General features: G+C 63.2%; 102 protein-coding genes and 1 tRNA gene (2 of these 103 running past the window's edge). 46 read left to right on the top strand and 57 right to left on the bottom strand.

The genetic code is table 11. The features are described from left to right. Positions 1–1482, bottom strand: partial view of a beta-glucosidase BglX gene (bglX, locus tag ACLEJP_RS14645; protein WP_440807430.1) — the 5' portion only. 810 nt of this gene lie to the left of the window's left edge; only the first 1482 of its 2292 coding nucleotides appear in the window; it begins with the start codon at positions 1480–1482; its stop codon lies beyond the left edge, outside the window. A gap of 186 nt (positions 1483–1668) precedes the next feature. Here bglX and ACLEJP_RS14640 point away from each other — a divergent pair, with 186 nt between their 5' ends. Both ACLEJP_RS14640 and ACLEJP_RS14635 read left to right on the top strand, forming a co-directional pair. Next, complete coding sequence (locus ACLEJP_RS14640) at positions 1669–2286, top strand: TPM domain-containing protein (RefSeq protein WP_440807427.1); 618 nt, start codon at positions 1669–1671, stop codon at positions 2284–2286. 103 nt (positions 2287–2389) lie between these two features. Beyond that, positions 2390–3610 (top strand): class I SAM-dependent methyltransferase, encoded by a 1221-nt coding sequence (locus ACLEJP_RS14635; protein ID WP_440807425.1) that lies wholly within the window; start codon positions 2390–2392, stop codon positions 3608–3610. Between the two features lie 4 nt (positions 3611–3614). Here the strand turns inward: ACLEJP_RS14635 and ACLEJP_RS14630 are convergent, their stop codons facing one another. Next, positions 3615–4496 carry a helix-turn-helix domain-containing protein gene (locus tag ACLEJP_RS14630; RefSeq protein WP_440807422.1) on the bottom strand — a complete coding sequence of 294 codons (882 nt, stop codon included), beginning with the start codon at positions 4494–4496 and terminating at the stop codon, positions 3615–3617. 444 nt (positions 4497–4940) lie between these two features. On the opposite strand from ACLEJP_RS14630, the gene ACLEJP_RS14625 reads away from it, so the two are divergent. The 14 genes from ACLEJP_RS14625 to ACLEJP_RS14560 all read left to right on the top strand — a co-directional run bounded on the left by ACLEJP_RS14625 (position 4941) and on the right by ACLEJP_RS14560 (position 17748). Beyond that, positions 4941–5135, top strand: coding sequence for a Flp family type IVb pilin (locus tag ACLEJP_RS14625; RefSeq protein ID WP_289130519.1), 195 nt, complete (start codon positions 4941–4943; stop codon positions 5133–5135). Between the two features lie 36 nt (positions 5136–5171). Continuing rightward, positions 5172–5690: an A24 family peptidase gene (locus ACLEJP_RS14620; protein ID WP_440807419.1), complete on the top strand. Its 519-nt coding sequence runs from the start codon at positions 5172–5174 to the stop codon at positions 5688–5690. A 15-nt stretch (positions 5691–5705) separates the two neighbouring features. Beyond that, the gene (locus ACLEJP_RS14615) at positions 5706–7040 is read left to right on the top strand and encodes an AAA family ATPase (protein ID WP_440807417.1); all 1335 of its coding nucleotides are present in this window, start codon (positions 5706–5708) and stop codon (positions 7038–7040) included. A 12-nt stretch (positions 7041–7052) separates the two neighbouring features. After that, on the top strand, positions 7053–7865 hold the full coding sequence (gene cpaB, locus ACLEJP_RS14610) for a Flp pilus assembly protein CpaB (protein WP_440807415.1): 813 nt from the start codon (positions 7053–7055) through the stop codon (positions 7863–7865). A gap of 62 nt (positions 7866–7927) precedes the next feature. Continuing rightward, on the top strand, positions 7928–9439 hold the full coding sequence (locus tag ACLEJP_RS14605; RefSeq protein WP_440807413.1) for a type II and III secretion system protein family protein: 1512 nt from the start codon (positions 7928–7930) through the stop codon (positions 9437–9439). A 15-nt stretch (positions 9440–9454) separates the two neighbouring features. Then, positions 9455–9730: a hypothetical protein gene (locus ACLEJP_RS14600; protein ID WP_289130506.1), complete on the top strand. Its 276-nt coding sequence runs from the start codon at positions 9455–9457 to the stop codon at positions 9728–9730. A 31-nt stretch (positions 9731–9761) separates the two neighbouring features. Next, entirely contained in the window at positions 9762–11084 is a 1323-nt protein-coding gene (locus tag ACLEJP_RS14595) for a Tad domain-containing protein (protein ID WP_440807411.1), read from the top strand. 9 nt (positions 11085–11093) lie between these two features. Further along, positions 11094–11564 carry a TadE/TadG family type IV pilus assembly protein gene (locus ACLEJP_RS14590; RefSeq protein ID WP_440807409.1) on the top strand — a complete coding sequence of 157 codons (471 nt, stop codon included), beginning with the start codon at positions 11094–11096 and terminating at the stop codon, positions 11562–11564. Next, a complete protein-coding gene (locus ACLEJP_RS14585; RefSeq protein ID WP_440807406.1) occupies positions 11564–12067 on the top strand; it encodes a TadE/TadG family type IV pilus assembly protein in 504 nt (167 codons plus the stop codon). The genes ACLEJP_RS14590 and ACLEJP_RS14585 overlap by 1 nt, the downstream gene beginning before the upstream one ends. Beyond that, positions 12061–13278 carry an AAA family ATPase gene (locus ACLEJP_RS14580; RefSeq protein WP_440807403.1) on the top strand — a complete coding sequence of 406 codons (1218 nt, stop codon included), beginning with the start codon at positions 12061–12063 and terminating at the stop codon, positions 13276–13278. The genes ACLEJP_RS14585 and ACLEJP_RS14580 overlap by 7 nt, the downstream gene beginning before the upstream one ends. Positions 13279–13281: 3 nt before the next feature. Next, positions 13282–14724: a CpaF family protein gene (locus ACLEJP_RS14575; RefSeq protein WP_440807400.1), complete on the top strand. Its 1443-nt coding sequence runs from the start codon at positions 13282–13284 to the stop codon at positions 14722–14724. Then, on the top strand, positions 14721–15707 hold the full coding sequence (locus ACLEJP_RS14570; RefSeq protein ID WP_440807398.1) for a type II secretion system F family protein: 987 nt from the start codon (positions 14721–14723) through the stop codon (positions 15705–15707). Before ACLEJP_RS14575 ends, ACLEJP_RS14570 begins: the two co-directional genes overlap by 4 nt. 27 nt (positions 15708–15734) lie before the next feature. Continuing rightward, complete coding sequence (locus tag ACLEJP_RS14565; RefSeq protein ID WP_289130493.1) at positions 15735–16703, top strand: type II secretion system F family protein; 969 nt, start codon at positions 15735–15737, stop codon at positions 16701–16703. A 1-nt stretch (position 16704) separates the two neighbouring features. Further along, positions 16705–17748, top strand: a complete 1044-nt coding sequence (locus tag ACLEJP_RS14560) for a tetratricopeptide repeat protein (protein ID WP_440807395.1) — start codon at positions 16705–16707, stop codon at positions 17746–17748. 12 nt (positions 17749–17760) lie between these two features. On the opposite strand, the gene ACLEJP_RS14555 is transcribed toward ACLEJP_RS14560, so the two are convergent. The 6 genes from ACLEJP_RS14555 to ACLEJP_RS14530 all read right to left on the bottom strand — a co-directional run bounded on the left by ACLEJP_RS14555 (position 17761) and on the right by ACLEJP_RS14530 (position 23070). Further along, entirely contained in the window at positions 17761–18768 is a 1008-nt protein-coding gene (locus ACLEJP_RS14555; RefSeq protein ID WP_440807392.1) for a DUF4917 family protein, read from the bottom strand. 103 nt (positions 18769–18871) lie between these two features. Next, complete coding sequence (locus tag ACLEJP_RS14550) at positions 18872–20578, bottom strand: SulP family inorganic anion transporter (protein WP_440807389.1); 1707 nt, start codon at positions 20576–20578, stop codon at positions 18872–18874. Between the two features lie 162 nt (positions 20579–20740). Beyond that, positions 20741–20814: transfer RNA gene (locus ACLEJP_RS14545), tRNA-Gly, on the bottom strand. 111 nt (positions 20815–20925) lie between these two features. Continuing rightward, positions 20926–21813, bottom strand: a complete 888-nt coding sequence (locus ACLEJP_RS14540) for an alpha/beta fold hydrolase (protein ID WP_289130486.1) — start codon at positions 21811–21813, stop codon at positions 20926–20928. Between the two features lie 345 nt (positions 21814–22158). Beyond that, positions 22159–22851: a pseudouridine synthase gene (locus ACLEJP_RS14535; protein ID WP_440807386.1), complete on the bottom strand. Its 693-nt coding sequence runs from the start codon at positions 22849–22851 to the stop codon at positions 22159–22161. A 9-nt stretch (positions 22852–22860) separates the two neighbouring features. After that, positions 22861–23070 (bottom strand): cysteine-rich CWC family protein, encoded by a 210-nt coding sequence (locus ACLEJP_RS14530; protein WP_440807384.1) that lies wholly within the window; start codon positions 23068–23070, stop codon positions 22861–22863. Between the two features lie 143 nt (positions 23071–23213). On the opposite strand from ACLEJP_RS14530, the gene ACLEJP_RS14525 reads away from it, so the two are divergent. Next, positions 23214–23654, top strand: coding sequence for a hypothetical protein (locus tag ACLEJP_RS14525; RefSeq protein ID WP_440807381.1), 441 nt, complete (start codon positions 23214–23216; stop codon positions 23652–23654). 64 nt (positions 23655–23718) lie between these two features. Here ACLEJP_RS14525 and ACLEJP_RS14520 read toward each other — a convergent pair whose 3' ends face one another. Beyond that, positions 23719–24825: an enoyl-CoA hydratase/isomerase family protein gene (locus tag ACLEJP_RS14520; RefSeq protein ID WP_440807379.1), complete on the bottom strand. Its 1107-nt coding sequence runs from the start codon at positions 24823–24825 to the stop codon at positions 23719–23721. 126 nt (positions 24826–24951) lie between these two features. On the opposite strand from ACLEJP_RS14520, the gene ung reads away from it, so the two are divergent. Further along, positions 24952–25644 carry a uracil-DNA glycosylase gene (gene ung / locus ACLEJP_RS14515; protein WP_440807376.1) on the top strand — a complete coding sequence of 231 codons (693 nt, stop codon included), beginning with the start codon at positions 24952–24954 and terminating at the stop codon, positions 25642–25644. Positions 25645–25676: 32 nt separating this feature from the next. Here ung and ACLEJP_RS14510 read toward each other — a convergent pair whose 3' ends face one another. From ACLEJP_RS14510 to ACLEJP_RS14490, 5 genes are all read right to left on the bottom strand, one after another. Then, a complete protein-coding gene (locus ACLEJP_RS14510) occupies positions 25677–26708 on the bottom strand; it encodes an AbrB family transcriptional regulator (protein WP_440807374.1) in 1032 nt (343 codons plus the stop codon). After that, positions 26701–28215, bottom strand: coding sequence for a tripartite tricarboxylate transporter permease (locus tag ACLEJP_RS14505; RefSeq protein ID WP_440807371.1), 1515 nt, complete (start codon positions 28213–28215; stop codon positions 26701–26703). Before ACLEJP_RS14505 ends, ACLEJP_RS14510 begins: the two co-directional genes overlap by 8 nt. A gap of 3 nt (positions 28216–28218) precedes the next feature. Further along, entirely contained in the window at positions 28219–28677 is a 459-nt protein-coding gene (locus ACLEJP_RS14500; protein ID WP_440807368.1) for a tripartite tricarboxylate transporter TctB family protein, read from the bottom strand. Positions 28678–28773: 96 nt separating this feature from the next. Next, entirely contained in the window at positions 28774–29754 is a 981-nt protein-coding gene (locus ACLEJP_RS14495) for a Bug family tripartite tricarboxylate transporter substrate binding protein (protein ID WP_296229923.1), read from the bottom strand. A gap of 60 nt (positions 29755–29814) precedes the next feature. After that, positions 29815–31104 (bottom strand): OprD family porin, encoded by a 1290-nt coding sequence (locus tag ACLEJP_RS14490; protein ID WP_440807366.1) that lies wholly within the window; start codon positions 31102–31104, stop codon positions 29815–29817. 199 nt (positions 31105–31303) lie between these two features. On the opposite strand from ACLEJP_RS14490, the gene ACLEJP_RS14485 reads away from it, so the two are divergent. Then, positions 31304–31975, top strand: coding sequence for a response regulator (locus ACLEJP_RS14485; RefSeq protein WP_186677597.1), 672 nt, complete (start codon positions 31304–31306; stop codon positions 31973–31975). Then, positions 31968–33347, top strand: coding sequence for a sensor histidine kinase (locus ACLEJP_RS14480; protein ID WP_225779045.1), 1380 nt, complete (start codon positions 31968–31970; stop codon positions 33345–33347). The genes ACLEJP_RS14485 and ACLEJP_RS14480 overlap by 8 nt, the downstream gene beginning before the upstream one ends. A 63-nt stretch (positions 33348–33410) precedes the next feature. Here the strand turns inward: ACLEJP_RS14480 and ACLEJP_RS14475 are convergent, their stop codons facing one another. Beyond that, positions 33411–34217 (bottom strand): HDOD domain-containing protein, encoded by an 807-nt coding sequence (locus ACLEJP_RS14475; protein ID WP_440807361.1) that lies wholly within the window; start codon positions 34215–34217, stop codon positions 33411–33413. A gap of 55 nt (positions 34218–34272) precedes the next feature. Beyond that, entirely contained in the window at positions 34273–35214 is a 942-nt protein-coding gene (ygfZ, locus tag ACLEJP_RS14470) for a CAF17-like 4Fe-4S cluster assembly/insertion protein YgfZ (protein ID WP_440807359.1), read from the bottom strand. Between the two features lie 134 nt (positions 35215–35348). Between ygfZ and ACLEJP_RS14465 the strand changes: the two genes are divergently transcribed. Together ACLEJP_RS14465 and ACLEJP_RS14460 are read left to right on the top strand one after the other, a co-directional pair. Beyond that, positions 35349–35603: an FAD assembly factor SdhE gene (locus ACLEJP_RS14465; protein WP_170032071.1), complete on the top strand. Its 255-nt coding sequence runs from the start codon at positions 35349–35351 to the stop codon at positions 35601–35603. Beyond that, entirely contained in the window at positions 35587–36045 is a 459-nt protein-coding gene (locus tag ACLEJP_RS14460) for a protein YgfX (protein WP_440807356.1), read from the top strand. Before ACLEJP_RS14465 ends, ACLEJP_RS14460 begins: the two co-directional genes overlap by 17 nt. 117 nt (positions 36046–36162) lie before the next feature. On the opposite strand, the gene nadB is transcribed toward ACLEJP_RS14460, so the two are convergent. Beyond that, positions 36163–37767 carry an L-aspartate oxidase gene (nadB, locus tag ACLEJP_RS14455; protein WP_440807353.1) on the bottom strand — a complete coding sequence of 535 codons (1605 nt, stop codon included), beginning with the start codon at positions 37765–37767 and terminating at the stop codon, positions 36163–36165. Between the two features lie 435 nt (positions 37768–38202). Here nadB and rpoE point away from each other — a divergent pair, with 435 nt between their 5' ends. The 4 genes from rpoE to ACLEJP_RS14435 all read left to right on the top strand — a co-directional run bounded on the left by rpoE (position 38203) and on the right by ACLEJP_RS14435 (position 42003). Continuing rightward, entirely contained in the window at positions 38203–38784 is a 582-nt protein-coding gene (gene rpoE / locus ACLEJP_RS14450) for an RNA polymerase sigma factor RpoE (RefSeq protein ID WP_003252049.1), read from the top strand. 31 nt (positions 38785–38815) lie between these two features. Then, complete coding sequence (locus tag ACLEJP_RS14445) at positions 38816–39406, top strand: sigma-E factor negative regulatory protein (protein ID WP_225779040.1); 591 nt, start codon at positions 38816–38818, stop codon at positions 39404–39406. Between the two features lie 12 nt (positions 39407–39418). Further along, positions 39419–40381, top strand: a complete 963-nt coding sequence (locus ACLEJP_RS14440; protein ID WP_440807350.1) for a MucB/RseB C-terminal domain-containing protein — start codon at positions 39419–39421, stop codon at positions 40379–40381. Between the two features lie 221 nt (positions 40382–40602). Continuing rightward, positions 40603–42003, top strand: coding sequence for a DegQ family serine endoprotease (locus tag ACLEJP_RS14435; protein WP_440807481.1), 1401 nt, complete (start codon positions 40603–40605; stop codon positions 42001–42003). 49 nt (positions 42004–42052) lie between these two features. Here the strand turns inward: ACLEJP_RS14435 and ACLEJP_RS14430 are convergent, their stop codons facing one another. Continuing rightward, positions 42053–43249 carry a hypothetical protein gene (locus tag ACLEJP_RS14430; protein WP_440807349.1) on the bottom strand — a complete coding sequence of 399 codons (1197 nt, stop codon included), beginning with the start codon at positions 43247–43249 and terminating at the stop codon, positions 42053–42055. Between the two features lie 208 nt (positions 43250–43457). Between ACLEJP_RS14430 and lepA the strand changes: the two genes are divergently transcribed. The 6 genes from lepA (at position 43458) to pdxJ (ending at position 49458) form a co-directional block, all read left to right on the top strand. Then, entirely contained in the window at positions 43458–45257 is a 1800-nt protein-coding gene (lepA, locus tag ACLEJP_RS14425) for a translation elongation factor 4 (RefSeq protein WP_025340425.1), read from the top strand. Between the two features lie 5 nt (positions 45258–45262). Next, positions 45263–46117 (top strand): signal peptidase I, encoded by an 855-nt coding sequence (lepB, locus tag ACLEJP_RS14420; RefSeq protein WP_225779036.1) that lies wholly within the window; start codon positions 45263–45265, stop codon positions 46115–46117. 161 nt (positions 46118–46278) lie between these two features. After that, positions 46279–46968 (top strand): ribonuclease III, encoded by a 690-nt coding sequence (gene rnc, locus ACLEJP_RS14415; RefSeq protein ID WP_003258487.1) that lies wholly within the window; start codon positions 46279–46281, stop codon positions 46966–46968. Continuing rightward, positions 46961–47863, top strand: a complete 903-nt coding sequence (gene era / locus ACLEJP_RS14410) for a GTPase Era (RefSeq protein ID WP_440807345.1) — start codon at positions 46961–46963, stop codon at positions 47861–47863. The genes rnc and era overlap by 8 nt, the downstream gene beginning before the upstream one ends. Positions 47864–47990: 127 nt before the next feature. After that, on the top strand, positions 47991–48674 hold the full coding sequence (gene recO / locus ACLEJP_RS14405) for a DNA repair protein RecO (RefSeq protein WP_225779035.1): 684 nt from the start codon (positions 47991–47993) through the stop codon (positions 48672–48674). 61 nt (positions 48675–48735) lie between these two features. Next, positions 48736–49458, top strand: a complete 723-nt coding sequence (gene pdxJ / locus ACLEJP_RS14400; protein WP_189665547.1) for a pyridoxine 5'-phosphate synthase — start codon at positions 48736–48738, stop codon at positions 49456–49458. A gap of 57 nt (positions 49459–49515) precedes the next feature. On the opposite strand, the gene ACLEJP_RS14395 is transcribed toward pdxJ, so the two are convergent. Together ACLEJP_RS14395 and ACLEJP_RS14390 are read right to left on the bottom strand one after the other, a co-directional pair. Continuing rightward, positions 49516–50898, bottom strand: coding sequence for a heavy metal sensor histidine kinase (locus ACLEJP_RS14395; protein ID WP_440807343.1), 1383 nt, complete (start codon positions 50896–50898; stop codon positions 49516–49518). Next, positions 50895–51569 carry a heavy metal response regulator transcription factor gene (locus tag ACLEJP_RS14390; protein WP_440807342.1) on the bottom strand — a complete coding sequence of 225 codons (675 nt, stop codon included), beginning with the start codon at positions 51567–51569 and terminating at the stop codon, positions 50895–50897. The genes ACLEJP_RS14395 and ACLEJP_RS14390 overlap by 4 nt, the downstream gene beginning before the upstream one ends. Positions 51570–51891: 322 nt before the next feature. Between ACLEJP_RS14390 and ACLEJP_RS14385 the strand changes: the two genes are divergently transcribed. Further along, a complete protein-coding gene (locus ACLEJP_RS14385; RefSeq protein WP_440807340.1) occupies positions 51892–52095 on the top strand; it encodes a hypothetical protein in 204 nt (67 codons plus the stop codon). A gap of 69 nt (positions 52096–52164) precedes the next feature. On the opposite strand, the gene cmoB is transcribed toward ACLEJP_RS14385, so the two are convergent. From cmoB to ACLEJP_RS14350, 7 genes are all read right to left on the bottom strand, one after another. Further along, positions 52165–53121: a tRNA 5-methoxyuridine(34)/uridine 5-oxyacetic acid(34) synthase CmoB gene (cmoB, locus tag ACLEJP_RS14380; RefSeq protein WP_440807339.1), complete on the bottom strand. Its 957-nt coding sequence runs from the start codon at positions 53119–53121 to the stop codon at positions 52165–52167. Then, positions 53118–53861 (bottom strand): carboxy-S-adenosyl-L-methionine synthase CmoA, encoded by a 744-nt coding sequence (gene cmoA, locus ACLEJP_RS14375; RefSeq protein ID WP_440807336.1) that lies wholly within the window; start codon positions 53859–53861, stop codon positions 53118–53120. Before cmoA ends, cmoB begins: the two co-directional genes overlap by 4 nt. 859 nt (positions 53862–54720) lie before the next feature. Continuing rightward, entirely contained in the window at positions 54721–55113 is a 393-nt protein-coding gene (locus ACLEJP_RS14370; RefSeq protein WP_440807333.1) for a protease inhibitor I42 family protein, read from the bottom strand. 108 nt (positions 55114–55221) lie between these two features. Further along, entirely contained in the window at positions 55222–57642 is a 2421-nt protein-coding gene (lon, locus tag ACLEJP_RS14365) for an endopeptidase La (RefSeq protein WP_440807332.1), read from the bottom strand. Between the two features lie 142 nt (positions 57643–57784). Further along, the gene (locus ACLEJP_RS14360; RefSeq protein WP_440807329.1) at positions 57785–60196 is read right to left on the bottom strand and encodes a glucose/quinate/shikimate family membrane-bound PQQ-dependent dehydrogenase; all 2412 of its coding nucleotides are present in this window, start codon (positions 60194–60196) and stop codon (positions 57785–57787) included. Positions 60197–60226: 30 nt separating this feature from the next. Beyond that, the gene (locus ACLEJP_RS14355; protein WP_440807326.1) at positions 60227–61561 is read right to left on the bottom strand and encodes a carbohydrate porin; all 1335 of its coding nucleotides are present in this window, start codon (positions 61559–61561) and stop codon (positions 60227–60229) included. A gap of 236 nt (positions 61562–61797) precedes the next feature. After that, positions 61798–63837, bottom strand: coding sequence for a TonB-dependent receptor (locus ACLEJP_RS14350; protein WP_440807324.1), 2040 nt, complete (start codon positions 63835–63837; stop codon positions 61798–61800). Between the two features lie 164 nt (positions 63838–64001). Here ACLEJP_RS14350 and ACLEJP_RS14345 point away from each other — a divergent pair, with 164 nt between their 5' ends. Next, positions 64002–64223, top strand: coding sequence for a VF530 family DNA-binding protein (locus tag ACLEJP_RS14345; protein ID WP_133332077.1), 222 nt, complete (start codon positions 64002–64004; stop codon positions 64221–64223). 1 nt (position 64224) lies between these two features. Next, positions 64225–64866, top strand: coding sequence for a Pr6Pr family membrane protein (locus tag ACLEJP_RS14340; RefSeq protein WP_440807321.1), 642 nt, complete (start codon positions 64225–64227; stop codon positions 64864–64866). Between the two features lie 91 nt (positions 64867–64957). Here ACLEJP_RS14340 and ACLEJP_RS14335 read toward each other — a convergent pair whose 3' ends face one another. The 3 genes from ACLEJP_RS14335 to ACLEJP_RS14325 form a co-directional block, all read right to left on the bottom strand. After that, positions 64958–65716 carry a siderophore-interacting protein gene (locus ACLEJP_RS14335; protein WP_440807319.1) on the bottom strand — a complete coding sequence of 253 codons (759 nt, stop codon included), beginning with the start codon at positions 65714–65716 and terminating at the stop codon, positions 64958–64960. Further along, on the bottom strand, positions 65709–66254 hold the full coding sequence (locus tag ACLEJP_RS14330) for a PadR family transcriptional regulator (RefSeq protein WP_225779021.1): 546 nt from the start codon (positions 66252–66254) through the stop codon (positions 65709–65711). Before ACLEJP_RS14330 ends, ACLEJP_RS14335 begins: the two co-directional genes overlap by 8 nt. Positions 66255–66343: 89 nt before the next feature. Beyond that, complete coding sequence (locus tag ACLEJP_RS14325; RefSeq protein WP_440807316.1) at positions 66344–69493, bottom strand: transglycosylase domain-containing protein; 3150 nt, start codon at positions 69491–69493, stop codon at positions 66344–66346. A 389-nt stretch (positions 69494–69882) separates the two neighbouring features. Between ACLEJP_RS14325 and ACLEJP_RS14320 the strand changes: the two genes are divergently transcribed. Next, positions 69883–71301, top strand: coding sequence for an amino acid permease (locus ACLEJP_RS14320; protein ID WP_440807313.1), 1419 nt, complete (start codon positions 69883–69885; stop codon positions 71299–71301). A 40-nt stretch (positions 71302–71341) separates the two neighbouring features. Here ACLEJP_RS14320 and ACLEJP_RS14315 read toward each other — a convergent pair whose 3' ends face one another. Continuing rightward, positions 71342–72961 carry an FMN-binding glutamate synthase family protein gene (locus tag ACLEJP_RS14315; protein WP_440807311.1) on the bottom strand — a complete coding sequence of 540 codons (1620 nt, stop codon included), beginning with the start codon at positions 72959–72961 and terminating at the stop codon, positions 71342–71344. A gap of 139 nt (positions 72962–73100) precedes the next feature. Then, complete coding sequence (locus ACLEJP_RS14310; RefSeq protein ID WP_440807308.1) at positions 73101–77375, bottom strand: Lhr family helicase; 4275 nt, start codon at positions 77373–77375, stop codon at positions 73101–73103. Between the two features lie 132 nt (positions 77376–77507). Here ACLEJP_RS14310 and ACLEJP_RS14305 point away from each other — a divergent pair, with 132 nt between their 5' ends. Continuing rightward, a complete protein-coding gene (locus ACLEJP_RS14305) occupies positions 77508–77921 on the top strand; it encodes an NUDIX hydrolase (protein ID WP_440807306.1) in 414 nt (137 codons plus the stop codon). Here the strand turns inward: ACLEJP_RS14305 and metR are convergent. Then, positions 77905–78822: a transcriptional regulator MetR gene (metR, locus tag ACLEJP_RS14300; protein WP_225779011.1), complete on the bottom strand. Its 918-nt coding sequence runs from the start codon at positions 78820–78822 to the stop codon at positions 77905–77907. The two genes, ACLEJP_RS14305 and metR, sit on opposite strands and share 17 nt — an antisense overlap. 196 nt (positions 78823–79018) lie before the next feature. Between metR and ACLEJP_RS14295 the strand changes: the two genes are divergently transcribed. Beyond that, positions 79019–80014 carry an alpha/beta fold hydrolase gene (locus tag ACLEJP_RS14295; RefSeq protein ID WP_440807304.1) on the top strand — a complete coding sequence of 332 codons (996 nt, stop codon included), beginning with the start codon at positions 79019–79021 and terminating at the stop codon, positions 80012–80014. Between the two features lie 83 nt (positions 80015–80097). Here the strand turns inward: ACLEJP_RS14295 and ACLEJP_RS14290 are convergent, their stop codons facing one another. From ACLEJP_RS14290 to ACLEJP_RS14245, 10 genes are all read right to left on the bottom strand, one after another. Next, a complete protein-coding gene (locus ACLEJP_RS14290; protein WP_225779009.1) occupies positions 80098–81426 on the bottom strand; it encodes a sigma-54-dependent transcriptional regulator in 1329 nt (442 codons plus the stop codon). Further along, a complete protein-coding gene (locus ACLEJP_RS14285; protein ID WP_440807301.1) occupies positions 81423–83327 on the bottom strand; it encodes a sensor histidine kinase in 1905 nt (634 codons plus the stop codon). Before ACLEJP_RS14285 ends, ACLEJP_RS14290 begins: the two co-directional genes overlap by 4 nt. A 72-nt stretch (positions 83328–83399) precedes the next feature. Beyond that, the gene (locus ACLEJP_RS14280; RefSeq protein ID WP_440807298.1) at positions 83400–84134 is read right to left on the bottom strand and encodes an amino acid ABC transporter ATP-binding protein; all 735 of its coding nucleotides are present in this window, start codon (positions 84132–84134) and stop codon (positions 83400–83402) included. Then, a complete protein-coding gene (locus ACLEJP_RS14275; RefSeq protein ID WP_225779007.1) occupies positions 84131–84802 on the bottom strand; it encodes an amino acid ABC transporter permease in 672 nt (223 codons plus the stop codon). Before ACLEJP_RS14275 ends, ACLEJP_RS14280 begins: the two co-directional genes overlap by 4 nt. Beyond that, positions 84803–85549 carry an amino acid ABC transporter permease gene (locus ACLEJP_RS14270; protein WP_225779006.1) on the bottom strand — a complete coding sequence of 249 codons (747 nt, stop codon included), beginning with the start codon at positions 85547–85549 and terminating at the stop codon, positions 84803–84805. It lies immediately after the preceding gene. A gap of 142 nt (positions 85550–85691) precedes the next feature. Beyond that, the gene (locus ACLEJP_RS14265; protein WP_440807295.1) at positions 85692–86609 is read right to left on the bottom strand and encodes a glutamate/aspartate ABC transporter substrate-binding protein; all 918 of its coding nucleotides are present in this window, start codon (positions 86607–86609) and stop codon (positions 85692–85694) included. A gap of 357 nt (positions 86610–86966) precedes the next feature. Next, complete coding sequence (gene glpD / locus ACLEJP_RS14260) at positions 86967–88505, bottom strand: glycerol-3-phosphate dehydrogenase (RefSeq protein ID WP_440807293.1); 1539 nt, start codon at positions 88503–88505, stop codon at positions 86967–86969. Positions 88506–88756: 251 nt separating this feature from the next. Next, the gene (gene glpR / locus ACLEJP_RS14255; RefSeq protein ID WP_440807291.1) at positions 88757–89512 is read right to left on the bottom strand and encodes a DNA-binding transcriptional repressor GlpR; all 756 of its coding nucleotides are present in this window, start codon (positions 89510–89512) and stop codon (positions 88757–88759) included. A gap of 225 nt (positions 89513–89737) precedes the next feature. Then, entirely contained in the window at positions 89738–91237 is a 1500-nt protein-coding gene (gene glpK / locus ACLEJP_RS14250) for a glycerol kinase GlpK (RefSeq protein ID WP_440807289.1), read from the bottom strand. Positions 91238–91287: 50 nt separating this feature from the next. Then, complete coding sequence (locus tag ACLEJP_RS14245) at positions 91288–92139, bottom strand: MIP/aquaporin family protein (RefSeq protein ID WP_440807287.1); 852 nt, start codon at positions 92137–92139, stop codon at positions 91288–91290. 303 nt (positions 92140–92442) lie between these two features. On the opposite strand from ACLEJP_RS14245, the gene ybaK reads away from it, so the two are divergent. Continuing rightward, positions 92443–92913 (top strand): Cys-tRNA(Pro) deacylase, encoded by a 471-nt coding sequence (gene ybaK / locus ACLEJP_RS14240; protein WP_225778999.1) that lies wholly within the window; start codon positions 92443–92445, stop codon positions 92911–92913. A 35-nt stretch (positions 92914–92948) separates the two neighbouring features. Here the strand turns inward: ybaK and ACLEJP_RS14235 are convergent, their stop codons facing one another. Continuing rightward, positions 92949–94058, bottom strand: a complete 1110-nt coding sequence (locus ACLEJP_RS14235; protein ID WP_440807285.1) for an ABC transporter ATP-binding protein — start codon at positions 94056–94058, stop codon at positions 92949–92951. Further along, positions 94055–94975, bottom strand: a complete 921-nt coding sequence (gene argF, locus ACLEJP_RS14230; protein ID WP_440807283.1) for an ornithine carbamoyltransferase — start codon at positions 94973–94975, stop codon at positions 94055–94057. Before argF ends, ACLEJP_RS14235 begins: the two co-directional genes overlap by 4 nt. Before the next feature lie 377 nt (positions 94976–95352). Here argF and ACLEJP_RS14225 point away from each other — a divergent pair, with 377 nt between their 5' ends. Next, positions 95353–97461, top strand: a complete 2109-nt coding sequence (locus ACLEJP_RS14225) for a molybdopterin-dependent oxidoreductase (RefSeq protein ID WP_440807281.1) — start codon at positions 95353–95355, stop codon at positions 97459–97461. Between the two features lie 91 nt (positions 97462–97552). Next, complete coding sequence (grxD, locus tag ACLEJP_RS14220) at positions 97553–97888, top strand: Grx4 family monothiol glutaredoxin (RefSeq protein WP_003254949.1); 336 nt, start codon at positions 97553–97555, stop codon at positions 97886–97888. 57 nt (positions 97889–97945) lie between these two features. Here the strand turns inward: grxD and bfr are convergent, their stop codons facing one another. Then, positions 97946–98419: a bacterioferritin gene (bfr, locus tag ACLEJP_RS14215; protein ID WP_114171878.1), complete on the bottom strand. Its 474-nt coding sequence runs from the start codon at positions 98417–98419 to the stop codon at positions 97946–97948. A gap of 200 nt (positions 98420–98619) precedes the next feature. Beyond that, positions 98620–98838 (bottom strand): bacterioferritin-associated ferredoxin, encoded by a 219-nt coding sequence (locus ACLEJP_RS14210; RefSeq protein WP_045185737.1) that lies wholly within the window; start codon positions 98836–98838, stop codon positions 98620–98622. A gap of 223 nt (positions 98839–99061) precedes the next feature. Between ACLEJP_RS14210 and ACLEJP_RS14205 the strand changes: the two genes are divergently transcribed. Next, on the top strand, positions 99062–99664 hold the full coding sequence (locus tag ACLEJP_RS14205; RefSeq protein WP_009684560.1) for a peroxiredoxin: 603 nt from the start codon (positions 99062–99064) through the stop codon (positions 99662–99664). A gap of 82 nt (positions 99665–99746) precedes the next feature. On the opposite strand, the gene rnt is transcribed toward ACLEJP_RS14205, so the two are convergent. Further along, a complete protein-coding gene (gene rnt, locus ACLEJP_RS14200; protein ID WP_440807478.1) occupies positions 99747–100358 on the bottom strand; it encodes a ribonuclease T in 612 nt (203 codons plus the stop codon). A gap of 59 nt (positions 100359–100417) precedes the next feature. After that, positions 100418–101464 (bottom strand): dihydroorotase, encoded by a 1047-nt coding sequence (pyrC, locus tag ACLEJP_RS14195; RefSeq protein WP_440807277.1) that lies wholly within the window; start codon positions 101462–101464, stop codon positions 100418–100420. A 129-nt stretch (positions 101465–101593) separates the two neighbouring features. On the opposite strand from pyrC, the gene ACLEJP_RS14190 reads away from it, so the two are divergent. Both ACLEJP_RS14190 and ACLEJP_RS14185 read left to right on the top strand, forming a co-directional pair. Further along, positions 101594–102568: a flagellar protein MotY gene (locus tag ACLEJP_RS14190; protein ID WP_440807275.1), complete on the top strand. Its 975-nt coding sequence runs from the start codon at positions 101594–101596 to the stop codon at positions 102566–102568. 136 nt (positions 102569–102704) lie between these two features. Beyond that, positions 102705–103922, top strand: a complete 1218-nt coding sequence (locus ACLEJP_RS14185; protein ID WP_013973956.1) for an argininosuccinate synthase — start codon at positions 102705–102707, stop codon at positions 103920–103922. A 70-nt stretch (positions 103923–103992) separates the two neighbouring features. On the opposite strand, the gene ACLEJP_RS14180 is transcribed toward ACLEJP_RS14185, so the two are convergent. Then, positions 103993–104475, bottom strand: coding sequence for a hypothetical protein (locus ACLEJP_RS14180; protein WP_440807272.1), 483 nt, complete (start codon positions 104473–104475; stop codon positions 103993–103995). A 365-nt stretch (positions 104476–104840) separates the two neighbouring features. Between ACLEJP_RS14180 and ACLEJP_RS14175 the strand changes: the two genes are divergently transcribed. After that, positions 104841–105464, top strand: coding sequence for a response regulator (locus ACLEJP_RS14175; RefSeq protein ID WP_440807269.1), 624 nt, complete (start codon positions 104841–104843; stop codon positions 105462–105464). A gap of 56 nt (positions 105465–105520) precedes the next feature. Here ACLEJP_RS14175 and ACLEJP_RS14170 read toward each other — a convergent pair whose 3' ends face one another. The 7 genes from ACLEJP_RS14170 to metG form a co-directional block, all read right to left on the bottom strand. Next, the gene (locus ACLEJP_RS14170; RefSeq protein ID WP_225778990.1) at positions 105521–105697 is read right to left on the bottom strand and encodes a PA3496 family putative envelope integrity protein; all 177 of its coding nucleotides are present in this window, start codon (positions 105695–105697) and stop codon (positions 105521–105523) included. A gap of 104 nt (positions 105698–105801) precedes the next feature. Continuing rightward, a complete protein-coding gene (gene nth, locus ACLEJP_RS14165) occupies positions 105802–106440 on the bottom strand; it encodes an endonuclease III (RefSeq protein ID WP_225778989.1) in 639 nt (212 codons plus the stop codon). A gap of 4 nt (positions 106441–106444) precedes the next feature. Further along, positions 106445–106969, bottom strand: a complete 525-nt coding sequence (locus tag ACLEJP_RS14160) for an Rnf-Nqr domain containing protein (protein WP_440807265.1) — start codon at positions 106967–106969, stop codon at positions 106445–106447. Beyond that, on the bottom strand, positions 106962–107564 hold the full coding sequence (locus ACLEJP_RS14155) for an RnfABCDGE type electron transport complex subunit G (RefSeq protein WP_440807263.1): 603 nt from the start codon (positions 107562–107564) through the stop codon (positions 106962–106964). Before ACLEJP_RS14155 ends, ACLEJP_RS14160 begins: the two co-directional genes overlap by 8 nt. Then, positions 107561–108535 carry an RnfABCDGE type electron transport complex subunit D gene (locus ACLEJP_RS14150; protein WP_440807262.1) on the bottom strand — a complete coding sequence of 325 codons (975 nt, stop codon included), beginning with the start codon at positions 108533–108535 and terminating at the stop codon, positions 107561–107563. Before ACLEJP_RS14150 ends, ACLEJP_RS14155 begins: the two co-directional genes overlap by 4 nt. Then, positions 108532–109065: an Rnf-Nqr domain containing protein gene (locus tag ACLEJP_RS14145; RefSeq protein ID WP_440807259.1), complete on the bottom strand. Its 534-nt coding sequence runs from the start codon at positions 109063–109065 to the stop codon at positions 108532–108534. The genes ACLEJP_RS14150 and ACLEJP_RS14145 overlap by 4 nt, the downstream gene beginning before the upstream one ends. Positions 109066–109146: 81 nt before the next feature. After that, a complete protein-coding gene (gene metG / locus ACLEJP_RS14140) occupies positions 109147–111186 on the bottom strand; it encodes a methionine--tRNA ligase (protein WP_289130319.1) in 2040 nt (679 codons plus the stop codon). A gap of 158 nt (positions 111187–111344) precedes the next feature. On the opposite strand from metG, the gene apbC reads away from it, so the two are divergent. Continuing rightward, positions 111345–112181, top strand: partial view of an iron-sulfur cluster carrier protein ApbC gene (gene apbC / locus ACLEJP_RS14135; RefSeq protein ID WP_440807257.1) — the 5' portion only. It continues 258 nt past the right edge of the window; 837 of the gene's 1095 nt are visible here — the first part of the coding sequence; the start codon lies at positions 111345–111347; its stop codon lies beyond the right edge, outside the window.

The raw sequence follows: 112181 nt of genomic DNA, 5'->3' as shown, positions 1-112181 counted from the left end.
CACCGCTTCGTCGATCAGCACCGCAGGCGGGCGCGGGTCGTCGACGATCTCGGGCGCATCGAAGTTGAGGAAGTTCAGGTAATCGAACATCGCCTTGTTGCCGGTGACGTTGGCACCCTTGGCATAGACCAGCCTGGCCTTGCCTTCGACGGCGCGGCGCAGGCCTTCGCGTACGGTCACCGAGTGCTTGGGCTGGCCGTCGGCGGCCCAGCTGCCCATCATGTCGATCGGCGCATCGGCCAATGGGCCGACCAGGGCGATGGTGCCGGCCTTTTTCAACGGCAGGGTCTGGTTGCGGTTTTCCAGCAGCACCAGGCTGCGACGCGCCACGTCACGCGCGGCTTCGCGGTGCAGGCGGTCGTTGCCGTAATAGTCCTTGAGGTCGCTTTCGGCCTTGCCGATGCGCACGTACGGGTCCTTGAACAGGCCCATGTCGTACTTGGCGCCCAGCACTTCGCGCACCGCCTGGTCGAGTTCGCGCTGGGTCACCTCGCCGGACTTCAACAAGCCTGGCAGCTCTTCACCGTACAGGGTGTCGTTCATGCTCATGTCGATGCCGGCCTTGATCGCCAGCTTGGCGGCTTCGCGACCGTCGCGGGCGACGCCGTGGCGGATCAGCTCCTGGATGGCGCCGTGGTCGCTGATGGTCACGCCCTTGAAGCCCCACTCCTTGCGCAGCAGGTCATTCATCAGCCAGGTGTTGGAGGTGGCCGGCACGCCGTTGATCGAGTTCAGCGCCACCATCACCCCGCCAGCACCGGCGTCCAGCGCGGCGCGGTAGGGCGGCAGGTAATCGTTGTACATCTTCGGCAGGCTCATATCGACCGTGTTGTAGTCGCGCCCGCCTTCCACGGCGCCGTACAGGGCGAAGTGCTTGACGATGGCCATGATGCTGTCGGGGTTGGCCGGGCTGCTGCCCTGGAACGAGCGGACCATGACCTGGCCGATCTTCGACGTCAGGTAGGTGTCTTCGCCAAAGCCTTCGCTGGTGCGGCCCCAGCGCGGGTCACGGGCGATGTCGACCATCGGTGCGAAGGTCATGTCGAGGGCGTCGGCGGCTGCTTCGATAGCGGCCGTGCGGCCGACCTTGGCCACGGCGTTCATGTCCCAGGTCGCAGCCATGCCCAGGCCGATCGGGAAAATGGTGCGCTCGCCGTGAACGGTGTCGTAGGCGAAGAACATCGGGATCTTCAGCCGGCTGCGCATGGCCGCGTCCTGCATGGGGCGGTTTTCCGGTGCAGTACGCGAGTTGAAGGTACCACCGATGCGTCCGGCGGCAATTTCCTCGCGGATCTTTTCCCTGGGCATTTCCGGACTGATGCTGATCAGGCGCAGCTGGCCGATTTTCTCGGCTTCGGTCATCTGGCTGATCAGATGGTCGATGAACGCCTGCTTGTCCTGCAGGGGTGGAGCGGAGGGGGCGGCGAGGGCCGCCTGACTGGCAAGGCCCATGGCCAGGCCCAGCAAAGACAGTTTCATCATCAATTCCGTTTTGGGGCCTCTGCCGTATCGACAGTGATACGCGCGCGGCCGAGGTTTTCAGGCGGCTATTGTTGTACGATTCGCAGGCATTTTTTCCTGCGGCGGATTATGCCTGAATCTGTCGCCAGCGGACGAAGCCCCGAATGCCGGGAAAACAACTATAAGAATGCTCAAGAGACCGACGGCATGACTCCCCTTGACGAATACCATCAGCGGCTGGTTGCCGAAGCCATTGCCCGTGCCGAGCGGCGCACCGATGCCGAACTGGTGACGGTGCTGGCTCGGCGTGCCGACGATTACGCCTATTGGCCGCTGTTCTGGGCTGCGCTGCTGGCGCTGGTCGTGCCGGGCCTGCTGCACTGGCTGCTGGGCTGGCCCGGAGGGCGCGGCCTGCTGGTGGCCAATGTGGTGCTGTTCGTCGGCCTGTGCCTGTTGCTGCGTAACCCACGCCTGGCCGGTTGGCTGATCCCCCGCGCGCTGCGCCGCTGGCGCGCCTCGCGCCTGGCCCGGCAGCAGTTTCGCGAACAGAACCTGCAGCGCACGGCAGGTGCGACGGGGGTGCTGATCTTCGTCTGCGAGGCGGAGCGGCATGTCGAGATCCTGGTCGACCGCGGTATCGAGCACTGCCTGGATGCCACGGCCCGCGCGGCAATCGTCGCCCGGCTTGCCGAGCAGGTGCGCCAGGGGCGGACTTTGCAGGGCTTTGTCGAGTGCATCGACGCATGCGGCGAACTGCTCAGCGAGCAGGTGCCGCCGACCCATGCACGCAATGAACTGCCTAATCGCCTGGTGATTCTCGACTGATCGGCGACTCGCCGCCAGACCGGGTTCCCACAGGGTCGGTACCACCCTGTAGAATGCGCGCATTGCGCCCTGCGCTTCCCGCTATCCGAGGCACCGCTTCCCCATGTCCGCCAGTCCTTCCGCCCCCTCCGCGCCGGATGCCCGCGCCCAGTTTCTCGACCTGCTGGACGCTGCCGTGCAGGGCAATACCTTGGTCAAACTGGTGCTGGCGCGGCATGTTGGTACCGACCAGACCCTGCAACGGATCATTGCCAAGCCGCTGCAGGTCAAGGGCCAGCCGTGCCTGTCGCTGGTCTATCGCCACCAGACCCGCGACATCACCCGTAACCTGGCATTGGAGCAGGCGCAGGCACTGGTTGCCGAACTGCTGCCGGGCAGCTTCCGCAACGCCCACCTGTTCGACGGCGACGGCGAAGTGCAGCTGACCTTCAGCAAGAAGGGCAAACCCATGCTCCAGCGCCACGGCGCGCAGGCGCCGCGCGAGGCGGCCAGCAGCGGCCATGACCGCGAGAAGAAGCGCTACCTGGAGCTGTCGCGGCCATTCCTGCGTGACCTGGGCGTGACCGACGGGCAAGGCGCGCTGATTCCGTCCATGTCGCGCAAGTGGAAGCAGATCAACAAGTTCATCGAGGTCTTCGACCATGCCCTGGCCAGCGCGCCGGTGGCCGCGGAGCAGGCGCTGCGGGTGGCCGACTTCGGCTCGGGCAAGGGCTACCTGACCTTCGCCATGCACGATTACCTGCGCAACAACCTGGGCCGTGAAGCCCAGGTCACCGGGGTTGAACTGCGCCAGGACATGGTCGACCTGTGCAATGCTGCCGCCTCGCGCCTGGAACACCCCGGCCTGGCGTTCCAGTGTGGCGATGTCCGCAGCGTGGTGCCGGAAGCCATCGACGTGATGATCGCCCTGCATGCCTGCGACATTGCCACCGACTACGCCATCCACACCGGCATTCGCTGCAACGCCGCGATCATCATGTGCTCGCCGTGCTGCCACAAGCAGATCCGCCCGCAGCTGCACAGCCCGGGGTTGTTGCAACCGATGCTGCAGTACGGCCTGCACCTGGGCCAGCAGGCCGAAATGCTGACCGACAGCCTGCGCGCGCTGTACCTGGAAGCCTGCGGCTATGAAACCAAGGTGTTCGAGTTCATCTCGCTGGAGCACACCAACAAGAACAAGATGATTCTTGCGGTGAAGCGGCGGCAGGTGGCGGACAGCACGGCATTGCTGGAGAAGATCGGCCAGCTCAAGGCGTTCTATGGGGTACAGGAGCACTGCCTGGAGACCTTGTTGCGGGCGGATGGGTTACTGCCGGGCACCTGATCGGTCAGCGGGTCTTGTGGAACGCCGCATTCGGTAATGCGCTGTCCAACACCCGCGCAAGTGCGTTCTTCAACGGCTCGGCTTCGCTGACCGCCTCGCCGAGCTGGCTGGCCTGGCGATACTCGCTGGGCGTGCAGTTGGTGAACTGCTTGAAGGCGCGGGCGAAATAGGATGGGTCCTTGAAGCCGGCCTCATAGCCGATGCTGGTGATCGGCATCTGGCTGTTGGCCAGCAGGTCCATGGCCAGGCTCATGCGCTTGCTCAGAATGTAATCCATGAAACCAAGACCATTGACCTCCTTGAACAGGCGACTGAAGCGCGCCGTGGTCATGCCGCAGCGCTGGGCGAGCTCCTTCTGGTCGATACATTCGCGAAAATGCTGGTCGATGTAGGGCATGACCTTGCCGAGCGCCCTGTGCTTGTGGTGTTCATTGGTCAGGCGAATGCTGTCTGGCAGGGACGGCAGGTGATCGATGTGCTTTTCATTGGCCTGATGGTTGGCAACGCGACGAACCTCGCACAGCTGCTTCAGGACATCGAGGTAGCGACTCATCTCGCTGCTGGTCAGCGGCAGGACCAGGTATTCCCACACCCGCGAACGCATGGCCCACACCGCCAGTTCTTCGGAATGCTGCACCGTGAACATGGTGATCGGCACGGAAGGTGAGTTGCGCTTCACTTCCAGCAGCAGGTTGAGGTTGAGGGTGTCAGGGCGATCGAAATGCATGCAGATCATGTCTGCCTGCTGGCGCTCGGCATGCGCGACGGTTTTTGCCAGCTTGCAATCGCAGACATGGGTGAACTGTGCCATCAACGCTTCCGTGGACCGATCTCGGGTCAGATCGAACCACAGCAACAGCGGCTTTCTGCCCAAGTTAGACATCATGGCTTAACCTGCTCCTGGCGGGTGTCCCTACGTGTTGCAGTATCGACAATAGACTATTGGCTTGCCGAATGATTGGTTATCAGGCGAGTTCAATTTTTTTCATCGGGTTCTATACCTCGGCTAAAGCACTGATACCAGACGCTCTCCGCCCGGTTTTGGATAGATCACCAGGGCAACCGTTTGTCGGCATCTCTCGAGATTGTCGGATGCTTATCCGCAATCGCCAGCAAGTGCATACGAAAACGCGTCTCGCATAGACTTGCACCGCTTGTTTGCGTCGGGCTTGTATTGTTTTCAGGTGATGGCAAAAAGCCGCAAAAAAGTCCTAGCGATTCGCAAAAAACTCCTAACGACTAGCGCCACCCGCTGACTAGGATTCCCAACAGGTAGTGCAAACCACCACTGCCCGGGAAGAAGAACATTGTCCTTAGCGAGGTGAGCGAAATGACCCTTCAAACAATCAAGGCTTCGGTCTCGAAGTTTGTCAAAGATGAAGACGGCCTGACCGTCGTCGAATATGCGGTAGCCGGTGGATTGATTGCACTTGTCCTGGTAACCGCTTTCACCAACTTGGGCGCCGCGGCCAAGGTAAAGATCAACGGGCTGATTACCGCCCTTGGCGGTACTGCTGCACCTTGAACTGAGTCATGACCAGGCCCCAGGGGGGATGCAGCAATGTCAGCAGAGTCTCTGTTCGCCATTGTCGTGCTGCTAGGGCTGTTGGGCATTGCGGTGGTGGGTGATCTTCGCCGCCATCGCATTCCCAACTTGTTGATCTTGCTGGGGGTGGGGTTGGGCTTGGCGGGCCAGGTTCACGCGGCGGAAGTGGCCGGGCTGGGTGCTGGTGTGCTGGCTATGTTCATTGGTTTTGCAGTGTTTATCCCGATGTACGCGCTGGGGGGCATGGCCGCCGGGGACGTCAAGTTGATGGCCATGGTCGGTACCTTTCTTACACCGCACCAGGCACTTTCGGCTGCACTTCTTAGCCTGATTGCCGGCGGTATATGTGGGATGTCGATAGTGTTCATACGCGGACAGTTGAAACAGACCTTGCAACGCTACTGGTTGATGTTGACGGCCCAGGCCTATTTTGCGCCGGTGGCGGATGAAGTGGCGGGCAAGCCTTTTCCTTATTCGGTTGCAATCCTGTCCGGCACCCTTGTCAGCCTTTTTTGGCAACCGCTCGGCCAATAGCCTGGGAGGCTAACGATGTACGCACTCAGAGACAGTGGTGCCTGCGCCTGTGCCAAGGAAGCAGTGCAAAGCCTGGCACCTCAGCCACGTACGGTTCGCGAGACCGGCCTGGCCGAAAGCTTTCTCGGTGATTTGCTGTGCAAGCATCTGCATGACGCCGGCACGCTGGACCTGTCGCGTCTGGTGGAGCGTCTGGCCCTGACCGGGGCGGTGGTGGAAGAAGTGCTGGCGTTCCTGCGCAAGGACGGCCGCGTCGAGGTGCTGGGCCAGGTCGGTGTGCAAGCGGGCGGGCAGGCGCTGCGCTACGGCCTGACCGAACGTGGCCGCAGCAGTGCCCGTGACGCACTGTCGCGCAGCGGCTATATCGGCGCCGCGCCGTTGCCGGTAGGTGTCTATCGGGAGCTGCTCAAGCTGCAGACCATCCACCATGGCTGCATCAATACCCAGAACATGCAATCCGCCTTCGCGGGCGTCGTGCTTCCCGAAGGTATGCTCGATCAACTCGGCGTTGCCCTGAATTCCGGGCGCGCCATCATGATCTACGGCCCGGCGGGCACCGGCAAGACCTACGTCAGCAGCCGCCTGATCCGGCTGTTCGAGGAGTCCATCTGGGTCCCCCGCGCGATCGAGATCAACGAATCGGTTATCGAGGTCTTTGACCCCCAGGTACATCAGCCCGTGGAGGAAGAGGGCCAACAGAACAGCCTGCTGCTCAACGAAGGCATCGACCGCCGGCTGGTGCGTTGCAAACGCCCGGTGGTCATCACCGGTGGCGAACTCGGCATGGAGCAACTGGATGTCCGTTTCGACCCGAGTAGCCGCCAGTACCAGGCTTCCCTGCAACTCAAGGCCAGCAATGGCTTGTTCATCATCGACGACATGGGCCGCCAGCGCATGGCTCCGGCCGAACTGTTCAACCGCTGGATCGTGCCGATGGAAGAGAAGCGCGACTTCCTCAACCTGGGGGGCGGGCGCCACTGCGAGCTGCCGTTCGACCTGGTGCTGGTGTTCTCCACCAACCTCAACCCGCTGGAACTGGCCGACGAGGCCTTCCTGCGGCGCATTGGCTACAAGCTGCAGTTCAGCTACCTGAAAGTCGATGAGTACGAGCGCATCTGGCGCCAGGAGTGCGAACGCCTGGGGCTGGCTTACGACCCGGCGCTGTTGCGCTACGCGCTACAGGCACTGTACGAGGCCGAAGGTGTGCCGCTGGTGCCCTGCCACCCGCGCGACCTGCTGAGCATGGCGCTCGACCGCCAGCGTTATCTGGGCGGCGAGGGGCCAGTGTCGGTGCAGGAACTGAAATGGGCCTGGCAAAGCTACTTCGTCCAGATCAACTTCCTTGGCTAAGGAGATGCACACATGAGTGCCCGTACGCTGACCCTGGTTGCCGTTTCCCTGACCTTGGGGCTTGGCGCCGCCTGGATGGCCAACAACTGGCTGAACGGGCGGCTCAAAGGTAGCCCCGATGACAACATGAAGAACGTGGTGGTCGCCACGGTAGAGATCCCGTTCGGGCAGATGATCGAGGCCCAGCAGGTGACCCTGGTGCGCATGCCCAAGGATACCGTGCCCGACGATGCCTTCGACAGCAGTGAAAAGGTGCAAGGCAAGATCGCCACCTTCGCCCTGCTGCGTGGTGATGTGCTGCGCAGCGCACGCGTTGCCGAGCACCTGGGTGGCAGTACCCTGGCGTCGTTGATCGCCCCCGACAAACGGGCCATTTCGGTACGCGTGGACGATGTGGTCGGGGTGGGCGGGTTCCTTCTGCCGGGTAACCGGGTCGATGTGCTGGCGACCCGGCAGAGCAATGGCAGTAGTAACCAGGCCGAGTCCGAGACCATCCTGCAGAACCTGCGGGTGTTGGCCGTGGACCAGACGGCGGGGACTGACAAGACCCAACCGGTGGTGGTGCGTGCCGTCACCCTGGAAATGTCGGCCAAGGAAGCCGAGGTGCTGGTCAAGGCGCAGTCCGAAGGGAAACTGCAACTGGCCCTGCGTAACCCGCTGGATGCGCAGAAACCCGCTCCAGCCATTGCCGCTGCCGAGCCGGCCAAACCCGCGCCGCCGGTGGCCAGCCCACAGCCGAAACCCGTGCTCAACCGCAGCACGGTCGGGGGGGCGGTCACGATCATCCGTGGCACTGAAATCGAGATAGCGAAAACACGCTTTTAACGCAGCTGGCGTCCGATGGCTAACCTTCGGTGGGAACAAGATCACCTCGCAAGGAGTCGTGAATGAATACTTGGCAGAGAGTAGGGCTGTACCTGTTGTGCGGGCTGGGTATGCAGCTGCTGTTCGCGGGCATTACCCAGGCGGAAGGCCTGGGGTCCGAGTACAGTTCCCTGCCAGCGGCCAATGGCAATGCGATTCAGGTACCGATCTTCAAGTCGCGGACGATCAGCAGTCGTACAGCGGTCAGGAAGATCTCGGTCGGCAACCCTGAAATCGCCGATATCCTCATTACCAGCCCGACCCAGCTCTACCTGCTCGAGCGTTCCCTGGGCACGACCAACGTGCTGCTGTGGGACGCCAGCAATCGCCTGATCGAGACCTTCGATGTGGAAGTCGTGCACGACCTCACCGGGCTCAAGACCAAGCTGCACCAGTTGCTGCCCGAGGAGAACATCGAAGTGTTCAGCGCCCAGGGCGCGCTGGTGCTGCGCGGCCAGGTGCGTAGCGCTGCGGCCATGGACACGGCGATGAAGGTGGCCAAGACCTATGCCGCGCAGACTTCCAGCGTGGTGCAAGGCAAGGGTGAGGCTGCCGCAGCGGCACCGGCCCAGTCGCTGGAGGTGATCAACCTGCTCAGCGTCGGCGGCAGCCAGCAGGTGATGCTGGAGGTCAAGGTGGCCGAGATGCAGCGCAGCCTGATCAAGAACCTCAACGTGCGCTTCAATGCCCTTGGCTCTGGCGGCAACTGGAGCGGTGGCGGCTTCAACAATGGGCAGGGGCTGGGCCTGACGCCAGGTGGCGGCTCGATCCTTTCGCCCGGTTCGCTGATTGGCGGCGGCAAGGGCCTGTTCGCCCAGTTCCTGTCCGACGACTTCCTGTTCAACGTGGTTCTGGAAGCGTCCAAGGACAACGGTTCTGCCAAGGTGCTGGCCGAACCCACCCTCACCACCTTGAGCGGGCAACAGGCAGAGTTCATTTCCGGTGGTGAATTCCCGGTGCCGATCACCGAGGACGATGGCATTACCGTCGAGTACAAGGAATTCGGGGTGGGGGTGAAGTTCATGCCGGTGGTGCTCGATTCCGGGCGCATCAACCTCAACCTGAATGTCTCGGTGAGCGAGCTTTCCAACGTCAATTCGCTGGTGCTCGACACGGGCCTGAGCAGCATCCTGGGCGACGGTGTGGCGCAGGTGATTCCGTCGCTGACCAAGCGCAGCGCCGAGTCCACGGTCGAACTGGGCAATGGCCAGACGATCGCCATCGCCGGTCTGATCAGCGAAAACACCCGCGACTTTGTCAGCCGCTTCCCGGGGCTGGGAGATATACCCGTGCTCGGGCACCTGTTCCGCAGCCAGTCGTTCATCAACGGTGAAACCGAACTGGTGATCCTGGTGACACCACACCTGGCCAAGCCCGTGGATGCCAGGGCGGTGCGCCTGCCCACCGAGAAATTCGTCGAACCCAGTGACCTCGACTTCTACCTGCTCGGCAAGACCAAAGGCAGCGAGCCTGGCCGTTCGGTGCCCGTCAGCCTAGGCGTCAGCGGCGGCAACTTTGGCCATGATCTGAACTGATCGGAGAGAACCAGCATGAGAACCGTGATCGTGTGTTGCGCGCTTGTAGCGGGGTTGTCCGGGTGCATGGCTTACGACGAAGGCCGGGTGGGGCCGCTGGGCTACAGCGTCTATCAGACCCACTACCAGCAGATTGCCAACAAGGAGGTTGCTGCCCACCCCGGTACCGAATTGCCGGCCGCAGGCGTCGATGGCCCATTGCTGGAAAAAGTGGTCAATGGCTACCGGGGCGCGACCGGCGAAGCCCAGCAGATTGGCCAGCCGATCCAGATCAAGTTCAGCAACGATTGAGGGCGTGACGATGACTCCTCGAGCCCAACGTATGTTCACCGCGTGGCCAGACCGGCAGCGGGGGGCAGTCACCATCATCATCGTGATCGCCCTGGTCGCGATCATGATGATGGCGGCGTTGGTGCTCGATGGTGGCCATATGCTGTTGAACAAGACACGCCTGCAGAACGCCGTGGATGCCGCTGCCCTGAGTGGCGCAAAGACGCTGAGCCAGGTGATGGGCGCTGGCAACGCCGCCACTGCTACACGGGATGCCGCGCTGTTTACCCTGAACGAAAATGCCAAGGCTGCGGGCAACCAGGAACTGTTGACGGCCATCGCTGGCAACCTAGGCGCGTTTGCCGTGGTGGAGCTGGCAGACAATGTCTACGGGCCGTTCTCCTTCCCCGGGCCGGCCAATGCCAGCTATGTGCGGGTATCGGTGCCCAACTACTCGCTGGCAGGCTTTTTCTGGAACATCGCCCAGTCAGTCGGCCCCGGCACTGTCGGGGCCAAGAGCCTGGCAGCGATCGCCACCGCCGGGCCGAGCCCGACCAGCCCCTGCAACCTGGCGCCGCTGCTGGTGTGTGGCGACCCGGCAAAATACAACCCGGATGCCGGCATGTTCTGGGGCTATCGCTTCGGTGACCTGGAAGTGTTGAAGTCTGCCGCGAAGAACAGCGACCCGATTGGCCCTGGCAATTTTCAGCTGCTCGACTTTGGGGCGGGTGGCAAGGACGTTGGCGAACTCATGGCAGGCGGCGGCTCGGTCTGCCGTAACGTCGGTGACAGCGTCGATACCAAGCCTGGCAACACCGTCGGCCCTTCCGTCCAGGGCCTGAACACGCGCTTCGGCGACTACACCGGGTCATTCAAGGGCACCGACTATCCGCCCGACCTGGTGACCAGCTACAACAACCCGCTGATCCAGTACAACGACGCCGCCACACCGGCGCGGGTGGAATACCAGGGCCAACCGGTCGCGTCGAGCAATGGCAACCTGTCTGCCGGTGGCACCCAGCTGTTCGACTACAACGACTATGCATCGCGTGCCGCCGCTTGCGTCGCAGGCGCGGGAAGCGGGTGCCAGGCGAGCGGGGTTTTCGAGCGCAGGATACTGAGGATCGTGGTGGGCGACTGCTCGGGCAAGAACGCCGGGGCGTCATCGATTCCGGTGATCGGTTTCGGTTGCTTCTACGTGCTCCAGCCAGCCGAAAACAAGGGCGGGGATTCGCAGATCTTCGGCCAGTTCGTCAAGCAGTGCGGTGGCGACAACGTACCTGGGCCCACGCCGCAAGACGATTCAGGCCCACAGATCATTCAGCTCTACAAAACCTTCATCAATGGCAGTGGCACACCGAGCATCGACTCCTAGGAGCGTGTCATGGAACTTCACCGGTGCAAGCGCGCGCAGCGCCAGCAAGGGGTGGCAATCGTCGAGTTCACGCTGACCCTGCCCTTGTTGTTGCTGACATTGTTGGCCTTTGGCGAACTCGGCCGCATGCTTTACCAGTACAACAGCCTGTTGCAGGGCAGCCGTGATGCTGCGCGGTTTGTTGCCAGCAGAGCGTGGAACGCGACCCTGGGCAAGGTCGAGGTAAGCCCTGACCTCGAATGCATGACCAAATACGTGGCGGTGTATGGCGCCCCGTCGACACCCCCCTGCAGCCTGACCGGGATGCCGGCCAACACTACCGTGCAGGTGACCAAGCTGGCCGGCACCAACGACCACGTACAGGTGACCGTCAACTATGTGTTTTCGCCGCTGATCGCCAGCGGCCTCCCGGCCTTTGTCGGCAACAGCGTGGCGCTGAACTTCCCGCTGGTCGCCACCACCGTGATGAGGGCGCTGTGATGAAACTCAGGGGCATGCAGGGGGTATACGTGGTGGAGTTCGCCTTCGTCAGCGTATTGCTGTTCACCCTGTTGTTCGGGGTGTTGGAAATGGGCCGGCTGTATTTCACCGTGAACGTGCTGAACGAGTCCGTGCGGCGCGGCGCACGCCTGGCGGCGGTGTGCAATATCAGCGACCCGGTCGTGCTGCGCCGGGCGATCTTCAACAGCGCCGGCGACAGTGGCGCCAGCAGCCTGCTGGCCGACCTTGACACCGGTGACCTGACCCTGCGCTACCTGGACCAGAACGGCGCGCCGGTGGCCAGCCCCGGTGACCTGGCGAGTGCCAGCGGGTTTGCCGCTATCCGCTATGTCCAGCTGGTCCTGCAGAACTTTCAGTTCAGCCTGTTCATTCCAGGTATCGGGGCATCCATAACCTTGCCCGCATTCAAGGCGACCCTGCCTCGCGAAAGCCTGGGCCGTCATCCCAAGGCGGACGTCGCACCGGAGATCACGCCATGCTGAATCTAAGTGAACCCTCTGTACCGGCAACTTCCAGCAAGTCCAGGAAGCGCCTGCTGATCAGCAGCTCGGATGCCTTGGCCTTGCGTCAGCTGCAGGAAATCTGCCAGCGCATTCCGGCGCTTGAGGTCAATGTCCGGCAAGTGGGCAACGGCCATTGCGACCCGCTTTTCGGCTTGGACCGGATGCCCGACCTGTTGCTGTTGCGCGTCGGCCAGTTGTGGCGCGAGGAGCTGGCGGCCCTGTTGCAACGTCCGGCCCATGAGCGCCCACCGCTGTTGCTGTGCGGCCAGCTGGACGACCGGGAAGGCATGCGCCTGGCCATGCAGGCCGGGGCCCGCGATTTTCTGCCGGAGCCGATCGTGGCCACGGAGCTGATCGCCGCATTGGGGCGGATGGTCACAGAGGCCCAGAACAGCAGCGAGTCGGCCGGGAAACTGGTCGCGGTGATGAATGCCAAGGGCGGCTCCGGCGGCACGGTACTGGCCTGCAACCTGGCGCATCAGCTAAGCCTCAAGGGCAACGCCCTGTTGCTGGACCTGGACCTGCAGTTTGGCAGTGTGTCGCACCATCTGGATGTCGCACAGTCGCACAGCCAGCTCGACGTACTGCAGCAGATAAAGGACATGGATGGTGTTGCGCTGCGCGGCTTCTGCAACCATTTCAGCCCGTCCCTGCATGTGCTCGGCAGCCGCAGCAATGAGCTGTGCCTGCCACAGGATGTCCAGGCCGAACAACTCGATGCGCTGCTGCAGCTGGCGCGTTGCAACTATGACTGGGTCGTGGCCGACCTGCCGCGGCAGATCGATCACATCACGGCTTCGGTGCTGGAACAGGCGGATCGGGTTTTCGTGGTCATGCAGCAGAGCGTCAACCATCTGCGGGACGCCAGTGCCCTGGCGCGCATTCTGCGCGACGACCTGGGGGTGCGTGGCAACCAGCTCGAGGTGGTGGTCAACCGTTACGACAAGGCGGCGCCGGTCAGCCTCAAGGACATCGGCGAGGCGCTGCGCTGTACCCATATCGTCAAACTGCCCAATGACTTCAACGTCATCAACCAGAGCCAGAACACCGGTGTGCCATTAGGTCTGCAAGCGCCGCGTTCCGCGATCGCCCAAGCACTGCGCGGGCTGGCCGAGGAACTTGCCGGCACGCAGGTAGCCGCTGACAACGGGTTGTTCACGCGCGCCTTCAAGCGTGTCTTTCGGGGGTGAACCATGCTTAGCGATTTCCGTAACCGTTTGCGCAAACAGGCTGGCACCCCGGAGGCCGCCGCGCCGCCCCAGCAGAGTGGCGGCGCCAAGGATCCAGCAGAGGCACCGATGGCATGGGAGCATTCAGCACCGGATGTGCTGTTCGAAACCAGAAGCCAGGTCACCCAGGTGGAAGCCGAGTGGCGCGAGAAGACCTATCAGCAGCTGCTGAAGGTCATGGACCTGTCCCTGCTCGACTCGCTCGGGCAGGCCGAGGCCGTGCGCCAGATCCGCGATATCTGCCAACGCCTGCTCGACGAGCATTCGGCGCCGGTCAGTTCGGCCAGCCGCCAGTTGATCATCAAGCAGATCACCGACGAAGTGCTTGGCCTTGGCCCGCTGGAGCCACTGCTGGCCGACCATACGGTGTCGGACATCCTGGTGAACGGCCATGACTCGGTGTACGTCGAACGCTTCGGCAAGTTGCAACGCACCGACGTGCGCTTTCGCGATGACCAGCACCTGCTGAACATCATCGATCGCATCGTCTCCAGCCTGGGCCGGCGCATCGACGAGTCCTCGCCGCTGGTCGACGCCCGGCTCAAGGACGGCTCGCGGGTCAACGCAATCATCCCGCCACTGGCCATCGATGGGCCCAGCATCTCGATCCGCCGCTTTGCGGTGGACCTGCTCAATACCGACAGCCTGATCCAGACCGGCGCCCTGACACCGGCCATCGCCCTGCTGCTCAAGGCGATCGTGCGGGGCCGGCTGAACGTGTTGATTTCCGGCGGCACCGGCTGCGGCAAGACTACCATGCTCAACGTGCTGTCCAGTTTCATCCCGCACAACGAACGGATTGTCACCATCGAAGACTCGGCCGAGCTGCAACTGCAACAGCCACACGTGGTACGCCTGGAGACCCGGCCGGCGAACATCGAGGGGCGCGGCGAGGTCGGCCAGCGCGAACTGGTGCGCAACAGCCTGCGGATGCGCCCCGACCGGATCGTGATCGGCGAGGTGCGTGGTGCCGAGGCGCTGGACATGCTGACGGCGATGAACACCGGCCACGATGGCTCGCTGACCACCATCCACGCCAACACTGCCCGCGATGCCCTGGGCCGGATCGAGAACATGGTGCTGATGTCGGGCGCCACGTTCCCGATCAAGGCCATGCGCCAGCAGATTGCATCGGCCATCGATGTGGTGATCCAGCTGGAGCGGCAGGAAGACGGCAAGCGGCGCCTGGTCAGCGTGCAGGAAATCAACGGCATGGAAGGCGAGATCATCACCATGACCGAGATCTTCTCGTTCGTCCGCAATGGTGTGGGTGAGCAGGGCCAGGTGCTGGGCGACTTCCGCCCGAGCGGCATGGTCCCGGGCTTTCGCGATGCGCTGGCCAAGCGCGGTATCGAATTGCCCCTGGCGATGTTCAGGCCTGAATGGATGGAGGCTCGTCAGCCATGAGCCAGATACCCGGTGAATACATCCTGGTGTTTCTCGGCATGGTGTTCATTGCCGTGTTCCTGCTCAGCCAGGGGTTGGTGGTGCCGGTGTTCGGCGAGGCGGGCAAGGTGCGCAAGCGTATCCGCGGCCGCCTGCTGATCCTCGAGCGGGCGAGCCATCTGCCAAACATGCAGACCGTGTTGCGGCAGAAGTACCTGACCCGTCTGTCGCCGCTGGAAGCGTGGCTCGAGCAGTTGCCGTTCATGGCGACGCTGACGCAGATGATCGAGCAGGCCGGGCATGAATACCGGGCCTATCGCGTGTTGTTGACCGGGCTCGTGCTGGCAGCGGCAGCCGGCATGCTGGCCTGGCTGTTCTTCCCTTACTGGTGGTTGGCGTTGGTGGCTGCGTTGGTGGCGTTCTGGTTACCGCTGCTGAAAATCATGCGCGACCGTGGCAAGCGTTTCGCCAAGTTCGAGGAAGGCTTGCCGGATGCACTGGAAGCCATGTGCCGGGCGTTGCGGGCCGGGCACCCGTTCAATGAAACCCTGCGCCTGGTGGCGGATGAGCACAAGGGGCCGGTGGCACAGGAATTCGGCCTGACCTTCGCCGACATCAACTACGGCAACGATGTACGCCGGGCCATGCTCGGCCTGCTGGAGCGCATGCCCAGCATGACGGTAATGATGCTGGTCACTTCGATCCTCATCCACCGCGAGACCGGCGGCAACCTGACCGAAGTGCTGGAACGCCTGAGCAGCCTGATCCGTGGGCGGTTCCGTTTTCAGCGCAAGGTCAGGACCATGTCGGCCGAAGGGCGGATGTCGGCCTGGGTGCTGGTGGCCATACCCTTCGTGCTGGCGGCAGCGATCATCGTCACCAGCCCGGATTACCTGACGTTGCTGATCAAGGACCCTACCGGGCAAATGTTCGTCATGGGGGCTTTCGGCTCCATGGTGGTGGGGATTTTCTGGATTCGCCGAATTATCCGTATCGAGATCTAGGCGATTCTCGCAGGGGGAGCGTTGGTCATGGACTATTTGCTCGGTTTGTTGAGTGGGGTGACGGACAGCGAGGCATTGGCGCGCCTGCTGATCGTTGGTGCGATCGGGGTGAGCACGGTCATTGCAGTGGTCACCGTGACGTTGCTGGTGCTGGGGTTGCAGAGCCCGCTGCAACGCCGGCTTGCCTTGATCAAGCGTGACCATTCCAGCGTCGCGCCCGGGCGCGAGGCACCCGGCAACCTGCAGTTGTTACTGGAGCGGGTCGGTCGGCGCGTTGCGCCGTCTGCCACCGACAAGGTGTCGGCCACCCGCACCTTGTTGACCCATGCCGGTTACGGCTCGGCGTCGTCGGTTCAGGTGTATTGGGCCGTACGTCTGCTGTTGCCACTGACACTGCTGGGCGTGTCGTTGCTGGTGTTGCCCATGGTGCCGAACCTTTCCCAGCTGACCGGTCTGGGCGTGGTGCTGATCGGGGTTGCCGCCGGCTGGCTGCTGCCGGCGGTGTATGTCGATAAGCGCAAGAAGGCGCGACAGGGGCGGTTGCGCGCCGCTTTCCCCGACGCCTTGGACTTGATGGTGGTGTGCGTGGAATCGGGCCTGGCGTTACCCCAGGCTATCGAGCGGGTGGCTGAGGAAATGGCGGTCAGCCAGGCTGAACTGGCCGAGGAACTGGCCTTGGTCAACGCGCAGATCCGCGCGGGTATCTCCAGTACCGAAGCGCTCAGGCAACTGGCAGACCGCACTGGCCTGGAAGACATCCAGGGCCTGGTCAGCCTGCTGGCGCAGAGTATCCGCTTCGGCACCAGCGTCGCGGCGACCTTGCGAATCTATGCCGAGGAGTTTCGCGACCGGCGCATGCAGGCTGCCGAGGAAATGGGCGCGAAAATCGGAACGAAGCTGGTTTTTCCGCTAATTTTCTGTCTGTGGCCAAGCTTTTTTCTGGTAGCCATCGGCCCGGTGATCATCGGGATAATAAAAACGTTCGGGAAGCCATGACATGAACAGGATCGGTTTGTTATTGCCCGTGATAGCCGTGCTGTCGGGGTGCCAGAGCATGGGGCCGGAGGTGAACGGTGTACGTTCGGTCTATTCGGCGGGCAACTCGGTGCTCTACCAGGTGCAGACCCAGAGCAACTCGCCCGACCAGGCGATGCAGGTTGCGGCCATGGCCTACCAGGCCGGTGACCTCGACCAGGCACTGTACCAGTACTTGCGCGTCCTCGAGCTGGCCCCGGAACGCTATGAGGCGCTGGTCTGGGTGGGCCGTATTCACCGTGAGCGTGGCAATAACCAGCTTGCCGAGATGGCCTTCAACGAAGTGCTGGCCAAGGCGCCCGAAAATCCCGATGCCCTGACGGAACTGGGCCTGCTGAACCTGTCGTTGCGTAAATATGAACAAGCCAAGGCGCTGCTGTTGAAAGCCGTCGCCGTGGATCAGAAACGTTTCACCAAGGACCCGAACAACACCCAGGCTGGGGCGGCCGCGCTCAGGGTCGACAGCAAGTCTCCGCTGAAAGCGTACAACGGGCTGGGGGTGCTCGCCGACCTGGGTGATCACTTCGCCGAGGCCCAGACCTACTACCGCCTGGCCGAGCTCATCGAGCCACGTTCCGCGTTCGTGCAGAACAGCCTGGGCTACTCCTACTACATGGCCGGGCAATGGGGCGAAGCCGAGCAGCGCTACAAACGTGGGGTGAGCTACGACGGCACCTACAAACCGCTTTGGCGCAACTATGGCCTGCTGCTGGCCCGCATGGCGCGCTATGAGGAGGCCGTGTCTGCCTTCGAGCAAGTCGAAAAACGTGCCGAAGCCAGCAATGACGTCGGCTACGTCTGCCTGGTAGAAGGCAAGCTGGATATCGCCGAGCAGTTTTTCCGCAGCGCGATCGAACAGTCGCCCGGGCACTATGCCGTCGCCTGGGAGAACCTGAACAGGGTCCAGCAGGTGCGGCAGATTCGCCAGTTGGGCGGCAATACAGCCGTGGCCGAGCCCGTTGCGGTGGGCCCGGTGGTGCAGGTGACGACCGCATCGGCGCCCTGACGGGGCGTATGGTCAGCGGATTGGCGGCAAACCTGTCGCCAATTCCGCATTACCCAACGGATGCGTACCGGCATCGAAGAAATGCAGACCTGTGCCCGGCAAATCCCCCAACCGATCGACGAAATGCTGCTTCTGGTTGATCACCGAAGCGTCGCTCAACGGCCGTATTGCCACCGCCAGATGCTTCGGCCGGGCTTGCCGAATGGCTTCGAGCAGGTGCTGGTCAGCGCTGTCCAGATGCTGCCCGAACAGGCATAGCCCCTGACTTTCCCGGGCCAGTTGCCCCAGGCACCAGCTGAGGTAGTCCGAGTTGCGGATGGCGCGCAGTTTCTCGTCGCTGCGGTCCTCGTTGACGAACAGCGGTACTTCGCCGGGGATGTTCACGGCAAAGCCATCGAGCAGTTCGGCGCTGTCGGTGCTGCGCTGGCGGGTGCTGCCGTCGGGCAGCTTGAGCAGGTGCAGGCCGCCGTGCAGGTACAGCAGCCGGGGGCCCTCACTGTGGGTGCAACGCACGTCGAAGAAACCTTGCTCGTCGAACAGTTCGGCGAAGCCGTGAGGCGCGTGTTGCACGGCCCATGGCAGCAGCAGGTCGTAGTTGCTGGTATAGATGCTGCGGTAGCCACGCAGGGCCTGGTTGAGCGCTGCCAGGGTGGCGACCGGCATGCGTGGCCAGGGCAGATGGACGGTGCGAACGGCGTGGATCAGCGCTTCCTTGATCGAGTAGTAGCGGTTCAGCGGCGCAGTGGAATTGATGGCCAGCGCGGCATTGGCCCGGACCGTGGTGTTGAGCGTGCTGAGCACGGGCTCGAACAGTTCCGTACCCAACGACTTGAACAGGGCCTGGTCGCTGACGGCCAGGCCTTTCTTGCGGCCGGCGCGCTGCGCTTCCTCGAACAGCGAGAAGTAACCGAACGGCTTCCACAGCGCCCGGCTGAGGCCATTGCCCAGCAGCAGGGCGTCACAGGGATGGCGGGCGGCGAGGGCTGGCCAGGGGGTGAGGGCGGCGTCGAGTGCGGGCATGCTGGGGTCCGTTGGGTGAAGCGGGAACGGGGGCGACTTTAGCACGTCCTGCATGCTGTGTAGCTTGTACCGGCCCTGTCGCCGGCAGCCGCCACTCGACGGTTCAACCTTGCGCAGCCACCTGCACACGGCGATTGCGGTTACGCCACACTCTGTACGCACGGATGCCCGCCCGGACCGAACCGAACAGCAGCTGGTCTTCCATCTCCCGTGCCATTCCCGAGCGCACCAGCATGCGCAGGAAGGTGCCGCGGGCCCTGGCGATGGCAAACAGGATGCCCTGGGCTGCCAGGGTATCGCGCACCTCGCGCAGGGCGGCGATGCCGCTGACATCGATGCTGGTGACCGCTTCGGCATCGAACAGCACGGCCCTGGGCTGTGCCTGGCTCTGCACGGCTTCGAGCAAGCGCATCTTGAAGTAGTCGGCGTTGAAGAACAGGATCGCGTCGTCGAAGCGGTATACCACCAGGCCTGGCACGGTGCGCGCATCCTTGTGCTTGCGGATGTCCACCTGGCCTTCGGTGCCCGGCAGCCAGCCCAGCACCGCGTCGGTGGGTTGGTAGATGCTGTGCAGCAGGCGCAGGATCGCCAGGGTCACGGCAAACACGATGCCGGGTAGCACGCCCAGGCCCAGCACGCCCACCGTGGTCAGCAGGCACAGCCAGAACTCGAAGCGACTGAGGCGGCGGATGTGCCCCAGCGACCTGATGTCGATCAACCCCCAGCCGGCCATCAGCAGCACAGCTCCCAGCGCGGCCTGCGGGATCCACGCCATCGGTGCAGTGAACAACAGCAGGATCAGGGCGATGACCAGTGCGGCGATGATACCCACCAGCTGGCTTTTGCCACCGACCATGTCGTTGACGGCGGTACGCGAGTCGGCGCCGCTGATGGCGAAACCCTGGGACATCCCGGCAGCCAGGTTGCTGACGCCCAGGGCGACAAATTCGTGGTTGGCATTGATGGCGTAGCCATGCCGGGCGGCAAAGCTGCGTGCAGTGAGCATGGCGCTGCAGAAACTGACGGTGGCGATACCCAGGGCGTCGCGCAGCAGGCTTTTCATTTCTGCCAGGTTACTGTGTGGCCAGGCCAGTTGCGGGATACCGGCGGGCACCGGGCCAAGGATGGCGACACCGAAGCGGTCGAGGCCGAACGCGCCGACCAGCAGCATGAACAGCGCCACCACCGTAAGGGCCGCCGGCAGGCGCGGGTAGCGTCGTGGCAGCCATATCAGCAGGCCCAGTGCGCTCAGGCCGATGAAGAATGTCACCCAGTGGATTTCCCCCAGGCGCTGGAAGAAGTCGATCACGCTGAGAATGAATCCGTCGCCTTCGATCCTGAACCCCACCACCTTGGACAATTGCCCGGCGATCAGGCTCAGGCCGATGCCGTTGAGGTAGCCGATCAGGATCGGTCGCGAGAAGAAGCTGGCGATGAACCCGGCCCGGGCCAGGCCTGCGGCAATCAGCATCACCCCGACCAGCAGGGTGACGATCACCGACAGCTCGGCAATCCGCTGCGGCTCGCCCATGGCCAAGGGCGCCACGGCGCCGGCGATCATGGCGCAGGTGGCGGCATCGGGGCCGACCATCAACTGGCGTGAGCTGCCGACCAGGGCGTAGACCATCATCGGCAGTACACAGGCGTACAGGCCGTACTGCGGCGGCAGGCCGACGATCTGCGCATAGGCAATGGCAATCGGGATCTGGATCGCCGCCACCGACAGGCCGGCCTGCAGGTCGGCGTGGAACCACTCGCGGCGGTAGTGCAGCAGGTTGGCAAGGCCCGGCAGCCAGCGGGAGAGAAACATGCGTCGTCCTTTCGAAATGTTTCACGGAACCATCTGCGCATTGAAGCGGATCAGCGGGCAAATGGCCATGTTGCAAGTCAAGGAAGAGCAGAAACGAAAAAAGGAGCCGAGGCCCCTTTTGACAGCGATGACGTTGAGGGAACGCCATGCGGAAATGCGATCTGGAGCGGGTAGAGGGAATCGAACCCTCAACTAAAGCTTGGGAAGCTTTCGTTTTGCCACTAAACTATACCCGCGTCTGCGCTGAGCTTTTTACCAGAACCCTCCACGAATTAGAAGCCCAAGTTATAAAAAAAGCTTGTCGGCACCCCATAGCTGCGGGTATTGGCTACAGGGCGCCGAGGCGCTCAAATGGCAAATGCATGCTGCCCCTGTTGTACCGGCTGGTAGTGTTGGCGCGGCTCGCGCACGGTCGGCTTGAGGAAGTTGAGCAGGGCACTGCGGGTGTCCTCGCAGGCGGCCTTGTGTTCCATGTCGAGGAAATGGCCAGCGTCACGTATCACGCTGAACTGGCTCCTGCCTACATGCTTGCTGAACTGCCGGGCATCTTCAACGGTGGTGTACTCGTCGCGTTCGCCGTTGATGAACAGCACCGGAATGTCGATATGCCGCGCGCCGTTCAGGGCCCGTTCCAGGTCATGCTGCAGCACTTCGTTGATATGGAAGTGCATCTGCGCGTACTCGTGGCTGTCCAGGCTGCTGACGTGGCGGTAGTTGAAACGCTTGAACAGCGACGGCAGGTACTTGCCAATGGTGTCGTTGACCAGGTTGCCGACCTGGTAGCGGTCGCAGGCGGCCAGGTACTGGCAGCCGCGCTCCAGGTAGTCGCGCATCGGTTCGTTGATCACCGGCGAGAACGAACTCACCACCGCTTTCCTGACCTGCCGCGGCTGGTGCGCCAGCGCCAGCAACGTGCTTGCGCCACCCCACGAGAACGACATCACGTGGTCTGCCTGGAAGTGCTCGATCAGCTCCAGCAGGATATGCGCTTCGGTCTCTTTGCTGATCAGCCGCTCGTGACGGTTGTGCGGCTTGGATTTGCCAGCGTAGGGCTGGTCGAACAGCACCACGTTGAACTGCGGGTGCAGGTTACGTACCGTCTGGGCGAACGAGGCGGTGGTGGCCAGCGAGCCGTTGATCAGGATGATCGTTTTTTCGGCCGCCTCCGCGCGATAGAACTCCGTGTAAACCCGATACTGACCTTGGATATCAAGTACAGCAATTTCTGGCCTCATCTCATCGACTCCTGGCGCAAAAAGGGTATTCGCGTCACCTAGGGTGCACGTTCTTTATGACAGGTAGGCATTTGCCTGAAGAGAAAGCGCGGCCCTGTGTCGATCCTTGGCACGTGTGTCGACGGGTGTTGTTCTTGGCGGGCAATTTGCCGTGCCCCAAGGCATCGAGGCCTTGGGTAGCCGGCAAAAAGGTGTCTTCGAGTGCAGGTGTGACTTGGTAGTCACATGCAGACTGACGATTTGGATTCAAGCAGCGGGTAGCGGATTCTGCAAGTGCCGTTCGGGGGGAAATGTGACTTTTCTCGCTGAGCGGTCGTGTGCCGGTGCCGGGCTGCCTGTTGCCGCCTAGACCGTGGCTATTTCATCCGCCGTCAGCTCGCGGAACGCCCCTGGTGCCAACCCCGGGTCCAGGTGGATGGCGCCCATGCGCTCACGGTGCAACCCCACCACCTTGTTGTCGAAATGGCCGAACATGCGCTTGACCTGGTGATAACGCCCTTCGACGATCGCCAGCCGCGCCTGACGCGGGCCCAGGATATCCAGCCGGGCCGGTTGCGTAGTCAGATCCTCGAAGGCGAAGTAGAAACCTTCGCGGAATTTGGCCACATAGTGCTCGCCGATCTCGTCCTCGGTTTCCACCAGGTAGTGCTTGGGCAACTTGGTCGCGGGCTGGGTAAGCCGCCGTGACCATTGGCCGTCGTTGGTCAGGATCAGCAGCCCGGTAGTGTTGAAGTCCAGGCGCCCGGCTATGTGCAGGTCTCCACGCAGCGCAGGGGGTAGCATGTCGAGCACGGTGCGATGCTGCGGGTCCTGGGTGGCACTGACGCAGCCCGCAGGCTTGTGCAGCATCAAGTAGCGCGCCGGGCGGCCGGCTTGCAGCAGCTGCTCGTCCAGCTCGACGCGGCTGAATTCGCGAACCTCGGTCAGTGGGTCGCTGACCACCTGGCCGTCCACCCGCACGCGGCGTTGCGCCAGCATCAGGCGCACTTGCTGGCGGTTGTGGCTGGGCAGGTTGGCAAGGAAGCGGTCGAGACGCATTGGAGCCCGTCAGTCGGTGGATGATCGGAGTTGTTCTTCAACGGCTGCGCAGCGCGGGCACAGGCAGGCTTTATCGCGCAGTTCGGCGGGCAGTGCCTGAAGCACGGCTGGGTCGATGGTCACGGCGTAGCACCAGCAGGCCTGGGTAGCGCGGCGCGGGTCGGCAAGGGCGCACTGGTTGGGCGCGCCACAGGCGGGGCAGTATTGGGTGTCAGGCATGGCTGCCGCTCAGCTGTATCAAATTGTTGCAGAAATGGCACTGCACCTCGGCGCCACGGTCTTATCAGATGTCGATGATCGCATTTCGTATCGACGCTCGCCAGCGCCGCTGTTCGGGCACTCCAGCGGTCCAGGAGGCCGCCATGTCCTATCGAATCCTGTTGATCGCCCTGCTGGGGCTGATGACTGCCGCCTGCGTCCCGTACTACGAGAGCGGGGGCTACTATCGCTCGGATCATTACTACACCGACCGTTATGTGTCGCCCGGTTATTACCGTTATGACCGCTATTACGTGACGCCACAACCGCGCTACTACTACCAGCCGGCGCCACGTTACTACTATCGCCCGGCGCCAGCGCCGTATTACCGCTCGCCGCCGCCGGCGATGCAGCAGTGGCATGGCAACCCACGCCATGACTATGGCAACCGCCAGCGCTACGACTATGGGCGTGACCGCGATCGCCACGACTATCGCGGTGGCAGCCAGCGCTACCAGCAAGAGCGCTGGCATTCCGACAGACGGGCGGACGGTGACCGTCGTTGGGATGGGCGGCGTGGGCAAGGGGGGAACTGGCAACGCTAGTGGTTGAAGCGGGGCGCGTTGCGCCCCCTTTCACGATAGGCCTGCAAAACGCTTGCTCTCGCAACTAACCCAGATCAGCCAGCGGATGGCGCCCTTCCCAGACCTTGGCAAAATGCGCCTCGACCACCGCCGCCGGCACCTGCGCCACATCGGGCCAGTGCCAGCGCGGCTGGTTGTCCTTGTCCAGTAGCCGGGCGCGTACCCCTTCGCTGAATTCCGGATGGCGACAGCAGTTCAGGCTCATGCTGTATTCCATCTGGAACACCTGCGCCAAAGACAGATGGCGAGCCCGGTGGATCTGTTCCCACACCAGGTGTGCCGTCAGCGGGCAGCCTTCATGCAAGCGTTGGCCGGCCTCTGCCAGCAGCGGGTCGTCGTGTTGCTTGAGCCCTTCCAGCGCACGCCACGCTGCGGCAGCATCGGCCACATCAAGCAATTGATCGATCACTGGCCGCCGCGGCAACCATTGGGCCTCGGGCAACTCGGCGCAGGCACGGCGCTGTTCGGCCTTGAGCAGGCTGTTCAGTTGCAGCGCGGTCTGCTCCTGCCAGTTCAGTTGCAGCAGTTCCTCGATCAGCGCTTCCTGCTGGTACTCACCCAGGAAGCGGTCGGCCAGGCCCAGGTCAAGGGCGTCGTGGGCATTGATCGGCGCGCCCGTCAGGCCAAGGAACAAGCCCAGCTTGCCCGGCAGGCGGGCCAGGAACCAGCTGGCGCCCACGTCCGGGTACAGGCCGATGCTGATTTCCGGCATGGCCAGCCGACTGCTGGGGGTGACGATGCGCACGTTGGCGCCTTGCAGCAGGCCCATGCCACCCCCCAGCACATGCCCGTGCCCCCAGCACAGCAGCGGCTTGGGGTAGGTGTGCAGGGCGTAGTCCAGACGGTATTCGGCGGCAAAGAAGGTGGCGGCCAGCGGAGGTACGCTGCCGGGCTGGTCGCGGCAGGCCTCGACCAGCGCGCGCACATCGCCCCCCGCACAGAACGCCTTGCTACCGTTGCCGCGCAGTAGCACGCAGACGACCCCGGGGTCGCGGGCCCAGCTGTGCAGTTGCTCGCCCAGTACCTCGATCATCGGCAGGTTCAGGGCGTTCAGCGCCTTGGGCGCATCCAGGGTGGCAATGCCGATGCGGGCGCCATCGGCGCCGGTGAGTACCTCGCAATGAATGGCCATGGACTACCTCGCGCAAGTCATCGCACAAGTATGGCTTGCCTGGCCGAACATGCCGGTCGTCGGTCGGATCGTTTGACAAGCGCACGGGGCTTACCTAGTGTCGCGCCATTGTTTACGGAAGGCCCCATGACTGACGACGATCGCATCAAACTCGAACCCAGCTGGAAGGCCGCCTTGCGCGCCGAATTCGACCAGCCCTACATGCAGCAGTTGCGTGAGTTCCTGCGCAGCGAATATGCCGCTGGCAAGGAGATCTACCCGCCAGGACCGCTGATCTTCAATGCGCTGAATTCGACGCCGCTGGACCAGGTGAAGGTGGTCATACTCGGCCAGGACCCGTATCACGGGCCGGGCCAGGCCCATGGCCTGTGCTTCTCGGTGCAGCCGGGCGTGGCCACGCCACCGTCGCTGGTCAACATCTACAAGGAACTGCAGCGTGACCTGAATATCCCGATCCCCAACCATGGCTACCTGCAGAGCTGGGCCGAGCAGGGCGTGCTGCTGCTCAACACGACCATGACCGTGGAGCGTGCCAATGCAGCGTCACATGCCAAGAAGGGCTGGGAATTGTTTACCGACCGGATCATCCAGGTGGTCAGCGAGCAATGCCCGAACGTGGTGTTCCTGTTGTGGGGCTCGCATGCGCAAAGCAAGCAGAAGCTGATCGACGGGACCAAGCACCTGGTGCTGAAATCGGTGCACCCGTCGCCATTGTCAGCCTACCGGGGCTTCCTGGGTTGCGGCCATTTCAGCCGGGCCAACAGCTTCCTCGAGCAGCGCGGGCTGGCGCCGATCAACTGGGCATTGCCACCGCTGTGATGACCTGTCAGACCGAGAACAACGCGACGCGATCATTCCGGCTTGGCATTCCATAGCCGGAACAGCGGCTCTGCCAGGAACAGCACCAGCAACAGCCGCATCACCTGCAGCGCTGTCACCAACGGCACCGATAGCTGCAAGGTCTCGGCGGTCAGGCTCATCTCGGCAATTCCCCCGGGCATCATGCCCAAGGTCAGCGACCGCAGGTCCAGCGCGGTCATCACGCTCAGCACCCAGGCTGCGCTGGCGGCGATCGCCATGCCTAGTGCCGTTGCGACCAAGGTGCGCATGAGGAACGAAGGCGCACGGCGGAAGAACGCGCGGTTGAAGTGACAGGCCAGGCCGCTGCCGATCAGCCACTGGCCGATCTGGCTGGCGCCACCGGGCAGGCCGATCTGCAGGTTGGCCGCCAGGCTAACCGTGGCCGCCACCAGCAAAGGCCCGAACAACCATGGGTTGGGTTGGCGCATGCGTTGCCAAAGCAACGCAACGGCAATGCCCAGCGGAGCAATTATTGCCAGCCAGCCCCAACTCACGCTGCCGGCATGATTCAGCGGCACCCCGTCACCCAGCAGGAACTTGAACAGCGCGGGGACGCACAGCACCACCGCGAGCACGCGCAGGCTCTGCGCTGCCGCCACCTGGCTGAGCGCAGCGCCATTGCGCGCGCCAAGGTTGACCATCTCCCCCGAACCGCCGGGCATGCTGGCGAAGAACGCAGTGGCGCGGTCTTCACCGCTGCGCCGCAGCAGCCATACGCTGAGCACGCTGGATACGGTGGTGAACAGCGCGGCGAAGAAGATCAGTGCGAAATGGCTGGCCACTTGCTCGATCACCGCCGGGGTGAAGTGCAGGCCGATACCGATACCGATGATCCATTGCCCGCATTTGCGGCCGTTGGGGATTTCCGGCAGTTGCCAGGGTGTCAGGCAGCGTACCAGGATGATCGCCAACAGCGCGCCGACCATCCATGGCAACGGCCAGCCGACCTGGCTGGCGGCAAAACCGCCCGCAAGGCCGACCAGCCCGGTCGCGACAGACAGCGGCAAGCTACGCTCAGGCATCGGCCATCGCCCGGCGTTGCAGGCTACGCTTGCGCCAGATGCGCAGCAGCGGCAGGGTTAGCATGCAGATGGTCAGTGCCCATACCGACAGGCTGATCGTGCTCGACCAGAGGATGCCCAGTTCGCCGTTGGAGATCGACAGCGCCCGGCGCAGGTTCTGTTCCATCAGCCCGCCAAGGATGAAACCGAGCAGGATCGGCGACAGCGGGAAGTCCAGCTTGCGCAGGATGTAGCCCATGATGCCGATGCCGACCATCAGGAACAGGTCGAAGGTGGTGGCATGCACGGCGTACACGCCGATCGCGGTGATGATGGCAATCACCGGCACCAGTGCCCAGTTCGGCACGGCCAGGATGCGGGTGAAGATGCGGATCATCGGAATGTTGAGGATCACCAGCATGATGTTGGCAATGAACAACGAAGCGATCAGGCCCCAGACGATGTCTGGCTGCTGTTCGAACAACAGTGGGCCGGGGGTGATGTTGTACAGGGTCAGTGCACCGATCATCACCGCCGTGGTACCCGAGCCGGGTACGCCCAGGGTCAGCATGGGTACCAAGGCACCGCAGCAGGAGGCGCCGATGGCGGTTTCCGGGGCAGCCAGGCCGCGGGGATCACCCTTGCCGAAATTGCCTTTTTCGCCCGCCATGCGTTTCTCGGTCATGTACGCCACGGCGCTGGCCAGGGTTGCACCGGCGCCTGGCAGCACGCCCATGACGAAGCCCAGCAGGCCGCAGCGGATGTTGACCACGAACACCGAGGCGGCTTCCTTGAGGTTGAACAGCATGCGCCCGGTGGCCTTGACCGCCTGGTGGCCATGATGGGTTTTTTCCAGCAGCAGGAGGATCTCGCTGATGGAGAACAGGCCCAGCACCAGCACCACGAACTGGATGCCGTCGGCCAGGTGCACGCTGTCGCCGGTGAAGCGGTACACGCCACTGTTGGCGTCGATGCCGACGGCCGACAGGAACAGGCCGATCAGTGCGGCGATGAAGGTCTTCAGCGGCTTGTCACCGGCCATCCCACCAAGGGCGACGATGGCGAACACCATCAGCACGAAGTATTCCGCCGGGCCGAAGGCAATCGCCCATTTCGCCAGCAGCGGGGCGAACAGCACCATGCCGCAGGTGGCGATCAAGGCACCGATGAACGAACTCCATGCCGACAATGACAGCGCCACGCCAGCCAGGCCGTTGCGGGCCATCGGGTAACCATCGAGGGTGGTCATCACGGTCGAGGCCTCGCCCGGGATGTTCAGCAGGATCGAGCTGATCCGGCCGCCGTATTCGCAGCCCAGGTACACCGCTGCCAGCAGGATCAGCGCCGACTCCGGCGGCAGGCCGAGGGCGAAGGCGATGGGGATCAGCAAGGCCACGCCGTTGATCGGGCCCAGGCCCGGCAGCAGGCCGACCACGGTGCCGATCAGCGTACCGGTGAGGGCAGTGACCAGGTTGTAGGGGGACAGGGCGACGCCGAAGCCCTGGCCCAGGTAGCTCAAGGTATCCATGTGTCAGTTCTCCAGTACGCTCAGCAGGCCAAGGGGCAGGGGCACGTCCATCACGCGGTCGAACAGCCAGTAGAGGAACAGGCTCATGCCTGCCACCACGATGAAACTGTGCAGCCAGCGGCCGCCGTACAGGCGCGCCATGGGCACGCCGATCAGGATGCTGCTGAGGATGAAGCCCAGGGCTTCGAAGGTGCTGGCGAACACGATCAGCAGGCCGACGCAGGCGCTGATCTTGGTCAGGGTTTCGCGGTCCAGTTCCGGCTCGTCGTCCTTGCGCACGATGGGCGTGGGGCGGAACACCAGGTACAGCAGGCCCAGGCCCATCAGGCCGAGCATCAGCAGCGGATAGGCACGCGGGCCCACCGGTTCATAGGAAAACGCCGCCTGGTAAGGCCAGGCCATCACGGCCAGGGCGGCACACACCGCCAGCAGGGCCAGGGCGAAGATGCGTTGCAGGATCATGGGGGAATCCTCTGGTTTTTCGGCAAGGCGCAGACCCTCTGCAGGAGCGCCCTTGCGCGACACAAGGCCGCTCCTGCAAAGAGCGGTGTTGGCGTGTTACTGGATCAGGCCGAATTCCTTGGCCAGGGTCTTGTAGTCAGCCACTTGCTTCTTCACATAACCGTCCAGCTCTTCACCGGTCATGGCGAACGGGAACAACTCGCGCTGGTCACGCAGCTTGGCGAAGTCTTCCGAGGCCAGCATCTTGTCGAACGACTGCTTCCACCAGGCGTAGTCTTCGTCGCTCACCTTCGGCCCGAGGTAGAAACCACGCACCACAGGCCAGACGATGTCGTAGCCCTGTTCCCTGGCGGTGGGGATGTCTTTCATCTCGGGCTCGTCCAGGCGGTTTTCCGAGAACACCGCGAGAATGCGCATGTTGCCGCTCTGGATGTGTGGCATGGAGTCGGAGATGTCGGTCGAGCCCACCTGGATGTGCCCGCCCAGCAGCGCCGTGGCGATTTCGCCACCGCCTTCCAGGGCCACGTAGCGCAGGTCGCGCGGGTTGATGCCCGCCGCCTTTGCGATCAACGCGGTCTGCATCCAGTCCTGGCTGCCAACGGTACCGCCCGAGCCGATCACCACCTTGCTCGGGTCTTTCTTCAGCGCCGCGACCAGGTCATCGAGGGTCTTGTAGGGCGAGTCGCTCTTCACCGCGATGGCGCCGTAGCTGGTGCCGACGGCGGCCAGCCATTTCACCGCGTTTTCATCGAAACGGCCGAACTTGCCCTGGGCCAGGTTCAGCAACGAGCCGCTGGACCAGGCGACCAAGGTCCCGGCATCGGCCGGCCGTTGGGCTACCACGGCGTTGTAGGCCACTGCGCCGACACCACCTGGCATGTAGGTGACGCGCATCGGCTTGCTGAGGATCTTTTCCTCCACCAGGGCGCTTTGCACCAGCTTGCAGGTCAGGTCGAAGCCGCCGCCGGGTGAGGCGGGGGCGATGCATTCAGGGCGTTTCGGTTCGCCAGCGAGGGCATTGCCGGCCAGCAGCAGGCAGCCGGTAGCGAGGACGAGGCGGCGCAGTGAAAAGGTCATCGGTTATCTCCGTAAGCGTTGTTGTTATCGGTTTACCGCTGTTGGGTTAGCGCGATCGGTTTACCACAGCGCCACGCTGTAGCTCACCAGCAGCCGGACTTCGTCGGCATCGCGGGCGAAATTGGAACGGAAGGTGGCGTTGCGCAGGCGTACGGCGACGTTTTTCAACGGGCCGCTTTGTACCACGTACTTCATTTCGGTATCGCGTTCCCATTCCTTGCCCTCGCCACCTGCAGCGCGGCTGACATTGTCACCGCTGATGTAGCGGGTCATGAAGGTCAGGCCGGGCACGCCGAGCGCGGCGAAGTTGTAGTCGTAGCGCGCCTGCCAGGAACGCTCGTCGGCATTGGCAAAGTCGTTGATCTGGACGAAGTTGACCAGGTACGGGTCGGCGCCATCGATGTAGGGGAAGGCACTGTCGCCGGACAGCTGCTGCCAGGCGGCGCTGACCTTGTGCCCGCCCAGGGCGTAGCTGAGCATGCCGTTGAGGGTGGTGTTATCGATGTTGCCGGCCTTGGCAGCGCCGGCGTCGTCGCTCACGGCCAGGCGCAGGTCGGCGCCGAAGGTGCCCGGGCCCCATGGCTGGGTGGCGAGCAGGCCGATGAAATGCTGACGGTAGATGTCATCCAGCTGGGCAAAGTGATAGCTGCCGGTGATGCGGTCGGTGAACTGGTAGTCGAGGCCGGCCAGGTCCAGATTGTCGGCGCTGAACGAGCCACCGAAGCGGCCGTTCTTGTTGTTCAGGGCCAGGTCTTCCCAGTTGGTGTCGTTGCGATCCTTGGCCTTGTCCAGGCGGCCGCCGGTGAAGGTCAGGCCCTTGATCTCCTTCGAGGTGAGCAGGCCACCTTCGAAGGTTTGCGGCAGGATGCGTCCGTCGTTGGGTTGCAGGGTCGGCAGTTCCGGGATCAGGGTGCCGATCTTCAGTTCGCTCTGCGATACCTTCACCTTGCCGGTCAGGCCCAGCTTGGAATACTCGTCGGCAGCCTTGCCGTCATCATGGGTGGGCAGCAGGCCGGTATCGGTGCGGTCGGGACTGGAGTCGAGCTTGATGCCGAGCATGCCCAGCGCATCCAGGCCGAAGCCTACGGTGCCGTCGGTATAGCCGGACTCGAAGTTGACCATGAAGCCCTGGGCCCATTCGTCGCGCTTGGATTGCTGCGCGCTGGTGCCGTCGCGGAAGTCGCGGTTGAAGTACATGTTGCGGGTTTCGAAGGTTGCCGTGCTGTCTTCGAAGAAGGCGGCCTGGCTGATCGGGGCGACACCGGCAAGCGCAAGGGCGCTGGCGATGGCAGAGGGGCGTGCGGCAAAGGAACGGGTAGGCGTGAACGCCTGCGGCTGCAATGACAGCATCACTGTTGGCTCCGATTATTGTTCTTATTGGTTGCACCTTGCTGGTGCTTTGTTCGGCGCGAAGGGCGACCGTGGTGCGATGCTAGGTAATCAACCTTTCGCTAACCTTTCAGCGTGAAAGGTTTGTCGACAGGGCTTCACAGGCCTGCCGACAGCGGTACACTCCGCGCCACCGCCCCACCCGAGCAGGGAGAATCCGATGCGTGTGCTGCTGGTCGAAGACCACCTGCAACTGGCCGAAAGCGTGGCCCAGGCCTTGAAGAGCCATGGCCTGACCGTCGACGTGCTGCACGACGGCGTGGCCGCCGACCTGGCCTTGGCCAGCGAGGAATATGCCGTGGCCGTGCTGGACGTCGGCCTGCCACGCATGGACGGTTTCGAGGTGCTGGCGCGCCTGCGCGGTCGCGGCAAGACCTTGCCAGTGCTGATGCTGACCGCACGCAGCGACGTCAAGGACCGTGTCCACGGCCTGAACCTGGGCGCCGACGACTACCTGGCCAAGCCGTTCGAGCTGACCGAGCTGGAAGCCCGGGTCAAGGCCCTGCTGCGCCGCAGCGTGCTCGGCGGCGAGCGCCAGCAACGCTGCGGGCCGCTGGTGTACGACCTGGACACCCGGCGCTTCGCCCTGGGCAACGACAACCTGACCCTGACTTCGCGCGAACAGAGTGTGCTGGAAGCGTTGATCGCGCGCCCGGGGCGGGTGATGAGCAAGGAGCAACTGGCCGCCCAGGTGTTCGGCCTCGACGAAGAGGCCAGCCCCGACGCCATCGAGATCTACATCCACCGCCTGCGCAAGAAGCTCGACGGTCACCCGGTTGCCATCGTCACCTTCCGCGGCCTGGGCTACCTGCTCGAGCACCGCGATGCGTGACAACGGCAGCCTGCGCGGGCGCTTGCTCGGCAACCTGGCCTTGCTGCTGGTGGTGCTGATGCTGGCCAGCGGCCTGAGCGCCTACTGGAATGGCCGCGAGGCCGCCGACACGGCCTATGACCGGACCTTGCTGGCCTCGGCGCGGACCATTGCCGCTGGCCTGTCCCAGCGCGACGGCTCGCTCAGCGCGGACGTGCCGTACGTGGCCCTGGACACCTTTGCCTACGACAGTGCCGGACGCATCTATTACCAGGTGCTGGACATCCAGCAGCGGCTGATCTCCGGCTACGAGAACCTACCTGCGCCGCCGCCGGGCACGCCGCGAACCGATGACTACCCGGCGCTGGCGCGGTTCTACAACGCCACCTACCTGGGCCAGGACGTGCGCGTGGTCAGCCTGTTGAAGCCGGTGAGCGAACCCAACATGAACGGCATGGCGGAAATCCGCGTGGCCGAGACAGAGGAAGCCCGGGTGCGCATGGCCCGTGGCCTGATGGCCGATACCCTGTTGCGTCTGGGCATGCTGGCACTGGGTGCGCTGGTGTTGGTGTGGTTTGCCGTGAGCGCCGCGTTGCGGCCACTGGAGCGCTTGCGGACGGCGGTGGAAGAGCGCCAGCCGGACGACCTGCGGGCATTGCCGGTGGTGCAGGTGCAACATGAACTCGGCCCGCTGGTTCGGGCCTTGAACCACTTCACCGAGCGCTTGCGCGGCCAGTTCGAGCGGCAGGCGCAATTCATTGCCGACGCTGCCCACGAATTGCGCACGCCGTTGGCCGCGCTCAAGGCCCGGGTCGAGCTGGGCTTGCGTTCATCGGAACCACAGGAATGGCGGCAGACCCTGGAATCCGCGGCCCAGGGTACCGATCGGCTGACCCACCTGGCCAACCAGCTGTTGTCGCTGGCGCGGGTCGAGAACGGCGCGCGGGCGATTGCCGAAGGCGGCGCGCAGCGCCTGGACCTGAGCCAGTTGGCGCGCGAACTGGGCATGGCCATGGCCCCGCTGGCGCACAAGCGTGGGGTGGCGCTGGCCCTGGAAGCCGAAGCGCCGGTGTGGCTGAAAGGGGAGCCGACGCTGCTCAACGAGCTGTTGAGCAACCTGGTGGACAATGCGCTGGCGCATACGCCTGCGGGCGGGAACGTGATCTTGCGGGTGCTGGCGCCAGCGGTGCTGGAAGTGGAAGACGACGGGCCGGGGATTCCCGAGGCCGAGCGTGAGCGAGTGTTCGAGCGCTTCTATCGGCGCAGTGCGCAGGGGAGCGGGCTGGGCTTGGCCATTGTTGGTGAAATCTGCCGGGCGCACCTGGCGCAGGTGAGCTTGCATGATGGTGCAAAAGGCGGGTTGCGGGTGCGGGTGAGCTTTATCGCTGATTGAGATGACCAGGGCCCGCCCTTTCGCAGGTTCACCCGCGAACAGGCCGGCACTGGCCGGCGCCGGTCAGCGCAGCATGCTCCGCGCATCGATCAGTTCATCTACCTCCAGCTCGGTGCCGAACGGCAGGCCCAGGTGGCGATACGCCGGCAGCGCCGCCAACGGCCGGTGGCGACCGCGCTGGCTGATGCAACGAGCGATCTGCACGATGTCGATATAGTCGATCCGGTCGGTCTGCCGGTCCAGGTCCTGTACCTGGCCGGGCAGGTTGACCAGCTGCTCCGGGAAATCCCAGGCCTTGAGGATCTTGTCGCCCAGCACTGGCTGGATGTGTTCGATCACGTAATGCAGGCACACCGGGTCGGACAGCAGCTCGTTGTGCTCTTCGGCATAGATCAATACCGGCAGCGCGCCAATCTGGTGGACCAGCCCGCCGAGGGTGGCCTGGTCGGGCTTGAGTTGCGTGAACCGCCGACAGATCTCGTAACTGATACCCGCCACATCCAGGCTGTTGGCCCAGATATCACGAAGCTTCTGTTCAACCGCCGGAGCGCGGGCGTGGAAGATCTGCTCGATCACCAGGCCAATGGCCAGGTTGCAGCTGTAGTTGATACCCAGCCGCGTGATGGCAGTGTGCAAGTCGGTGACTTCGACCGCCGCGCGCAGCAGCGGGCTGTTGACAACCTTGATCAGGCGCGCTGAAAGCGCCGCATCGCGACTGATCACCTTGCTCAGGGCCGCTACGCTGATTTCGCTGTCTTCCGCTGCCTCGCGGATGCTCAAGGCAACCTCGGGCAGGGTCGGCAGGACCAGGTCATCCTTTTCGATGGCATCGAGCAATTGTGCTTGAACCATCTCGGCCAGCTTGTTCATGGGCGTGTCTACCGCAGTGGTGGTGCGGCCCCGCCACGGGGGCGGGGCAGGCTGGTCAGCGCTGGATTTCCCGGTCGCGGTCCAGTTCGTAGGGCAGGGTCAGTACCTGCAGGCGCGGGCCGCCGAGGCTGCCCAGGTGCAGGTTGTCATCGTCCACTGCTTCGGCGCTGAGCACCGCGAGCAGCTCGCAGCCCGAACCCGTGCTGGCGGCAAGCACCACCTCACCGACGGAGGAACCATGGGTGGGCGAGAAAATCTCCTCACCCGGAGCCGGAATGGCTTGCTGGTCCAGGGCCAGCCGGTACTGGCGACGCTTCAGCTTGCCCAGGTACTGCATGCGGGCGACGATTTCCTGTCCGGTGTAGCAGCCTTTCTTGAAGCTGACGCCGTCGACGGCCTGCAGGTTGATCATCTGCGGAATGAACAGCTCACGGGTCGGCCCCATGACCTGGCCGATACCGGCACGAATCTGCCCCAGCAGCCAGTCGTTGAGGCTGCCTTCGGGCAGGGCTGCGGCCAGCGCCTGGCGTACCTTGCCGGCGTTGTCGGCTGGCACCCACAGCTCCACGCGCCCTGCGGAAACGGCGACAGCCACCAGGCCTTCATGACGAACGGTACTGCCAGCGGCAGCGGGCACATCGAGCCCCAGCGCCCGCAATGCCGTTTCGCCACCCTGCAGGCCGAAGCGTGCCCAGGCGGCACTTTCATCGGTCAGTGTGGCCTTGGAAAACACGGCGTACTTCTTCAGGTCAGCCAACTGGGGTTCGAGCAACTCGCTGGCCATGGCCAGCAGGTAGCCATTGCCTTCGGGCAGGATGCGGAAGCTTGACTGCATGCGCCCCTTGACCATGCAGCGGGCGCCGAGGCTGGCGTGTTCCGGGCTGAGGTAGTTGATGTTGCAGGTCAGCTGGCCTTGCAGGAACTTGCCTGCATCGGAGCCGCGGACGGCGAGGATGCCCTCGTGGGACAGGGGGCAGAAGAAAGCGGAATCGGCCATGGGTCATCGCGGTGGCTTAAAGACTGGCGGCCATCATAGAACGCCGGTAACAAAATAGGTAGGTGACTAGACCAACGCCCGGTGTCGCTTCGCTCGCCTGGCTGTATACTGGCGGGCCATTCGAGGAGGGCCCCATGGTCGAACAAACTGAACTCAACCGGCTTTTCTGGCACAGCCGCCGCGGCATGCTGGAACTGGACGTCCTGCTGGTACCTTTCACCCAGGAAGTCTACCCCACGCTCAACCAGGCTGACCGCGAACTCTATGTGCGTCTGTTGAGCTGCGAAGATCAGGACATGTTCGGCTGGTTCATGGAGCGCACCGAGTCTGAAGACCCGGAGCTGCAGCGCATGGTCCGCATCATCCTGGACCGTGTCCAGCCCAAGTGAGTGTTTCGAGTGCCGCTGGCACGGCTCGCGCCGGCTGCTGACGGCCTACCTGGTTTGCCAGGTGCTGGCATGGCTCGCCGTTTGGGCGAGCCCGCTGCCCGGGTGGCAGGCCCTTGCCGTCGTCGCCACCTGTATCGCCCATGCTGGCTGGGCCATTCCCCGACGTATTTTGCTGACGCATGAGCATGCCGTCGTGGGCGTGCGTCGTGATGTGCGCGGTTGGCAGGTATTCAGCCGTGCCGGCGGCTGGCAGCCGGTGCGCTTGTGCAGGGACAGTGTGGCGTTGCCGGAGCTGGTGGTGTTGCGCTTTGTGCGGGCAGGGCGCTGGCTGGGGCAGAGCCAATGCGTACCGCGCGACGCGCTGGGGGCCGATGAGCACCGGCGCTTGCGGGTGCGGTTGAAGTTCAGCCGGCGCAGGTGGGCAGGAGTGAGCCGGGCATAAAGCCATACCGAGTTGGCTTCTTCGCGGGCTTGCCCGCTCCCACAGGTACTGCGCAAGGCTGCAAGGCAGCGGGATCTCTGTGGGAGCGGGCGCGCCCGCGAAGGCCGCGACGCAGATTCAAATCGGGTTGAGGATGGTGTCCTTGGCCTCGGCCAGCATCCCCGGGTAATCCAGTGTGTAATGCAGCCCGCGGCTTTCCTTGCGCTGCATGGCCGAGAGGATCATCAGCTCCGCCACCTGCGCCAGGTTGCGCAGCTCGATCAGGTCGCGGCTGACCTTGTAGTTGCTGTAGAACTCGTCGATTTCGTCCAGTAGCAGGCGAATGCGGTGCTGGGCCCGCTGCAGGCGCTTGCTGGTGCGCACGATGCCGACGTAGTCCCACATGAAGCGCCGCAATTCATCCCAGTTGTGCGCGATGATGACGTCTTCGTCCGAGTCGGTGACCTGGCTGGCGTCCCAGCCCGGCAGGGCCTTGGGCATGTCCACCTCATCCAGGTGCGCCTGGATGTCGGCCGCGGCAGCACGACCATAGACGAAGCACTCCAGCAGCGAATTGCTGGCCATGCGGTTGGCGCCGTGCAGCCCGGTGAAGCTGGTTTCGCCGATGGCATACAGCCCCGGCACATCGGTGTGGCCGCGGTCGTCCACCATGACCCCGCCACAGGTGTAGTGCGCCGCCGGTACCACCGGGATCGGCTGGCGAGTGATGTCGATGCCAAAGGTCAGGCAACGCTCATACACGGTAGGGAAGTGGCTTTTGATGAAGTCGGCCGGCTTGTGGGTAATGTCCAGGTAGACGCAGTCCACACCCAGGCGCTTCATTTCATGGTCGATGGCGCGGGCCACGATGTCACGCGGGGCCAGCTCTTCGCGAGGGTCGAAGCGTGGCATGAAGCGCTCGCCATTGGGCAGGCGCAGCAGGGCGCCTTCGCCGCGCAGGGCTTCGGTGATCAGGAAACTCTTGGCTTGCGGGTGATACAGGCAGGTCGGGTGGAACTGGTTGAATTCCAGGTTCGCCACCCGGCAACCGGCCCGCCAGGCCATGGCGATACCGTCGCCGCAGGCCCCATCGGGGTTACTGGTGTACAGGTAGACCTTGGCTGCGCCGCCCGTAGCCAGCACGGTGAAGCGCGCGCCGAAGGTGTCGACTTCGCCGGTATTGCGGTCAAGCACATAGGCACCCAGGCAGCGCTCGCCGGGCAGGCCGAGGCGCCGTTCGGTGATCAGGTCGATCGCCACGCGCTGCTCCAGCAACTGGATGTTCGGGCGCAGGCGGGCCTGGGCCAGCAGCGTGGTGAAGATTGCGGCACCGGTGGCGTCGGCAGCATGGATGATGCGCCGGTGGCTATGGCCGCCTTCGCGGGTCAGGTGGAACTCGAAGCCACCATCGTCGACGCTGTAGTGCTCATCGCGGGTAAAAGGCACGCCTTGCTCGATCAGCCATTCGATGGCTTCACGGCTGTGCTCGACGGTAAACCGCACCGCCTGTTCATGGCACAGGCCACCGCCGGCGTTGAGGGTGTCCTCGACATGCGACTGCACGGTATCGCTATTGTCCAGCACCGCTGCGACACCGCCCTGGGCCCAGAAGGTCGAGCCGTTAGCCAGGTCGCCCTTGCTGAGCACGGCGACGCGCAGGTGACTGGGCAGGTTCAGCGCCAGGCTGAGACCGGCGGCACCGCTGCCGATCACCAGGACATCATGTTGGAATTGTTGGCTCATGTCGGGACACTAGTAATCTTCGGAAGGGGCGCGGCACAATAGTCACGCGCCGATGGCATTGTGAAACTATTGTTAAAGCTGGCCGGGTTGCCTTTATAGCAGCCCAGGGTGGCCAATTTCCATGCCACTTGCCTGGTCGCGACAACCTTTGTGGGAACTTTCCGATACAGCCGGAAATCCTATGAAGGCTGCCCGTACGCCACAATTTGCCGCGGCGACGCAGGGCGGCAGGCCTGTCCAGGCTGTCCCTGCGTACTCGAAACCTTGATTATCGACGTAGCCGGCCGTGACCGTGCAGCGTCTTCCGTGCAAGCCGACCAAGGGCTGCAGGAAACTTGCTTGGAGGGGAGAACTTTTGCGTAAAGCCCGAGTCTATGGTTGCAAGCCTGAACGATGGCTGCTGCAACGCTCCTTCGAGTTCACTGAGGAGTGTTCATGCTAACCCAGGAAGAGGATCAGCAGCTTGTCGAGCGTGTTCAGCGCGGCGACAGGCGAGCGTTCGATCTGTTGGTGCTGAAGTATCAGCACAAGATTCTCGGGTTGATCGTGCGGTTCGTTCACGATACCCACGAGGCCCAGGATGTAGCACAGGAAGCCTTCATCAAGGCCTACCGTGCGCTTGGCAATTTCCGCGGAGACAGTGCGTTTTATACGTGGCTTTACCGCATCGCCATCAACACGGCGAAGAACTACCTGGTGTCCCGTGGAAGACGGCCACCAGACAGCGATGTGAGCTCTGAGGATGCGGAGTTTTACGACGGCGATCATGGTCTCAAGGATCTCGAGTCCCCAGAGCGCTCGTTGTTGCGGGATGAAATCGAAGGCACTGTCCATCGCACCATCCAGCAACTGCCGGAAGACCTGCGCACGGCCCTGACCCTGCGCGAGTTCGACGGACTGAGTTACGAAGACATTGCCAGTGTCATGCAATGTCCGGTGGGTACCGTGCGCTCTCGAATCTTCCGCGCTCGGGAGGCCATAGACAAAGCCCTGCAACCGTTGTTGCAGGAAACCTGAGACAGCGGCGACAGCCAAGAGAGGAACCGCCATGAGTCGTGAAGCTTTGCAGGAATCGCTGTCCGCGGTAATGGATAACGAAGCGGACGAGCTTGAACTGCGTCGGGTATTGAATGCCGTCGACGATGCTGAAACCCGTGCCACCTGGTCGCGTTACCAGGTTGCCCGCGCAGCCATGCACAAGGAGCTGCTGCTGCCGAACCTGGATATCGCCTCCGCGGTTTCTGCCGCCCTGGCTGACGAGGCCGTGCCGGCCAAGGTCAAGAAGGGCCCATGGCGCAGCATTGGCCGCCTGGCGGTAGCTGCCTCGGTTACCGTTGCGGTGCTGGCCGGTGTACGCATGTACAACCAGGACGAGATCACTGGCGCCCAGCTGGCTGCCCAGCAACCTGCCCAGCAAGGGCTGACTGTGCCACAAGCACAGGGCCCTGCCGTTTTGGCAGGCTATAGTGAGAGCAGTGAGCAACCGACCGGGCCGATGGCCAACGGCGTGCTGCAGAACCAGGCCGGCTGGGATCAGCGTCTGCCAGGCTACCTGCGCCAGCATGCCCAGGAATCTGCGCTGAAGGGCACTGAAACCGCATTGCCGTATGCCCGCGCCGCCAGCCTGGAAAACCGTTAAGTAAGGAGGATCATGCGCGCGCTACCTCTCCTGTCGCTGCTGATTGGCAGCTGCATGATGGTGCCAGCATTGGCGGCCAATTCCTCGCCCGAGGCGGGCGAGTGGTTGAACAAGCTGGCACAGGCCGAGCAAAAGCAGAGCTACCAGGGCTCTTTTGTCTACGAACGTAACGGCAGCTTCTCCTCCCACGAGATCTGGCACAAGGTCGAAAACGGCAAGGTCAGCGAGCGGCTCCTGCAGCTCGACGGCGCTGCCCAGGAAGTCGTGCGCGTGGATGGCAAGGTCGAATGCGTCAGCGGTGCTTTGGCCGGTGGCGTGACGCCGCCTGCGGACGCCGCCCAGCGCCTGCTTGATCCCCTGAAACTGATGGGTTGGTACGATTTGAGCGTGGCGGGCAAGTCGCGCGTCGCCGGGCGCGATGCCGTGATCGTGACGCTCACCCCGCGTGACCAGCACCGCTATGCCTTCGAATTGCATCTGGACCGCGCAACCGGGTTGCCGCTGCGCTCGTTGATGATCAATGACAAGGGGCAGTTGCTGGAGCGCTTCCAGATGACCCGTCTCGATGTTGAAGTGCCCAGCGACGAAGACCTGCGTGCCAGCGCTGCGTGCAAACCCGTGCAACATGTGGCCGCCGCCAGCAATGACAAGGTCGCCGGTTGGCGTTCGGACTGGCTGCCGCCAGGGTTCGAACTGGTCAACAGTTCGGTGCGCCGTGATCCGAAGCAGGGTGGTGCGGTCAGCAGCCTGATGTATGACGATGGCCTGGCACGCTTCTCGGTCTTCCTCGAACAGGTGGACGATGACGGCGGGAGCGACATGCGTACCCAGCTTGGCCCCACGTCGGCAGTATCGCGGCGCCTGAACACGCCCAAGGGCAAGGTGATGGTCACCGTGGTTGGCGAAATTCCGCTGGGTACTGCAGAGCGTGTGGCCCTGTCCATGCGTCCCCAGGATGCCCAGGCGCGCCAGTGATTGCGCGCCTTTGCCGGCGGTATCTGCCGGCGGTGTCCAGGCAAGCGGACATGCGCCTGAAATGAAATTAAAGCATTGTCATTTGCAATCCTTCGGCAAATTTTCTATAGGTCAGGCTTCTTGGAGCCTGGCCTTTCCTGCTTTGGGCAGGGCCTTTCTAAACTACCGCTCGTTGTGACGGGAGCCGTATGTCAATACCACGCTTGAAATCCTACCTATCGATGTTCGCCGCCGTGCTGATGCTCGGCCAGGTGCTCACCGCCCAGGCCGAGGAAGCCCTGCCGGACTTCACCACCCTGGTCGAGCAGGCCTCGCCAGCCGTGGTCAACATCAGTACCAAGCAGAAGCTGCCGGACCGCCGCATGGCCGCCGGGGAGATGCCAGACCTGGAAGGCCTGCCGCCGATGTTCCGCGAGTTCTTCGAGCGCAACATGCCGCAGCAGCCACGCTCGCCGCGCGGTGACCGCCAGCGCGAAGCTCAATCGCTGGGTTCGGGCTTCATCATTTCCAGCGATGGCTACGTGCTGACCAACAACCACGTGGTGGCCGATGCCGACGAGATCATCGTCCGCCTGTCGGACCGCAGCGAGCTGCAGGCCAAGCTGGTCGGCACCGACCCGCGCACCGACGTGGCCCTGCTCAAGGTCGAGGGCAAGAACCTGCCGACCGTGAAGCTGGGGGATTCGGAAAAACTGAAAGTGGGCGAGTGGGTGCTGGCCATCGGTTCGCCGTTCGGCTTCGACCACTCGGTGACCAAAGGCATCGTCAGTGCCAAGGGCCGTACCCTGCCCAACGACACCTATGTGCCGTTCATCCAGACCGACGTGGCCATCAACCCCGGCAACTCCGGTGGCCCGCTGTTCAACATGAACGGCGAGGTGGTGGGTATCAACTCGCAGATCTTCACCCGTTCCGGCGGGTTCATGGGCCTGTCGTTCGCCATCCCGATCGATGTGGCGATCGATGTTTCCAACCAGTTGAAGAAAGACGGCAAGGTCAGCCGTGGCTGGCTTGGTGTGGTGATCCAGGAGGTCAACAAGGACCTGGCCGAGTCCTTCGGTCTGGAAAAACCGGCCGGCGCGCTGGTCGCCCAGGTACTGGAAAACGGCCCTGCCGCCAAAGGCGGCCTGCAGGTCGGTGACGTGATCCTGAGCATGAACGGCCAACCGATCATCATGTCGGCAGACCTGCCGCACCTGGTGGGTAGCCTCAAGGATGGCGAAAAGGCCAAGCTGGAAATCATCCGCAATGGCAAGCGCCAGACCCTGGACATCAGTGTCGGTGCATTGCCGGACGACGACGCCGACATCACCACTGGCGCCGAAGGCAGTGCCGAGCGTAGCAGCAACCGCCTGGGCGTATCGGTGGCCGACCTGACCGCCGAGCAGAAGAAATCCCTGGAGCTGAAAGGCGGTGTGGTGATCAAGGAAGTCCAGGATGGCCCGGCCGCAATGATCGGCCTGCGTCCAGGTGACATCATCAGCCACCTGAACAACCAGGCCATCGGCTCGGCCAAGGAATTCACCGAAATTGCCAAGGAGCTGCCGAAGAACCGTTCGGTGTCGATGCGTGTGTTGCGTCAGGGGCGCGCGAGCTTCATTACCTTCAAGCTGGCTGAATAAAGGCTTGTCGTTTCAGTAAGAACCCGGCGCCTGATGCGCCGGGTTCTTTTTATGTGTTCAGGAAACTGAATACCATGCCTGTCGGCCCGGCCGGGCCAGTCGCATTTATGGCAAGCAGGGTATCGTTCAAGCGCCAGAGCGATTCAATCCGGTCTGTAGCGGTCAAGACCAATGCCAATTGGAAAGCGTCATCCACGCTGCCGTCGGCGTTGAAGCGCATGGCATAAACCGTATCAGTTGCTGAGCGGCCAAATGCCAGCAACTTTCCCTCTGGCTGAACGACGGCCGAGTACCAGCCATCTTCATTGCCTCCGTCGAAGCCGATCAGCAGTGGTTCGCCTTGGTTGAAGCTGGGGTCGATTGCCCCTTGTGCAGTGAATTGCCAGATCAGAGCTCGTTTCGCCTCGGTTGTGGCGTCTTGTGATTGGCCAACCACGGTCAACTGCCCCGATGGTTGGACCACCAGTCCGTGGCTCCAGGTATTGTTCTCGTTTGCTCTGAGCACAAGAAACCCTGCCTGGTTGCCGAACTGCGTGTCGAGTGTGCCGTCCGGATGGAAGCGCGCCACGAAGCCGGCGTTGCTGCCGTCTGGTTTTTTCAGCGAGCCGCTGGCCAGGAAGGCCTCGCCGCTGACGGCCAGGGCGGCAATTCTGACTTCATCCGTTGCGAATTTGACCTGGATGTACTGCTTGCCTCTGAAGCCGGGATTGCCGTGGGCATCCAGCTTGTAGATGCGGGGCAGCCCGACGTCGAAATTGGCGGAAACCAGGATGTTATCGTCGTGCAGGGTCAGGCGGGATTGTTGCCTCAGAGGCGACGCACCTTCTTCGACTTCCAGCGTGTGCTCGACGGGCGAGTCTTTGCCGTCGCGATCGAATTTTGCCAGCAAAAGCCGTCCGGGAGTGGAAGAGTCCGGTTGTGCGCGCCCGAGAAGCCAGATTGCATCGCTATCGCTGGGCGAGCTGGTGATGTCTTCGCAACTGGAAAGCGCACCATCGGAAAACTCACCTGCAACCGCTCCATTTTGTCCGAACGTCAGATCACGCTTTCCGTCTGCACCGAAGCGTGCCATGGCGTAGTTTTCCCACGGGGCATGGAATGCCCGCGCTCCTACCAGGATTCTGGAACCTTGGAATGTCATGCCGGTGCTGTGCCTGTCGGTCCAGCCATTGAAGGTAGGGAGTTCTGCAATGCCTCCGATGCCAAACTCAGGATTCAATGCGCCGGCTTGTCGTACCTGTTTCATTGGCTAGCCCTCGGGTTGTCTGGGCCTCCATTCTAGGAGGGCGTGGCAAGGGGCTCTACTGACAGAAATGATAGGTTGCAGCGGTAGCCGTACAGGGTGCGTATGGTTTGGTCGGTCAGTGGTCGTGGCAGCCTGCTGCGGCTTAAGGTACAATTCCCGGCTATTTTTCGGCGGGCGTCCGGCTCGCAGCCTTTTCGAGTGTTGACCCGTGAGTGATTTGAGTCATATCCGCAATTTCTCCATCATCGCCCACATCGACCATGGCAAGTCGACGCTGGCCGACCGTTTCATCCAGATGTGCGGTGGCCTGTCGGCACGCGAAATGGAAGCCCAGGTGCTCGATTCCATGGACCTGGAGCGCGAGCGCGGTATCACCATCAAGGCCCACAGCGTCACGCTCAACTACAAGGCGCAGGACGGCAAGGTCTACCAGCTGAACTTCATCGATACCCCCGGCCACGTCGACTTCACCTACGAAGTTTCGCGCTCGCTGGCGGCCTGCGAGGGTGCGCTGCTGGTGGTTGACGCCGGCCAGGGCGTCGAGGCCCAGTCCGTGGCCAACTGCTACACCGCCATCGAGCAGGGCCTGGAAGTCATGCCGGTGCTGAACAAGATGGACCTGCCCCAGGCTGACCCGGACCGCGTCAAGGACGAGATCGAGAAGATCATCGGTATCGACGCCACAGACGCCGTGGCCTGCAGTGCCAAGAGCGGCATGGGCGTGGACGAGGTGCTCGAGCGCCTGGTGCAGACCATCCCCGCGCCGGAAGGCGACATCGAGGCGCCGCTGCAGGCGCTGATCATCGACTCCTGGTTCGACAACTACCTGGGCGTGGTCTCGTTGGTGCGCGTGCGCCATGGCCGCGTCAAGAAAGGCGACAAGATCCTGGTCAAGTCCACCGGCAAGGTGCACCTGGTCGACAGTGTCGGTGTATTCACCCCGAAACACACCCAGACCGCCGACCTGAAGGCCGGTGAGGTGGGCTTTATCATCGCCAGCATCAAGGACATCCACGGTGCCCCGGTTGGTGACACCCTGACCTTGTCCTCGACCCCTGAAGTCGAAGTGCTGCCAGGCTTCAAGAAAATCCAGCCGCAGGTCTACGCCGGCCTGTTCCCGGTCAGCTCCGACGACTTCGAAGATTTCCGCGATGCCCTGCAGAAGCTGACCCTGAACGACTCGTCGCTGCAATACATGCCGGAAAGCTCCGATGCACTGGGCTTCGGCTTCCGTTGCGGCTTCCTCGGCATGCTGCACATGGAGATCATCCAGGAGCGCCTGGAGCGCGAATACGACCTGGACCTGATCACCACCGCGCCAAGCGTGATCTACGAGCTCGAGTTGAAAACCGGCGAAACCATTACCGTCGACAACCCGTCGAAGCTGCCAGACGTCTCGGCGGTCGCTGATTTCCGCGAGCCGATCGTCACCGCGACCATTCTGGTGCCGCAGGAGCACCTGGGTAACGTCATTACCCTGTGCATCGAGAAGCGTGGCGTGCAGCGCGACATGCAGTTCCTCGGCAGCCAGGTGCAGGTGCGCTACGACCTGCCGATGAACGAAGTGGTGCTGGACTTCTTCGACCGCCTCAAGTCCACCAGCCGCGGCTATGCTTCGCTGGATTACCATTTCGATCGCTACCAGTCGGCCAACCTGGTCAAGCTGGACGTACTGATCAACGGTGACAAGGTCGATGCCCTGGCCCTGATCGTGCACCGCGACAACGCAGCCTACAAAGGCCGTGCGTTGACCGAGAAGATGAAGGAACTGATCCCCCGGCAGATGTTCGACGTGGCGATCCAGGCAGCTATCGGCGGCCAGATCATCGCGCGTACCACTGTCAAGGCGCTCAGAAAGAACGTACTGGCCAAGTGCTACGGTGGTGACGTCAGCCGTAAGAAGAAACTGCTGGAGAAGCAGAAGGCCGGTAAGAAACGCATGAAACAGGTGGGCAACGTGGAAATTCCACAGGAAGCCTTCCTCGCCGTGCTCAGGTTGGATAGCTAGGTCCTATGTCGCTAAATTTCCCGCTGTTGCTAGTCATCGCCGTCTTCGTCTGCGGCTTGCTGGGCTTGATCGACCTGCTGTTCCTGGCCCCGCGCCGGCGTGCGGCAATCGCCAATTACCAGGGCAGCGTCAGCCAGCCCGAAATGGCGGTGGTCGAGCGGCTGGGCAAGGAGCCGTTGCTGGTCGAGTACGGTAAGTCGTTCTTCCCGGTGCTGTTCATCGTGCTGGTGCTGCGTTCGTTCCTGGTCGAACCGTTCCAGATTCCTTCCGGGTCGATGAAACCGACCCTGGAAGTGGGCGATTTCATCCTGGTGAACAAGTTCTCGTACGGCATCCGCCTGCCGGTGATCGACAAGAAGGTCATCGAGGTGGGGGACCCGCAACGCGGTGATGTAATGGTGTTCCGCTACCCGAGCGACCCGAACGTCAACTACATCAAGCGGGTGGTCGGCCTGCCGGGCGACCAGATCCGCTATACCAACGACAAGCGGTTGTTCGTCAACGGCCAGCCGATTGCCGAACAACTGGTGGGCACCGAGCCGGGCACCCTGGGCAGCGCCCAGCTGTACAAGGAAAAGCTCGGCGAGGCCGAACACCTGATCCGCAAGGAAATGAGCCGTTACCGCATGCCGCCGGACCAGCAATGGACCGTGCCGGCTGGCCATTACTTCATGATGGGTGACAACCGCGACAACTCCAACGACAGCCGCTACTGGGATGACCCGAACATTCCCAAGGAACTGCACGGCATGGTTCCGGACCGGAACATTGTCGGCAAGGCGTTTGCAGTGTGGATGAGCTGGCCAGAGCCCAAGCTCAGCCACCTGCCCAACCTGTCGCGGGTCGGTCTGATCCATTGATACCCATCGGCGCTGGCCAGCAGGCAGCGCCGAATGCATTTCTGACATAGGCTGTGTTCTCAAGGATCGGGAGATTCGTCGCAGGTTGCGACGGGCCACAGCCAAACAGTCTTTCAGGATGTTGATTTGAACAACGCGTTGAACAACGAACGGGTGGTTGCATGAGCGCTCCCCTTGCCCGTCTGGAGCGAAAGCTCGGTTATACCTTCAAGAACCAGGACCAGATGCTCCTGGCGCTGACGCATCGCAGCTACGCCGGACGCAACAACGAGCGCCTGGAGTTCCTCGGTGACGCCATTCTCAACTTCGTCGCCGGCGAGGCGCTGTTCGAGCGCTTCCCGCAGGCCCGCGAAGGCCAGCTGTCGCGTTTGCGCGCGCGCCTAGTCAAGGGTGAGACCCTGGCCCGACTGGCCCGTGGTTTCGACCTGGGTGACCACCTGCGCCTGGGCTCCGGCGAGCTCAAGAGCGGCGGTTTCCGCCGAGAGTCGATCCTCGCCGACGCCCTGGAGGCGCTGATCGGCGCCATTTACCTGGACGCGGACATGGAAACGGCGCGTGAACGCGTGTTGGCCTGGCTGGCCGATGAGTTCGAAGGCCTGACCCTGGTCGATACCAACAAGGATCCGAAAACCCGCTTGCAGGAGTTCCTGCAATCGCGCAGCTGCGAGCTGCCGCGCTACGAAGTGGTGGATATCCAGGGCGAACCGCACTGCCGGACCTTCTTCGTCGAATGCGAAGTGGTGCTGCTGAACAACAAGAGCCGTGGCCAGGGCGTCAGCCGGCGTATCGCCGAGCAAGTCGCCGCCGCGTCTGCACTGATCGCCCTGGGCGTGGAGAATGGCAATGACTGATAACAACCCGACCCGCTGCGGCTACGTAGCCATTGTCGGCCGCCCCAACGTCGGCAAGTCGACCCTGCTCAACCACATTCTCGGCCAGAAGCTGGCGATCACGTCGCGCAAACCGCAGACCACCCGCCACAACATGCTCGGCATCAAGACCGAGGGTGATGTGCAGGCGATCTATGTTGATACGCCCGGCATGCACAAGGCCAACGACAAGGCCCTGAACCGCTACATGAACCGCAACGCCTCGGCGGCCCTGAAGGACGTCGACGTGGTGATCTTCGTGGTCGACCGCACCCGCTGGACCGACGAGGACCAGCTGGTGCTGGAGCGCGTGCAGTACGTGAGCGGCCCGGTGATCCTGGCGGTGAACAAGACCGACCGCATGGACGAGAAGGCCGAGCTGATTCCGCACCTGCAGTGGCTGCAGACACAACTGCCGAATGCCGAGATCGTGCCGATTTCCGCACAGCAAGGGCACAACCTGGAATCGCTGGAAGCGCTGATCGCCAAGCACCTGCCGGAAAACGAGCACTTCTTCCCGGAAGACCAGATCACCGACCGCAGCAGCCGTTTCCTGGCCGCCGAGCTGGTACGCGAGAAGATCATGCGCCAGCTGGGCGCGGAGCTGCCGTACCAGATCACCGTGGAGATCGAGGAATTCAAGCAGCAGGGCCATGTGCTGCACATCCATGCGCTGATTCTGGTCGAGCGTGACGGCCAGAAGAAGATCATCATCGGCGACAAGGGCGAGCGCATCAAGCGCATCGGCTCTGACGCGCGCAAGGACATGGAAGTGCTGTTCGACGCCAAGGTGATGCTCAACCTGTGGGTCAAGGTCAAGGGCGGCTGGTCCGACGACGAGCGCGCGCTGCGCTCGCTGGGCTACGGCGACCTGTAAATCGGCCTGCCTGCCGGCTCAGGCTACTCTGTGGGAGCGGGTTTACCCGCGAATGCGTCAGTGGGCCACCACCGTATTCGCGGGTGAACCCGCTCCCACAGTTGTTTGGGGCTTCTAGAGATCGTTTATGGAACAACCTGTCGGCCAGCCAGCCTACGTACTGCACAGCCGGGCCTACAAGGAAACCAGTGCGCTGGTGGACTTCTTCACCCCACAGGGCCGCATGCGTGCCGTGTTGCGCCGGGCGCGCGGCAAGGGCGGCAGCCTGGTGCGCCCGTTCGTGCCGCTGGAGCTGGAATTGCGCGGGCGCGGTGAGCTGAAGAATGTCGGGCGGATGGACAGCGCCGGCATCGCCGCCTGGTTGCACGGCGACGCCTTGTTCAGCGGGTTGTACCTCAACGAATTGCTCATGCGCCTACTGCCCGCCGAAGCGCCTTACCCGGCATTGTTCGAGCATTACAGCCTGACCCTGCAAGCCTTGGCCGCCGGCCGTCCGCTGGAACCACTGTTGCGCGCGTTCGAATGGCGGCTGCTGGACGAGCTCGGTTATGCATTCTCGTTGCAGCATGATGTCAATGATCAGCCGATCGCAGGCGATGGCCTGTACCGCTTGCGCGTGGATGCAGGCCTGGAGCGGGTTGAACTGGCACAACCGGGGTTGTTTCACGGTACCGAGTTACTGGCCCTGGCCGAAGCCGACTGGGACGCCCCCGGGGCATTACTCGCTGCCAAGCGCCTGATGCGCCAGGCGCTGGCGGTGCACCTGGGGACAAAACCGCTGGTCAGCCGGGAACTGTTTCGCAAGCGCTGATCACGACGTATGCTGTGGGGCTCAATCTTCAGGAGAGCCTTTCGTGACTCACAGCAACCGCATGCTTCTCGGCGTTAACATCGACCACGTGGCGACCCTGCGCCAGGCCCGGGGCACGCGTTACCCTGACCCGGTCAAGGCTGCCCTGGATGCCGAGGAAGCGGGCGCCGATGGCATCACCGTGCACCTGCGGGAAGATCGTCGGCATATCCAGGAGCGTGACGTGCTGCTGCTCAAGGATGTGCTGCAGACCCGCATGAATTTCGAGATGGGCGTCACCGAAGAGATGATGGCCTTTGCCGAGAAGATTCGCCCGGCACATATCTGCCTGGTACCTGAAACCCGCCAGGAACTGACCACCGAAGGTGGCCTGGACGTGGCGGGCCAGGAGGCGCGGATCAAGGCTGCGGTGGAGCGCCTGGCACGTACTGGGGCGGAAGTGTCGCTGTTCATCGATGCCGACGAGCGGCAGATCGAGGCCTCGCGCCGGGTGGGCGCGCCGGCCATCGAGCTGCACACCGGGCGTTACGCCGACGCCCAGACGCCGACCGAAGTGGCCGAAGAGCTCAAGCGCATTGTCGATGGCGTGGCGTTTGGCGTGGGTCAGGGGCTGATCGTCAATGCCGGCCACGGGCTGCATTACCACAATGTCGAGGCAGTAGCGGCGATCAAGGGCATCAATGAACTCAACATCGGCCATGCGCTGGTGGCGCACGCGCTGTTCGTTGGGTTCAAGGCCGCAGTCGCCGAGATGAAGGCGCTGATCGTGGCCGCTTCGCGCTGAGCCCCAGGTAACCTGTAACGGCCTCTTTGCCAGCAAGCCCGCGAAGAGGCCAACCGATCATTCGGCAAGAAACACCAGGGTAAAGCGGGTAGGCCCCATGGGGCTGCTGCTGACCTCGACCCGCCCACCATGCAGCTGCATGATCGACTTCACGATCGCCAGCCCCAACCCTGTGCCGCCCTCCAGCCGCGAGCGCCCCGAGCCCACCCGGTAGAACCGTTCGAACAGGCGCGGCAAGTGTTCTGCCGCAATGCCAGGCCCCTGGTTCTCCACCGACAGGCGAATTTCGCTACCCAGCCGTTCGATGTGCAGTTCCACGGCGGTGCCGTTGGGGCAGTGGCGAATGGCATTGCTCAGCAGGTTCGACAATGCCCGTTGAAACATCAGCCGATCCGCCAGTGCCGTCCCCCAGCCTTGGACGCGCAGTTCAACGTCTTTCAGCTCGGCGCTGAAGGCGAACAACTCGACCACCCGCGCCGTTTCGTCGCCCAACGCCATGGGTTTGAGGGCGACCTGGGCCTGGGGTTGGCCGACCTGGGCGAGAAACAGCATGTCGTTGATGATGCGGTTGAGCCGGGTCAGTTCTTCGATGCTGTCTTCCAGCACTTCGCGGTAATTGGCGTTGTCCCGTTCACGGGCCAAGGTCACCTGCGCCTTGCCCATCAGGTTGCCCAGCGGGGTGCGCAACTCATGGGCCAGGTCATCGGAAAACTGCGTCAGCTGGCCCACGCCCTGATCGAGCCGGTCGAGCATCACGTTGATGCTGCGGGCCAGCTCTGCCAGTTCCAGCGGCAGACCGCTGGCAGGCAAGCGGTGTTGCAGGTCCTGGGCCGACACTTGCCCGGCAATCCGTCGAAAGTGCCGCAACGGCTTCAGGCCACGCTGCATGAGCCACCAGGCACCGGCGCCGATCAGCAACAGCAGCACCGGTAGCACGAACACGGTGGAGCGCAGGTAGGCTTGCAGCAGGGCATTATCGTCGGCACGGTTGAGCGTCATCATCACCTTGACCGGGGTGTCGTCACGCAGGCGCATCAGGCGGGTGGCGGTGAGCAGCTGGTTGCCGTTGCTGTCGCGCCAGGTGTGGAAGGCCAGGCGGGTGCCGGTACGCAGTTCGCCCATGCGCGATTCCAGAGCCGGACCGAGGCTCAGCAGGTGTGGGTGGCGCCCCTCGATGGCCAGTACGCTGAGGCTGAGGTTGTCATGCCCCATTACCAGGTCGAGCAGCGGATGGGCGCGCGTGCCCAGGTCTTCGTTGCGCAGGTCGACGCGCAAATTGTGCTCGACCTGCAGCATCTTGCGCGCCAGGTCCTTGCGTGCGCGGCTGTCCAGCTCGTGATCCAGGGCGAACACGGCCAGGCAGGCCAGCAGCAACACCAGCGCGGCGCCCATCAGCGTCACGCCCAGGCCCAGGCGCAATGACAGGCTGGCGTTGTTCAAAAGCGTGCCTCGAGCACGTAGCCGACACCGCGCAGGGTGTGGATCAGCTTGTTGTCGAACGGGTCGTCGATCTTCGCTCGCAGGCGGCGGATGGAAACCTCGACCACGTTGGTGTCGCAATCGAAGTTCATGTCCCACACCAGTGAGATGATCTGGGTACGCGAAAGCACCTCGCCGGTCTGGCGCATCAGCAGGTGCAGCAGGGCGAATTCCTTGGCAGTCAGGTCGATACGCTGGCCGGCGCGGTAGGCGCGGTGGCGACCGGGGTCCAGTTCCAGGTCGGCGACGCGCAGGGTGCTGGGCTGCAGTTGCTGGTCGTTGCGCCGCAGCAGGCTGCGAATGCGCGCCAGCAGTTCTGGGAACTCGAAGGGTTTGAGCAGGTAATCGTCAGCGCCGAGATCCAGGCCCTTGACCCGGTCAGCCAGGCGACCGTGAGCCGTGAGCATCATGATGCGTGTGGCCGATTCGGCACGCAGCCGCTGCAATACGGTCCAGCCATCGAGTTCGGGCAGGTTGACGTCGAGGATGACCAGCTCGTAGGGCTGCTGGCGGGCCAGGTGCAGGCCGTCGGTGCCGGTGTGGGCGCAGTCGACAATGTAACCGTTCTCGCGCAGGCCTTGTTGCAGATAGTCGGCGGTACGCAGTTCGTCCTCGATGATCAGTAGGCGCATGAGCGGGCTCGGTTTGATAAAGGGGGCGATTGTCGACCCTGTAGTGACATCAGGGTCAAGCGACAGGATGTTACTGCACGAGCAAGGACATGCGGCGCAGATGACGGATTTGTAATTCTGCTGTCATCTGGCTGTCTGTTCCGGCCTGTTCGCGGGTGAACCCGCTCGCACAGGGTCACCCCTGCAGCTGGAGTCAGCGGCGAAGAGGCCGTGGCGAGCAACGGTAGGCCACATTGCAAGACTGTAATCTCAGCCTCACCTTGCCGTTAGCCAGCCCTCGCTAGGATGGGCGCGTCTGATCGGTTATCACGAGGCAAACACGATGAACCTGACCCAATACCTGCTGCTGGCCATCCTGGCCTTGGGCAGCGCAAGTGTTTACGCCGAAGGCGGTGCGGAGCGTTCCAGGCAGTTCTGGCAAGCGTTTCGCGAGGAACAGCAGCGCCTGCAGGATGACAAGCAGCAGGCTGTTGCCGAACGTGAACGCAAAGTGCAGGAAAAGGCCCGCGAGCTGGCCAAGGACTGAAGCGACAGCACCGGCGGCGTGACAGCTCCTTGCCGCAAGTGCCTTCGGGCGCCCAACCGGGCGCCTTTTTTATTTGCGTGCCAGCAGGGTGGCGCGGCGTGGAGCCGGCAGGCCTTCGAGGGTCTTGCTGGGGTCGTTCGGGTCGAGGAAATCGCTGAGGGATTGGTAGCGCATCCACTCGGTGCTGCGCTGTTCCTCGACGCTGGTCACGCTGACATCGACGCAACGCACATCACTGAAACCGGCACGGCGCAGCCAGCGCTCCAGGGCGGGTACCGACGGCAGGAACCAGACGTTGCGCATCTGCGCGTAGCGGTCTTCCGGTACCAGCACCTGGTTTTCGTCGCCCTCGATCACCAGGGTTTCCAGCACCAGTTCACCGCCCTTGACCAGGCAGTCCTTGAGCGCAAGCAAGTGTTCGATGGGTGAACGACGATGGTAGAACACACCCATCGAGAACACTGTATCGAAGCCTTCGAGGTTGGCCGGCAGGTCTTCCAGGGCGAACGGCAAGTGCCAGGCGGGCAACTCGGGCAGGTACTGCTGCACGGCCTGGAACTGGCAGAAGAACAGCCAGTTGGGATCGACGCCAATGACCATGTCGGCGCCGGCACCGAGCATGCGCCACTGGTAGTAGCCATTGCCGCAGCCCACGTCGAGCACGCGCTTGCCCTTGAGGTCCAGGTGTGGGCTGACCCGGGACCATTTCCAGTCGGAACGCCATTCGGTATCGACATGCACGCCGAACAGGTCGAACGGCCCCTTGCGCCAGGGTGACAGGCCCATCAGCGCCTGGCGCATTTGCGCGCGGGTCGCGTCGTCGCACTCGCAGTCCAGGCGCAGCCCATTGGCCAGGTCGATTTCACTTGGCTGCAAGGTGGGCAAGGCAGCGAGTGCACCCCGCCAGCGGTCGAGGTCACCGTGGCCCTTTTCCAGCTTGGCTTCCAGTTGTGCTTGCAGGCCTTGCGACCAGGAAGCCAGGGGCGTGCCCGCCAGGCGGCGGACGAGGGGGGACAGATCGATCATGGCAGGGCTATCAGCGAGGCGAAGTTAAGGCACTGGAACCACGGCACGACTTTCGAGAAGCCGGCGGCGCGCAGACGTTGTTGATGGGCTTCGAGGGTATCGGGGCGCATCACGTTTTCAATGGCGCTGCGCTTCTGGGCTATTTCCAGTTCGCTGTAGCCATTGGCCCGCTTGAAGTCCAGGTGCAGTTCATTCAGCAGGTCCTGTTCTTGCTCATCGGCGAAGCGCAGCTTCTCCGAGAGGATCAGTGCACCGCCCGGCAGCAGCGCTTGGCGGATGCGGCCCAGCAGTTCCAGGCGTTGCTCGGGGGCAATGAACTGCAGGGTGAAGTTCATCGCCACCACCGAGGCGGGTTCGAACGGCAGGGCCAGGATATCGGCCTCCAGCACCTGCACCGGTAACAGTTCCTGGAACATCGAGTCCTGGGCAGTGAGGTACTGGCGGCAGCGTTCGACCATGGCGGCGGAGTTGTCCACCGCGATCACCCTGCAGCCGTCACTGCGCACGTGGCGCCGCAGGGACTGGCTGACGGCACCCAGCGATGCGCCCAGGTCGTACAGGGCGGTGTGCGGTTGGGCGAAACGCGCGGCCAGCACGCCGAGGTTCTCGACAATGGTCGGGTAGCCCGGCACCGAGCGCTTGATCATGTCCGGGAAAACCCGCACCACGTCCTCATTGAAGACGAAGTCAGGCACTTGCTCCAGACGCTGGGCGAAAAGGCGGTCGGGTTGTTTGCTCACGGCGGGCTCGATACAGGGTGAAACGGAGGCGCATTTTAGCCAAAGGCGGCGGTTCTTGCTATGGCAGCGCTTCATCGGTAGCGCCGCTAGGCCCAAGTCAGTGAACTTTCCCACAGCATCAGATCATCTCGGCTGATGAGTTTGCCTCAATAAACTCCGATCCTGGCAGGGTAACTTCAAGTTGGAAGTCTTAAGCCAGCATCATGAGGATCTAGATAATATCGCTATTCAGATGGAACAACCTCCCATAGATGAAATGGATCTGGTTAGCAAAGTAAAAAATTGCCGGGGCGCTGTTTTCAATTTCTTGAAAACCGAGCGGGTGCCGGCCAGCAATCCGTAGCTTGCGAACAACGGAAAACCTGAAGGACATAAAACGATACGCCAATACCGGCAGTCGCCCCTGATTTCTAAAAATGCAGAGCCTGCAGGACGAGATAATCCAGCTGATAGAAACCTGGGATATGAAAGTGCTCAGGTGCGCGGGAACAACTTGGCCAGCTTCGTACGTTGATGCTGAGCGTCGAACGCTCTTTCAACGAAGTCATGATTGGCATGATCGTATTATTCGAGGACTGTGACTTCCTCCCGAGCCAGCAAGGCGTAGATACCCACAACAGGCTTTCCAGCGTGCTGAGTCGCTTGTTCCAGTTTTATACAGAATTGACCAGGCAGAACCAGCGGCTGGAGCTGTCCCCGTTGTAGTCGTTCGAAGAGGCACTACCAGAGTTGCAACAATGCCATGCACAGCCTTCCAGGCTCAGCGCGAGCATGGACCTGACGGTCGCGACGGTCGCGCTACAAGAGCTCTACGCGTATTTGAAATCGGTTCACATGGCGTACGATCGCAGTTGATTCTTCAGCGGACAATGACCTTGCAATCGAATCTCTGTACCGGGGCGACGTCTGCGGCCCATGGCTGCTGGTAGACCAATACCAGTTGGGCCTCTCCGACGCCGTTGGCCTGGTAGCGCCAGGTGGCGACGCCGGCGCTGCCGACCACATCCTCTTCTTCAGGGGCGCTATACACCTCCGGGCCGAGGCTGCGCAGCACGTTGGCGGCGGGGTTTTCGACCCGCCAGCGATAGCCGGTGGACGGATTGCTGGGGAGGCTCAAGTTGAGCGTTTGGCCAACTCGCAAGCGGATGGGGCATTCGCTTTCGGCATCCAGTGCGACGGGCTGGGTGGACTGCTGGGCACAGGCTGAAAGCAGGGCGAAGCTCAGGGGAACGAGCAGACGTGGGGCGGTCATGTTGGCTCCGGAGGCTGGTGACGGCCTGAGGATAACCGATGATCGAGGAGATTTGTGCTGCTGGCAGCGGCCTCTTCGCGGTATTACCCGCAAAGAGGCCGGGGCAGTTCAGAACAGCACTTTTGCCACGTCGGCGAAGCGCTTGGCGAAATGCACCGTGAGGCCTTCACGCAAGTAGTCCGGCAGCTCTTCGAAGTCACCCCGGTTAGGCTCCGGCAGGATCAGCTCGAAGATCTTCTGTCGCCGCGCCGCAATCACCTTCTCGCGCACCCCGCCAATTGGAAGCACTTGCCCGGTCAGCGTCAGCTCGCCGGTCATGGCCACGCCTTTCTTCGGTGCCTGGTCACGGGCCAGCGACAGCAAGGCGCTGGCCATGGTGATGCCGGCACTCGGACCATCCTTGGGGGTAGCCCCTTCGGGCACGTGCAGGTGGATGAACGCTTCGTTGAAGAAGCCTGGGTCACCGCCAAACTGCTTGAGGTTGGAGCTGACGTAGCTGTAAGCGATTTCGGCGGACTCCTTCATCACGTCACCCAGTTTGCCGGTCAGCTTGAAACCGCGGTTGAGCGTGTGGATACGGGTAGCTTCGATCGGCAGCGTGGCACCCCCCATGCTGGTCCAGGCCAGCCCGGTGATCACGCCTTTGCCAGCCAGCACCTGCTCGCTACGGAACACCGGCATGCCGAGCGCGCCTTCCAGGTCCTTGGTACCGATCTTCAGCTTGGCCTCGGGGTTTTCCAGCAGCTTGACCACCGCCTTGCGCACCAGCTTGCCCAGTTGCTTCTCCAGCTGGCGTACACCGGCCTCGCGGGCATAGCCTTCGATGACCGCGCGCAGGGCGCTGTCGCTGATGGCGAGGCTGGTCTTGGCCACGCCGGCCTTGTCCAGTTGCTTGGGCCACAGGTGGCGCTTGGCAATGGCCAGCTTCTCCTCGGTGATATAGCCGGACAGGCGGATCACTTCCATGCGGTCGAGCAACGGCCCCGGAATCGAGTCGAGGGTATTGGCGGTGCACACGAACAGCACCTTGGACAGGTCCAGGCGCAGGTCGAGGTAGTGGTCGAGGAAGTCGACGTTCTGCTCCGGGTCAAGGGTTTCCAGCAGTGCCGATGCCGGGTCACCCTGGTAGCTCTGGCCCATCTTGTCGATCTCATCGAGCATGATGACCGGGTTCATCACTTCGACGTCCTTCAGCGCCTGCACCAGCTTGCCGGGTTGGGCGCCGATATAGGTGCGGCGGTGGCCCTTGATCTCCGCTTCGTCGCGCATGCCGCCGACGCTGAAGCGGTAGAACGGCCGGCCCAGCGACTCGGCAATGGACTTGCCGATACTGGTCTTGCCTACCCCGGGCGGGCCCACCAGCAGCACGATCGAGCCGCTGATCTCGCCTTTCCAGGCCCCCACGGCGAGGAATTCGAGGATACGCTCCTTGATGTCGTCGAGGCCGGCGTGGTGCTGGTCGAGGACTTTGCGCGCGTGCTTGAGGTCGAGCTTGTCCTTGCCATAGATGCCCCAAGGCAGGGCGGTGGCCCAGTCCAGGTAGTTGCGGGTGACGGCGTACTCGGGCGAGCCGGTTTCGAGGATGGCCAGCTTGCCCATCTCTTCATCGATGCGCCGGCGTGCCTGGTCCGGCAGGGTCTTGCCTTCCAGGCGCTGTTCGAATTGTTCGAGGTCGGCGCTGCGGTCGTCCTTGGTCAGGCCCAGCTCTTGCTGGATGACCTTCAGCTGCTCCTTGAGGAAGAACTCGCGCTGGTGCTCGCCGATCTGCCGGTTGACCTCGGCCGAGATCTCGTTCTGCAGGCGCGCGACTTCGACTTCCTTGCGCAGCATGGGCAAGACCTTTTCCATGCGCTTGAGCATGGGGACGCAGTCGAGCACTTCCTGCAGCTGGCTACCGGTGGCCGAGGTGAGCGCGGCGGCGAAATCGGTGAGTGGCGACGGGTCGTTGGGGCTGAAGCGGTTGAGGTAGTTCTTCAGCTCTTCGCTGTACAGCGGGTTGAGCGGCAGCAGCTCCTTGATCGCGTTGATCAGCGCCATGCCATAGGCCTTGACCTCATCGGTCGGCTCGGCGGGTTGGCGCGGGTATTCGACCTCCACCAGGTAGGGCGGGCGGTGGTGCTTGAGCCAGGTGCGGATGCGTACCCGGCTCAAGCCCTGGGCGACGAACTGCAGTTTGCCGTTCTCGCGGCTGGCATGGTGCACCTTCACCAGCGTGCCGTACTCCGGCAGGGCCGAGGTGTCGAAATGGCGGTGGTCTTCTGGCGGGGTGTCCATGAAGAACAGGGCCAGGCAATGGTCTGGCGACCTGGCCACCAGGTCGAGGGTTTCTGCCCAGGGCTCTTCATTGACGATGACCGGCAGCACCTGGGCCGGGAAGAACGGGCGATTGTGGATCGGGATCACATAGACCTTGTCCGGCAGCTGCTGGCCGGGCAGGGCGAGGGCGTGGCCGGTTTCGGCCTGGTGAGGGGTGTGCTCGACTTCGCTGTGTTCGTCGGGATGTTCCGGGAAATCCTGCTGGTCGCTCATGGGGCACCTGCGTGAATGACTATGGTGCTTAGATGGGGCGGGAAAGAAGGGGTTTCAAGCTTCAAGCGTCACGCTTGCAGGGGCAAGAAAAAAGCGGGACCGTGCAGGCCCCGCTTTCGTTCGTCGCTCGCCGCCTTGAAGCTTAGTCGGCGAGTTTGTAAGCGATGATGTAATCGCCCATGCGGGTGCCCAGCGAGCCATGGCCGCCAGCGGTCACCAGCACGTACTGCTTGCCATCCTTGCCGGTGTAGGTCATCGGCGTGGCCTGGCCACCCGCTGGCAGGCGGGCTTTCCACAGCTCCTTGCCGTTGTTCACGTCATAGGCGCGCAGGTACTGGTCGAGGGTGCCGCTGAGGAAGCCGACGCCACCGGCGGTGACGATCGAGCCGCCCATGCTCGGCACGCCCACCGGCAGGCCGATCGGTACTGGGGTACTGTCGCGGGTGGTGCCATTCTTGTGCTTCCACACCACCTTGTTGGTGAACAGGTCGATGGCCGCGACATAACCCCACGCCGGGGCCTGGCACGGTACGCCCAGCGGCGACATGAACGGGTGCATGATCACCGCGTAGGGGGCACCGGTGTTCGGCTGCACGCCGCTGGTCTCGCTTTCGCGCTTGCTGCCTTCGGCCACTTGCTCACGCGGGACCATCTTCGACACGAAGGCCATGTAGTTGGGCGAGGTGAACAGCAGCTGACGCACCGGGTCGACCGACACGCTGCCCCAGTTGAACACGCCGACGTTACCGGGGTATACCAGCGACCCTTGCTCGGATGGCGGGGTGTACTGGCCTTCGTAACGCAGCTCGCGGAACTGGATACGGCACAGCATCTGGTCGAACGGAGTGGCGCCCCACATGGCCTGTTCGGTCAGGTCAGGGCCGAGCAGGTTGAGGTCGGAGCGGGCCTGGGTCGGCGAGGTATGGTCGCCCTTGACCGCGCCCTGCGGGGTAGGAATCTCGCGGATCGGCACGATCGGCGTACCGTCGCGACGGTCGAGCACGTACAGGCTGCCTTGCTTGGTCGGCACGATGATCGCCGGTTTCACGCCGTCATCGGTCTTCAGGTGGACCAGGGTCGGCTGGCTACCGACGTCCATGTCCCACAGGTCGTGATGGGTGAACTGGTAGTTCCAGCGGGCCTTGCCGGTGGCCAGGTCGAGGGCGACCACGCCGGCGCTGTACTTCTCCGCGCCTGGGGTACGGTTGGCGCCCCACTGGTCCGGGGTCTGGTTGCCCAGCGGCAGGTAGATCATGCCGAGGTCTTCATCGACGCTGGCGATCGACCACATGTTCGCCGAGTTGCGGCTGTACATCTTGCCGGGGGCCAGTGGCTTGGTGTCGTCCGGGTTGTTGCTGTCCCAGTTCCACACCAGGTGGCCATCATGCACGTCGTAGGCGCGGATCACGCCGGACGGCTCGTTGGTCGACTCGTTGTCGGTGACGTGGCCCCCGATGATCACCAGATCGCGGGTGACTGCGGCCGGCGAAGTAGAGTAGTAGCCGCCAGCGGTGAACGGGCCGATGCCGGTGGTCAGGTCGATCACGCCCTGGTTGGCAAAGCCTTCACAGACCTTGCCGTTGTCGGCATTGATGGCGATCAGGCGGGCATCCGCAGTGGGCAGGTACAGACGGCGTGGGCAGGCCTGGGCCACGGCCTGGCCGGCGTCGGAGATTTTCGGCGCCGGGCTGCCATCGCGGCTGACATAGCGGTTTTCGTCATAGTACGAAACGCCACGGCAGGTCATGTGGGCAAAGCCCTTGAAGGTGCCGACCGGGCTCTTGACCTGCGGGTCGTAGCGCCAGATTTCCGCGCCGGTGTCCGGGTCCAGGGCCAGCAGGCGGCTGTGCGCGGTGCAGGCGTAGAGCATGCCGTTGACCTTCAACGGGGTGTTCTGGTTGGTCAGTTCCACCGGGTCGTTTTCGGTTGGCAGGTCACCGGTGCGAATGCGCCAGGCCTCTTCCAGGCGGTAGGCGTTCTGCGGGGTGATCTGGCGCAGCGGCGAATAACGGTCGCCATGCTCGGTACGGCCATAGGCCTGCCATTCGCCGTCGGGCATCGCTGGTGCGGCGCTGGCCATTTCGCTGCTGTCGCGGCCCAGTTCGCCGAACACCTCACCCGGGTGGGTGAACTGACTGGCCAGGGCGCAAGCGCCGGAAGCGACCACCGCAACGCTGAGCAGCGCGGTGTTGGCCTTGCTGGCCGGGCCGATCAGCGGGCGTCGTGCCCATGGCAGCAGCAGCACCACGCCGATGGCAAACCAGATGGCCAGGCGCGGTACCAGTTGCCACCAGTCCAGGCCCACTTCGAGCAGGGCCCACACGGTGCTGCCCAGCAGTACCAGGCCGTACAGGCCCAGGGCGATGCGGCGCTGGGCCAGCAGCAGGATGCCCGCCAGGGCAAAGCCGATACCGGCGATCAGGTAGTACAGCGATCCGCCCAGCTGGCTCAGCTTGATGCCGCCGGCCAGCAGGGCCAGGCCCATCAGCAACAGCAGCGCGCCAATCAGGCGCGGTAGCCAGCGGCTTCCAGTGTTGGCACCTTCAGTGCTCATCTCAGGTTCTCCGTCAGGTCAAAAAGGGGGTTAGAAACTGCTCTGGATCTTCAGGCCGCCGATCAGGGCGTCATCGACCTGCGACACCCCGCCCGGGTGGCGGATGTACTGCAGGTTGGGGCGGACCGTGAGCCAGTCGGCCAGATGGACGCCGTAGTACAGTTCGGCGCTGTACTCGGTGTCCTGTACTGGCAGGAAACCAGGGTTGTCGTAGTCATCGAGGCCGGCGGCCTGGTTGGCCAGGCGGGCGTTCTTGCGGTAGCCCGGGTTGACGTGCACGCGCGCGAGGGCGAAACCGATGTCGTCCTTGGCGCGGGCGTCGAAGGGCCCTTTGAATACCAGTCCAGCCTGCACATAGTTGTCGATGGCATTGGTCTTCTTGTCGTGAACCGTGGCATTGGCGAACAGGCTCAGGCCACGCGACTGGTCGGACGCCAGCGAAGTCACCTGCTGCTGCGCACCGAGCCACATGCCGTGCTTGCTCGAGCTGCTGCGGTAGGCGGCGCCGCTGAGCGCTGCCGGCTGGCCGTTGTTGTCCTTGAGAACATCCTGTGCCTTGGCATTACTGTAGTAGTAGCCGGCGCGATATTCCCCTTTAAGGCCATTGACCCGTGGGCTCCACACCAGTTCGATCGGCATCACCGCACCTTGGGTGCCGCTGCCGCTGAGCTTGAAGCCGTTGCCCGACTCGAGGTTGGAGGGGTTCTGCTCGAACACGCCGACCTGGGCGTAGAGGGCGTCGCTGAGGTTGTAGCGCACGCGCAGGGCCCATTGGCTGACCGGCCAGTTGTACCAGATGCCACCGACCCAGTTGCCTACCTGGGAGCCGCAGAAGGCCAGGTTCTGGAAGTCGCAGGGGAAGCTGTTGAAGTCCTCGCCTTCGCCGAAACGGCCGAATTTCACGTCCAGCGCGCCGTCGAAGTACTTCTGCTTGATCCACATCTGGGTCAACCGCCAGGTTTCGCCGCGGCCCCAGACTTCCTGGGCCGAGGTGAAGCCGCCGACGCGCGGGTCGTTGATGCGGTCGTTGCTGATGTTGTCGCCGTGGCGCTCGGTGATGGTCAGCTGGAATTCGCTGTCGTGCCAACCGAGGATCTTCTCCAGGTCCAGATGGCTGCCGAAGGTGAACTGGTCGCTGTAGCGCGCGGTGCGATCGTGATCGTAGCCGCCGTGCAGGTTGCTGCCCATCTCGCCGGTGTAGCCGAGGGTGAAGTCATAGCCTTTTTCCAGCAATTCGTTGCGGCTACCGCCCCAGTCGCCGAGCATCCATGGGGAGTCGCTGGCGAACATTTCGCTGGCAGCGGCGGGGATTGCCAAGGCACTGAGGGCAAGGCCGATGTAACAGGTTTTGGGCAGTTGGAACATGAGATAGCGCTATCTTCTGATTATCGAATAAACGGCAAGCGCATCGAAGGGCAGGGCCGTCGATGGAAATGGCGACAGGATCGGTTAAATGAAGCGTTTCAGCTTGCGGCGCGGAGGATATAGGGGAAGTTGCAAGAAAAAAAGACAAATTGTCGCAGTGGATTATTCCCCTACCGGTAACAATTGGCGGCGGAGGGGATCTCTGCCGCCGATCGGGGCGCAAGGCGCCCGCTATTTCAGAAGGAGGTACGCAGCCCGACTTCCACGCTACGCCCAGGCGCCGGCGCGACATCGCGCAGGATCGAGCTGGCATAGCGCACGGTCTGGTCGGTCAGGTTCTCGCCGCGGATGAACGCCAGCCATTGGCTCTGGCCGATGTCGAAGCGGTAGCCGACGCTCGCCGCCAACGTGGTGTAGCCATCGGTGCTGGTTTCGTTGGCCGGCTTGCGATGCTGCGATGCGGCGTGCTGCACGTCGACTCGCGCCTGCCAGCGGTCCAGCTCCCAGACCAGGCCGCTGTTCAGGCGCAGTGGGGCGATGCGTGGCAGCGGCTCGCCACTGTCCAGGTTCTTTGCCCGCGTGTAGTCGCCCGACAGTTCCAGTGCGAAGCTGCCGTAACGGTTTTCCAGCAGTTGCCAGCGGTCCTGGGCCTCGATGCCATAGAAGCGCGCCCGCACGCCTTGATACTGGTATTCCGGCAAGCCGTCGTGGCCATGATCGTGGTCATGGTCATCCTCGTCATGATCATGACCCTCGCGCAGGTTACCGGTACCGATCAGGCCGATGTAGTTGCGGAAGTGGCTGTAGAACAGCCCGACGCTACCCTTGTGGGTACCGTTGTCGAAGCGCAGTGCCAGGTCCGTGGAAATGGCTTTTTCCTTGTTCAGGCCGGCATCGCCGACTTCGAAGGCACCGGTCGCCACGTGGGCGCCATTGGCGTACAGCTCGTAGAAGGTCGGGGCGCGTTCGGTGTAGCCAAGGTTGGCGGCCAGCGACCAGACCGGGTCGAGCTGGTACACCGCCCCTGAAGACAGGCTGAATGCGTTGAAACTGCTGGCGCTGTCGGCTGCCAGGAAGTGCTCGTTGCCCTTGGCGTCCGGGTCCACGCGGGTGTGCTCCATGCGGGCACCGAGGCTCAGGTTCAGGCGCTCGGTGGCTTGCCACTGCTCCAGCATGAACAGCGCCAGGCTGTCGGTGTCGGTGTGCGGGACGAAGGCCTCCTCACCCAGGGCCGAGAACTGGTTGCGGCTGACCTGTGCGCCGACCACGCCTTGCACCGGCCCGAGCGGCTGGTGGCGGGCTTCGATGCGTGCTTCGTAGCCCCGGTTCCTGAAGGTGGTATGGACCTCGCCTTGTTCAATTTCGCGATGTTCGTAATCGGTGTAGCCGGCATCGACCTTGACCGAACTGAACGGGCCGTCGAGGTCGCGCAGTTCGCTGGCGAGGGCATAGTGATCCTGCTGCATGTCCAGGCGCACGCCGGGCTCGGCCACCGAGCCATAGTTGCTGTCGTAACGGCTGTACGACAGGCCTGCATAACCGTGCTCCCAATGGTAGGCGCTACCCACCGCACCACCGTCCTGGCGGCCGTCGCTGTTCTCCAGACGATGTTGGCTGCCCGGCTCGTCGGCGTCACGCACGTTGGAACTGCGGGCATGACCGGGGATGCGCAGGTCATTGAACTGGCGGCTGTTGGCATCCAGGTGCAAGGCGAAGGCACCGTTGCCAGCCTCAAGCTTGCCGGCGCTGCTGCGGGTGGTGTCGGCGCCACCGTAGCGCAGTTCGCCGGCACCGTGGATGCCTTCGATGGGGGCGTCCGGGATGCGGTTGTCGAACGTGTTGACCACGCCACCGATGGCGTTACCGCCGTAGAGCAGGGCGGCCGGACCGCGCACGATCTCGACCCGATCGACGGTGACCGGGTCCAGCGGTACGGCGTGGTCGTAGGACAAGGACGAAGCGTCGAGGGCGCCGACGCCATTGCGCAGGATGCGAATGCGGTCGCCGTCCAGGCCTCGGATTACCGGGCGACTGGCGCCAGGGCCAAACCAGGTCGAAGCGACACCAGGCTGCTTGTTCAGGGTTTCACCGAGGCTGCCGTGCTGCTGTTGCAGCAGGTCGTCACCTTCGAGCACGGTGCTCGGGGCGGCCAGTTGTCGGTTACCAAGTGGGTTGGCGGTAATGACTTGAGGTTCGAGTTCCACGGCCTGGCTGGGCGAGGCGGCCAGCCAGAGTGCGACGGCTAGGGGCGAGAGGCGAAGCGGTGTGTACAGCATGGGATGGGGCGTTCCTTGGCGAGTGCTTATGCAATGTTACAACATAACATATCAATTTCAGCACACCGTTTTTGTCCCTGGCCAGCGGTTTTTCTGTTGGTACGACTGATCCCGCCCGCCACTACACTCGTGTAAGGTGCGCATCTTTCCCACGGAGCACTGGCATGAGCACGGCCCAACACAACGCGCTGCACGGCAAGACCCTTGAACAGATCCTCACTGAACTGGTGGCGCACTACCAATGGCAGGGCCTGGCCGAGCGCGTCGATGTGCGTTGTTTCAAGAGCAACCCGAGCATCAAGTCGAGCCTGACCTTCCTGCGCAAGACCCCCTGGGCGCGGGAAAAAGTGGAGCAGCTGTACGTGAAACTGCAGCGCAACGCCTGACATGCCACGCCGTCCCTGGCTGACCGGCATGGCCGTGCTGGGCTGGTTCGGCCTGACCGTGCAGGTGTACCTGGTGCTGCTGGCGCGTTGGCAGGAACAGGCCAGCCTGATGGGTGGCCTGATCAACGTATTCAGCTACTTCACCGTACTGACCAATACGCTGGTGGCGACGGTGCTGAGTTATGCGGCGTTTGGCCGGGAAGGGGCTGGCAAGCGCTTCTTTCTCTCGCCGTCAGTGAGTTCGGCGGTGGCCACCAGCATCGTGCTGGTGGCGCTGGCCTACAGTGTGTTATTGCGCCATCTGTGGCAACCGCAGGGCTGGCAGTGGCTGGCGGACGAGCTGCTGCATGATGTCATGCCGGTGCTGTTTGCCTTGTACTGGTGGGTCGAAACGCCCAAGGGCACGCTGCGGTTATGGCACCTGGCGGCATGGGCGCTGTACCCGACGGTGTATTTCGTCTATGCGCTGTGGCGCGGCAGCCAGATTGGCGTGTATGCCTACCCGTTCATCGACGTAGCAAGCCTGGGATATGCGCAAGTGTTGTGCAATGCCCTGGGGATGCTGGCGGGATTCTGGGGGATCGGGCTGGTGCTGCTGGGGCTGGACAGGTGGGGTACGAGACGTTCACGCGCTCAAGTGTAGGAACGGCCTCGTGTCGCGATGGGGCGCGTAGCGGCCCCTGTTTTGAAATTGCCGGGGGCCGCTTTGCGGCCTCTTTCGCGACACAAGGCCGCTACAGGTCTGCAGTTCCATCGGCACGCCAGTAAGCCGCGGCCTTCAGTGCATTTTCAGGTACGCCCTTTTCCAGCAACAGCGCCTTGGCCTGGCGGGTCAGGGTTTTCTCCAGCGCCACCCAGCCGTACAACCGGCCTGGCGGCAAGCTCAGGTTCTTCACCAGGGTCAGCAGGTCTTCCTGGTGCCGACGTACCCAGATCACTTCCACCAGTGCCTTGCTCGGCAGTGGCTGGCGTTCCTGTTCGTCCTCGATCTGGATGACCGCCAGCACCTGGCGACCTGCGGGCAATTCCTCCAATCGGCGGCCAATGGCCGGAATGGCGGTTTCGTCGCCGATCAGCAGGTAGCTGTCGAAGATATCCGGCACCACCGTCGAAGCCCGCGGCCCGGCGATGTCCAGCGTATGCCCGGGCGCGGCCTGAGCGGCCCAGGTCGAGGCAGGGCCATCGCCGTGCAACACGAAATCGATGTCCAGTTCGTTGGCCACCAGGTCGACACGGCGGGGCGTGTACTCGCGCATGGTCGGCCGTGCGTCACCGTCCTTGCCCAGGTTACGGGCTTCGATCGCCCGCTGTTGCTCGGGCGTGTCGGCGAACAGCAGCTTGATGTGGTCATCGCTGCCGACGCTGGTAAAGCCCTGCAGCTCGGCACCGCCCAAGGTGATACGGCGCATGCGCGGGGTCAGTTCGGTAACCCGCAATACCTGCAAGCGGCGTTGGCGGATCTCGTGGTTGACGCGGTAGATGGTGTCACTCATGGGGTGTCTCCCTGACAGGCTCGGTCGGCCCGGCGGCGATGGCTTTGGCGGCATGGTTGAGCAGGTCGCGGACCCGCTCGATTTCTTCCGGCGTCCAGCGGCCACTGTGCATGTGCAGTGCATGGCGCAGGTTGCCGACCGCTTCGTGGATCTCTGGCGGGCGGTCGTGGCCGCGCAGGGCGCGTTTGCTGACCTCGATGCGCATGCGTACGCCGTCCAGGGCGACAGCCTGTTCCGCCAGGGCGGTGCGGCCGGCATCGGTGATGGCATAGAGGCGTTTGCTGCCCTGCACCTGGCCGCTGATCAGCTCGGCCTCCTCGAGGAAATTGAGCGTTGGGTAGATCACACCGGGGCTTGGGCTGTAGCTGCCATCGAACAGGTTCTCGATCTGGCGGATCAGGTCGTAGCCGTGGCCGGGCTGCTCGGCAAGCAGGGCCAACATCAACAGTTTGAGGTCGCCAGGGGCGAATACGCGTGGGCCGCGCTCGCCGCGGCCGGGGCGCCGCTCGAAGAGGTCGTGGGGGGAATGTTCGCGCATGGGAGCGGGGCTCTGTCGTGTTCGATATATCGCAAGATATTACTCAAGATATATCTAAAGACAAGCCCTTCATTGCGGATGATTATCATCTAATTCTTCGATGCATCCTTGTCCGGCTGGCCGTTCTGCGCTGTCACCTGTGGCAGCCTGCACTCATTCGGATTACCCGGTTGCAGGTACGGCATGAGGATCGGGGCCATGCCCTTGAGCACCTGTACCGGCAGCGCCGAAGTGAATGTGAAGGCTTCCGCCGAGCGCCCGGGCACGAACGCGGTCAAAGTGCCGAAGTGGTTGTCGCCCAGGTAGAACACGAACGTAGCGGTACGGTTCAGCGAGCGCGAGCCGATCAGGCGGCCACCGGCGCCAAAACTTTCGATGCGGTTGTCACCAGTACCGGTCTTGCCGCCCATGACCAGTGGCGTGCCGTCCTGCAGCTTGAAGCTGCCGGAAATACGCCGCGCGGTGCCTGCATCCACCACTTGTGACATGGCACCTTTGAGGGCGCGCGCCACTTCCACCGGCAGAATCCGCACGCCCCGGTCCGGGTCGGTGATCAGCTTGGTCTCGTACGGCGTGTTGGCGGCGAAGTGCAGGGTGTCGATGCGCAAGGTCGGCAGGCGTACACCGTCGTTCTGGATGATGCCGACCAGTTCGGAGAGGGCGGCGGGACGGTCGCCCGAGCTACCGATCGCGGTGGCCAGCGAGGGCACCAGGTGGTCGAACGGATAGCCCACGCGTTTCCAGCGCTGGTGAATGTCGAGGAACGCTTCGATTTCCACCATGGTGCGAATCCGGCTGTCGCGGGCGCCCTGGTGGCGGCTCTTGAACAGCCAGCCATACACCTCCTGGCGTTCGAAGCGGCTGGCATTGACCATTTCAGTCAAGGTCGAGCTGGGGTTTTTCAGCAGGTAGCCGAGCAGCCACAGGTCCAGGGGGTGGACCTTGGCAATGTAGCCCTGGTCAGGCAAGTCATACTTGCCCGGCCCATAGGCGTCGTACATCTCCGACAGGCGGCCGTCGGTCAGTTTGCCCAGGGCGGCCTTGTCACCCTTGAGGTGGGCGCGGACAAAGGCGTTGAAGGTTTCCTGCCCGGCCTCGGGGAACAGGTAGCGGTGCACCGCAGCCAGCCGTTGCGGGGTGACGCGCATGCTGTCGAGGAAGGTGTCCAGGCGTTGCTGCGAGGTCTTGCGCTGGTATTTCTTCCAGAAGCGCATCAGGTAGTTGGTGCCTTCCTTGTCGGCGAAACGGGCCAGGTATTCCTGGCGGCGCGGGTCGCTGTCGTCCTTGAGCAACGGCAGGCGGTTATACGGCTGCTGGTAGGTCACGTAGCGCACCAGGTCGCGCATCAGGCGGATGAACGGCAGGTTGATCGATTCGCGCAACGCGTCCTTGAGGGTCGGGTTGCGGCTGTTGTCTTCCTTGCGGAAGTTGTTGAACACATGCATGCCGCCGCCAGTGAAGAAGGCTTCGCCGGTGTTGGCCGAGTACTTGCGTTCCAGCGCGGCATCGAGCATGGCGTCCAGGCTCTGGTTCTTGCTGTTCTGCGCGAGCCATTCCAGCGACCACTGGGTGATGCGGTCGAGTTCGGCGACTTCGACTTTCTTCAGCTCGGCGGCAGGTTTGCCGGCGTACTTGTCGTGCAGCTCGGCGATGATTTCCAGGTAGGTGGTGAGTACGCGCAGCTTGGCGGTGGAACCCAGCTCCAGCTTGCTGCCTTCGTTGATGTCGAAAGGCTGGTCGGTGCTGTCGGTTTGCACCCGCACCCGCGAGCCATCGGCAGTGCGCTCGAACAAGGTGAAGCTGTAGCTCACCTGGTCGGTGGTCCTGGGCGTCAGCAGACGCTCGCCAATCAGGCCCATCTGCGCGGCGAACGCGGGGTCGGCAAGGTTCTTCAGGTATTGGCTGACCTGCACCTGAAGGTCGGCCTGCAGGGTACTGGTGGCCGACAGGTCGAGGCGGTCAAGGTCGTACAATGGGCGGTTGAGCATGGCCGCCAGGCGGTTGCGCGCCAGGCTGATGCCCTTGTTGGTGACGATCGGCACGATGGTCGGTTGCGCCACCCAGTCGCGGTAAACCGCCTTGCTGGCCAGTGCGGCGTTGGCCAGCGGCTGGTCGATGACCTGGTTGGCAGCCAGTACGCGAATGTGCGCATCGGTCAGCTCTGCCAGCTCGATTCGCCCCTTGGACAGGTAGTGCGAGGGGCGGCGCTGGGCAATCATCAAGGACAGCACCTGGCGCAGGGCGAGGCCGCGCGCGGCCATGCTTGCGGGGTCACTGGCGGTGGACATCAGGGCCTGGTTGACCTGGTCGAAATCGGCGCCGTACCACACCCGCAGGCCCTCGGCCATACCGTGCACCTCGCCATGCCCAGGCACGGCCGACAGGGGCACACTGTTGAGGTAGTCGCGGACGATGCGCTGGCGCGCCTCGGTGGTGTCGGGGCCGCCCTGGTAGGCACGCACGCTGGCAGAAATCATCTGACGGATCTTTTCGGCGCCCGACACGGTCAGGCCGTCTGGTGAATGGCGGTACTTTTCCAGTTGCGTGGCCAGGGTGCTGCCACCTGCGGACTGGCCAGGCAGGGCCAGGTACTTGGCCACCTGGCTATAGGCAGCCTTGGCGAAGCGCGGCCAGTCCACGGCCGGGTTGTTGCGTGGGTCCTTGGTGTCGAGCAGGTCGCGGTTTTCGATGAACAGCAGGCTGTTGACCATCACCGGTGGGATCGCGGCAAAGTCCGGATACAAGTATTGCGGGTACTTGTACTGGTACAGCGTGTCGCCGCGGCAGTCGGTGATCGACAGCCCGGCCTGGATCTTCTCGATGTAAGGGGCGAACAACCCATGCTCGACGTAGTTCATCAGCGCCGGCGAGAACCGCACCTGCTCGCTGATCAGGTAGTCGCGCTTGAGCAGGCGCGGCAGGAATTCACCCAGGGCGCTGTAGCCCAGGCGTTTGTCGAACGGGCCTTCGCCGGGGTAGACGATGGCATCGCTGGGGCCTGGCTGCAGCGAATAGGTGAGGGTAGTGGCCAGCTTGCTGAATTCCCGCGACTGCAGGTTGGAGGTGCGGAACTCGTCGTACGCGGCGAAGCCGATGGCTACCAGTGCCACCAGCAGGATGAGAATGATCAGCCGCCACCATAGCCGACGTTGACGGGGGGACTTCGGTTGTGGCGTCTCGGCCGGAGGTAGGTCGGGTGCTTCCGTTCTGGTTGGTTCCGATTGCCACAGTGCGCCCATAGTCTTCTATCCGGCCAGGTGTTTTCGTCTTGCTTGTCTGAAGCTTAGACGTTGAGCAGGGCAGGTGAAAAATTTGTAAGAAGCCGAGAAAGTGCCATCGGGCTATGCGGCTTTGGTGTCGGTTTCTTCGTCGGACGATGTTGCTATGGTGCCAGGGCGATGTTCAAGAGCGCTTTTTGCCCCGGAAAACTCGCTGATTATTCCGCTATATATAGCGAAAATCCCTACAACGGTGTTCCTATACTGCTTGCCCCTTCGCCCAGCCGGACGCTCTATTCCGGCACTCGAGCCGGCCCACAAGGCCAGTTTGGCAAGCCAACGCTACGCCTATCGGCCTGGCCGGTGCTGCACGAAGGTCAAATCCAATAACAAAACGAGGTTGTATTGCTATGCCAGTCGGCAACCACCCTGCCCACGGCCAGGCCACTGATGGCGGCCCGCTCAAGCGTGAACTGGGCGAACGGCACATCCGTCTGATGGCGCTGGGCGCCTGTATCGGTGTCGGTCTTTTCCTTGGTTCGGCCAAGGCCATCGAAATGGCCGGCCCAGCCATCATGCTGTCCTACATCATCGGTGGCCTGGCCATTCTGGTGATCATGCGCGCCCTTGGTGAAATGGCCGTGCACAATCCTGTCGCCGGTTCGTTCAGCCGTTATGCCCAGGACTACCTCGGCCCGCTGGCGGGCTTCCTTACCGGCTGGAACTACTGGTTCCTGTGGCTGGTGACCTGCGTGGCGGAGATTACCGCGGTCGCCATCTACATGGGCATCTGGTTCCCCGATGTCCCGCGCTGGATCTGGGCCCTGGCGGCGCTGGGCAGCATGGGCGCGGTCAACCTGGCGGCGGTCAAGGCGTTCGGTGAATTCGAGTTCTGGTTCGCCTTGATCAAGATCGTCACCATCATCGCCATGGTCCTCGGCGGCATCGGCATCATTGCCTTCGGCCTGGGCAATGACGGTGTGGCAATGGGCATCTCCAACCTGTGGAGCAACGGCGGCTTCATGCCGAATGGCATCGCCGGGGTACTGATGTCGCTACAGATGGTGATGTTTGCCTATCTGGGCGTGGAAATGATCGGCCTGACCGCGGGTGAAGCGCGCAACCCGCAGAGAACCATTCCGCACGCCATCGGCTCGGTGTTCTGGCGCATCCTGCTGTTCTACGTCGGTGCGCTGTTCGTGATCCTGTCGATCTACCCATGGAACGAGATTGGCAGCCAGGGCAGCCCGTTCGTCATGACCTTCGAGCGCCTCGGTATCAAGACTGCCGCCGGCATCATCAACTTCGTGGTGATTACCGCCGCGCTGTCCTCGTGCAACGGCGGCATCTTCAGCACCGGGCGCATGCTCTACAGCCTGGCGCAGAACGGCCAGGCCCCGGCAGCCTTCGCCCGCACCTCGAAGAACGGCGTGCCGCGCAATGCGCTGCTGCTGTCGATCGGCGCGCTGCTGTTGGGCGTGCTGGCCAACTACCTGGTGCCGGAGAAAGTCTTCGTCTGGGTCACTTCGATCGCCACCTTTGGCGCGATCTGGACCTGGGTAATGATTCTGCTGGCGCAGCTGAAATTCCGCGCCGGCCTCAGCAGCGCCGAGCGCAAGGCATTGAAATACCGCATGTGGCTGTGGCCGCTGAGCTCCTACCTGGCCCTGGCCTTCCTGGTGCTGGTGGTCGGCCTGATGGCGTACTTCGAGGATACCCGCGTGGCGCTGTATATCGGCCCGGCGTTCCTGGTGCTGCTGACGGTGCTGTACTACGCCTTGCGCCTGGCGCCGAAAGAAGCGCAGGGCGCGGCAGGCACGGTTTCCTGATGCTGGGTTCCCGGGGCCGCTTTGCGGCCCCAGGGGGCTATCAGGCGGCCACCTCACTGTTCGGTTCAAAGCTGTCCGCCCGCGCCAGCTGCCACATGCGCGAATAGAACTGGCCATTCACCTCGCCGGTCAGCAGTTCCCCCGGCTTCAGGAACACATGCATCTGCGAGAACAGCTTGATCTCGGTCGCGGAGCTGCGCCGCACCAGGTGCTTGGCTTCCAGCTGTGCTGGATGCTCAAGGCCCGCTGCTGCAAGCATCTCGGCCAGCGCACGCAAGGTGTTGTGGTGGAAATTGAATACCCGCTGGGCCTTGTCCGGCACTACCAGCGCGCGCTGGCGCAGCGGGTCTTGCGTGGCCACGCCGGTCGGGCACTTGTTGGTGTGGCAGCTCTGCGACTGGATGCAGCCGATGGCGAACATGAAGCCGCGCGCCGAGTTGGCCCAGTCGGCGCCGATGGCCAGCACGCTGGCGATGTCAAAGGCACTGACAATCTTGCCGCTGGCGCCAAGCTTGATCTTGTCGCGCAGGTTCAGGCCGACCAGGGTGTTGTGCACGAACAGCAGGCCTTCGCGCAACGGTACGCCGATGTGGTCGGTGAACTCCACCGGCGCGGCGCCGGTGCCGCCCTCCTTGCCATCGACGACAATGAAGTCGGGCAGGATGCCGGTTTCCAGCATGGCCTTGGCGATGCCCATGAACTCCCAGGGGTGACCCAGGCAGAACTTGAAGCCCACCGGTTTGCCGCCAGACAGTTCACGCAGCCGGGCGATGAACTGCATCATTTCGATGGGGGTGGAGAAGGCGCTGTGGCGTGACGGTGAAATGCAGTCTTCACCCATCAGTACACCACGGGTCTCGGCGATTTCCCGGGTTACCTTGTGCTTGGGCAGGATGCCGCCGTGGCCGGGCTTGGCACCCTGGCTCATCTTGATCTCGATCATCCGCACCTGCGGACTGCGCGCCTGGGCGGCGAAACGTTCGGGGTCGAAGCGCCCATCCGGCGTGCGGCAGCCGAAATAACCGCTGCCCAGTTCCCAGACCAGGTCGCCACCGTGTTCGCGGTGATAGGGGCTGATGCTGCCTTCGCCGGTGTCATGGTGGAAATTGCCCAGCTTGGCGCCCTGGTTGAGCGCGCGAATGGCGTTGGCGCTGAGCGAGCCGAAGCTCATGGCCGAAATGTTGAAGATCGACGCCGAATACGGCTGGCTGCACTGCGGCCCGCCGACCATGACGCGGAAGCTTGCCGGGTCGGCCAGTGGCGCCGGGCGCATGGAGTGGCCAATGAACTCGAATCCGGACTCGTACACGTCGATCAGGGTGCCGAAGGGTTTGTCGGAGGCTTCGTTCTTCGCCCGCGCATACACCAGCGAGCGCTGGGCACGCGAGAACGGCAGGGCATCGCTGTCGGCCTCCAGCAGGTACTGGCGGATTTCCGGGCGAATGGCCTCGACCAGGTAGCGGATGTTGCCCAGGATCGGGTAGTTGCGACGCACCGCATGGCGTTGCTGCAGCAGGTCGAACAGGCCGATCAGGCTGAGGACGGCGCTGGTCAGGGTGAATGGCCACAACCATTCATGGTGGGTGAACGGCAGGCTCGCCAGGGTGAACAGCACACAGGCGGCGAAAAAGGCATAGCGGCTGAGAAGTGACAGGCTCATACAGGGTCCTTGCGATGGCGCGGTCAGGCTCAGGGCCTGGGGCAAACCCCGACCATAGCCAAGTTGCAAGGCTGTGCAAAATTAAATCGCCGTAGCGAGCAACATGCCCGCGTGACTGCAGGCCGCGGGCGGGAGCACGTCAGAGCGGGTCGCGCAGCAATTTCTGCCGCCAGCTTTCCTGCTCCTGGGCCGGCGCCTCGACCAGGAACGAATAGCGTCCGGCCACCCGCACTGCCACCGCCACCCCATCGCGATACAGCAGGCGGTTGCCAGAGACCGCCGGCACTTTCGCCCCTGGCAGCAACGAACCGATCAGGTTCAACGGGTCACTGGCACTCACTGCTACCAGCGCCCCGTCCTGCTCGCGCCGGCGTACCTGGCGCAGCAGCGCTACCGCCTCCGGCAAGGCGAACTGTTCCCCCGCCAGCCCGGCAATGAAGCGCCCGCCACGAATCTCGCCGCGCGCCTCCAGCCGGTGGTAGCAACGCAGCAGCTCGCGCCATGGCGGCAGCACGTCGCTTTCGCGGTCCAGCAGGCGCCAGCAGACCACCCCATAGCGTCTCAGCAGGGCCCGGGCGATGTGCTCCAGGCGCTGGCTTTCTTCCACCTCACCGCGGCGCAACAACGCCCAGCGCCCGGCATTGGACATGCTGCTGGACAGCGGCGGGTGGCCACGTCTGCTGTTGCGGGATGAGCGCTTCGCCGCCGGGGTGATCAGGCTGCGCAGGCCGGTGAAACTGTCGGCCCCGGCGAGGCCGGCGCCCACCAGCTCTTGCAAGGCCGCCTCGAGTTCGCTGGGCAGCAGGTGGGCATCATGGCTCAGCTCGTCGAAGAACAGCGCGCCCTGCGCCTGCAATACTTCGTGCACGCGTTGCGCCCGCGCGCTGAGGCTGTCCAGGGCGGGCACCGGGGCAAGGCTGCGCCACACGTTCAGGTGCTGGCGTGGTAGCAGCACCAGCGGCGTGCTGGCCAAGGTACTGCTCGACACTGTCGTCGCCAGGCGGCTCCAGGCAAACTGCCCGCTGCGACAGGCATCGTCGAGCCAGTGCGGGCTATAGTCCTCGATACGAGCCGGCAGCAGTTCGGCCTCCCAGGCGCCGGCCGCGCTCGGAAAGCCTTGCAGTTGGCCCAGCACCTCGGCTACGGCGTCCGGCCCGCGCAGGCGGTGGCCATCGGCCAGGTGCTGCCAGTCGAACAGAAAGCGCATGAAGTCCTGCAGGCTGACCGGCTCGATTTCCCGGCGCAGGCGTTTGACCGTGTAGCGGTGGATGCGTGCCAGCAAATGGCGCTCGCACCACTGCAGGTCGCTGGTGCCCGGGCTGAAATGGCCACGCAGTACATAGCCTTCGGCTTCCAGACGGGCCAGGGCCTGTTCGATGGCCTGCGCCGGCTTGCCCAGCGGTGCGGCAATCTGTGCCTGGGTCAGCGGGCCGTGGCCGCTGAGACGGGCGCGCAGCAGTTCGACAAGCGCGCTGTCCGCTTCGGTAGCCTGAGCGAAGCCGGGCAAAACCGCCAGCGCCGGCTCCAGCCGGGCACCGGGGTACAGCGTGTGCAACAGGCCCAAGCGTTCGCGCGCCAGCCACAGCCCTGCCTCCACCAGGCGCATGGCCCGCCCGGCTTTGGCCAACTGGCGCAACAGCATGTCCCAACTGGCGTTTTCCCGCACTTCGTCCTGGCTGATGACGCCCAGCCCCATCAACGCTTCATGCATTTCGTCGGCATTACCGGGCTTTGGCCAGGCCTCCGCGGCCACGGCAGCAATGGCATCGGCATCCAGCGCACCCAGGTCGTCGCCGCTGTGTACCTCGTTCCAGCGCCGGTTGAGCACGGCCTGGGTGCGCCGTTCTTCCAGCGGGGCGTCATCCAGGAAGGCATAGGGCCGGGCATTGAGAATGGCCGAAGCCAGCGGCGAAGGGGCCGGCAGGTCGCGGCACAGCAGGCGCACCGCACCGCTTTCCATACGCCGCAGCAGGGCCAGCCAGCCTTCGCTGTCCATCGCTTCGTGCAGGCAGTCATCCAGGGTTTGCTCGACCAGCGGGTGATCGGGAATCTGCCGCTCGCCGGTGATGTTTTCCAGGCAGGCGATCTGGTCGGGAAACACGGCGGCCGCCAGGTCTTCGCTCTTTATCCGCTGGATCTGTGGCGCTACCTTGCGTCCGCCGATGAAGCGCGGCAAGGCCATGGCCACGCTGGCGTTCCAGCGCCAGCGTACGCCGAACAACGGCGCATCGAGCAGGGCCTGGACGAGGATCGGCTCGGCGCTGCGGCTGTTCAGGTAACGCCATACCTCGCCCAGTTCGAAACTGTGGCTGGTGGACAGCGACAGCACGATGGCGTCCTCGCTGGCGGCTGCCTGCAACTCGAAATTGAAGGTGCGGCAGAAGCGCTTGCGCAGCGCCAGGCCCCAGGCGCGGTTGATGCGGCTGCCGTAGGGGGAATGGATGATCAGCTGGGTACCGCCGGATTCATCGAAGAAGCGCTCCATCACCAGCGTCTCCTGCGAGGGCAGGGCACCCAGCACTTCGCGGGTGCGGGCCAGGTAGTCCAGCAATTGGCTGGCGCTGTCCTGGCCCAGTTGGAAGGTTTGCTGCAACCACGCCAGCACCTCTGCCAGGTTGCCGCCGGCCTGCGCCAGGCGCTGGTCGATCTGCGCCTGTAGCCGCGCCACCGCGGCAGACAGCTCGTCACTGCGCCCTGGCGCCTCGCCCAGCCAGAACGGAATGGTCGGCGGCAGGCCTTGCGCGTCTTCCACCCGCACCCGCCCCGGTTCCACGCGCAGGATGCGATAGGAGGCGTTACCCAGCTGGAAGATATCGCCGGCGATGCTCTCCACGGCAAAGTCTTCATTGACGCTGCCGATGTTCAGCGCCTGTGGTTCGAGCAACACCGCGTAGTCGGCGTTGTCAGGGATGGTGCCACCACTGGTCAGCGCAGTCAGCTGACTACCCCGGCGGCCGCGCAAGGTGCCGCTGACCGCGTCGCGGTGCAGGTAGGCGCTGCGCACGCCCTGGCGGCCGTTATAGCCTTCAGCGAGCATGCGCAGCAGGGCCTGGTAGTGTTGCAGGTCGAGTTCGGCGTAGGGCGTGGCCTGGCGCAGGCAGTCGTACAAGGCCTGTTCGTGCCACGCCTGGTTGCTGGCCTCGGCAACGATCTGCTGGGCCAGGACGTCCAGTGGCGCCCGGGGTATATGGAGCTCGTCCAGCTCGCCGCGGCGGACGCAGTCGAGCAGGGCTACGCATTCGATCAGATCATCGCGCGAGGTCGCGAACAGGCGCCCCTTGGGCACGCCATCGACCTGGTGGCCGGCGCGGCCAACCCGCTGCAGGAAGGCCGCGATCGAACCTGGCGAGGCGATCTGGCAGACCAGGTCAATGTCGCCGATGTCGATGCCCAGCTCCAGCGACGCGGTGGCCACCAGCACCTGCAACTGGCCACGTTTCAAGCGTTGCTCCGCATCCAGGCGCAGCTCCTTGGCCAGGCTGCCGTGGTGTGCCGCCACCGCCTCCTTGCCCAGCCGGTCGCTGAGGTGGCGGGTGATGCGTTCGGCCAGGCGCCGGGTATTGACGAACACCAGGGTGGTGCGGTGCTGGCGTGCCAGCTCGGCCAAGCGGTCGTAGACCAGGCCCCAGACATCAGTGGCCATCACCGCGCCAAGCGGTACCGGCGGCACTTCGATGGCCAGGTCGCGCTGCCGTGCATGGCCGACATCGACGATCGCGCAGGGGCGCCCGGTGCCGACCAGGAACTGCGCCACCCGTTCGACCGGGCGTTGCGTGGCCGACAGGCCGATACGCCGCAGTGGCCGCCGGCACAGGGCCTGCATACGCTCCAGGGTCAATGCCAGGTGGGCGCCGCGCTTGTTGCCGGCCAAGGCATGAATCTCATCGACGATCACCGTGTGCACGCTGGCCAGGCCCTCACGGCCCGAAGCCGAGCCCATCAGCACGTAGAGCGATTCGGGTGTGGTCACCAGGATGTGCGGTGCCAGCTTGCGCATGGCGACGCGTGCCTTTTGTGGCGTGTCGCCGGTGCGCACGGCCGTGGTGATGCGCGGGGCGCTGAGGCCCTGTTCGACAAGGGCCTGGCTGATGCCGTCGAGCGGAGCCTGCAGGTTCAGGCGGATATCGTTGGACAGCGCCTTGAGTGGCGAAACGTAGACCACCTGGGTGTGTGCAGGCAGCTCGCCCTGGTGCTCCAGGCCCTGGCGGAACAGTTCGTCGAGCACGGCCAGGAATGCGCTGAGGGTCTTGCCTGAGCCGGTCGGCGCCGCCAGCAGCATCGACTGGCCTGCATGGATCAACGGCCAGGCCTGTGCCTGGGCATCGGTCACCGTGGCGAAGTGACGACGGAACCAGGTGCGCACGGCGGGGTGGAACAGCTCGAGCACCGGGTGCTGTTTGGCGGGCAGGTTCATGTGCTGGTTATGGAGGGTACGGGGCGGGTTGGCAAGGGGCCGTTCGTCAGGCCGGCAGAGGAGACCTTGGCCTTGTCAGGGCAACAGTCCCATGGGATTCTCCCCGGCCATTGATTCAAGTGAGCCGAACCCATGCCCAACACCATCCGCATCGCCGCCGCCCTGCTGATCGACCCCCAGGGCCGTACCCTGCTGGTACGCAAGCGCGGCACCCAGGCCTTCATGCAGCCCGGCGGCAAGATCGATGCTGGCGAAACCCCGGTACAGGCGCTGGTGCGCGAGCTGCATGAGGAACTGGGCCTGCGCATCGACCCGGCCCAGGCCGTGCATCTGGGCCAATTCAGCGCCCCAGCCGCCAACGAGCCCGGCTTCGAGGTACAGGCCGAACTGTTCCGTGTCGACAGCGCCGCCGCCGTGGTCCCGGCCGCAGAAATCGAAGAGGTGACATGGCTGGCCGCTGACCAGACACCCACCATGCCGCTGGCCCCCTTGACCCGCGACCTGATCCTGCCGATGTACCATCAGGCGCTCAACGCACCGCGCTGACCCCATCGAGGGTGGCGAACGAGGTGTCCTTGGCGGTCAACAGGAAGTCCCGCATGTACGGTGCATCGAGCATGTCGGTGCGCACCGCGGCATAAAGCGTGGCGAACAGGCCTTTCTCGCCCAGGCGCTTGCCCTTGACGTAGCCGCGCGAGCTGTACTCGTGCAGCGCCCAATGCGGCATGCCGCACACGCCCCGGCCGCTGGCTACCAGTTGCATCATCATCACCGTCAGCTCCGAGGTGCGCACGGCGGCCGGCTCGATGTCGGCCGGCTCGAGGAAGCGGGTGAAGATATCCAGGCGGTCACGCTCTACCGGGTAGGTGATCAGCGTCTGGTCGAGCAGGTCCTGCGGCACGATATAGGGCTTGCTGGCCAACGGATGCTGGTTGGCCACCGCCAGCATCGCCTCGTAGGTGAACAGTGGCACGTAGGTGATACCCGCCAGGTCCACAGGGTCGGAGGTCACCACCAGGTCGAGGTCGCCACGGGCCAGGGCCGGCAGCGGGGCGAAGGCAAAGCCGGAGGCGAGGTCCAGTTCCACTTCCGGCCAGGCATCCCGGAACTGGTCGATGGTCGGCATCAGCCACTGGAAGCAGCTGTGGCATTCGATGGCCATGTGCAGGCGCCCGGCGGTGCCGCCAGCCAGGCGGGCGATGTCCCGCTCGGCGCCGCGCAGCAGCGGCAGGGTGGCATCGGCCAGTTGCAGCAGGCGCAGCCCGGCGCTGGTGAAGCGAATCGGCTTGGTCTTGCGCACGAACAGCGGCATGCCCAGGCGCTCTTCCAGTTCCTTGAACTGGTGCGAAAGAGCGGACTGCGTCAGATGCAGGCGTTCGGCGGCCTCCACCAGGCTGTCGGCCTCGCGCAGGGCATGAAGGGTTTTCAGGTGGCGGATCTCCAGCACAGCGACTCCGGGGGTTCAATCTGGGGGGAACAGGGAATGAGTTGAGTTTCCCTCATGTTGCAACCGCTGTCGACTGGGCGTTTGGTCACACCGTCTGGCGGCCGTCATCAAACTGTCACCGAACTGTGGCAGCGCGCCCGAACAGAATTCATCAGAATCGCGCTCTACTGGGGATCTGCATTCTGGTATTTCTTTCATGCGGGCTTTTTGGCTATTGGTTTTCTTCGTACTCAGCGTACCTGCGGGATTCGCCGAGCAGCGCTGTGACGCCCGGGTGCCGGTGCAGCGCGCCGAACTGGGGGCAGTGAGCCTGGTCTACCAGAGCGTCGGCGCGCCGCGCGACCCTGCCTTGCTGCTGGTCATGGGCCTGGGCGGGCAGCTTATCCATTGGCCGGACGACGTGGTCGAGGCGTTGTGCCGCCAGGGATTCCGGGTGATTCGCTACGACAACCGCGATGTCGGCCTGTCGCGCTGGAACCAGCTGCCACCGTCGGCCAACCTCACGATCGAGCTGCTGCGCTACAAGCTGGGGCTGCCGGTGGCAGCGCCCTATAGCCTGACCGACATGGCGGACGATGGCTTGCAGCTGATGGACGCGCTGGGGGTGCGCCAGTTCCATGTACTGGGGGTGAGCATGGGCGGCATGATCGCCCAGCACCTGGCAGCCATGGCGCCAGGGCGTGTGCGCAGCCTGACGCTGGTGATGTCCAGTTCCGGGGCGGCGGGTTTGCCGGCGCCGGCCCCGGCGCTGGTGCAACTGCTGGCCCGGCGCAGCGCAGCGAACCGCGAAATGGCCATCGAGCAACAGGCCGACCTGCTGGCTGCGTTGGGCAGCCCCGAGGTGCCAGACGACCGTGCCGCCTTGCTGCGGCAGGCGGCGCAGGCCTATGACCGCGCCTTCAACCCTGAAGGGGCCAAGCGTCAGATCATGGCGATACTGGCCGAGCCGAGCCGGGTCGAGCTGCTCAACCAGCTACGCGTGCCGACCCTGGTGGTGCACGGCACTGCCGACCCACTGCTACCGGTGATGCACGGCGTGCATCTGGCGGCGCATATCCAGGGCAGCCAGCTGCGCTTGATACCCGGGTTGGCACATCGCTTCCAGGAGCCGTTCAAGGCGCCGCTGCTGGGGGCGGTGTTGCCCTACCTGCAGGCACACCGGCAGGATGCCACGCATATCGCAGGGCTATGAATTTCCCTGCTTCAAGGCTGATGCGCTCGCTACAAGGACTGCGTCAGCCGACCTGCCTCAGTGCGCAACATTGCGGTTCGAGGTCAGCCGAGGCCGTATTTCTTCACTTTGTCGAACAGCGTGGTCTTGGCCATGCCCAGCTCCTGGCTCGCCTGGCTGAGGTTGCCGCCCGTACGTTGCAGCGCGTCGCTGAGCAGGTTGCGCTCGAATGCTTCCACCGCCTCGGCAAAGCCCAAGCCCTGGCTGGCGCCACCGCTGGGGCCTTTCTTGAATGCCGGCAGGCCAAGGGCATAGCGTTCGGCCACGTTGCGCAGCTCGCGCACATTGCCCGGCCAGTCATGCGCCATCAGGCGCGACAGGGTCTGGCTGTCCAGCGTCGGTGTCTCGCGGTCGAAACGCAGCGCCGACTGCTGCAGGAAGTGCTCGAACAGTTGCAGGATATCCTCGCGGCGCTCGCGCAGCGGCGGCAACTCCAGCGTCACCACGTTCAGCCGGTAGTACAGGTCGCTGCGGAACTGGCCGCTCTGGCCCATGGCATCCAGGTCGGACTTGGTCGCAGCGATCACCCGGCAATCCACCGCAATGCTCTGGTTCGAACCCAGCCGCTCCAGGGTGCGTTCCTGCAGCACGCGCAGCAGCTTGATCTGCAGGTTGATCGGCATGCTTTCCACCTCGTCGAGGAACAACGTGCCGCCGTTGGCGTGTTCGATCTTGCCGATGCGGCGTTTGCCAGCCCCGGTGAAGGCGTTGGCCTCGTGGCCGAAAATCTCGCTTTCGAACAGGTTCTCCGGCAGGCCACCACAGTTCAAAGCCACGAACGGCTGGCTGTGGCGGCGGCTGAAGTCGTGCAGGCAGCGGGCGACCAGTTCCTTGCCGGTGCCAGTCTCGCCTTCGATCAGCACGTTGGCCGAGGTATCGGCCACGTTGGCAATCAGTTCGCGCAGCTGTTGCATGGCCGGCGAGCGGCCAATGATGCGCCCTTCGAGGCTGCTTTGCTCCGCCAGCTGGCGGCGCAGGGCTACCACTTCGCGCGACAACCCGCGCTGTTCGAGGGCGCGGCGCACCACGTCGACCAGCCGCTCGGGGGAGAATGGCTTCTCCATGAAGTCGTAGGCACCGTTGCGCATGGCACCGACCGCCATGTCGATATCGCCGTGGCCGGTGATCAGCACCACCGGCAGGCTGCGGTCGCGGGCTTTGAGGCGGTTGAGCAGCTCCAGGCCATCGATGCCCGGCAGGCGAATATCACTGACGACGATGCCGGCGAAGTCGTCGCCGATGCGTTCCAGTGCCTGCTCGGCGCTGCCCACGCCTTCACAGGCGATATCTTCCAGGGCCAGTGCCTGTTGGCAGCCGAGCAGCACATGCGGGTCGTCTTCGACGATCAGGACGGTAAGAGGCGCTTGGTTCATGGATGCTCTGCCGATTCGCTAGGGGGGGAGACCAGCGGCAGGGCCAGGACGAAGGCCGTGCCGCCGCTGGCGGGATGCTCGACATTGAGGCTGCCCTTGGCGGCGGCGGCAAGGCTCGCCGACAGGGTCAGGCCCAGGCCCAGGCCGTGTTCGCCCGGTTTGGTGGTGAAGAAAGGTTCGAACAGGTGCTTGCGCGCCTCGCTGTCGATGCCGTGGCCGTTGTCGCGCACCTGTAGACGGTACTTGTCACCCTGCAGCTCACCTTCGAGCCACAATTGGGGCAGTGGCTGCGTCGCCATGGCATCCAGGGCGTTACCGATCAGGTTGACCAGTATCTGTTCCAGGCGGGTCTGGTCGATGGCCAGTTGCTGATCCTCGAACTGGTTGTGCACCTGCAGGTGGCAGGCGCTGATGCGGTTGGCCAGCACTTGCAGGGTGGCGTCGACCGCCTTGGCCAGCGAGGCCTGGCCGCTGTCGTCGCTGCGTCGGGCAAACGAGCGCAGGCTGGCGGTGATGCGGCCCATGCGGTCGATCAGGTCGTTCATGGTGCGCAGGTTGGTACTGGCGGTTTCCAGCGCGCCACGTTCGAGGAAGCGTACGGTGTTGCCGGACAAGGTGCGCAGCGCCGCCAGCGGCTGGTTCAGTTCATGGGCAATGCTGGTGGACATCTGCCCGATGGCGGCCAGCTTGCCGGCCTGCACCAGTTCATCCTGGGCGTGGCGCAGGGTCTGCTCGGCATGCCGGCGCTCGCGAATCTGGCCTTTCAGGCGTTCGTTGCTGGCACGCAGGTCGGCAGTGCGCTCGGCAATCCGTCGCTCCAGCTGGCTGTTGGCTTCCTGCAGCGCCTCGCGGGCTGCCAGGCGGGTGGCGATCACTTTGCGCCGCTCGTTCCAGGCAATGCCGAGGATCGCCAGCAGGGCGAACGCCACGCCCACCAGAATACCCTGCACCATGGATTCGCGGCGCAGGTCCTGCAACGGGGTCAGCAGGGTGAAGTGCCAGGGCGTATCGGCCAGGCGCCGGGTCTGCGCCAGGTAGGCCACCTCCCTGGTCTTGCCCTGTGCGGTTTCGCTGTTGGCCGGGAAGGTCAGTTTTTCCACGCCATCGGCGAGGATTTCCCGGGCCAGCGGTTGCAACTCGTTCAGCGGCCACCAGTAGTATTGCAGGCTGCGCGCCAGCCGCTCCTTGATCTGCGGGGTCAGCGGGCGCACCGACTTCAGGCGCCGCGCCGGGTCGCTGGAAAGGATGATGATGCCGTTCTCGTCGCTGACGAACGCTTCCAGGCGGGCACGTTGCCAGCGTTCTTCGAGGGTATCCAGGCGCACCTTGATCACGGCCACGCCAATGATCTTGCCGTGCTCTTCCAGGCCATGGGCCAGGTAGTAGCCGGCTTCGCCGGTGGTGCTGCCGATGCCGTAGAAGCGCCCGGGCTCGCCGCGTACGGCGGTCTGGAAATAGGCGCGGAACGACAGGTCCTCACCGAGGAACGAGTCGGCATCACGCCAGTTGCTGGTGGCCTGCACCCGGCCATTGGTGTCGAGTACGAAAATAGCCCGACTGCGGCTGCGCCGGTTCAGGCCTTCGAGGTATTCGTTGACGGTCTGACGCGAACCGCCGTCAGGGTCGGTGAGCAACTGCGAGACGCTGTCTTCCAGTTCGAGCAGGCTCGGCAGGTAGGTGTACTTGCTGATTTCGCTTTCGACCGTGCGCGCATGCAGTTCCAGCTGACGCTCGCCATTTTCGCTGAGCATGCGGATGCCGTTGCTTTCGCTGACCAGGTAGCCAGCCAACCCCAGGCCGACCATCAACAGGATGATCAGCGGCGGCAACAGCAATTGACGAAGCAGGCGGGATTTCACGGCAGGCTTGGCAGGGAGAAGAAGCGAAGGATCGCATTTCATCACAGTGGCCTTGTCACGACCAGCGCCACTGCCGCAAAGGGCAGCGGCGCCGACCGGTTCAATGAAGCAAAATCAATGCTGCAGGATCTTGCTGAGGAAGTGCTGGGTACGCTCGTGGCGGGCGCTCGGGTTACCGAAGAAGTCTTCCTTCTGGCAGTCCTCGATGATGTGGCCCTTGTCCATGAAGATCACGCGGTTGGCCACTTTGCGGGCGAAGCCCATTTCGTGGGTCACGCACATCATGGTCATGCCCTCATGGGCCAGCTCGACCATCACGTCCAGCACTTCGTTGACCATTTCCGGGTCCAGGGCCGAGGTCGGCTCGTCGAACAGCATGACGATCGGGTCCATCGACAGCGCGCGGGCGATCGCCACGCGCTGTTGCTGGCCACCGGAGAGCTGGCCGGGGTGCTTCTTGGCGTGGGCACCGAGGCCGACGCGGTCGAGCAGGGCCAGGCCCTTCTTGGTCGCTTCCGCCTCGCTGCGGCCAAGCACCTTGCGTTGGGCGATGGTCAGGTTTTCGGTGATCGACAGGTGCGGGAACAGCTCGAAATGCTGGAATACCATGCCAACCCGTGAACGCAGCTTGGGCAGGTTGGTCTTGGGGTCGGCGATCGAGGTGCCGTCGACCACGATGTCACCTTTCTGGAACGGCTCCAGGGCGTTGACGCACTTGATCAGGGTGGACTTGCCCGAGCCCGACGGGCCGCAGACCACCACCACTTCACCCTTCTTGACCTCGGTGCTGCAGTCGGTCAGTACCTGGAAGTCCCCGTACCACTTGTTGACGTTCTTGATGGAAATCATACGGCGATCCTTTTTTGCAGGCGCTTGACCAGCCACGAAGCGGAGAAGCTGATGAGGAAATACACGACACCGGCGAAGATCAGGAACTCATGGGAGCGCCCGATGATGTCACCGTTGGAGCGTGCCGAGTTGAGGAAGTCCACCAGGCCCACGGTATATACCAGCGAGGTGTCCTGGAACAGGATGATGCTCTGCTGCAGCAGCAGCGGGGTCATCTTGCGGAAGGCCTGGGGCAGGATGATCAGGCGCATGGTCTGGCCGTAGGTCATGCCCAGCGCCTGGGCGGCGCCCATCTGGCCCTTGGAGATCGACTGCACGCCGGCGCGGACGATTTCGCAGAAGTACGCGGCCTCGAACATCATGAATGCCACCACGCACGAGGTGAAGGCACCGACCGGGGTATCCTCGCCGGTGATCCAGCGCAGCACGAACGGCACCGCCAGATAGAACCAGGTGATGACCAGCAGCAGCGGGATCGAGCGGAAGTAGTTGACGTAGGCACCGGCCAGGTTCGACAGCAGCTTGTTCGACGACAGGCGCATCAGGGCCAGGATGGTCCCCAGCACGATGCCGCCGACCACGCCCATGATCATCAGCTGCAGGGTCATGACCATGCCTTCCCACAGGGCGGGCAGGGCCGGGATGATTTCGCTGAAATCCATGTCCATTTATTTGCCCCCTACGGAAATCAGGCCGGGCACCGAGACTTTCTTCTCGACCATGCGCATCAGCAGCATCAGGCCCATGTTCAGGGTGAAGTAGATCAGCGTGGCCAGGGTGAAGGCCTCGAACAGGTTGGCCGAGAATTCGGCGGTCTGCTTGGTTTGTGCCAGCAGCTCCATCAGGCCGATCAAGGATGCCACCGAGGAGTTCTTGAACACGTTCAGGAACTCCGAGGTCAGCGGCGGAATGATGATCCGGTAGGCTTGCGGCAGCAGCACGTTGGTGTAGATCTGCGGCAGGCTGAAGCCCATGGCGCGGGCAGCGGCTTCCTGGCCGCGGGGCAGCGCCTGGATACCGGTACGCACTTGCTCGCAGACACGCGCGGCGGTGAACAGGCCCAGGCAGATGACCACGCTGATCAACGCCGAAGTGGTCGGGTTGAGGTCCTGCTTGAACCATTCCTGCAGCCCTTCGGGCAGCAGGTCTGGCACCAGGAAGTACCAGATGAACAGCTGCACCAGCAGCGGCACGTTGCGGAACAGCTCGACATAGGCGGTGGCGATGCCTGATACCAGACGGTTCGGCACGGTACGCATGACGCCGAGGATCGAACCCAGCAGCAAGGCGATGATCCAGGCAGAAATGGCAATGGCGATGGTCCAGCCCAGACCGGTGACGTACCAGTCCAGATAGGTCTCGCTGCCCACGCCGGTGGACTTGAAGAACACGCCCCAGTCCCAGTTGTAATTCATCGGGATTTCCCCTCAGACGGTTGTTTCACGGGCACCTTCCAGCATCCGAGGGCACACGGCCCTCGGATGAAAGGTTAGACACTAACGGGTGGCCTGCCTGTTCAAATGGCGCTTTGCAGCGCAACAGGCCACGGGCTGGGGGTCAGGACTTCTTCTCGTCGGCGGCCTTGTCGGTCGGCTCGGCGATCAGTTTCTTCAGCTCTTCGCTCATCGGGAACTGCAGGTTCAGGCCCTTTGGCGGGATCGGCTGCTGGAACCACTTGTCGTAGCTCTTGTTGACTTCACCCGACTTGAAGTAAGCGATGATGGCGTCATCCACCGCTTTCTTGAAGGCAGCGTCATCCTTGCGCACCATGCAGCCGTAGATTTCGTACGACTGAGGGGTACCGGTGATAACCCAGTCCGACGGTTTGCGTGCCTTGGCCATTTCGCCGGCGAGCAGGGCGTCGTCCATCATGAAGGCTACGGCGCGGCCGCTTTCGAGCATGTTGAAGGCTTCACCGTGGTCCTTGGCGGAAATCACGTTCATCTTCATCTGCTTGTCGGCGTTCATCGCCTTGAGGATGCGTTCGGAGGTGGTACCGGCGGTGGTCACCACGTTCTTGCCGGCCAGGTCCGGGAAGTCCTTGTAGGCTGGCTGACCGTCCTTGACCTTGGTCAGCAGGCGGGTCCCGACTTCGAAGATACCGACCGAGAAACCGACCTGCTGCTGGCGCTCGACGTTGTTAGTGGTGGAGCCGCACTCGAGGTCCACGGTACCGTTCTGCACCAGCGGGATGCGGGTCTGGGAGGTGACGAGGTTGTAGCGGACCTTGATGTCCGTGCCCAGCTGCTTCTTCAGGGCATCGACGACAGCCAGCTGGATGTCATGCGAGTAGCCCACCGGCTCGGGCTTGCCGGCCAGGTAGGAAAACGGGATGGAGGAGTCGCGGTGGCCCAGGGTGATGGTGCCCGAATCCTTGATCTTCTTCAGGGTGCCGGTCAGTTCTTCGGCCATGGCCGGCGAAGCGATCACAGCGGCCGCAATAGCGGCGCCCAGCAATTGACGAACGATGCGCATCAAATTTTCCTCGACGTGTTTGTTTTTTTTATGGAGCCGTTGGCGGACTCTTCGTTCAACGAATACAGCAAGAAGCGGTGTGCATTCGGCTAACAAGTGTAGAGCATGAGTCGTGCCAAGCGCTGATACCAGTCAAATAGCCGCGAAAATGCAGGGCTAGAGCTTTTGATGACGCGGTTGGCGAGGCTGTAAGCTGACGGATTTCCGAACGCTTGCATTGGTAGTGTTCGGAAATCCGAATGGCTGACCCAAGCGCTGCTGCCCCGTCACACGGGTGTTACAGCGCCAGGGCGATGATCAGAAGGGGCTTTGCCACGACTATTTCCGCCTCGCGCCAGCGCCACGAGGCGGGCAGGCTCAGGCGGCCTGTACGCGGGCCTGATCCTGCGCGCGCTGGCGTAGATAATCCTTCAGCAATTGCTGTTCGCTCGCGCTGGTGAACAGTGCCAGCTTGGTGCGGCGCCAGAGGATATCGTCGGCGTCGCGTGCCCACTCCTGGTCACACAGGTATTCCACCTCGCGGCTGAACAGCCCACCGCCGAATGCCTGGCCCAGGTCTTCCGGCCCATGCACGCCGTCGAGCAACTGCCACACGCGGTAGCCATAGGTGAGTGCCCAGCGTTTGGCGATGTCCACCGGCAGCCAGCCGCAGCGCGCCAGTACGGCATCCACCAGCGCTTGTACGGTGGTCATGTGCTCGCCACCCGGCAGCGGTGCACTGGCCGTCCAGCTGCCACGCATCTGCGGAAAATGTGGCTTGAGTTCGGCCATGGCCGATTCGGCCAGCTTGCGGTAGGTCGTCAGCTTGCCGCCGAATACCGACAGCAAGGGGGCCTGGCCTTCGCTGGCGGACAATGCCAGGGTGTAGTCGCGGGTTACCGCCGAGGGGTTGTCCGATTCGTCATTGCACAGCGGGCGAACCCCGGAGTAGGTGTGCACGATATCGTTGCGACCGAGCTGGTGGTTGAAATGCTCGTTGACCACTTTCAGCAGGTATTCGGTTTCCTGCTCGGTGATCGCCACCTTCGCCGGGTCGCCGCTGTATTCGCGGTCGGTGGTACCGATCAGGGTAAAGCGTTCCAGGTACGGAATGCAGAACACGATGCGCTGGTCTTCGTTCTGCAGGATATAGGCGTGTTCACCTTCGTACAGGCGCGGCACGATGATGTGGCTGCCCTGGATCAGGCGGATGCCGTAAGGCGCTTCAAGCTTCAGGTCGTCCTTGATGAAGCTGGCGACCCATGGGCCGGCGGCGTTGACCAGGGCGCGGGCGCGGATGCTCTGCTGGCTGCCGTCGGCATGTTGCAGTTGCACCTGCCACAGGCCGTCCATGCGTTCGGCGCGCAGGCAGCGGGTACGGGTGTGGATGTGCGCGCCGTGTTCGCGCGCTGCCATGGCGTTGAGCACCACCAGGCGGGCGTCATCGACCGCACAGTCGGCGTACTCGAAACCGCGGCTGATGGCCGGCTTGAGCGGGTAGCCAGGTCCGAAGCGCAGGCTGCGCGAGGCACCCAGGCGTTTGCGCTTGCCGAGGTGGTCGTAGAGGAACAGGCCGGCGCGGATCATCCAGGTCGGACGCAGGTGCGGGCGGTGCGGCAGCACGAAGCGCATTGGCTTGACGATGTGCGGGGCTTTGGCCAGCAGCACTTCGCGTTCGGCCAATGCTTCGCGCACCAGGCGGAATTCATAGTGCTCCAGGTAGCGCAAGCCGCCGTGGATCAACTTACTACTGGCCGAGGAGGTGTGCCGGGCCAGGTCGTCCTTTTCACAGAGGAACACCTTGAGGCCGCGCCCCGCGGCGTCGGCAGCGATGCCTACGCCATTGATGCCGCCGCCGATCACGGCGAGGTCATAGCAGTCGGCGAGCGGGGGCTGGGACGAAACGGGCTGGGACACGGGCAAGGCCTCCTGGGCGCTGTTCACATCGAATATGAACATTGATGTTCGTTTTCGAAAATACTAGCGCAATGGAAAGCTGGTCGCCAGTCAGTCTTTATAGAAAAAACTGATCAAATGACAATGAAGTGAACATTTACGAATATTTTGGGTGACCGTTTGGGGGTTCTAGCGCCTGTGAGACCGAGCGCCGCCCGCGCGGCGCCCGGTCTCACAGGCGACACAAGGCTGATGCCATGCCCCAAGGGCCCTCAAACCACCTCGAGACGAATCTTGTACTGGTTCAGCAGTTGCGTCAGCGCGAGGGTCGGCGCCTGGTCGGTCACCAGGCAGTCGACCAGGCTGATCGAGCCCAGGCGTACCATGGCGTTGCGCCCGAACTTGCTGGAGTCGGCGGCGAGAACCACTTGCCGGGCATTGGCGATGATGGCCTGGGAAACCCGCACCTCCTGATAGTCGAAGTCGAGCAGGCTGCCGTCTTCGTCGATGCCGCTGATGCCCACCAGGGCAAAGTCGACCTTGAACTGGTTGATGAAGTCGACACTGGCCTGGCCGACCACGCCGCCATCGCGACGCACCGTGCCCCCGGCCACCAGTACTTCGAAATCATCCTTGGCGGCAAGGATGGCGGCGACATGCAGGTTGTTGGTGATGACTTTCAGGTGGTTGTGGTTGAGCAGTGCGCGGGCGATGGATTCGGTAGTGGTGCCGATGTTGATGAACAGCGAGGCATGGTCGGGAATCTGCCGGGCCACGGCTTCGGCGATGCGTTGCTTCTCGTCGCGCATCTGGTCGGCGCGCATGGCGTAGGCGGTGTTCTCGATGCTCGAATCATAGGCTGCGCCGCCGTGGTAACGGCGTAGCAGGTTGAGTTCGGCAAGCTGGTTGATATCACGGCGAATAGTCTGCGGAGTGACGACGAACAGCTGCGCCATTTCCTCGATACTGACGTAACCGCGTTCGCGTACCAGCTCGAGAATTTGTTGTTGGCGAGGGGGCAGATTCATGGGCGGTCCTTTGGGGCTGCCGGACAAATGCTGCAATGATGCCGTAGGACGCGGATGACAGCCAGTAGACTGTGGCGCATTGGCGCGCAGTCGCTGTGGGAGCGGCCTTGTGTCGCGAAAGGGCTGCGAAGCGGCCCCAGGATCTTCGCGTCATGGCGAACATTGCTGGTGCTGCTCCGCAGCCCTTTCGCGACACAGGGCCGCTCCCACAGGCAAGGCGGGAGATCAGGCCTCGTGATCTTCCCAGTCACGGGTACGCTCGACCGCCTTCTTCCAGCCGGCGTACAGCTTCTCCTTCTGCACCTCATCCAGCTGCGGGCTGAATTCGCGCTCGATGATGGCCTTGTCGCGCAACTCGTCCAGGCCGCTCCAGAACCCACAGGCCAGGCCCGCCAGGTAGGCCGCACCCAACGCAGTGGTTTCGCGCATTTTCGGGCGTTCCACACAAGTGCCCAGGATGTCAGCCTGGAATTGCATGAGGAAGTTGTTGGCCACTGCGCCGCCATCCACGCGCAGCTCGGAAAGGCGCTGGCCGCAATCGTGCTGCATGGCGTCAAGCACGTCGCGGGTCTGGTAGGCGATCGACTCCAGCGCGGCGCGGATGATGTGGTCTACCTTCACGCCACGGGTCAGGCCGAACAGCGCGCCGCGGGCATACGGGTCCCAGTACGGTGCACCCAGGCCGGTAAAGGCCGGCACCAGGTACACGCCATTGCTGTCCTTGACCTTGCTGGCGAAGTATTCGGTATCCAGCGCATCGTTGACGATCTTCAGCTCGTCACGCAGCCACTGCACGGTGGAACCGCCGTTGAATACCGCACCCTCCAGGGCATAGGCCACTTCGCCGCGCGGACCACAGGCGATGGTGGTAAGCAGGCCATGGGACGACTTTACCGCCTGGTCGCCAGTATTCATCAGCAGGAAGCAGCCGGTGCCATAGGTGTTCTTGGCCTGGCCCGGCTCGACGCACATCTGGCCGAACAGCGCCGATTGCTGGTCGCCGGCGATGCCGGCGATGGCGATACCGCTTTTTGTGTGGCCGTACACCTCGGAGGAGGGGCGCACTTCGGGCAGCATCTGCCGCGGAATGCCGAGGATTTCCAGAAGCCGCTCATCCCATTGCAGGCTGTGGATGTTGAACATCAGGGTACGCGAGGCGTTGGTGTAGTCGGTGACGTGCACCTTGCCACCGGAGAATTTCCAGATCAGCCAGGTATCGACCGTGCCGAACAGCAGATCGCCGCGCTCGGCACGTTCGCGGGCACCCTCGACGTTGTCGAGGATCCACTTCAGCTTGGTGCCGGAGAAGTACGGGTCGGTGACCAGGCCGGTGGCCTCGCGGATGTAGGCTTCATGGCCATCACGCTTGAGCTGGGCACAGATCTCGGTACTGCGACGGCACTGCCAGACGATCGCGTTGTACACCGGGCGGCCGGTTTCCTTGTCCCACACGACGGTGGTTTCGCGCTGGTTGGTGATCCCCAGCGCAGCCACCTGGGCATGGCTGATGCCTGCCTGGGCCAGCGCCTCGACCATGGTTGCGCTCTGCGTGGCAAAGATTTCCATCGGGTCGTGTTCGACCCAGCCTGCCTGCGGGTAGTGCTGGGCGAACTCACGCTGGGAGGTGCCCACCACGTTGGCGTCACGGTCGAAAATGATCGCCCGTGAACTGGTGGTGCCCTGGTCCAGGGCGATGATGTAGTTCTTATCCTGGGTGTCTGTCATGGTCGTAGGCCTTGCGCAATGAGGGGGTCAGGGCGGGCGTGATGCCAGCATCAGTTGACTTGAGTATCGCCCTGGCGATTGTCGTTTGTCTCAGGTTCCACGGCGGCTGCCGTCGGCAGGTTGCGGGCGATCAGGCCGCGGTAGGTCGCCGCACCCAGGCAGGCGCCAAGTATTGGTGCGAACACCGGAACCAGGAAATAAGGCATGTCCCGACCGCCAGTGAAGGCGATTTCGCCCCAGCCAGCCAGGAAGGTCATGAGTTTTGGCCCGAAGTCACGGGCCGGGTTCATGGCGAAGCCGGTCAGCGGGCCCATGGCACTGCCGATCACGGCGATCAACAGGCCAATCAGCAAGGGTGCCATGGCGCCACGCGGCAGGCCGTTGTGGTCGTCGGTCAAGGCCATGATCACCGCCATGAGCACGGCGGTGATGATCACTTCGACGAGGAACGCCTGGCCGGTGGACAGCGACGGATGCGGGTAGGTGGAAAATACCGAGGCCAGTTCGAGGCTGGCTTCGCTGCCGCGCAACATGGCGTGAGCCTGTTCGAAATCGAAGAACAGGTTGCTGTACAGGCTGTAGACCAGCGCCGCGCCACAGAATGCGCCGCACACCTGGGCCAGCATGTAGAAGGGCAGCTTGCGCTTGTCGAAACCGGCGAACAGGGTGAGGGCAATGCTCACTGCCGGGTTCAGGTGTGCGCCGGAAATGCCGGCGGTGAGGTAGATCGCCATGCTGACGCCTACGCCCCAGATGATACTGATTTCCCACAGGCCGAAGCTGGCGCCCGCGACCTTGAGCGCTGCGACGCAGCCGGTACCGAAGAAGATGAGCAGGGCGGTGCCGAGGAATTCGGCCAGGCACTGGCTGGACAGCGTGGGTTGGCGTAGAGCAGTCGTCATGTATGACCTCGTTTTTGTTTTGTTGTGAGGCGCTTGGCGCTCGACAGCAAAGCCCGGAGTCTATCCCCATTGAACCCGGGCTGATGTAGGAAACGCACCTTAAAAGTGCATCATTTATTCAGAAACGAAAAAATATAGACAAGAAACGCTGATGTCAAAGGTCGAAAGTGAACGGTCGGTCACGATATGGCTGCTTGTTTGAGGTGCAGGCACCGTTCTAGACGTGCCCGCTTGCCATACGCTGGCTGCGCTGTGGGAATTGGCCTAAAGTAGCCGCCGAGCCGTTCTGACCGGAGCCCCTGCATGACCCCCGCCCTAGACCTGTTGAAGAAACACCGCGCGGAACACCGTGTGCACAGTTACGAACATGACCCCAAGTCGGCGTCCTATGGCCTGGAGGCGGCGGAAAAACTCGGGCTTGATCCGCAGCAAGTGTTCAAGACCTTGCTGGCTAGCAGCGAGAAGGGCGAGTTGCTGGTGGCGGTGGTGCCGGTGGTCGGCACGCTGGACCTCAAGGCCCTGGCCCATGCTGCCGGGGTGAAGAAGTGCGAGATGGCCGACCCGGCGGTGGCACAGCGAGCTACCGGGTACCTGGTGGGTGGCATCAGCCCGTTGGGGCAGAAGAAGCGCCTGCGCACCTTTATCGATGACTCGGCGCAGCAGTTTGCAACCATCCATGTCAGTGCTGGGCGGCGCGGCTTGGAGGTGGAATTGGCGGCGGCGGTATTGGCCGAACATACCCAGGGCAAATTTGCCGGTATTGGTCGGGGCTGAGCATCCGGGGCCGCAAGGCGGCCCCAAACTCGGTATCAGGTCGCCGAACTGTACCGACGAACACCGTTCTCCTGCTGCGGCAACTGTGCCGCCACGCTGCCCGGCACGGGGAACAGCACCAGGTGGTCGGCCTTCACCGCGATCCCCACATCGTCACCGACCTGGTGGTCGCTATGGCTGGGGAATATCGCTTCCAGCTGGCTGCCGGTGGGCAATTGCAGGCGGTAAAGGGTCGATGCCCCCAGGAAACTCTTGCCGACGATGGTCGCCTGCAGTGCGCTGCCAGGCGCATGGACGATGTCGTCAGGGCGCAGCAGCACATCCACCGAGCTGCCCGGGGCCATGATGTAGGCCCGGTTGCCGCGCAGTTCACCCAGTTCGGTATTGACCGCCTCGTGGCTGCTCATCTGCCCACGGATGAAATATCCCTGGCCGATGAAACTGGCCACGAACGGCGTCTGCGGCTCGTGGTAGAGGTTGTATGGGGTATCCCATTGCTCCAGGCGGCCTTCCTTGAACACGCCGACCTGATCGCTGACGGCAAAGGCTTCTTCCTGGTCATGGGTAACCAGGATGGCGCTGGTGCCACGGCTTTTGAGAATGTCGCGGACTTCATGGCTCAGGCGCCGGCGCAGCTCAACGTCAAGGTTGGAAAACGGCTCGTCGAGGAGCAGCAATTGTGGCTCGGGGGCCAGTGCACGGGCCAGTGCGACCCGTTGCTGCTGTCCACCGGACAGTTCATGCGGGTAGCGCCCACCCAGGCCGCCCAGCTTGACCAGTTCGAGCATCTCGTCGATGACTTCGGCCTGGCGCGGGTGCTTGGCGATGCCGAAGGCAATGTTCTGCGCCACGGTCAGGTGCGGGAACAATGCGTAGTCCTGGAACACCATGCCGATGCGGCGTTTTTCCGGGGCCAGGGTGAATCCGGCCCGGGAAATGACCTCGCCGGCCAGCTGGATCTCGCCTTCGTGCACCGGTTCGAAACCGGCGATCGCGCGCAGGGTGGTGGTCTTGCCGCAACCGGAGGACCCCAGCAGGCAACCGATGTCGCCTGCGTTCAGGTGCAGGTTGAGGTTCTGGACGATGCGCTGGTCGCCATAGCCGCAGGCGAGGTTGCGCAGGTTGAGCAGTAGGGGTTGACTCATGCGTGGTGGTAAGCCGGTTCGACAAGGAATTCGAGAAGGGCCTTCTGTGCATGCAAGCGGTTTTCAGCCTGGGCCCAGGCGACCGAACGTGGGTCGTCGAGCAGGTCATGGCTGATTTCCTCGCCACGGTGGGCTGGCAGGCAGTGCATGAACAGGGCGTCGGGTGCCGCCAGGTCGAGCAGTTCGCGGGTGACCTGGTAAGGCGCGAAATGCGCCAGGCGCCGTGCAGTTTCCTCTTCCTGGCCCATCGAAGTCCAGACATCCGTGGTTACCAGGTGGGCGCCGCGCACGGCTTCCCTGGGATCGCGAACGATCTGCACGTGGTCGCCGCCAATGGCCATGAAGCGTGGGTCCGGCTCGTAACCTTGCGGGCAGGCGATGCGCAGCTGGAAGTCGAACTGCCTGGCCGCCTCGATGTACGAGTTGCACATGTTGAAGCCGTCGCCGATCCAGGCCACGGTCTTGCCCTGGATCGCCCCGCGCTGTTCAAGGAAAGTCTGCATGTCGGCCAGCAGCTGGCACGGGTGCGACTCGTCGGACAGGGCGTTGATGACCGGCACGCGCGAATTCGCGGCGAACTCGGTAAGGGTACTGTGGGCATGGGTACGAATCATCACCACGTCGAGCATGCTCGACAGCACGATGGCGCTGTCGGCGATCGGCTCGCCGCGGCCCAGCTGGGTATCGCGCGGAGACAGGAAGATGGCCTGGCCGCCGAGCTGGATCATGCCGGCCTCGAACGACACCCGGGTCCGCGTCGAGGACTTCTCGAAGATCATGCCCAGCACGCGGTTCTTCAGGGGCTCGAACAGCACGCCTCGCTTGCGCAGGTCCTTCAGCTCGATGCCGCGGCGGATCACCCCGAGCAATTCGTCGGTGGTGAAGTCCAGCAGGGAGAGAAAGTGCCTAGCGCTCATGATTGACTACCTTATCTGCAACGGTATGCAGGTCGACCGTATGGTTTTTTTGACAACGGGAGTGACCTGCGGCGTAAGCCGCACGGAGGCGGACGAAATAGGGGAAGGCGCAATACTATAAGTAAATGTCGCCTGAAGCCAAGAGGGGAAACAGTCGCTCGGTGGCAAAGGGTGTTGCAAGGGGTGTATTGGCCGACGGGCAGTGCTGTTTTTTATTTGCTACAGAGGGTTGTACACGGCTTGCTGGCAGGTTGGCAAATGGCTGTCGCAAATCGTGTGCCTGATGTCGGTGGATTCACACCGCGAAGTGCGCTGGTCGGTACCCGGGCCTGGGCGCATAGTCGCGCTTCGTCCATCACAACAAGGCAGAGGCGGCCATGACCAAGACCCTGCATCACCGTGCCTGTCACCTGTGCGAAGCGATCTGCGGGCTGAACATCGAAGTGAGCCACGAGGAAGGCGGGCCGGCGCTGATCAGCTCGATCAAGGGCGACCCCCTGGACCCGTTCAGCCGCGGCCATGTCTGCCCCAAGGCGGTTGCCCTGCAGGATATCCAGAACGACCCCGACCGGTTGCGCCAGCCGCACAAGCGGGTAGGCGAGCGCTGGCAGGCCATCGGCTGGGAAGAAGCCTTCGCCTTCGCCGCCGACAGGCTGTGGGCGGTCCAGCAGGCCCATGGGCGCAATGCCGTGGCGGTGTACCAGGGCAACCCGAGCGTGCACAACTATGGTTTGATGACCCACAGCAACTATTTCCTCGGGTTGCTGAAAACCCGTAACCGCTTTTCTGCCACCTCTGTGGACCAGCTGCCGCAGCACCTGGTCAGCCATCTCATGTATGGCCATGGCCTGCTGTTGCCGATCCCGGACATCGACCATACCGACTTCATGCTGATCTTCGGCGGCAACCCGCTGGCCTCCAATGGCAGCATCATGACCGTGCCGGACGTGGAAAAGCGTCTGAAGGCCCTGCAAGCCCGTGGCGGGCGCCTGGTGGTCGTGGACCCGCGGCGCAGCGAAACCGCGGCCATGGCCAACCAGCACCTGTTCATCCGCCCTGGCGGGGATGCGGCGCTGTTGTGCGGCGTGCTCAACACCCTGTTCGAAGAAGGTCTGGCCCGCGGCTCGCACTTGCCGGTCGCGGGGCTGCAACAAGTACGCGAAGCGATCGCGCCGTTCAGCGCCGAGGCCATGAGCGTGCACTGTGGCATCGCTGCGGCTGACATCCGCCAACTGGCTCGGGATTTCGCTGCCGCCGACAAGGCCGTGTGCTACGGGCGCATGGGCGTCTCGACCCAGGCCTTCGGCACCCTCTGCCACTGGCTGGTGCAACTGATCAACCTGGTGACCGGCAACCTTGACCGTCAAGGCGGTGCGTTGTGCACCGAGCCTGCTGTCGATCTGGTGGCGACTACCTCCGGTGGCCATTTCAACGCCTGGCAAAGCCGCGTGTCGGGCTTGCCGGAATACGCCGGCGAGCTGCCCGTGGCGGCCCTGGCCGAAGAAATCCTCACCCCCGGCGACGGTCAGGTGCGTGCCCTGGTGACGGTCGCCGGCAACCCGGTGTTGTCCACGCCTAACGGCCGCCAGCTGGATGCCGCGCTGCAAGGGCTGGAATTCATGCTCTGCATCGACTTGTACATCAACGAGACGACCCGCCATGCCGACCTGATCCTGCCTTCGACTACGGCACTGGAGAACGACCACTACGACACCACGTTCAACCTCCTGGCAGTGCGCAATGTGACCCGTTTCAATCGCGCGATCCTGGCCAAGCCGGAAGCGGTATTGCACGACTGGGAGATCTTCGTCGGCCTGGCACAGGCCTTCGCCAGGCGCGCCGAGCTCGAATTGAAACCAACCCTGGCACCGGCACAGCTGATTGACCTGGCGTTGCGCAAGGGGCCATATGGCGAAACGACACCCTGGCAGCTTTCCTTGGCCACCCTCGACCAGCACCCGCACGGCCTCGACCTCGGGCCATTGCGTGGCAACCTCGTCACGCGCCTGAAGACCGCCAGCAAGGCAGTCGAGGCGGCGCCGCCAGTGCTTCTGGATGACCTGCAGCGCCTGGCGCAGCAGCCTGCACCGGCGCCAGGCGAGCTGCTGCTGATCGGCCGCCGCCACGTGCGCAGCAACAATTCGTGGATGCACAACTTCCACCGCCTGGTGAAGGGCAAGCCGCGCCATCAGTTGCTGATGCACCCGCAAGACCTGCAGCAGCGGCAACTGCAGGATGGCCAGCGGGTACGCATTCGCTCGCGCACTGGCACGCTGGAGGTCGAAGTACAGGCTTGTGACGACATCATGCCCGGTGTAGTCAGCCTGCCCCACGGTTTTGGCCATGCGCGCGATGGCGTGCAATTGCAGGTGGCCCGGGCGCAACCGGGCGTGAGCGCAAACGACCTCACCGATGAGCGCCTGCGTGACGCTGTTTCCGGCAATGCCGCGCTCAATGGCGTGCCGGTGCAGATAGAGGCCGCATAGGGGACGGTAAGGCCGAGCATGCTGCTCGGCTTTCCGTTACAATGCCTCACCGTGCCGACGACCGCGTCGGAAAGTTAAGCCGAGGTGCTACATGGATATCATCGAAACGATCAAAGAGCAGATTGCCAACAACACCATTCTGCTTTACATGAAAGGCTCGCCGAATGCCCCGCAGTGTGGCTTCTCTGCGCGTGCATCGCAGGCCGTGATGGGTTGTGGCGAGAAGTTCGCCTACGTCGACATCCTGCAGAACCCGGAAATTCGCGCCAACCTGCCCAAATACGCCAACTGGCCGACTTTCCCGCAACTGTGGGTAGCCGGTGAACTGGTTGGTGGCAGCGACATCATGCTGGAAATGTTCGAGAAGGGTGAGCTGCAGACCCTGATCAAGGAAGCGGCCGCCAAGGCCAAGGCTTCTGAAGCCTGATATTCCGGCAAGCATGAAAAAACCCGCTGATTGCGGGTTTTTTCATGCGCCGAATATTTATTCTTCGCCCATCTGCGACTGCAGGTAGTTTTCGATACCGATCTTGTCGATCAGTCCCAGCTGGGTTTCCAGCCAGTCGATGTGTTCTTCCTCGGACTCGAGGATATCTTCGAGCAGGTCACGCGAGCCGAAGTCGCCAGCGGTTTCGCAGTGTGCGATGGCTGCCTTCAGGTCGATCAGGCCCTTCTGTTCGATCTTCAGGTCGCATTCGAGCATCTCCTTGGTGTGCTCGCCGATCAGCAGCTTGCCCAGGTCCTGGACGTTGGGGATACCTTCGAGGAAGAGAATACGCTTGATCAATTTGTCAGCGTGCTTCATCTCGTCGATGGATTCCTTGTACTCATGCTTGCCGAGTTTGTTCAGGCCCCAATCTTCGTACATGCGTGCGTGCAGGAAATACTGGTTGATCGCGACCAGCTCGTTTCCGAGGATCTTGTTGAGATGCTGGATGACGCTTACGTCGCCTTTCATGTCGGGTTCCTGCCCTGTAGAAGTGTGCCAATACACTGAAGTTTGAGCCCGATGCCCAGGTGTGTCAAACCTAAGTTGTTGAATAATAAATGAAAATTAATAGGAATAAGAATGTTTGTGAACCGCGTTGGAACGCTAACTTATTGAATTTCAGGCATAAAAAAACCGGACGCTAGGTCCGGTTCTTCGAATTCTGGGTATCAGGCGGCGGTAAATTCTACCGGGTAGGGCAGGGCGGCCTGGCTGACCTGGAGCTCGGTCAGGGTCTCGCGAACTACCTGCTTGGCCAGGCAGGCGCATTTGCCACACTGGCTGGCGACGTTGGTCGCGGCTCGCACTTCCTTGTAACTGCAGCATCCTTCATAGATCGCATCGCGGATCTGTCCGTCGGTAACGCCGACACAAAGACACACATACATAAAGGCTGACCATCGTGGCTGGGCTTGATGGGGTGGAGCTTAATGTTAATGAGAATGCTTGTCAAAGGACTTTCTGGAAGGGCCGCGCTTGAGCGACCGGCGGTTGCTTCGTCGTGGGAGTCGGCCTGTCACCAGAAGCCGTGTATGATGGTTGGCCTTTGTTGGATGTCGGGCAGGCCCGTCTGGCCCGGCAAACGTTTTTCACCCTCATCAGGAGATTACAATGAGCGTACTCGTTGGTAAGAAAGCCCCCGATTTCACCGTGCCGGCCGTGCTGGGCAATGGCGAAATCGTCGACAGCTTCAACCTGGCCTCGGCCATCAAGGGCAAGTACGGCCTGGTGTTCTTCTACCCGCTGGACTTCACCTTTGTCTGCCCGTCCGAGCTGATCGCCCTGGACCACCGCATCCCTGACTTCCAGGCGCGCAACGTCGAAGTGATCGGCGTGTCGATCGACTCGCACTTCACCCACAACGCCTGGCGTAACACCCCGGTCAACAACGGCGGTATCGGCCAGGTCAAGTACACCCTGGCTGCCGACATGACCCACGAAATCTGCAAAGCCTACGACGTCGAGTCCGAAGGCGGCGTGGCCTTCCGTGGCGCCTTCCTGATCGACACCAACGGTGTTGTTCGTTCGCAGATCGTCAACGACCTGCCGCTGGGCCGTAACATGGACGAGCTGCTGCGTCTGGTCGACGCCCTGCAGTTCCACGAGGAGCACGGCGAAGTCTGCCCTGCCAACTGGAAGAAAGGCGACAAGGGCATGAACGCTTCGCCAGAAGGCGTTGCTGCCTACCTGAGCGAGAACGCTGGCAAGCTGTAATTGCCGCGCGCATGAAAAACCGGCCCTGGTGGCCGGTTTTTTTTTGCCGTGCTGTGTCGGCCTCTTCGCTGCGAGTACGATCTCAATCGTTGAAATCGCGCCAGCCGCCCAGCTCTTTCCAGCGGTTGACGATGCCGCAGAACAGCTCGGCAGTCTTCTCTGTATCGTAACGCGCCGAGTGCGCCTCACGCCCGTCGAAGTCGATGTCGGCACTCTGGCAGGCCCGCGCCAGTACGGTCTGGCCATAGGCCAGGCCCGCCAGGGTAGCGGTGTCGAAGCTGGAGAACGGGTGGAACGGGTTGCGCTTGAGGTCGTTGCGCATCACTGCTGCATTGAGGAAGCCAAGGTCGAAGCTGCTGTTGTGGCCGACCAGGATCGCCCGCTTGCAGCCATTGGCCTTGAGCGCCTTGCGGACGCCGCGGAAGATGTCGGTCAGCGCGCTTTCTTCGCTCACCGCCATGCGCAGCGGGTGATCCAGCTTGATCCCGGTGAACTCCAGCGCGGCTGGCTCGATGTTGGCGCCTTCGAACGGTTCCACCCGGTGGAAGTAGGTGTGCTCGGGGAACAGGAAGCCCTTTTCGTCCATGCCGATGGTGACTGCGGCAATTTCCAGCAGCGCATCGGTCGCACTGTTGAAGCCACCGGTCTCCACATCCACCACTACCGGCAGGTAGCCGCGGAAGCGCTCGGCCATCGGGTGACGCGAGCCACTGCTGCCCTGGGTATCGAGGTCGTCTTCGTAGAGGTCTTCGCTCACGCGTTCTCCTCCAGCAGGCGCCAGCGCAGTTTTTCGCCGGCGCGCAGCGGGACTACGGTCTGCTCGCCAAATGGCAGGCTGTCCGGGGCGGTCCATTCTTCGCGAACCAGGGTGATGGTATCGGTGTTCGCCGGCAGGCCGTAGAAAGCCGGGCCGTGCAGGCTGGCAAAGCCTTCCAGCTTGTCCAGCGCGTTACGCTGCTCGAACGCTTCGGCGTACATCTCGATGGCCGCGTAGGCGGTGTAGCACCCGGCGCAACCGCAGGCAGCTTCCTTGGCATGGCGGGCATGCGGGGCCGAGTCGGTTCCCAGGAAGAACTTCGGGTTGCCGCTGGTGGCAGCGTCCAGCAGCGCCACCTGGTGGGTGTTGCGCTTGAGGATCGGCAGGCAGTAGAAGTGCGGGCGAATGCCGCCGACCAGCATGTGGTTGCGGTTGTACAGCAGGTGTTGCGCGGTGATGGTCGCGCCGACGTTGGCCGGGGCCTCGCTGACGAACTGGGCGGCATCGCTGGTGGTGATGTGCTCGAACACCACCTTCAGCGTCGGGAAGCGTTCGACCACACGGCGCATGTGTTCGTCGATGAAGCGCTTCTCGCGGTCGAACACGTCGATCTCGCTGCGGGTCACTTCGCCGTGCACCAGCAGTGGCATGCCGACTTCCGCCAGCGCCTCGATGGCGGGGAAGATATTGTCGATGCTGGTCACGCCCGAGTCGGAGTTGGTGGTAGCGCCGGCCGGGTACAGCTTGGCGGCGTACACGAAGCCGCTGGCCTTGGCCGCGCGGATGTCCGCGGGGCTGGTGCGGTCGGTAAGGTACAGCACCATCAGCGGTTCGAAGCGGCTGCCGGCCGGCCGGGCAGCCAGGATGCGCTCACGGTAGGCGCCGGCTTCGACGGCATTGCGAACCGGTGGAACCAGGTTGGGCATGATGATGGCACGGGCGAAGGTACGCGCCACGTCGCCAACGGTATGGGGCAGGACGGCACCATCGCGCAGATGGATGTGCCAGTCGTCGGGACGCAGGAGGGTCAGGCGATCGGACATTGGGGATTCCAGGCGGGTCGAACTCAAGCCCCAATGCTACCGGAAAACCCCGGGTGGAGCACGGCTATCAAGTTTTCCGGCTGGCGTCCGATAGCCTGCAGGTAAGCCGTCAGAATTGTGGAGCCGCCCGTGCGCCAGCGTTACCTAGCCCTATTGACCCTGTTCGCCAGCCTGCCGGCTGGTGCGCTGACCTTCCAGACGCGCATGGAAAATATCGCCTGGAAGGTCGAGGGTGACCAGTTCGAGTGTCGGCTGGTGCAGCCGATCGACGGCTTTGGCAGTGGTGAGTTCGTGCGCCGTGCGGGCGAACAGCCGGTGTTCCAGCTGCGTTCGGACAGTAACGCGCTGGGTGCCGGCACCGCGACCTTGCTGGCGGCCGCTGCGCCCTGGCAACCCGGGCGCAGCGACATCAACCTGGGCAGCGTGCGCATGGCCCGCACCGGCGTGTTGTTCAGCTCGTCGCAGGGCCAGGCCAGCCGGCTGATCAATGGCCTGCTCGACGGCCGCAGCACCGTGGTGCGCAATTATGCCGGCGAGGCGGGCAGGCCGATGGAAGTGCGGGTGCTGCCGGTCAGCTTTGCCAAGGCCTACAGCGACTACCAGGCCTGTGCCGGCAAGCTGCTGCCGATGAACTATGACCAGGTGCGCCAGACCCAGGTCGGCTTCCCTGGCGGTGGTTTCGATCTGGATCAGTCGGCCAAGTCGCGGCTGGATGTCATCCTCGACTACATGAAGGCCGACCCGACAGTGAACCATGTCGAGCTCAACGGCCACTCGGACAACAGCGGCAACCGCCTGACCAACCGTGACATGTCGCGCCGCCGCGCACTGGCGGTAGCTGATTACCTCAAGGCCAATGGCGTACCGGAAGAGCAGATCACTGTGCGCTTCCATGGCGAGCGCTATCCGTTGGCCAAAAACAACAGCGCGGCGAACCGGGCGCGTAACCGTCGTGTGAACATCGAGCTGGATCGCGTCGCGGTGGTCGAGAAACCGGTCGAGAAAGCGGTGGAAAAGCCGGCCGAACCGACACTGCCACCGGTGGCTCCGGCCACGGCACCAGCCAGCCCGGCTGCTGCGGCGGCGGGTACCAAGGCTCCTTGACATTTCCTGTCGCATATTCCGTCGCCCTTCCGACAGTTCCTGTCGCTTTGTCGTCAGAAGCTGTCGCCCCACTGTAAATTTACTTGCAAGGTCGTTAGAATCGACGCTTTTCCGTACAACCCCGTGGAGTGATGGCATGGCGGACGTAAAAAAGGTCGTACTGGCGTATTCCGGCGGCCTTGATACTTCGGTGATTCTCAAGTGGCTGCAGGATACCTACAACTGCGAAGTGGTGACCTTCACCGCAGACCTGGGGCAGGGTGAAGAGGTCGAGCCGGCCCGTGCCAAGGCCCAGGCAATGGGCGTTAAAGAGATCTACATCGACGACCTGCGCGAAGAGTTCGTGCGTGATTTCGTGTTCCCGATGTTCCGCGCCAACACCGTCTACGAAGGCGAGTACCTGCTGGGTACTTCCATCGCCCGTCCGCTGATCGCCAAGCGCCTGATCGAAATTGCCAATGAAACTGGCGCTGACGCCATTTCCCACGGCGCAACCGGCAAAGGCAACGATCAGGTACGTTTCGAGCTGGGCGCCTACGCCCTGAAACCAGGCGTCAAGGTCATCGCCCCGTGGCGTGAGTGGGACCTGCTGTCCCGCGAGAAGCTGATGGACTATGCCGAGAAGCACGGTATCCCGATCGAACGCCATGGCAAGAAGAAGTCGCCGTACTCGATGGACGCCAACCTGCTGCACATCTCCTACGAAGGCGGGGTCCTGGAAGATACCTGGACCGAGCACGAGGAAGACATGTGGCGCTGGAGCGTCTCGCCAGAGAACGCCCCGGACCAGGCCACCTACATCGAGCTGACCTACCGCAACGGTGACATCGTTGCCATCGATGGCGTCGAGAAAACCCCGGCCACCGTGCTGGCCGACCTGAACCGCATCGGTGGTGCCAACGGCATCGGCCGCCTGGATATCGTCGAGAACCGTTACGTCGGCATGAAGTCGCGTGGCTGCTACGAAACCCCTGGTGGCACGATCATGCTCAAGGCCCACCGTGCCATCGAGTCGATCACCCTGGACCGCGAAGTCGCTCACCTGAAGGATGAGCTGATGCCGAAGTATGCCAGCCTGATCTACACCGGCTACTGGTGGAGCCCGGAGCGCCTGATGCTGCAGCAGATGATCGACGCCTCGCAGGTCAACGTGAACGGCGTGGTGCGCCTGAAGCTGTACAAGGGCAACGTCACCGTGGTTGGCCGCAAGTCGGACGATTCGCTGTTCGACGCCAACATCGCCACCTTCGAGGAAGATGGCGGCGCCTACAACCAGGCGGACGCTGCCGGCTTCATCAAACTCAACGCGCTGCGTATGCGCATTGCTGCCAACAAGGGCCGTTCGCTGCTCTGATTTGCTGGCGCATGCCATGGAAACCCCGGCCCAGCCGGGGTTTTTTTTGCCTGATGGAAACCTGCTGCGCTCAGTCGCCTCGGGGTGCCGTATCTTCTTCCAGCGGGCTGACCGACAATTGTGCACACTGGCGTTTGTCCAGGTTGCAAAAGCGCCATGTCCTGGGTGTTTGCAGCGGTTGGGCCAGTGCACGCAGGAGTTGCTGTTCCATCAACTGGTAAGCATCGGGCCCGGAAAACATGATCGTGACAGGTTCGCCATGTTCGGTCTCGCCGAGCCTGCTGGGTGCGCTTGGCGTGCTCCTGGTACCTGGCGTAGGTGGAGTATCGCTTGCCGTGTTATCCGACGACGGGTTGTAGAACGACTTGTAGTTGAAGTTGAGTGTCAGAAAAAATAATGCTGTCAGAAAAAACGGAAATCCTACCAGAAACCAGGTATAGAGATTCTGGCTGGCTTCGCTGAGAAACGGCAAGGTAGCAAGTGCGGAGGATTCGATGATGCCCGCGAAGATGGCAATGATCGTCAGCGGGGCGACAGGTTGTCGTTCGGGCATGAGGGCTGTCTCCGGCGTTTTCACCCATTGTTGCCTTACTGTGCCGCCCAACTAAAGACTGGACTGTTTCCCGGGCGACGAATCATCGCTGTCCTGCGCGCTGACGAGGATTTTTCAATGGCCCGGGTTGAACTTTTCAACTGCAAGCGTCGCCCTGAATGGGCGTGTGCCTTGAAAGACGGGTAATAGTATTTACTTTTCTGTTCAGGAAGTTTGTTGTTACAGACGCAGTAGTTATGTGTAGGAAATTTCTGTAAGTGTTGTAGGTTTCATCTGTTCATCTGTTTCTTCGGCAAATCGTCGCGCCATCTGCTGTTCTGTCGGTTATCGTGGCGTGCCAAAGCAGAACAATGAATGGATATCGCATGAATAAAGTGCTTATCGTGGATGATCACCCGGTCATACGCCTGGCCGTACGCATGCTGATGGAGCGGCATGGTTATGACGTCGTCGCGGAGACTGACAACGGCGTGGCTGCACTGCAGCTGACACGGCAACACCTGCCGGATATCGTGGTGCTGGATATCGGCATTCCCAAGCTGGACGGCCTGGAGGTGATCGCCCGCATGACAACCTTCAGCCCGGCCAGCAAGGTGCTGGTGCTGACATCGCAGGCACCTGGCAACTTCTCGATGCGTTGCATGCAGGCAGGGGCGGCAGGGTACGTGTGCAAGCAGCAGGAACTCACGGAGTTGCTGAGCGCCATCAAGGCGGTGTTATCGGGCTACAGCTACTTCCCCAACCAGGCGCTGCATGCATCACGCAGCAAGGGAGGAGGAAGCGAGACCGATATGGTCAATCGCCTCTCGGCGCGCGAGATGACGGTATTGCAACAGTTGGCACGAGGGCGTTCGAACAAGGAGATTGCCGACAGCATGTTTCTCAGCAACAAGACGGTCAGTACCTACAAGTCACGCCTGTTGCTGAAGCTGAATGCGCGCTCGCTGGTCGACCTGATCGAACTGGCGCAACGTCAGGGGCTGAATTGATCGCCAGGCCGTAAAGCCTCCAGCCAGGAGGCTTTGCCAGCGCTGAAGGGATGGGCCTACAGGTCGTAGTCGAAATCGGCCAGCTGTTTCTGCAGGCGCCTTTCTTCCAGCATGTTATCAATGGTGCGGCGTTTGCTGAGGTTGGTCTTTGCAATTTCCACCACGGGCTCCGCTTCATCCTCTGCGGCAACAAAATCATCTTCGATCGACAGGTCGTCTTTATCGCTACTCATGAGTCGCTCCAAGCCAAGGGGCCATTGGCCGTCCTTATAACCAGAAAGCAGACGCTGGTAAAAAAGATTTTTTCAATCGTGATGGGTGGTTTTCGCCTATCGAATCAATCGTCGGATGTCTTGTGCTTGTACTCGCACAAATCTTCGATCCGGCAGCTGCCGCACCGTGGCTTGCGGGCCTGGCACACATAGCGACCGTGCAGGATCAGCCAATGGTGGGCGTCGAGCAGGTATTCCTTCGGGACGAACTTGATGAGCTTCTTCTCCACCTCCAGCACCGTCTTGCCCGGCGCGATGCCGGTGCGGTTGCTGACCCTGAAGATATGCGTGTCCACCGCCATGGTCGGCTGGCGGAACGCGGTGTTGAGCACCACGTTGGCGGTCTTGCGGCCCACCCCGGGCAGCGCCTCCAGGGCTTCGCGGGTTTGCGGCACCTGGCTGCCGTGACGCTCGATCAGTAGCCGACAGGCCTCGATGACGTTTTTCGCCTTGCTGTTATACAGGCCGATGGTCTTGATGTACTCGCTCAGGCCTTCCACTCCCAGGGCATGGATGGCTTCAGGGGTGTTGGCGACCGGAAACAGGCGGGCGGTGGCCTTGTTTACGCCCACGTCGGTGGCTTGCGCGGACAGGGTCACGGCAACCAACAGCTCGAACGGAGTGGTGTAGGCCAGTTCGGTCTTCGGCTCGGGGTTGTCTTCGTGCAGCCTGCGAAAGATCTCCAGGCGTTTGGCGGCATTCATGAAATCAGCGTGTTCCTTGACGACGTGGGTGGGCAGGGCCTGTACGCAGGCGATTGTACAAGGCCAACAGCAGTCCGAGCAGTATCAGCGCACCGGGTGCCTGGCTGGCCAGGTGCAGGCCAGCAACTTCGCCCAGCCATTGCCGGCTGGCACCGAGCAACAGGCAGGCGCCCAGCACCGCGGCAAGGTACCTTGCAAGCAGGCGCCAGCGCCGGTGGTTGGGCAGCAGGTGTTCGGTGGCCAGGCATTGCAGGCAGAGCAGAGCGGGGTAGTGGCCGAGGGCAACCGCCAAAGGTAGCAACCATGCCCGCAGCGCCAGTTGCAGGCAGCTGGCCAGGGCCGCCAGCAGCAACAGGCTGGCCAGCGTGAACGCCCAGCTGGCCAGCCTGTGCCGCAGAGGCGCCAACAGTAACTGGTGCAGGCCGCCCATCAGCACCGCGCACGCGCCGATGATAGCGCCTTCGCTCAGGGTCCCGGTGGCACCCAGCAGCGGCACCAGGCTCGCGCCCAGCAGATGCAACCTATTCATGTGGGGAGCCCTCCAGCAGCACGCTGCGCTGCTCGTCGAAGTAACTCAGCGCCTCCTGCAGCGCGCTGATCACGGCCCGAGAAGTCACGGTTGCGCCGCTCAACTGGTCGAAGTCGCCGTGATCACGTCGCAGTGCCCAATGATCACTCAAGTGTCGATTCGCAAACTGCTGCAGCCAATTGACTTGCGGGTCCCCCAGGCGAGCACCCAGCCCGGGGCTTTCCTGTTGTTCGACCACCTGGCTGCCGATCAGTCGACCGTCTGTGGCAATGGCGATGCTCAGCACGATCGGGCCGGCATAGCCTTGAGTCTGGGTGACGACAATGATGGCGACCGGGGTTCCCGCCAGCTCGGCCCGGTACGCCGCCAGGATACGGCTGGTTGGCCGTTGTGCGGCGGGCGTGGGCAGCGGGTGGTCCAGTGGCTGGTTGTCGTAGCTACCGTCAGGCAGCACCGCCAGCCGTTCACGGCTTTGCAGCTGTTTTGCGGCGTCGACGATGGCCGGGCTGGTCCAGTGTCGCCAGGCCAAGGTAACCGACACCGCCAGTGCCGCAACCAGCAGCAACAGCCCTGCTTCACGGGCCAGGCGACTCATGGGGCAGCCTGCTGGCGTTGCGCCGTCAGGCGTTCGAGGCTCGGTACCACAAGGTTCATCAACAGGATGGCGAACGCCGTGCCATCCGGATAGCTGCCCCAGGTGCGAATCAGGTAGATCAACACGCCCGCGCCGACGCCGAACAGCAGTCTGGCCCGCTCATGCCGTGGGCCGGACACCGGTTCGGTGGCGATGAAGAACGCCGCCATCATGGTCGAGCCGGACAACAGGTGCAGCAAGGGGGAACCGTTGGAGTCCGAGCCCGACCCGTTCCAGGCCAGCAGGCTGAACAGAAACAGGCCTGCCAGCAGACCGATCGGCGCATGCCAGCTGATTACCTTGCGCTGCAGCAGGAACAGGCCGCCGAGCAGGAACGCCAGGTTTACCCATTCGTTGCCGCGCCCACCCATGCTGCCGAATCCCGGGTGGCTGGCGAACAGCTCGTCGATGGTCAGGCTGCGGTTGTGGCGCAGGCCGTCGAGCAGTGTTGGCCGGGCCCAGGCATCGATCTGGTCGCCACCGGCGAAGACCTGTTGCAGGGTGTCGAGCAGGCCGGGTGCCGGTCCGGGCCAATGGTTCATTTGCAGCGGGAAGCTCAGCAGCACGAAGGCATAGCCGACCATGGCCGGGTTGAACAGGTTGCGCCCGACCCCGCCGAAGGCCTGCTTGCCGATACCGATGGCCACGCTGGCGGCGGTCACCGGTAGCCACCAAGGCGCCAGGGTGGGCAGGGCGGCGGCCAGCAGTACGGCTGTCACCAGGGCGCTGCCGTCGTTCAGGGCCGTGCCCGGCGGTTGCCCACGCAGCAACAGCAGGAGTGCTTCGCACAGCAGTGCAGCACCGGTACACAGCAAGATATTCAACAGCAGCCCCCAGCCGTGCAGCCAGGACAGAACCAGCAGGCCCGGTACGCAGGCCAGCAACACCAGGCCCATGCTGGTGCGCAGCCGCGGATCAGGCCTGACGCTCATTGGCTGAACAACCCGTTGAAGCCGGAAAATGCCAGGGTCATTACCCCGGCGGCGAGCAGTTCGACAGGCAGGCCGCGCAGTACGCCAGGGATGTCGGCATGGGTGCAGCGCTGGCGCAGGTCGGCGAACAACACGAGTGCCAGCCAGAAGCTGCCGCCGGCCAGCAGCCCTTGCAGCAAGGTGGCAAACCCTGTGTATTCGGCGCTTGCCTGTTGCAGGATCAGCCCGAGCACCAGCGCATTGCTCGACAGCAGTGCGGGAAGCTGCGCCACTGGCCAGGCGGGTTGCCAGCGTGCCAGTAGCCACGGTATCCCCCAGGCGAGCAGTGCCAGCCAGGGCAACAGCAGGAACAGCTCAAGGTCTCCAGCCAGCAGCGGCATCAATAGCCGCGCACCGAGCACACCCAGGGCGATGCACAGAGCGCAGGCAAGGCCATGTACATGCAGGTACAGCCTTGAGCACGGCACGGGTGACAGGCACAGGTGATTGATCAGCGAGGCACTGATCAGGACCAGAAGGTAATCGTTCATGGCATGACGATAGCCGGGAATCGCGGCGATTGTCCGGCTCTCGTGGAGGGGAGCTGCATCGCAGCCCCCCGGCAGGGCCGGTTACTTGATGCGCTGGCCTGGCTTGGCGCCGCTGTCCGGGCTCAGCAGGTAGATTTCTTCGCCGCCAGGGCCCGCCGCCATGACCATGCCCTCGGAGATGCCGAAGCGCATCTTCCGCGGCTTGAGGTTGGCCACCATCATGGTCAGGCGACCTTCCAGCTTGGATGGGTCGGGGTAGGCTGACTTGATGCCCGAGAACACGTTGCGGCGCTCGTCGCCGATGTCCAGGGTCAGTTGCAGCAGCTTGTCGGCACCCGGTACGGCTTCGGCCTTGACGATAAGGGCCACGCGCAGGTCGACGGCAGCGAAGGTATCGAACTCGATTTCCGCCGACAGCGGGTCCTTGGCCAGTTCGCCGTTGCCGGCCGGGGCCTTGGCTTCGGCGGCCAGCAGGTCTTCCTTGCTGGCGGCGACCATGGCTTCGACCTTGGCTGGTTCGATGCGGCTCATCAGTGCTTTGAACGGGTTCAGCTGGTGGTTTTCCAGGCGCGACAGGTGATCGTTCCAGCTCAGCGGAGCCACGTTGAGGAAGGCTTCGGCGTCGGCAGCCAGTACCGGCAGCACCGGCTTGAGGAAGATGACCAGCTGGCGGAACAGGTTGATGCCCTGTGCGCAGATGGCCTGCACTTCTTCCTGCTTGCCTTCCTGTTTGGCCAGCGACCACGGTGCCTTGTCGGCGATCCAGGCGTTGGCACGGTCGGCCAGCGCCATGATCTCGCGCATGGCACGGCCGAAGTCGCGGCCTTCATAGGCGTCGGCGATCGACGGGGCGGCCGCCAGGAAGGCTTCGGTCAGCTCCGGTGCGGCATCGCCAGCCACCATCACGCCGCCATTGCCCTTGTGAATGAAACCGGCGCAACGGCTGGCAATGTTGACGACCTTGCCGACCAGGTCCGAGTTCACCTTCTGCACGAAGTCTTCCAGGTTCAGGTCCAGGTCATCGACGCCACGGCCCAGCTTGGCTGCGTAGTAGTAACGCAGGTATTCAGGCTGCAGGTGGTCGAGGTAGGTGCGGGCCTTGATGAAGGTGCCACGCGACTTGGACATCTTGGCGCCGTTCACCGTCAGGTAGCCGTGAACGTTGACCGCAGTCGGCTTGCGGAAACCGGCGCCTTCGAGCATGGCTGGCCAGAACAGGGCGTGGAAGTTGACGATGTCCTTGCCGATGAAGTGGTACAGCTCGGCCTTGGAGCCCTCGTTCCAGAAGGCATCGAAGTCCAGCTCCGGGCGGCGTGCACAAAGGTTCTTGAAGCTGGCCATGTAGCCGATCGGTGCATCCAGCCACACGTAGAAGTACTTGCCCGGCTCGCCTGGGATCTCGAAGCCGAAATACGGCGCGTCACGCGAGATGTCCCACTCCTGCAGGCCCGAGTCCAGCCATTCGGCCAACTTGTTGGCCACCGCGTCCTGCAGGGTGCCGCTGCGGGTCCACTGCTGCAGCATGGCCTGGAAGTCCGGCAGCTTGAAGAAGAAGTGCTGGGAATCACGCAGTACCGGGGTGGCGCCGGAGATGGCCGACTTGGGGTTCTTCAGTTCGGTAGGTGCGTAGGTGGCGCCGCACTTTTCACAGTTGTCGCCGTACTGGTCTTCGGCCGCACACTTGGGGCAAGTGCCCTTGATGAAGCGGTCGGCCAGGAACATGCCCTTTTCCGGGTCGAAGTACTGGGTCACCGAGCGGGTGGCGATGTGCCCGGCTTCACGCAGGCGCGTGTAGATCAGGCTCGACAGCTCACGGTTCTCTTCGCTGTGAGTGGAGTGGAAGTTGTCGAAATCGACCAGGAAGTCGGCGAAGTCGCTGCTGTGCTCGGCCTGGACGTTGGCGATCAGCTGTTCCGGAGTGATGCCTTCCTTCTCGGCGCGCAGCATGATGGCCGAACCGTGGGCGTCATCGGCGCAGACATAGATGCACTGGTTGCCACGCAGCTTCTGGAAGCGGACCCACATGTCTGTCTGGATGTACTCGAGCATATGGCCAAGGTGGATCGATCCGTTGGCATAGGGCAAGGCGCTGGTGACGAGAATCTGACGTGGCTCGGACATGGTGGCTCGGCTACTTATCTGGCGACGGGGTAAAAATGAGGTTGATCGGCCACTATAAAGGGCTGGCGAAGATATTTCACCCCGCATGCACATCTGCTGACGATTGACGGGTTAGGATAGGCGCCTGTTTGACATTCAGTTTGCCAATGGGAGTCTCCATGAGTGCCGTCACCCGTGCCGCCGTCGAAGGCGTGCTTCGCCAGTACACCGACCCCTACCTGAACCAGGACCCGGTCAGCGCCGGCTGCGTGCGCGCCATCGATATCCAGGACGGGCAGGTCAGCGTGCAGTTGCAGCTGGGTTATGCCGCAGGGCTGTTCAAGAATGGCTGGGCCCAGGTGCTGCAGACCGCCATCGGCAACCTCGAGGGCGTCAGCAGTGCCCAGGTGTCGATCGACTGCGTGGTCGCCGCGCACAAGGCCCAGGCCCAGGTACCGGCCATGGCCAACGTCAAGAACATCATCGCCGTGGCTTCGGGCAAGGGTGGGGTGGGCAAGTCGACCACCGCGGCCAACCTGGCCCTGGCCCTGGCCCGCGAAGGTGCGCGGGTGGGTATTCTCGATGCTGACATCTACGGCCCCAGCCAAGGCGTGATGTTCGGTATCGCCGAAGGCACCCGCCCGCAGATCCGTGACCAGAAGTGGTTCGTGCCGATCAAGGCGCATGGCGTGGAAGTCATGTCCATGGCGTTTCTCACCGACGACAACACGCCGATGGTCTGGCGCGGGCCGATGGTTTCCGGTGCGCTGCTGCAACTGGTGACCCAGACCGCCTGGGACGACCTGGACTACCTGGTGATCGACATGCCGCCGGGTACCGGTGACATCCAGCTGACCCTGGCGCAGAAGGTGCCGGTGGCAGGCTCGGTCATCGTCACCACCCCGCAGGACCTGGCCTTGCTGGATGCCAGGAAGGGCGTGGAGATGTTCCGCAAGGTCAATATCCCGGTGCTGGGCGTGGTGGAAAACATGGCCGTGCACATCTGCTCGAACTGT

The sequence above is a fragment of the Pseudomonas sp. SMV7 genome, from assembly GCF_052041995.1.
Taxonomy (GTDB): domain Bacteria; phylum Pseudomonadota; class Gammaproteobacteria; order Pseudomonadales; family Pseudomonadaceae; genus Aquipseudomonas.
This window is presented reverse-complemented; position numbering and strand designations above follow the sequence as displayed.

What these genes read in the sequence shown, in the direction of transcription:
- ACLEJP_RS14640 (WP_440807427.1), top strand. Translation starts at nt 1,669, where the DNA reads ATGACTCCCCTTGACGAATACCATCAGCGGCTGGTTGCCGAAGCCATT.
- ACLEJP_RS14635 (WP_440807425.1), top strand. Translation starts at nt 2,390, where the DNA reads ATGTCCGCCAGTCCTTCCGCCCCCTCCGCGCCGGATGCCCGCGCCCAG.
- ACLEJP_RS14630 (WP_440807422.1), bottom strand. Translation starts at nt 4,496, where the DNA reads ATGATGTCTAACTTGGGCAGAAAGCCGCTGTTGCTGTGGTTCGATCTG.
- ACLEJP_RS14625 (WP_289130519.1), top strand. Translation starts at nt 4,941, where the DNA reads ATGACCCTTCAAACAATCAAGGCTTCGGTCTCGAAGTTTGTCAAAGAT.
- ACLEJP_RS14620 (WP_440807419.1), top strand. Translation starts at nt 5,172, where the DNA reads ATGTCAGCAGAGTCTCTGTTCGCCATTGTCGTGCTGCTAGGGCTGTTG.
- ACLEJP_RS14615 (WP_440807417.1), top strand. Translation starts at nt 5,706, where the DNA reads ATGTACGCACTCAGAGACAGTGGTGCCTGCGCCTGTGCCAAGGAAGCA.
- cpaB (WP_440807415.1), top strand. Translation starts at nt 7,053, where the DNA reads ATGAGTGCCCGTACGCTGACCCTGGTTGCCGTTTCCCTGACCTTGGGG.
- ACLEJP_RS14605 (WP_440807413.1), top strand. Translation starts at nt 7,928, where the DNA reads ATGAATACTTGGCAGAGAGTAGGGCTGTACCTGTTGTGCGGGCTGGGT.
- ACLEJP_RS14600 (WP_289130506.1), top strand. Translation starts at nt 9,455, where the DNA reads ATGAGAACCGTGATCGTGTGTTGCGCGCTTGTAGCGGGGTTGTCCGGG.
- ACLEJP_RS14595 (WP_440807411.1), top strand. Translation starts at nt 9,762, where the DNA reads ATGTTCACCGCGTGGCCAGACCGGCAGCGGGGGGCAGTCACCATCATC.
- ACLEJP_RS14590 (WP_440807409.1), top strand. Translation starts at nt 11,094, where the DNA reads ATGGAACTTCACCGGTGCAAGCGCGCGCAGCGCCAGCAAGGGGTGGCA.
- ACLEJP_RS14585 (WP_440807406.1), top strand. Translation starts at nt 11,564, where the DNA reads ATGAAACTCAGGGGCATGCAGGGGGTATACGTGGTGGAGTTCGCCTTC.
- ACLEJP_RS14580 (WP_440807403.1), top strand. Translation starts at nt 12,061, where the DNA reads ATGCTGAATCTAAGTGAACCCTCTGTACCGGCAACTTCCAGCAAGTCC.
- ACLEJP_RS14575 (WP_440807400.1), top strand. Translation starts at nt 13,282, where the DNA reads ATGCTTAGCGATTTCCGTAACCGTTTGCGCAAACAGGCTGGCACCCCG.
- ACLEJP_RS14570 (WP_440807398.1), top strand. Translation starts at nt 14,721, where the DNA reads ATGAGCCAGATACCCGGTGAATACATCCTGGTGTTTCTCGGCATGGTG.
- ACLEJP_RS14565 (WP_289130493.1), top strand. Translation starts at nt 15,735, where the DNA reads ATGGACTATTTGCTCGGTTTGTTGAGTGGGGTGACGGACAGCGAGGCA.
- ACLEJP_RS14560 (WP_440807395.1), top strand. Translation starts at nt 16,705, where the DNA reads ATGAACAGGATCGGTTTGTTATTGCCCGTGATAGCCGTGCTGTCGGGG.
- ACLEJP_RS14555 (WP_440807392.1), bottom strand. Translation starts at nt 18,768, where the DNA reads ATGCCCGCACTCGACGCCGCCCTCACCCCCTGGCCAGCCCTCGCCGCC.
- ACLEJP_RS14550 (WP_440807389.1), bottom strand. Translation starts at nt 20,578, where the DNA reads ATGTTTCTCTCCCGCTGGCTGCCGGGCCTTGCCAACCTGCTGCACTAC.
- ACLEJP_RS14540 (WP_289130486.1), bottom strand. Translation starts at nt 21,813, where the DNA reads ATGAGGCCAGAAATTGCTGTACTTGATATCCAAGGTCAGTATCGGGTT.
- ACLEJP_RS14535 (WP_440807386.1), bottom strand. Translation starts at nt 22,851, where the DNA reads ATGCGTCTCGACCGCTTCCTTGCCAACCTGCCCAGCCACAACCGCCAG.
- ACLEJP_RS14530 (WP_440807384.1), bottom strand. Translation starts at nt 23,070, where the DNA reads ATGCCTGACACCCAATACTGCCCCGCCTGTGGCGCGCCCAACCAGTGC.
- ACLEJP_RS14525 (WP_440807381.1), top strand. Translation starts at nt 23,214, where the DNA reads ATGTCCTATCGAATCCTGTTGATCGCCCTGCTGGGGCTGATGACTGCC.
- ACLEJP_RS14520 (WP_440807379.1), bottom strand. Translation starts at nt 24,825, where the DNA reads ATGGCCATTCATTGCGAGGTACTCACCGGCGCCGATGGCGCCCGCATC.
- ung (WP_440807376.1), top strand. Translation starts at nt 24,952, where the DNA reads ATGACTGACGACGATCGCATCAAACTCGAACCCAGCTGGAAGGCCGCC.
- ACLEJP_RS14510 (WP_440807374.1), bottom strand. Translation starts at nt 26,708, where the DNA reads ATGCCTGAGCGTAGCTTGCCGCTGTCTGTCGCGACCGGGCTGGTCGGC.
- ACLEJP_RS14505 (WP_440807371.1), bottom strand. Translation starts at nt 28,215, where the DNA reads ATGGATACCTTGAGCTACCTGGGCCAGGGCTTCGGCGTCGCCCTGTCC.
- ACLEJP_RS14500 (WP_440807368.1), bottom strand. Translation starts at nt 28,677, where the DNA reads ATGATCCTGCAACGCATCTTCGCCCTGGCCCTGCTGGCGGTGTGTGCC.
- ACLEJP_RS14495 (WP_296229923.1), bottom strand. Translation starts at nt 29,754, where the DNA reads ATGACCTTTTCACTGCGCCGCCTCGTCCTCGCTACCGGCTGCCTGCTG.
- ACLEJP_RS14490 (WP_440807366.1), bottom strand. Translation starts at nt 31,104, where the DNA reads ATGCTGTCATTGCAGCCGCAGGCGTTCACGCCTACCCGTTCCTTTGCC.
- ACLEJP_RS14485 (WP_186677597.1), top strand. Translation starts at nt 31,304, where the DNA reads ATGCGTGTGCTGCTGGTCGAAGACCACCTGCAACTGGCCGAAAGCGTG.
- ACLEJP_RS14480 (WP_225779045.1), top strand. Translation starts at nt 31,968, where the DNA reads ATGCGTGACAACGGCAGCCTGCGCGGGCGCTTGCTCGGCAACCTGGCC.
- ACLEJP_RS14475 (WP_440807361.1), bottom strand. Translation starts at nt 34,217, where the DNA reads ATGAACAAGCTGGCCGAGATGGTTCAAGCACAATTGCTCGATGCCATC.
- ygfZ (WP_440807359.1), bottom strand. Translation starts at nt 35,214, where the DNA reads ATGGCCGATTCCGCTTTCTTCTGCCCCCTGTCCCACGAGGGCATCCTC.
- ACLEJP_RS14465 (WP_170032071.1), top strand. Translation starts at nt 35,349, where the DNA reads ATGGTCGAACAAACTGAACTCAACCGGCTTTTCTGGCACAGCCGCCGC.
- nadB (WP_440807353.1), bottom strand. Translation starts at nt 37,767, where the DNA reads ATGAGCCAACAATTCCAACATGATGTCCTGGTGATCGGCAGCGGTGCC.
- rpoE (WP_003252049.1), top strand. Translation starts at nt 38,203, where the DNA reads ATGCTAACCCAGGAAGAGGATCAGCAGCTTGTCGAGCGTGTTCAGCGC.
- ACLEJP_RS14445 (WP_225779040.1), top strand. Translation starts at nt 38,816, where the DNA reads ATGAGTCGTGAAGCTTTGCAGGAATCGCTGTCCGCGGTAATGGATAAC.
- ACLEJP_RS14440 (WP_440807350.1), top strand. Translation starts at nt 39,419, where the DNA reads ATGCGCGCGCTACCTCTCCTGTCGCTGCTGATTGGCAGCTGCATGATG.
- ACLEJP_RS14435 (WP_440807481.1), top strand. Translation starts at nt 40,603, where the DNA reads ATGTTCGCCGCCGTGCTGATGCTCGGCCAGGTGCTCACCGCCCAGGCC.
- ACLEJP_RS14430 (WP_440807349.1), bottom strand. Translation starts at nt 43,249, where the DNA reads ATGAAACAGGTACGACAAGCCGGCGCATTGAATCCTGAGTTTGGCATC.
- lepB (WP_225779036.1), top strand. Translation starts at nt 45,263, where the DNA reads ATGTCGCTAAATTTCCCGCTGTTGCTAGTCATCGCCGTCTTCGTCTGC.
- rnc (WP_003258487.1), top strand. Translation starts at nt 46,279, where the DNA reads ATGAGCGCTCCCCTTGCCCGTCTGGAGCGAAAGCTCGGTTATACCTTC.
- era (WP_440807345.1), top strand. Translation starts at nt 46,961, where the DNA reads ATGACTGATAACAACCCGACCCGCTGCGGCTACGTAGCCATTGTCGGC.
- recO (WP_225779035.1), top strand. Translation starts at nt 47,991, where the DNA reads ATGGAACAACCTGTCGGCCAGCCAGCCTACGTACTGCACAGCCGGGCC.
- pdxJ (WP_189665547.1), top strand. Translation starts at nt 48,736, where the DNA reads ATGCTTCTCGGCGTTAACATCGACCACGTGGCGACCCTGCGCCAGGCC.
- ACLEJP_RS14390 (WP_440807342.1), bottom strand. Translation starts at nt 51,569, where the DNA reads ATGCGCCTACTGATCATCGAGGACGAACTGCGTACCGCCGACTATCTG.
- ACLEJP_RS14385 (WP_440807340.1), top strand. Translation starts at nt 51,892, where the DNA reads ATGAACCTGACCCAATACCTGCTGCTGGCCATCCTGGCCTTGGGCAGC.
- cmoB (WP_440807339.1), bottom strand. Translation starts at nt 53,121, where the DNA reads ATGATCGATCTGTCCCCCCTCGTCCGCCGCCTGGCGGGCACGCCCCTG.
- ACLEJP_RS14370 (WP_440807333.1), bottom strand. Translation starts at nt 55,113, where the DNA reads ATGACCGCCCCACGTCTGCTCGTTCCCCTGAGCTTCGCCCTGCTTTCA.
- lon (WP_440807332.1), bottom strand. Translation starts at nt 57,642, where the DNA reads ATGAGCGACCAGCAGGATTTCCCGGAACATCCCGACGAACACAGCGAA.
- ACLEJP_RS14360 (WP_440807329.1), bottom strand. Translation starts at nt 60,196, where the DNA reads ATGAGCACTGAAGGTGCCAACACTGGAAGCCGCTGGCTACCGCGCCTG.
- ACLEJP_RS14355 (WP_440807326.1), bottom strand. Translation starts at nt 61,561, where the DNA reads ATGTTCCAACTGCCCAAAACCTGTTACATCGGCCTTGCCCTCAGTGCC.
- ACLEJP_RS14350 (WP_440807324.1), bottom strand. Translation starts at nt 63,837, where the DNA reads ATGCTGTACACACCGCTTCGCCTCTCGCCCCTAGCCGTCGCACTCTGG.
- ACLEJP_RS14345 (WP_133332077.1), top strand. Translation starts at nt 64,002, where the DNA reads ATGAGCACGGCCCAACACAACGCGCTGCACGGCAAGACCCTTGAACAG.
- ACLEJP_RS14340 (WP_440807321.1), top strand. Translation starts at nt 64,225, where the DNA reads ATGCCACGCCGTCCCTGGCTGACCGGCATGGCCGTGCTGGGCTGGTTC.
- ACLEJP_RS14335 (WP_440807319.1), bottom strand. Translation starts at nt 65,716, where the DNA reads ATGAGTGACACCATCTACCGCGTCAACCACGAGATCCGCCAACGCCGC.
- ACLEJP_RS14330 (WP_225779021.1), bottom strand. Translation starts at nt 66,254, where the DNA reads ATGCGCGAACATTCCCCCCACGACCTCTTCGAGCGGCGCCCCGGCCGC.
- ACLEJP_RS14325 (WP_440807316.1), bottom strand. Translation starts at nt 69,493, where the DNA reads ATGGGCGCACTGTGGCAATCGGAACCAACCAGAACGGAAGCACCCGAC.
- ACLEJP_RS14320 (WP_440807313.1), top strand. Translation starts at nt 69,883, where the DNA reads ATGCCAGTCGGCAACCACCCTGCCCACGGCCAGGCCACTGATGGCGGC.
- ACLEJP_RS14315 (WP_440807311.1), bottom strand. Translation starts at nt 72,961, where the DNA reads ATGAGCCTGTCACTTCTCAGCCGCTATGCCTTTTTCGCCGCCTGTGTG.
- ACLEJP_RS14310 (WP_440807308.1), bottom strand. Translation starts at nt 77,375, where the DNA reads ATGAACCTGCCCGCCAAACAGCACCCGGTGCTCGAGCTGTTCCACCCC.
- ACLEJP_RS14305 (WP_440807306.1), top strand. Translation starts at nt 77,508, where the DNA reads ATGCCCAACACCATCCGCATCGCCGCCGCCCTGCTGATCGACCCCCAG.
- ACLEJP_RS14295 (WP_440807304.1), top strand. Translation starts at nt 79,019, where the DNA reads ATGCGGGCTTTTTGGCTATTGGTTTTCTTCGTACTCAGCGTACCTGCG.
- ACLEJP_RS14290 (WP_225779009.1), bottom strand. Translation starts at nt 81,426, where the DNA reads ATGAACCAAGCGCCTCTTACCGTCCTGATCGTCGAAGACGACCCGCAT.
- ACLEJP_RS14285 (WP_440807301.1), bottom strand. Translation starts at nt 83,327, where the DNA reads ATGAAATGCGATCCTTCGCTTCTTCTCCCTGCCAAGCCTGCCGTGAAA.
- ACLEJP_RS14280 (WP_440807298.1), bottom strand. Translation starts at nt 84,134, where the DNA reads ATGATTTCCATCAAGAACGTCAACAAGTGGTACGGGGACTTCCAGGTA.
- ACLEJP_RS14275 (WP_225779007.1), bottom strand. Translation starts at nt 84,802, where the DNA reads ATGGACATGGATTTCAGCGAAATCATCCCGGCCCTGCCCGCCCTGTGG.
- ACLEJP_RS14270 (WP_225779006.1), bottom strand. Translation starts at nt 85,549, where the DNA reads ATGAATTACAACTGGGACTGGGGCGTGTTCTTCAAGTCCACCGGCGTG.
- ACLEJP_RS14265 (WP_440807295.1), bottom strand. Translation starts at nt 86,609, where the DNA reads ATGCGCATCGTTCGTCAATTGCTGGGCGCCGCTATTGCGGCCGCTGTG.
- glpR (WP_440807291.1), bottom strand. Translation starts at nt 89,512, where the DNA reads ATGAATCTGCCCCCTCGCCAACAACAAATTCTCGAGCTGGTACGCGAA.
- glpK (WP_440807289.1), bottom strand. Translation starts at nt 91,237, where the DNA reads ATGACAGACACCCAGGATAAGAACTACATCATCGCCCTGGACCAGGGC.
- ACLEJP_RS14245 (WP_440807287.1), bottom strand. Translation starts at nt 92,139, where the DNA reads ATGACGACTGCTCTACGCCAACCCACGCTGTCCAGCCAGTGCCTGGCC.
- ybaK (WP_225778999.1), top strand. Translation starts at nt 92,443, where the DNA reads ATGACCCCCGCCCTAGACCTGTTGAAGAAACACCGCGCGGAACACCGT.
- ACLEJP_RS14235 (WP_440807285.1), bottom strand. Translation starts at nt 94,058, where the DNA reads ATGAGTCAACCCCTACTGCTCAACCTGCGCAACCTCGCCTGCGGCTAT.
- argF (WP_440807283.1), bottom strand. Translation starts at nt 94,975, where the DNA reads ATGAGCGCTAGGCACTTTCTCTCCCTGCTGGACTTCACCACCGACGAA.
- ACLEJP_RS14225 (WP_440807281.1), top strand. Translation starts at nt 95,353, where the DNA reads ATGACCAAGACCCTGCATCACCGTGCCTGTCACCTGTGCGAAGCGATC.
- grxD (WP_003254949.1), top strand. Translation starts at nt 97,553, where the DNA reads ATGGATATCATCGAAACGATCAAAGAGCAGATTGCCAACAACACCATT.
- bfr (WP_114171878.1), bottom strand. Translation starts at nt 98,419, where the DNA reads ATGAAAGGCGACGTAAGCGTCATCCAGCATCTCAACAAGATCCTCGGA.
- ACLEJP_RS14210 (WP_045185737.1), bottom strand. Translation starts at nt 98,838, where the DNA reads ATGTATGTGTGTCTTTGTGTCGGCGTTACCGACGGACAGATCCGCGAT.
- ACLEJP_RS14205 (WP_009684560.1), top strand. Translation starts at nt 99,062, where the DNA reads ATGAGCGTACTCGTTGGTAAGAAAGCCCCCGATTTCACCGTGCCGGCC.
- rnt (WP_440807478.1), bottom strand. Translation starts at nt 100,358, where the DNA reads ATGGCCGAGCGCTTCCGCGGCTACCTGCCGGTAGTGGTGGATGTGGAG.
- pyrC (WP_440807277.1), bottom strand. Translation starts at nt 101,464, where the DNA reads ATGTCCGATCGCCTGACCCTCCTGCGTCCCGACGACTGGCACATCCAT.
- ACLEJP_RS14185 (WP_013973956.1), top strand. Translation starts at nt 102,705, where the DNA reads ATGGCGGACGTAAAAAAGGTCGTACTGGCGTATTCCGGCGGCCTTGAT.
- ACLEJP_RS14180 (WP_440807272.1), bottom strand. Translation starts at nt 104,475, where the DNA reads ATGCCCGAACGACAACCTGTCGCCCCGCTGACGATCATTGCCATCTTC.
- ACLEJP_RS14175 (WP_440807269.1), top strand. Translation starts at nt 104,841, where the DNA reads ATGAATAAAGTGCTTATCGTGGATGATCACCCGGTCATACGCCTGGCC.
- ACLEJP_RS14170 (WP_225778990.1), bottom strand. Translation starts at nt 105,697, where the DNA reads ATGAGTAGCGATAAAGACGACCTGTCGATCGAAGATGATTTTGTTGCC.
- nth (WP_225778989.1), bottom strand. Translation starts at nt 106,440, where the DNA reads ATGAATGCCGCCAAACGCCTGGAGATCTTTCGCAGGCTGCACGAAGAC.
- ACLEJP_RS14160 (WP_440807265.1), bottom strand. Translation starts at nt 106,969, where the DNA reads ATGAATAGGTTGCATCTGCTGGGCGCGAGCCTGGTGCCGCTGCTGGGT.
- ACLEJP_RS14155 (WP_440807263.1), bottom strand. Translation starts at nt 107,564, where the DNA reads ATGAGTCGCCTGGCCCGTGAAGCAGGGCTGTTGCTGCTGGTTGCGGCA.
- ACLEJP_RS14150 (WP_440807262.1), bottom strand. Translation starts at nt 108,535, where the DNA reads ATGAGCGTCAGGCCTGATCCGCGGCTGCGCACCAGCATGGGCCTGGTG.
- ACLEJP_RS14145 (WP_440807259.1), bottom strand. Translation starts at nt 109,065, where the DNA reads ATGAACGATTACCTTCTGGTCCTGATCAGTGCCTCGCTGATCAATCAC.
- metG (WP_289130319.1), bottom strand. Translation starts at nt 111,186, where the DNA reads ATGTCCGAGCCACGTCAGATTCTCGTCACCAGCGCCTTGCCCTATGCC.